This window comes from Roseobacter sp. N2S (assembly GCF_031454055.1).
Lineage (GTDB): Bacteria > Pseudomonadota > Alphaproteobacteria > Rhodobacterales > Rhodobacteraceae > Amylibacter.
On record NZ_JAVDQB010000004.1, the window covers coordinates 288,073 to 369,719 of the forward strand.

General features: G+C 55.0%; 64 protein-coding genes, 1 tRNA gene and 4 pseudogenes (1 of these 69 running past the window's edge). 36 read left to right on the top strand and 33 right to left on the bottom strand.

The genetic code is table 11. From position 1 onward, the window contains the following. The 3 genes from GGE09_RS12505 to GGE09_RS12515 form a co-directional block, all read left to right on the top strand. A protein-coding gene (locus tag GGE09_RS12505) for a ferritin-like domain-containing protein (RefSeq protein ID WP_309746471.1) crosses the window boundary here: on the top strand, nt 1-564 show its 3' portion. 249 nt of this gene lie to the left of the window's left edge; the window shows 564 of its 813 coding nt (coding positions 250-813); the start codon falls outside the window, past its left edge; its stop codon occupies nt 562-564. Between the two features lie 144 nt (nt 565-708). After that, the gene (locus GGE09_RS12510; protein WP_309746472.1) at nt 709-2,046 is read left to right on the top strand and encodes a DUF5930 domain-containing protein; all 1,338 of its coding nucleotides are present in this window, start codon (nt 709-711) and stop codon (nt 2,044-2,046) included. After that, nucleotides 2,036-2,560, top strand: coding sequence for a polymer-forming cytoskeletal protein (locus GGE09_RS12515; RefSeq protein WP_309746473.1), 525 nt, complete (start codon nt 2,036-2,038; stop codon nt 2,558-2,560). The genes GGE09_RS12510 and GGE09_RS12515 overlap by 11 nt, the downstream gene beginning before the upstream one ends. Nucleotides 2,561-2,640: 80 nt before the next feature. On the opposite strand, the gene GGE09_RS12520 is transcribed toward GGE09_RS12515, so the two are convergent. Then, nucleotides 2,641-3,585 (bottom strand): c-type cytochrome, encoded by a 945-nt coding sequence (locus GGE09_RS12520; RefSeq protein WP_309746474.1) that lies wholly within the window; start codon nt 3,583-3,585, stop codon nt 2,641-2,643. 165 nt (nt 3,586-3,750) lie between these two features. On the opposite strand from GGE09_RS12520, the gene GGE09_RS12525 reads away from it, so the two are divergent. Further along, nucleotides 3,751-5,550: an IlvD/Edd family dehydratase gene (locus GGE09_RS12525; RefSeq protein WP_309746475.1), complete on the top strand. Its 1,800-nt coding sequence runs from the start codon at nt 3,751-3,753 to the stop codon at nt 5,548-5,550. A gap of 14 nt (nt 5,551-5,564) precedes the next feature. Here GGE09_RS12525 and GGE09_RS12530 read toward each other — a convergent pair whose 3' ends face one another. After that, nucleotides 5,565-6,743, bottom strand: a complete 1,179-nt coding sequence (locus GGE09_RS12530) for a hypothetical protein (RefSeq protein WP_309746476.1) — start codon at nt 6,741-6,743, stop codon at nt 5,565-5,567. 269 nt (nt 6,744-7,012) lie between these two features. Further along, nucleotides 7,013-7,100 (bottom strand) — tRNA-Ser (locus tag GGE09_RS12535). A 263-nt stretch (nt 7,101-7,363) separates the two neighbouring features. Between GGE09_RS12535 and GGE09_RS12540 the strand changes: the two genes are divergently transcribed. The 7 genes from GGE09_RS12540 to GGE09_RS12570 all read left to right on the top strand — a co-directional run bounded on the left by GGE09_RS12540 (nt 7,364) and on the right by GGE09_RS12570 (nt 13,801). Next, nucleotides 7,364-8,248 (top strand): SPOR domain-containing protein, encoded by an 885-nt coding sequence (locus GGE09_RS12540; RefSeq protein ID WP_309746477.1) that lies wholly within the window; start codon nt 7,364-7,366, stop codon nt 8,246-8,248. A 113-nt stretch (nt 8,249-8,361) separates the two neighbouring features. Next, on the top strand, nt 8,362-9,489 hold the full coding sequence (locus GGE09_RS12545) for a D-alanyl-D-alanine carboxypeptidase family protein (RefSeq protein WP_309746478.1): 1,128 nt from the start codon (nt 8,362-8,364) through the stop codon (nt 9,487-9,489). After that, nucleotides 9,490-10,113, top strand: a complete 624-nt coding sequence (gene tmk, locus GGE09_RS12550) for a dTMP kinase (RefSeq protein WP_309746479.1) — start codon at nt 9,490-9,492, stop codon at nt 10,111-10,113. Next, complete coding sequence (locus tag GGE09_RS12555) at nt 10,101-11,231, top strand: DNA polymerase III subunit delta' (protein WP_309746480.1); 1,131 nt, start codon at nt 10,101-10,103, stop codon at nt 11,229-11,231. Before tmk ends, GGE09_RS12555 begins: the two co-directional genes overlap by 13 nt. A 23-nt stretch (nt 11,232-11,254) precedes the next feature. After that, on the top strand, nt 11,255-12,055 hold the full coding sequence (locus GGE09_RS12560) for a TatD family hydrolase (protein ID WP_309746481.1): 801 nt from the start codon (nt 11,255-11,257) through the stop codon (nt 12,053-12,055). Beyond that, nucleotides 12,055-12,852: an MBL fold metallo-hydrolase gene (locus GGE09_RS12565; RefSeq protein WP_309746482.1), complete on the top strand. Its 798-nt coding sequence runs from the start codon at nt 12,055-12,057 to the stop codon at nt 12,850-12,852. Before GGE09_RS12560 ends, GGE09_RS12565 begins: the two co-directional genes overlap by 1 nt. Nucleotides 12,853-12,862: 10 nt before the next feature. Then, the gene (locus GGE09_RS12570) at nt 12,863-13,801 is read left to right on the top strand and encodes an AEC family transporter (protein WP_309746483.1); all 939 of its coding nucleotides are present in this window, start codon (nt 12,863-12,865) and stop codon (nt 13,799-13,801) included. Nucleotides 13,802-13,863: 62 nt separating this feature from the next. Here the strand turns inward: GGE09_RS12570 and GGE09_RS12575 are convergent. The 4 genes and pseudogenes from GGE09_RS12575 to GGE09_RS12590 all read right to left on the bottom strand — a co-directional run. Beyond that, nucleotides 13,864-14,685, bottom strand: a pseudogene (locus GGE09_RS12575) (ABC transporter permease); the annotation flags it as partial. Nucleotides 14,686-14,721: 36 nt separating this feature from the next. Beyond that, nucleotides 14,722-16,026 (bottom strand): ABC transporter permease, encoded by a 1,305-nt coding sequence (locus GGE09_RS12580; RefSeq protein ID WP_309746484.1) that lies wholly within the window; start codon nt 16,024-16,026, stop codon nt 14,722-14,724. 82 nt (nt 16,027-16,108) lie between these two features. Continuing rightward, nucleotides 16,109-17,209 carry an extracellular solute-binding protein gene (locus GGE09_RS12585; RefSeq protein WP_309746485.1) on the bottom strand — a complete coding sequence of 367 codons (1,101 nt, stop codon included), beginning with the start codon at nt 17,207-17,209 and terminating at the stop codon, nt 16,109-16,111. A gap of 92 nt (nt 17,210-17,301) precedes the next feature. After that, nucleotides 17,302-18,393 (bottom strand): ABC transporter ATP-binding protein, encoded by a 1,092-nt coding sequence (locus tag GGE09_RS12590; protein WP_309746486.1) that lies wholly within the window; start codon nt 18,391-18,393, stop codon nt 17,302-17,304. Nucleotides 18,394-18,837: 444 nt separating this feature from the next. On the opposite strand from GGE09_RS12590, the gene GGE09_RS12595 reads away from it, so the two are divergent. The 3 genes from GGE09_RS12595 to tdh all read left to right on the top strand — a co-directional run bounded on the left by GGE09_RS12595 (nt 18,838) and on the right by tdh (nt 22,725). Continuing rightward, complete coding sequence (locus GGE09_RS12595; RefSeq protein ID WP_309746487.1) at nt 18,838-19,719, top strand: Hint domain-containing protein; 882 nt, start codon at nt 18,838-18,840, stop codon at nt 19,717-19,719. Nucleotides 19,720-20,497: 778 nt separating this feature from the next. Continuing rightward, on the top strand, nt 20,498-21,691 hold the full coding sequence (locus tag GGE09_RS12600) for a glycine C-acetyltransferase (RefSeq protein WP_309746488.1): 1,194 nt from the start codon (nt 20,498-20,500) through the stop codon (nt 21,689-21,691). Nucleotides 21,692-21,699: 8 nt separating this feature from the next. Then, complete coding sequence (gene tdh, locus GGE09_RS12605; RefSeq protein WP_405048552.1) at nt 21,700-22,725, top strand: L-threonine 3-dehydrogenase; 1,026 nt, start codon at nt 21,700-21,702, stop codon at nt 22,723-22,725. A 195-nt stretch (nt 22,726-22,920) separates the two neighbouring features. Here the strand turns inward: tdh and GGE09_RS12610 are convergent, their stop codons facing one another. The 23 genes and pseudogenes from GGE09_RS12610 to tssA form a co-directional block, all read right to left on the bottom strand. Continuing rightward, nucleotides 22,921-23,649, bottom strand: a complete 729-nt coding sequence (locus GGE09_RS12610; protein WP_309746490.1) for a protein phosphatase 2C domain-containing protein — start codon at nt 23,647-23,649, stop codon at nt 22,921-22,923. Further along, on the bottom strand, nt 23,642-24,319 hold the full coding sequence (tagF, locus tag GGE09_RS12615) for a type VI secretion system-associated protein TagF (RefSeq protein ID WP_309746491.1): 678 nt from the start codon (nt 24,317-24,319) through the stop codon (nt 23,642-23,644). The genes GGE09_RS12610 and tagF overlap by 8 nt, the downstream gene beginning before the upstream one ends. After that, entirely contained in the window at nt 24,216-27,794 is a 3,579-nt protein-coding gene (gene tssM, locus GGE09_RS12620) for a type VI secretion system membrane subunit TssM (protein WP_309746492.1), read from the bottom strand. Before tssM ends, tagF begins: the two co-directional genes overlap by 104 nt. A 3-nt stretch (nt 27,795-27,797) precedes the next feature. Then, entirely contained in the window at nt 27,798-29,159 is a 1,362-nt protein-coding gene (gene tssL, locus GGE09_RS12625) for a type VI secretion system protein TssL, long form (protein WP_309746493.1), read from the bottom strand. Between the two features lie 25 nt (nt 29,160-29,184). Further along, nucleotides 29,185-30,525: a type VI secretion system baseplate subunit TssK gene (gene tssK / locus GGE09_RS12630; RefSeq protein WP_309746494.1), complete on the bottom strand. Its 1,341-nt coding sequence runs from the start codon at nt 30,523-30,525 to the stop codon at nt 29,185-29,187. A 14-nt stretch (nt 30,526-30,539) separates the two neighbouring features. Continuing rightward, complete coding sequence (tssJ, locus tag GGE09_RS12635; protein ID WP_309746495.1) at nt 30,540-30,989, bottom strand: type VI secretion system lipoprotein TssJ; 450 nt, start codon at nt 30,987-30,989, stop codon at nt 30,540-30,542. Nucleotides 30,990-31,004: 15 nt separating this feature from the next. Then, on the bottom strand, nt 31,005-32,621 hold the full coding sequence (tagH, locus tag GGE09_RS12640) for a type VI secretion system-associated FHA domain protein TagH (protein ID WP_309746496.1): 1,617 nt from the start codon (nt 32,619-32,621) through the stop codon (nt 31,005-31,007). Nucleotides 32,622-32,638: 17 nt separating this feature from the next. Continuing rightward, nucleotides 32,639-32,935 carry a PAAR domain-containing protein gene (locus GGE09_RS12645; RefSeq protein WP_309746497.1) on the bottom strand — a complete coding sequence of 99 codons (297 nt, stop codon included), beginning with the start codon at nt 32,933-32,935 and terminating at the stop codon, nt 32,639-32,641. A 69-nt stretch (nt 32,936-33,004) separates the two neighbouring features. After that, nucleotides 33,005-33,604, bottom strand: a complete 600-nt coding sequence (locus GGE09_RS12650) for a DUF6931 family protein (protein ID WP_309746498.1) — start codon at nt 33,602-33,604, stop codon at nt 33,005-33,007. An 11-nt stretch (nt 33,605-33,615) separates the two neighbouring features. Continuing rightward, nucleotides 33,616-35,721, bottom strand: a complete 2,106-nt coding sequence (locus GGE09_RS12655) for a type VI secretion system tip protein TssI/VgrG (RefSeq protein ID WP_309746499.1) — start codon at nt 35,719-35,721, stop codon at nt 33,616-33,618. Nucleotides 35,722-35,775: 54 nt separating this feature from the next. Further along, entirely contained in the window at nt 35,776-39,126 is a 3,351-nt protein-coding gene (locus GGE09_RS12660) for a type VI secretion system contractile sheath domain-containing protein (protein WP_309746541.1), read from the bottom strand. Between the two features lie 51 nt (nt 39,127-39,177). Beyond that, a pseudogene (tssB, locus tag GGE09_RS12665) lies at nt 39,178-39,651 on the bottom strand (type VI secretion system contractile sheath small subunit); the annotation flags it as partial. Continuing rightward, on the bottom strand, nt 39,644-40,501 hold the full coding sequence (locus tag GGE09_RS12670; RefSeq protein ID WP_309746500.1) for an ion transporter: 858 nt from the start codon (nt 40,499-40,501) through the stop codon (nt 39,644-39,646). The gene GGE09_RS12670 and the pseudogene tssB (GGE09_RS12665), both read right to left, overlap by 8 nt. 105 nt (nt 40,502-40,606) lie before the next feature. After that, nucleotides 40,607-41,842: a hypothetical protein gene (locus tag GGE09_RS12675; RefSeq protein ID WP_309746501.1), complete on the bottom strand. Its 1,236-nt coding sequence runs from the start codon at nt 41,840-41,842 to the stop codon at nt 40,607-40,609. 31 nt (nt 41,843-41,873) lie between these two features. Continuing rightward, nucleotides 41,874-44,585 carry a type VI secretion system ATPase TssH gene (tssH, locus tag GGE09_RS12680; RefSeq protein WP_309746502.1) on the bottom strand — a complete coding sequence of 904 codons (2,712 nt, stop codon included), beginning with the start codon at nt 44,583-44,585 and terminating at the stop codon, nt 41,874-41,876. A gap of 44 nt (nt 44,586-44,629) precedes the next feature. Further along, complete coding sequence (gene tssG / locus GGE09_RS12685) at nt 44,630-45,658, bottom strand: type VI secretion system baseplate subunit TssG (RefSeq protein ID WP_309746503.1); 1,029 nt, start codon at nt 45,656-45,658, stop codon at nt 44,630-44,632. Next, complete coding sequence (gene tssF, locus GGE09_RS12690; RefSeq protein ID WP_309746504.1) at nt 45,622-47,496, bottom strand: type VI secretion system baseplate subunit TssF; 1,875 nt, start codon at nt 47,494-47,496, stop codon at nt 45,622-45,624. The genes tssG and tssF overlap by 37 nt, the downstream gene beginning before the upstream one ends. Nucleotides 47,497-47,501: 5 nt before the next feature. After that, nucleotides 47,502-48,008 carry a type VI secretion system baseplate subunit TssE gene (gene tssE / locus GGE09_RS12695; protein ID WP_309746505.1) on the bottom strand — a complete coding sequence of 169 codons (507 nt, stop codon included), beginning with the start codon at nt 48,006-48,008 and terminating at the stop codon, nt 47,502-47,504. Then, complete coding sequence (locus tag GGE09_RS12700; protein ID WP_309746506.1) at nt 47,995-48,810, bottom strand: type VI secretion system accessory protein TagJ; 816 nt, start codon at nt 48,808-48,810, stop codon at nt 47,995-47,997. Before GGE09_RS12700 ends, tssE begins: the two co-directional genes overlap by 14 nt. A gap of 121 nt (nt 48,811-48,931) precedes the next feature. Beyond that, nucleotides 48,932-49,447, bottom strand: coding sequence for a type VI secretion system tube protein Hcp (locus tag GGE09_RS12705; RefSeq protein ID WP_309746507.1), 516 nt, complete (start codon nt 49,445-49,447; stop codon nt 48,932-48,934). Nucleotides 49,448-49,532: 85 nt separating this feature from the next. Next, nucleotides 49,533-51,026, bottom strand: a complete 1,494-nt coding sequence (gene tssC / locus GGE09_RS12710) for a type VI secretion system contractile sheath large subunit (protein ID WP_309746508.1) — start codon at nt 51,024-51,026, stop codon at nt 49,533-49,535. 2 nt (nt 51,027-51,028) lie between these two features. Then, complete coding sequence (gene tssB, locus GGE09_RS12715; RefSeq protein WP_309746509.1) at nt 51,029-51,538, bottom strand: type VI secretion system contractile sheath small subunit; 510 nt, start codon at nt 51,536-51,538, stop codon at nt 51,029-51,031. Between the two features lie 74 nt (nt 51,539-51,612). Then, a complete protein-coding gene (gene tssA, locus GGE09_RS12720) occupies nt 51,613-52,662 on the bottom strand; it encodes a type VI secretion system protein TssA (protein ID WP_309746510.1) in 1,050 nt (349 codons plus the stop codon). A 295-nt stretch (nt 52,663-52,957) separates the two neighbouring features. On the opposite strand from tssA, the gene GGE09_RS12725 reads away from it, so the two are divergent. From GGE09_RS12725 to GGE09_RS12825, 21 genes are all read left to right on the top strand, one after another. Next, nucleotides 52,958-53,788, top strand: coding sequence for a M15 family metallopeptidase (locus tag GGE09_RS12725; RefSeq protein WP_309746511.1), 831 nt, complete (start codon nt 52,958-52,960; stop codon nt 53,786-53,788). Nucleotides 53,789-53,896: 108 nt separating this feature from the next. After that, the gene (locus tag GGE09_RS12730) at nt 53,897-55,105 is read left to right on the top strand and encodes a hypothetical protein (RefSeq protein WP_309746512.1); all 1,209 of its coding nucleotides are present in this window, start codon (nt 53,897-53,899) and stop codon (nt 55,103-55,105) included. Nucleotides 55,106-55,115: 10 nt separating this feature from the next. Then, complete coding sequence (locus GGE09_RS12735; protein WP_309746513.1) at nt 55,116-56,702, top strand: caspase family protein; 1,587 nt, start codon at nt 55,116-55,118, stop codon at nt 56,700-56,702. Further along, nucleotides 56,672-57,391 (top strand): hypothetical protein, encoded by a 720-nt coding sequence (locus GGE09_RS12740; RefSeq protein WP_309746514.1) that lies wholly within the window; start codon nt 56,672-56,674, stop codon nt 57,389-57,391. The genes GGE09_RS12735 and GGE09_RS12740 overlap by 31 nt, the downstream gene beginning before the upstream one ends. 1 nt (nt 57,392) lies before the next feature. Then, nucleotides 57,393-57,851, top strand: a complete 459-nt coding sequence (locus GGE09_RS12745) for a hypothetical protein (RefSeq protein ID WP_309746515.1) — start codon at nt 57,393-57,395, stop codon at nt 57,849-57,851. Nucleotides 57,852-57,913: 62 nt separating this feature from the next. After that, nucleotides 57,914-60,160, top strand: coding sequence for a serine/threonine-protein kinase (locus GGE09_RS12750; protein WP_309746516.1), 2,247 nt, complete (start codon nt 57,914-57,916; stop codon nt 60,158-60,160). A 136-nt stretch (nt 60,161-60,296) separates the two neighbouring features. Next, nucleotides 60,297-61,058: an OmpA family protein gene (locus tag GGE09_RS12755; protein ID WP_309746517.1), complete on the top strand. Its 762-nt coding sequence runs from the start codon at nt 60,297-60,299 to the stop codon at nt 61,056-61,058. Nucleotides 61,059-61,210: 152 nt separating this feature from the next. Then, nucleotides 61,211-61,657: a type II 3-dehydroquinate dehydratase gene (gene aroQ, locus GGE09_RS12760; protein ID WP_309746518.1), complete on the top strand. Its 447-nt coding sequence runs from the start codon at nt 61,211-61,213 to the stop codon at nt 61,655-61,657. Between the two features lie 186 nt (nt 61,658-61,843). Next, the gene (locus tag GGE09_RS12765) at nt 61,844-63,307 is read left to right on the top strand and encodes a hypothetical protein (RefSeq protein WP_309746519.1); all 1,464 of its coding nucleotides are present in this window, start codon (nt 61,844-61,846) and stop codon (nt 63,305-63,307) included. Nucleotides 63,308-63,672: 365 nt separating this feature from the next. Beyond that, nucleotides 63,673-64,500 (top strand): IclR family transcriptional regulator, encoded by an 828-nt coding sequence (locus tag GGE09_RS12770; protein ID WP_309746520.1) that lies wholly within the window; start codon nt 63,673-63,675, stop codon nt 64,498-64,500. After that, the gene (locus GGE09_RS12775; RefSeq protein WP_309746521.1) at nt 64,500-66,557 is read left to right on the top strand and encodes a hydantoinase/oxoprolinase family protein; all 2,058 of its coding nucleotides are present in this window, start codon (nt 64,500-64,502) and stop codon (nt 66,555-66,557) included. The genes GGE09_RS12770 and GGE09_RS12775 overlap by 1 nt, the downstream gene beginning before the upstream one ends. Beyond that, entirely contained in the window at nt 66,547-68,559 is a 2,013-nt protein-coding gene (locus GGE09_RS12780; protein ID WP_309746522.1) for a hydantoinase B/oxoprolinase family protein, read from the top strand. Before GGE09_RS12775 ends, GGE09_RS12780 begins: the two co-directional genes overlap by 11 nt. Continuing rightward, nucleotides 68,556-69,305: an SDR family NAD(P)-dependent oxidoreductase gene (locus GGE09_RS12785; RefSeq protein WP_309746523.1), complete on the top strand. Its 750-nt coding sequence runs from the start codon at nt 68,556-68,558 to the stop codon at nt 69,303-69,305. The genes GGE09_RS12780 and GGE09_RS12785 overlap by 4 nt, the downstream gene beginning before the upstream one ends. A 9-nt stretch (nt 69,306-69,314) precedes the next feature. Further along, nucleotides 69,315-70,205 (top strand): polysaccharide deacetylase, encoded by an 891-nt coding sequence (locus GGE09_RS12790; RefSeq protein ID WP_309746524.1) that lies wholly within the window; start codon nt 69,315-69,317, stop codon nt 70,203-70,205. Between the two features lie 113 nt (nt 70,206-70,318). Then, nucleotides 70,319-71,872: an ABC transporter substrate-binding protein gene (locus GGE09_RS12795; protein ID WP_309746525.1), complete on the top strand. Its 1,554-nt coding sequence runs from the start codon at nt 70,319-70,321 to the stop codon at nt 71,870-71,872. A 94-nt stretch (nt 71,873-71,966) separates the two neighbouring features. Continuing rightward, on the top strand, nt 71,967-72,971 hold the full coding sequence (locus GGE09_RS12800) for an ABC transporter permease (RefSeq protein ID WP_309746526.1): 1,005 nt from the start codon (nt 71,967-71,969) through the stop codon (nt 72,969-72,971). Further along, nucleotides 72,968-73,810, top strand: coding sequence for an ABC transporter permease (locus GGE09_RS12805; RefSeq protein WP_309746527.1), 843 nt, complete (start codon nt 72,968-72,970; stop codon nt 73,808-73,810). Before GGE09_RS12800 ends, GGE09_RS12805 begins: the two co-directional genes overlap by 4 nt. Further along, nucleotides 73,807-74,877 carry an ABC transporter ATP-binding protein gene (locus GGE09_RS12810; protein WP_309746528.1) on the top strand — a complete coding sequence of 357 codons (1,071 nt, stop codon included), beginning with the start codon at nt 73,807-73,809 and terminating at the stop codon, nt 74,875-74,877. The genes GGE09_RS12805 and GGE09_RS12810 overlap by 4 nt, the downstream gene beginning before the upstream one ends. Then, nucleotides 74,874-75,902 carry an oligopeptide/dipeptide ABC transporter ATP-binding protein gene (locus GGE09_RS12815; protein ID WP_309746529.1) on the top strand — a complete coding sequence of 343 codons (1,029 nt, stop codon included), beginning with the start codon at nt 74,874-74,876 and terminating at the stop codon, nt 75,900-75,902. Before GGE09_RS12810 ends, GGE09_RS12815 begins: the two co-directional genes overlap by 4 nt. Continuing rightward, nucleotides 75,899-76,642 (top strand): SDR family NAD(P)-dependent oxidoreductase, encoded by a 744-nt coding sequence (locus GGE09_RS12820; RefSeq protein ID WP_309746530.1) that lies wholly within the window; start codon nt 75,899-75,901, stop codon nt 76,640-76,642. Before GGE09_RS12815 ends, GGE09_RS12820 begins: the two co-directional genes overlap by 4 nt. Nucleotides 76,643-76,718: 76 nt before the next feature. Further along, entirely contained in the window at nt 76,719-77,942 is a 1,224-nt protein-coding gene (locus tag GGE09_RS12825) for an MFS transporter (RefSeq protein ID WP_309746531.1), read from the top strand. Between the two features lie 27 nt (nt 77,943-77,969). On the opposite strand, the gene GGE09_RS12830 is transcribed toward GGE09_RS12825, so the two are convergent. Then, the gene (locus GGE09_RS12830) at nt 77,970-78,122 is read right to left on the bottom strand and encodes a hypothetical protein (RefSeq protein ID WP_309746532.1); all 153 of its coding nucleotides are present in this window, start codon (nt 78,120-78,122) and stop codon (nt 77,970-77,972) included. 357 nt (nt 78,123-78,479) lie between these two features. On the opposite strand from GGE09_RS12830, the gene GGE09_RS12835 reads away from it, so the two are divergent. Beyond that, nucleotides 78,480-79,640, top strand: a complete 1,161-nt coding sequence (locus tag GGE09_RS12835; RefSeq protein WP_309746533.1) for an integrase arm-type DNA-binding domain-containing protein — start codon at nt 78,480-78,482, stop codon at nt 79,638-79,640. A 144-nt stretch (nt 79,641-79,784) separates the two neighbouring features. Here GGE09_RS12835 and GGE09_RS12840 read toward each other — a convergent pair. Next, nucleotides 79,785-80,185 (bottom strand): annotated as a pseudogene (locus GGE09_RS12840) (transposase); the annotation flags it as partial. 184 nt (nt 80,186-80,369) lie between these two features. Further along, nucleotides 80,370-81,429, bottom strand: a pseudogene (locus GGE09_RS12845) (Mu transposase domain-containing protein). Nucleotides 81,430-81,647 lie beyond the last annotated feature (218 nt).

Below are 81,647 nucleotides of genomic sequence, written 5' to 3' on the forward strand. Positions count from 1 at the left end.
CACGCCATTGCCCATATTGAATTAAACGCAGTGGACCTGCATTGGGACATTATCGCACGGTTTTCCCATATTAAAATGCCCCAAGGCTATTTTGATGATTGGGTAAAAGCCGCCGATGAAGAAAGTAAACATTTCAACTTGTTATGCGACCGCCTTGAAGCACTTGACAGCTACTACGGCGCCTTTGCCGCCCATGCGGGCATGTGGCGCGCCGCCGAACAGACCGCGCAGGATTTCATGGGCCGTCTGGCCATTGTGCCCATGGTGCTTGAGGCCCGTGGCCTTGATGTGACCCCCGGCATGATCCAACAGTTCAAATCCGCAAAAGATGCCGACACAGTCGCTGCCCTTGAAATCATTTACGCCGAAGAAGTCGGCCATGTGGCCTTTGGGTCCAAGTGGTTTCACTTTCTTTGTGGCCGCCATAATATTGATCCCAAAGAGGATTTCCACCGTCTGGTGCGTCAATATTTCCCAGGCGGTCTAAAGCCTCCGTTTAACGATGAAAAACGGGCCGAAGCGGGTATTCCACTGGATTTTTATTGGCCTATGGCAACAGATTAGCCTGCAATTGGCGGAAACCTGCGGAGCGGGCAAGAAATTCTTGCCTGCATCCAAAGGGTTTTGTAAACCGTGGGAGTATTCTGAAACAAACCGAGAAACGGTCCCAGTTTAGGGTGCCAGAATACTGAGGCAGAGGGAAAATTCATGAACGGACCGTTTGCAAAGCTGAACGCGCTGTTGTCACGCCATGTGCCGGAACAACGCATCTACATGCGCACAGAGCGCACAACCCGTTACTTTCGGGCCACGCCGTTGTTTCAAACGACAATCGGCGCAGTAATCACTGTGGGCGTTTGCTGGACAGTTATCGCCAGTTCCACCCTTATGATTGACCGGATCAGCGCGCGATCCGACAAAACCCAAGCCGTGGTGATGCAACGTGCTTATGAAGCACGATTGAACGAATTAAGTGGCGAGCGGGACACCCGCGCAATCGAAGCCCAAACCGCGCAAGACAGATTTTACATCGCTCTTGAACAGATTTCCCTGCAACAAAGCGACCTGCTACAAGCCGAAGAAGAACGCCGCGAACTGGCGACCGGCCTGAAAATTATGCAGAAAAAACTGCAAGTTGCCGTGAAAGAACGGGACGAAGCGCAGAAACAATCCGACAGCGTGATGGCCGAAATGCAGGCGGTGACAGGCAGTCTGAGCACCAAACTGGGCGGCGCTAAAGACACCGAAGAAACCCTGACAACCATGACCCGCGCCCTGCAAGCCACGGTGCAGCAACGGGATGATCTGGAAACCACAGCCGAAGAACTTTACGGGCAGATGTCCGAAATGTCGCTGGCCCAGCAGCTTAAAGAACAACAAACCGCCCGTATTTTTGCCAAACTGGAACAGGCGGTAGACGTGACGCTTGGCCCGCTTGAAAAGGCGCTTGGCAATGCGGGCATTAACACAGACAGCATTTTGGACGAAATGCGCCGCACCCATTCGGGCACTGGCGGGCCACTGACCGCGCTGTCGATTTCCACCAAAGGCGATGCGGCGAACCAATTGTCCCGCAAAACACTGGATTTGTTTGACCGCCTTGATCGGGTTGGTCTGGCAAAACTGGCGGTCAGCAAACTGCCGCTGGCCTTCCCGATTGACGGCGGCTACCGCAACACCTCGGGGTTCGGCTATCGCCGCGACCCCAAAACAGGTGGCCGGCGGATGCACAAAGGCAATGATCTTGCCGGTGCGCGCGGCACTGCGATCTTGGCCACAGGTGACGGAGTTGTTACCTTTGCGGGCCGTCAAAGTGGCTATGGTCGTTTGATCAAAATCCGCCACATTCGGGGTTTTGAAACTTATTACGCGCATTTGAGCCAAATTCGTGTGAAGCTCGGTCAAAGAGTCTCGCGCGGAGAGCGAATTGGTGATATGGGCAACACGGGCCGGTCCACCGGCGTGCATCTTCACTATGAGGTGCGCATAAATGGTACTGCAGTTAACCCCTCTAAATATATGAAGGCAGCTAGAAATGTTTTCTAAAAGCAAAATCAGTGAAACCAACAAGCCAGGCCCTGCCGCGGATGCAAACAAACCATCCGGTGCCGCGCCAGCCACCCCACCGTCAAAACCAATGGCACCGCCCTCTGCTGCGCCTGCGACACCGCCAAAAGCCAAACCACCGGCATCGGCCCTGTCTTCCGACCTGACGATCACAGGCAATCTGCAAACCACCGGTGACATTCAGATCGAAGGCAAAATCAAAGGTGACATTCGCGCTCATTTGCTGACTGTCGGCGAAGGCGCAATTGTCGAAGGCGAAATCATGGCCGACGATGTTGTGGTCAATGGCCGCGTGATCGGCCGTGTGCGCGGGCTGAAAGTGCGTTTGACGTCCTCGGCACGGGTTGAGGGTGACATCATCCACAAAACCATCGCAATCGAAAGCGGTGCGCATTTTGAAGGCTCTGTCCAACGTCAAGAAGACCCGCTGAATTCAGGTGGCGCCAGCGCCGTGAAAACGCCTGCGGCTGGCGGCACAACAACCACCAGCTAATTCTTTGGCAAAAGAACCTAAAAAAGGCCCGGTTAACATCCGGGCCTTTTTTGGTTTTACAGGGGATTAGGACGTGCGGCCTATTGGGTCTCTTGTTCAAGATAGGCTAGTAAGTCATCTATTTCGCTATCTTTTCTAAGACCGGCGAACAGCATCTTTGTGCCGGGAATCAAATCTTTGGGCTTTCTAAGGTATTGCGCCAACAGATCATGGGTCCAGACCAGATTGGACTGTTCCATCGCATCTGAATATTGATAGCCATCGACCTGCCCTGACGGGCGACCGATGATGCCGGCCAGTGAAGGGCCAACACCGTTTTTCCCCGCTTCCAGCTTGTGGCAAGCCTTACATTTATTAAACACCCGCTTGCCTTTGCTGGCATCCCCTGACGTCGAAGCATCAGCCGCCTTCACAGGCGCGATAGCTGGCGCCGCTGCGCTGGAGTCCGCATTAAAAATAAACCGCGCCGTAATAGGTGCGGTACGGGTGATGCCTGAAAGCTCTGCCAGCCCCATCAGCTTGGTGATCCCGTCATCAATGCCCAAATCCTCGGAGGATACAAAAACCATACTGTCCGTGCTGACTAATACCCGCGTGTCGGTGATGCGCAGCACAAACAGGTCTGCCTCAACGGGGATATCCCGCCCCAGAATCGACAAAGTTATTGCGCTGTCCACAACCCCTGCCCCGCCCACCGGCAAAGACTTCAGGCCCGCCATATCAATCTGCGCTTTCAACGTGCCCGTGGTCTGCCCGCCAAACACAAAGTCGCGCATCCGCTCGTTTCGTATATCCACATCCGTTTGCACGGACGACAGATCAATTTCCACCTGCACCGCGCCGGTTTCACTGACACTGCCACTGATCCGTTCAAACCGGTGGACCTCTCCGATTTTGTTTTTCTTGATCGACCCGAAGGCCAATTTCGAATTTACCCCATCCAAAACCCAGCTTTGCGCCGAACTAAATCCCGCACTGCCCGTCACCGTCAAAGCCGTTAAAATCGCACCGAATACCCGCAGCATTTAAATAGTTCCTTTCAAGAGACCCCTTAAATGAGACGTCTATTATCATTTTGGCCCGAAAAAGGCCCGAAATAAATCTCGGAAAATCTTCCCAGACCTTTGCCCCCTTTACCATGCGACCCTTTGGCGGCAGTCTGATTGCGAAACAAAGCAGAGGTGCTTGCCGTGACGAAAGCCAAGAAACCCACCGACTTGCGCTCGCAGGTTTGGTTCAACAATCCCGATGATCTGGAAATGAGCGCCCTCTATATGGAGCGGTATCTGAACTATGGTCTGACCCGCGAGGAACTGGGCGCGGGCAAGCCGATCATCGGAATCGCCCAAACCGGCAGCGATCTAAGCCCCTGCAACCGGCACCATATTGAACTGTCAAAACGGGTGCGTGACGGGGTGACGGCTGCGGGCGGCACCGTGATTGAAATTCCGGTGCATCCCATTCAGGAATCAGGCAAACGGCCCACAGCCATGCTGGACCGCAATCTGGCCTATCTGTCGCTGGTGGAAACCCTGTTTGGCTATCCCATCGACGGTGTGGTTCTGAACATCGGCTGTGATAAAACCACGCCTGCTTTGTTAATGGCCGCGGCCACTGTGAACATTCCCGCCATCGCTTTATCCGTCGGCCCGATGCTGAACGGCTGGTTTAAGGGACAGCGCACAGGGTCTGGAACCATCGTCTGGAAAGCCCGTGAACTGCATGCCAAAGGCGAAATCACCCTAGAGGAAATGGCAGAACTTGTGTCGTCATCTGCGCCTTCTGTGGGTTATTGCAACACTATGGGCACCGCCAGCACGATGAACGCCATGGCCGAGGTTTTGGGCATGCAACTGCCAGGTTCTGCAACCATTCCAGCACCTTACCGAGAGCGGGGCCAGATGGCCTATCAAACCGGTCGGCGCATTGTGGATATGGTTTGGGAAGATATGAAGCCGTCAGATATCATGACCCGCGAAAGTTTTGAAAACGCAATTGTGGTGAATTCTGCCATTGGTGGATCTACCAATGCGCCGATCCACCTGAACGCCATCGCCCGCCATTTGGGGGTCGAACTGGAAAATCAGGATTGGCAGGATGTGGGCCAAAAGGTTCCGCTGATGGTTAACATGCAGCCCGCAGGGGACTATCTGTCCGAAGATTATCACCGCGCAGGCGGCGTGCCCGCTGTCATCGGCGATCTGATGCGCAATACCCTGTTGCCCCATCCGAATGCCATTACCGTGAACGGCAAAACCATCGGTGAAAATTGTGCGGCGGCGCAAATCGAAAACACCGATGTGATTTCCCCCGCCAGTACCCCGATCCTAAAGGACGCGGGTTTCTTGAACATGACGGGCAATCTGTTTGACAGCGCGATTATGAAAGTCTCGGTCATTTCAGATGAATTTCGCAACCGCTACCTAAGCAATCCCGACGATATGAATGCAATGGAAGGCATTGCTGTCGTGTTTGACGGATCGGAAATCTATAACGCCACCATTGACGACCCTGCCCTTGGGATCACTGAAAAATCCATCCTTGTGATGCGGTGCACGGGGCCGATCGGCTATCCTGGCGGGGCCGAAGTGGTGAATATGCGCGCGCCGGATTATCTTTTGAAAACTGGTTTGAGTGCGCTGCCATGTATCGGGGATGGGCGGCAATCGGGTACATCCGGTTCGCCTTCGATCCTCAATGCCTCTCCCGAGGCGGCAGCGGGGGGCAATCTGGCGATCCTGCAAAGCGGGGATCGCCTGCGCATTGATCTAAACACGGCAACCGTAACCCTGATGATTCCAGAGACCGAAATCGCAGAGCGCCGCGCCGCGTTAGAGGCTGCGGGCGGCTTTGCCTACCCCGCCAGCCAATCGCCGTGGCAGCAGTATTTCAGGGAAATGGTCGAGCCGTTTTCAAAAGGCATGACCCTGCGGGACGCGCCGAACTATCAGAAGATTGCGCAGAAAAGCTTTCCACGGAACAATCACTAAACCACGGCAATCGCTTAGGTGGTTGCCAGCAACATAGGGCTGGGGCGCGCGGTTTGCGTGCCCCGTGCCTTCAACTCGGCAACGATGTCACTGGCTTTGATAAAGCCGCTCTGCTCGGGTGTTGCGACAGGGGTTTCAGCCAACCGCTCCATCGCTGTGCGCCGTGCGGCTGCTGGGCGCGCAGTCCGCGGTGCGGGTGTGGTCGCAGGAACAGCGCGACGTACCAGCGGGCGGATCAGCCGTGTGAAAAGCACCAACATCAAAGTATTGGTCGCCAGAGTCAGAGCAAAAATCAGGCCGAGTACGACTGCGATTTCAGACAGAACCGCCGAATTATGGGCCAATTGTGCCGAAGCAACAGCGGCATATTCCATTGGTGATGCACTGGCAGCGGTCGTGGCCAGATAGTTGGAATATAACTCCCCCAGACCTAGCAGAATCAGGCAAGTCACAGTCAGCGGCATCAACTGGATGGAAATATGCAGGCTGCGAGCCGACAGAGAAGCGCGGGTTTCAGACCGCGCCAGACGGTTCGCCACACAGATCACAGAGAACACAATAGAAAGCGGCAGGCTCAGCTTCAGGATCATCATAAAGTCCGGCCCAAAGACCGCCAGTGACAGACCGAAAATACCGATATTCGCGCCGATCAATTCGCGGCGAAAGAATTCTGAAAAATCTTGCGAAATTTTTGGGCGGTGCAATTCAGAAACAACCTGTTCAGCCTTTGCCTGCTGGCGCAGGTGACAGTTCACAGCCAACCGAAACACGATTTTCGAGGCCGAGGCAAGCAGCAGAACTGCCGCCAGAATACCACAAACGCCCGTCACCAAAGTATCAACCTGTGCGGATTGTGCCAGTCCGGAAAATGTATCAATCGACGCAAACAGATGACCACTTAGCAATTGCAGTGCCGCTTCCCCCGCCAAAGTGACCCCCACAAACACAAACGCCAGTGCCCAGCCTTGGTTTGACGTGATCTCCTGCGTCTCGCTTCGGGCATAAATCGCGGCAACCGGCAGTTGGGCTGCCACAATTAAAGCCAGAGAGACTAGAAAGCGGTCAATCACAATGCCGAAGTTTTCAAAAACAAGGAAGGTCAGCAAGTAAGACGCAGCCAGCACAATAAGAACCAATGCCGATTGGGTAACGACATAGGAATAAAATGGCCGGTTGAGCGTATCGCGAAACATGACGAGTCCTTTGGGTTTGAGCAGGGTTTGCCCGGGTTTTACAGCGTAGTTTTACTGGGTGGCGTATCTGCAACTTTTAACTACTCGCTTTTGATACTTTCCAATTTAGACCAAAAAAGGTCACAAATCGGGCAAAGCTGTAATTACCTGCTTCTTAAAAACTTCAATTTCACTCAATTTTTACGATATTCGGGGTCAAAAAAGGCAAAAACCGCTGAAAACCGCGCGGGGCCCGTTTTGCAGGCAATCCTCTACCGATGTTTGGAAAATGGCGGAGAGACAGGGATTCGAACCCTGGGAGGCTCTCACCTCAACGGTTTTCAAGACCGCCGCATTCGACCACTCTGCCACCTCTCCGCTTTTCGGGTGCCTGCATGTCGCTTGCTGGGGTTTCGTAAATGCGCGCGCAACAAACTGCAAGCCTCTTTTTCACTCGGCAACAGGCTGCTGCTTTATGTGCCATGCTGGATTAACAGGCTTCCAAAACCACAGGGTTTATGGTTAGGGTAGCCCCAAACCCGCGAAACAGTGGGATTAGGCAGAGCAAAAATCGAAACTTTAGAGATGGAACCGACGTCAGATCGGCAAAACTCAGAGCTACGATACAGGAGACAGGCGTGATGGCGAACGGTAAAGTTTTTTCTTATAGCGGTAAATTGGCATTGGTCCTGCTGGCCAGTGTGGCCCTTGCGGGCTGTGAAGACGGAAAGTTTGAAGGCCTGAATCTGGGCATGGGTAAAAAATCCGCCGACGCAGAAACCGCCGAGGCAACACCTGGATCAGGCAAGCCGATCAAACTGGTAGAACGGGACGTTGAAGCCCCTGAAGTTTTTGAAAAAAACGAAAACGCCCTTTGGGATGGCCGCCCGTCACTGGGCGGTGTCTGGATCGCTCACCCCGACAGCAAACAGCCAGAGCGGGTGATCATCCGCAACGAAAGCAATGACAAATTTGTGATCGGCGCCCTGTTCCGCCGTGAACGCGATAACCCCGGCCCCAGCTTGCAATTGTCGTCAGACGCGGCTGTGGCCCTTGGGGTGCAGGCGGGCAGCCCGACCAAGCTGCGCGTCACTGCCCTGCGCCGTGAAACCGTGAACGAAAACGAAGAAGCCCCCGTCGCAGCCAACATCACCGAAGATGTAGCAGCCGTACCACTGGACGCACCTGCCGAGGATGATATTGCCGCTAAGGCATTGGCATCTGTGAAAAAAGCGGAATCCAAGCCTAAACCAAAACCCGCCCCTGCTGCGGCCCCAGCGCCGAAAGCAACCAAAGGTGCGAAATATGCGCAAATTGGTTTCTTCAGCGTTGAGTCCAATGCCAAGGCCAATGTGGCGCAATTGAAAAAGAACGGTGTTCCTGCGAAAATCGTGAAATCCACAACCAATGGCAAAGAGTTTTGGCGGGTTCTGGCGGGGCCGGCAAGTTCATCCAGTGAACAGCGCCAGCTGTTGAACATGGTGAAAGGGCAAGGGTTCGCCGATGCCTACCTTGTGTCAGGTTGACGGCATCGCTTTTGGGTGACAGCTTTGGGCTTTAACATACTCACCACGAACAGGGGCGTTGCCGCCTATCTCTAGTCGGCATCAAAGGCTGTTTCGTTGTAACGGAGCGCGGCATGCGACTAAACTTTCTACTACGCGCGGCCGCCCTGTGGCTGGCCACATCCCTTCCCTCTTGGGCGTTTGACACGATTGCCTCTTCGGCTTTGGTTCTGGACCAGACCAGCGGCACGATCCTGCTGTCCAAAGCGGCAGAAGTCCCGATTCCCCCCGCATCCATGTCCAAACTGATGACCCTGAACATGTTGTTTGAGGCTTTGCAGGACGGGCGGATCAATCTGGACACAAAATTCACCGTTTCCCAGAAAGCCTCGGAAAAGGGCGGATCGAAAATGTTCGTCAAACAGGGCGAACGGGTGTCGGTAGAAAACCTGATCCAAGGCATCATCGTCCAGTCGGGTAATGACGCCTGCATCGTAGTGGCCGAAAATCTGGCTGGTTCTGAGGCGGATTTTGCGCGGATCATGACCGCACGGGCGCGCAAGCTGGGGATGAATGAAAGCACATTCGCCAATGCCACCGGCTGGCCCGACCCGAACCACCGCATGAGCGCACGGGATCTGGTGTTGCTGGCCAACCGCCTGATGACGCAATTCCCTGAATATTACGGATATTTTGCCGAAGAATCCTTCACTTGGGCGGATATCACCCAGAAAAATCGCAATCCTTTGCTGGATATTGGCATTGGGGCTGACGGGTTGAAAACCGGTCACACCACCGAAGCAGGCTACGGTCTGGTGGGCACGGCCCGCCAAGAGGACCGACGGATCATCCTGATGATTTCGGGGCTGAACAGCGCCGAGGAACGGGCCGCCGAGGGCGAACGCCTGATGAACTGGGCCTTTCGTCAATTCGCACAGGAGACTCTGCTAAAGGCGGGAAAGAACGTCGCCCAAGCAGACGTCTGGTTGGGCAAGACAAATACTGTGGGGCTGGAGGTTGCCGATGACATCTCTGCGCTGATCCCCTATTCTGCGCGGGACGAAATCAAAATGAGCGTCACCTATGATGGTCCGATTCAGGCGCCGATTGCCAGAGGAACCGAATTGGGTGTGCTGAATATCGAAATCCCCGGCTTGCCCTCGCAAAGCTTTCCCGTGTTTGCCTCTACGGATGTGCAAGGCGCTGGTATTGCAAAACGCATGATGGTGTCCGCGCAGAAAATCAAAGGAGCCTTGCGGTAAGTGCGCAACGGTTTTTTCATTACATTCGAGGGCATTGACGGATCGGGCAAAACCACCCAGTCCCGCCTGCTGGCAACTTTACTGCGCGATTACGGCCACGATGTGATCCACACCCGTGAACCGGGCGGATCTGACGGTGCCGAAGATATTCGCCGCCTTCTGGTCGAAGGTGACGCAGGGCGATGGTCCGCGGAAACCGAAATCCTGCTGTTTACGGCGGCACGGCGCGACCATCTGGAACGCACCATCCAGCCCGCAATTGCAGCCGGTAAAGTGGTGATTTCAGACCGTTTTGCCGATAGCACGCGGGTCTATCAAGGGGCAGCGCGGGCGGAATTGCGCAGCACTGTGGACCAGTTGCACGATCTGATGATCGGGCGCGAACCCGACCTGACGTTTATTGTGGATATGGACCCAGAAACCGCCCTGACCCGTGGTTTGGCCCGCCAATCGGGCGAGGATCGTTTTGAAGACATGGGGTTGGCTTTTCAGATCAAATTGCGCGCGGGGTTTCTTGATCTCGCCGCCCAATTCCCCGACCGTTGCCATGTGATCAACGGCGACCAATCGCCTGCATCTGTGTCTGGCGAGATTCAGACGGTGGTTGAACAATGGCTGTCCTAAGTGCGGATGACATCCCAGAACCGGATCGCGCCGAGGGTGCGCCCCATCCTCGTGACACCCAAACCCTGATGGGGCAAGCCCCTGCCGAGACTGCCTTTCTGGACGCCTTTAACGGGTCACGGATGCACCACGCTTGGATGATCACTGGCCCGCGCGGTGTGGGCAAGGCAACTTTGGCTTGGCGGATTGCGAAATTCCTGTTGTCCCAGCCAGAGGATGATGGCGGCATGTTCGGTGCACCCCCCCCGCCAGAAACACTGGATGCGGATGCCAATCACCCCGCCGTGCGCCGCGCAATGTCTTTGGGCGAACCGCGCCTGTTTTTATGCCGCCGCCCGTGGGACGATAAAGCCAAACCGCCGCGCCTGAAAAAAGACATCACCGTGGATGAAGTGCGCAGGCTGAAAAGCTTTTTCTCGCTCTCAGCGGCAGACGGCGGCTGGCGCGTGGCGATTGTGGATGACGTGGACCTGATGAACACCAACGCGGCCAATGCCCTGTTGAAAGTTCTGGAAGAGCCCCCGGAAAAAACCATTTTGCTGCTGATCAGTCACCAACCGGCCCGATTGCTGCCCACCATCCGCTCGCGCTGTCGCGATCTGCGCTGCACGCCCCTATCGCCCCAACTGCAAGCCCAGGCTTTGGCCCAGTCCGGTCTGGATATCCAAGGTGAAGCGGCTATTGCCGAACTCTCTGGCGGGTCTGTCGGTGCCGCCTTGCGGTTGGTTCAGGCTGACGGGGCAACCCGCTACGGGGCTTTGGTGGCATTAGCAGAACGCGCACCCGGGCTTGATCGGGGGCAAGCCACGGCCATTGCTGAAAAATGTGGCGGGGCGGCCAATGCAGAAAGCTATGACATAACTGTGTCACTAATTGACCTGTTGTTGATCCGGCTGGCCCGATTTGGCGCGTTACAACCTGCCGAGTGGACCGAGGCCGCGCCACATGAAACTCGGGTGCTGGCAAAACTGGCGCCAAATGCGGCAGCTGCGCGCAAATGGGCCAATCTGGCCCAAGACCTGTCGGCCCGTGTGGCCCATGCCCGTGCGGTTAACCTTGACCCCTCGGGCGTGATCCTTGATATGTTGCTTAAACTTGACGAAGCGGCGCGCGCCTGATCGCCCGCCAGTAGGCAGACCACATGATACCACAGATCGTAGACAGCCATTGCCATTTGGATTTTCCAGATTTCGAGGGCGAAGTAGACGCAATTGTTGCACGGGCCAATCAGGCTGGCGTGACCCGCATGGTCACTATCTGCACAAAGCTGCAAAATGAACCCAATGTGCGTAATATCGCGGAAACACATCCGTCTGTGTTTTATGCAGCAGGCATCCACCCGATGCGCGCGGGTGAAGAACCTTTGGTCGCAACCGATACGTTGATCGCCTTGACCCATCACCCTAAAATGGTCGGCATCGGGGAAACGGGGTTGGATTACCATTACACCGCCGAAACCGCCCAAATCCAGAAAGACAGCCTGCGCAATCACATTGCAGCGGCGCGGGAAACCGGCCTACCCCTGATCATCCACGCCCGTGCTGCGGATGATGACATGGCCCGCATCCTAACCGAGGAATATCGCAATGGCGCTTATTCCTGTGTGATGCATTGCTTTTCCTCCAGCGCGGAACTTGGCAAGGCGGCGCTTGATCTGGGGTTTTATCTGTCCATGTCGGGCATCGCGACCTTCAAGAACAGCCAAGACCTGCGGGATATTTTTGCAACCGCCCCCGTAGATCGTATTCTGGTGGAAACCGACGCGCCTTATCTGGCCCCGATGCCCCATCGCGGCAAACGCAATGAACCCGCCTATTCCGCCCATACCGCCGCTGTCGGGGCGCAGGTTTTTGGCATGGAATATGCGGATTTCGCCGCCCAAACCTCGCAGAACTTTGATCGCCTGTTCACCAAGGTCGCGCAGTATAAGGCGGCAGAGTAATGGCCGAGTACCTGTTCACAATTCTCGGCTGCGGGTCATCTGGCGGCGTGCCACGGGTCGGTGGCATCTGGGGAGATTGTGATCCGAACAACCCTAAAAATGCCCGCCAACGCTGTTCTATGCTGGTAGAGCGGATCACCGACACGGGGAAAACCTCGGTGCTGATCGACACATCACCCGATCTGCGCCGCCAGTTGCTGGATGCCAATGTCAGCGCCCTTGATGCGGTGATTTACACCCATGACCACGCAGATCACACCCACGGTATCGACGATCTGCGTATGGTGGTGTTCAACATGCGCAAACGCCTGCCGATCTGGGCGGATGCCGCCACACAGACCACGCTGAAACAGCGGTTCGGTTATACGTTTGAACAGGTGCCGGGCACGTTGTACAAACCGATCCTTGAAATGAATGCCATGACCGGTCCTGTCACCATCGACGGTGCCGGAGGCAGGATCAAATTTGAACCGTTTTTAGTGGATCACGGTCCGATCCAAGCCAACGGGTTTCGCATCGGCAATCTGGCCTATCTGCCTGATGTTTCCGCGATGAATGTCGCAGCATGGCAGGCGGTTTCTAACTTGGATTGCTGGATTGTAGACGCCCTGCGCCGAGACCCGCACCCGACCCATTCCCACCTGTCCCAAACGCTTGACTGGATTGAACGGGCAGCCCCGAAACGGGCGGTTCTGACCAATATGCATGTGGATCTAGATTATGACACCCTGTGCCACGAAACCCCAGACCACATAACCCCAGCTTTTGACGGGTTACAGATCACCCTGCCCGCCTAAGAAAGAACACATGATAGAAATTTTTACAGTCGTCCTGCCAGTATTCTTGCTGGTCGGCGCAGGCTATGGCGCGACTTACTTCAAGCTTTTTCGCGATGAATACGCAGATGCCCTGATGAAATTCACCCAGAATTTCGCCATTCCCTGTCTGCTGTTCCGCGCTATTGCCCATCTGGACCTAAGCACCGTGTTCAACTTTCGGCTATTGGGGTCGTATTATGCAGGCTCTGTCAGTTGTTTCCTGCTGGGCATTCTTGGCGCGATGTATCTGTTCAAACGCCGCCCCGGTGAGGCGGTTGTTTTGGGGTTCTGTTCGTTATTTGCCAATGTGGTCTTGCTGGGTTTTCCTATTGTAGAGCGGGCCTTTGGCACAGATGCGCTGGGGCCGATCACCGCCATTGCCGCCATCCACGCGCCGTTTTGCTATCTGCTTGGCATCACCACAATCGAGTTGGTGCGTGCTGACGGGCGCAGCCTGCGCGCGACCGCCATTACCGTGGCCAAGGCTATGTTCAAAAACGGTCTGATGATAGGCCTTGCGCTGGGATTCACGGTAAACCTGACAGGCATGTGGCTACCCGAGGGCTTGTGGGCCGCCGTTGAAATGATGGGCCGCGCTGCCTTGCCCGCAGCCTTGTTCGGCCTTGGCGCAGTGCTGGTGCGTTATGGCTTGGCAGCCAATTTTGGCGAAACCGCGATGATCCTTTTACTGCGTCTTGGGGTGCATCCGCTGATTGCACTGTTCATGGCGACACAAGTTTTTCATCTGGCCCCAGAGGTGACACGGGTTGTGGTTCTGACCGCCGCCATGTCCCCCGGTGTGAACACCTATATCTTTGCCAATATGTTTGACCGCGCCAAGGGTGCTGCTGCCAGCGGGGTTCTGTTGGGAACCATCGGGGCAATCTTTAGCGTTTCGGTCTGGCTGGTGATCCTGCGGGCGTTGTAACAAAAAACGGGGCCTGACGAAGGCCCCGTTTTTGTTTGTTTATTGCTGTGAAACCGATCCGCTTACCCTGGGGACAACCCACGCAACCGTTCCGATCTGCGGCGCAGCAACTCGACCACGGTCAGCAGAATAATCGAAATCGCGATCAGGATGGTGGCCACCGCAAGGATGGTCGGGCTGATCTGTTCCCGCAGGCCGGTGAACATCTGCCACGGCAGGGTTTTCTGGGCAGCCGAACCGACAAACAGCACCACGACAACTTCGTCAAACGATGTGATAAAAGCAAACAAGCCGCCAGAAATCACACCGGGCAAGATAAGGGGCATTTGAATACGGAAAAAGGTGCGCACCGGCCCTGCCCCCATATTCGCCGCAGCCCGTGTCAGGCTGTTGTCAAACCCAACCAGCGTCGCAGTCACCGTGATGATCACAAAAGGAATACCCAAAGCCGCATGGGCCAGAACCACGCCCCAATAGGTGCCTTGCAGACCGATGCGAGAGTAAAAGAAATACATCCCCGCCGCTGAAATAATCAGTGGCACAATCATCGGAGAAATCAGAATCGCCATAATCGCACGGCGAAACGGCACGTGCGGCTGGCTGAGACCAATGGCCGCCAAAGTTCCAAAGGACACCGAAAGGAAGGTCGCCATCGGCGCAATCCGCAGGGAATTCATCACAGCGTTCTGCCAATCCGAACTGGAAAAGAAATCGCGGTAGTGTTTCAGCGAATAGCCCGCAGGATCAAACCGCAGCATTTCCGGCGTGAAGGTAAAGAAATCCTCGGCGTTAAAACTAAGCGGCAGGATCACAAGGATCGGGATGATCAGGAACAGGAAGATCAGCGCACAGATGGTGCGAAACCCGTAATACCAAGCCCGTTGCAGCGGTGATGCGTATGTTGGAAGTGCCATTGTGCGTTACCCCAGTTTCACGTTGTCGATGCCGACGAACTTGTCATAAAGCCAATACAGCCCCAAAACCACGATCAGCAGAAGTGTCCCGAGTGCCGCTGCCAAACCCCAGTTCAGGCTGGAAGAGATGTGGTAGGCAATCCGGTTCGAGATGAAGACACCTTTTGTGCCGCCAACGATTTCAGGTGTGATGTAATACCCGATCGACAGGATGAAACACAGGATCGAGCCCGCGCCGATGCCCGGAATGGACTGCGGGAAATACACGCGCCAAAAGGCAGTCCAGTCGTTTGCGCCCAGCGATTTGGCCGCCCGCACATACGATGGCGGAATGGTTTTCATCACCGAAAACAGTGGCAGGATCATAAACGGCAGCAGAATATGGGTCATCGCAATGATAGTGCCCGTCTGGTTGTTAATCAATTCCAACCGCGCAGAATCCGCGACAAGCCCCATCCAAACAAGCGTATCGTTGATCACGCCTTGTTGTTGCAACAACACTTTCCACGCGGATGTTCGCACCAAAAGAGAGGTCCAGAACGGCAGCAGCACAAGGATCAGCAACAAGTTCGATGTGCGCAGCGGCAAAGTGGCCAGCAAAAACGCAATCGGATAGCCCAGCAGAATACAGCTGATGGTGATGATCAGCGACATTTTCATAGTGCGCAAGAACAGCGTGTAGTAGATTTGCTCGTTTTCCGGCACCCGTTCAACACCGCTGGGCCCCTTGGTCAGATCGGCCGCTGCCAGAAAATACCCGTCGGTGTATTTGCCCGAAAACGCCTTGATGGTTTGCCAGTATTCAATATCCAGCCACTTGTCGTTCATCTCTTCAAAAGCAGCGACAAAATCGGTGGTCTCTTCTACGTCCAGACGCTTGATCTTACGTCCTGTCTGACGGAACAGACTGGAAATGCCGGATTGTTCATAGTTCAGCCGTGACCCCAGCTTGGTGTGGTTTTTCTCAACCACAGCCTCTTGCAGGTCGATTGCCAAGGCCTTGAAGGCATCATTGCTGGGCAATTCGCCACTGCTGGCATCCCAATCGCGCAAGGAAACCACGGTGCGCGGCAGCACATCTTCTACGATGTTGTTTTCCACAGAACGGAATAACATATCCGCAATGGGGGCGATAAAGGTCAAAAGAACAAAAATCAAAAGCGGCGCGATCAACGCCAGAGCGCGGAGTTTTTGCCGCCGCAGACTGCGGGCCAGCGTCGCCTTCAAGGGGCGTCCGTCGTTCCCTAACACAGGGCCAGAGGCCGATGCGGAATGGTCGATATCTTGGGAACTATCTGCTGTATTTGCCATGATTTTAGTACTGTCCACCTGTTAAAAACGTCGGGTTCAGGGCGTCAGGGCGACCAATTGGCCGCCCTGATCTGGATGCTTATTATTGTGCAAGCCAGGCTTGGAATTTCGCGTCGATGTCGTCGCGGTAGTCAGCCCAGAACTCGTAGTTGTACAAGAATGTGTTCTTGGCGTTTTCTGGATCTGTTGGCATGTGTGGCGCCATTTCGATGCCCAGTTCAGCGTGTTTGCCAACCAGAGGTGCAGAGGACAGACGTGCTGGACCATAAGAGATGTATTTCGCTTGGTCAGCCAGACGCTGTGTGTCTGTTGCGAACATGATGTAATCCAACGCGGCTTTTTTGCGCTCGTCAGTCAGGTTCGCCGGGATGATCCAACCATCAAGGTCAAATACCTGTGCGTCCCACATCATTTTAACCGGCTGCTTTTGCTCTACGATCAAAGAGAACAGACGACCGTTATATGTAGACCCGATCACAACTTCGCCGTCAGCCAGCAGTTGTGGCGTATCCGCGCCCGCAGACCACCAGATCACGTCGTCTTTGATGGTTGCCAGTTTAGCCAGCGCTTGCTGTTGGCCTTCTTCTGTTGCCAGAACATCGTAAACTGCGTCTTTTGCTACGCCGTCACACAACAATGCCCATTCCATGTTGTTGATAGGGCGTTTTTCCAGGCTGCGTTTGCCAGGGAATGTTGCCAGATCAAAGATGTCACAGATGTCATCAGGCTCTTTGCCGTTCCATTCAGCCACATCGGTGCGATAGCCGAATGTTGTTGAATAAACGATTTGCGGGATGAAACACTCAGAAACCAGCAGATCGCCGAAATCTTCGGCAGCGGATGTGCCGTCCGGTGCTTTGGCAAGCTGTGTTTCCGGGTCGATTTCCATCGCCAGACCTTCGTCGCACAGACGGATCGCATCAGATGCAACAACGTCCACAACATCCCAAGTTGTGTTGCCGGCTTCAGCCATGGCGCGCAGTTTTGCCACCGCTTCAGCAGAGCTTTCGTCGTTGATGATGTTGATGCCCGGGTTCGCCTTCATATATGGCTGGTGATAGGCTGCGTCTTGGGATGCCGAATACGCGCCGCCCCAAGATACGATTGTCATGTCCTCGGCACCGGCAGCGGATGCGGCAATGACGCCAGCTGCTGTGCTCAGAATGATTGACTTCAGATTCATGGAAACTTCTCCTTGTTTACAGTTTACCCGTTCTAATTCTTGTCCATCCGTCCACGGGTGCGGAACGGTCGGTATGACGTCGGATTGTGGTCTCAGGCGTCCAGCGCTCTGCAATCCGCGGTTTCCCAGCTGATCATGGTCTTTTCACCCACCTGTAGATGGGTGTGACCGGCTGCATTGGGAACTTTGACCACAAACTCTTCGTTGCCATGCACATTCATGCGGCAGCGGATGTGGTCGCCAAGGTAGATCAGTTCTTTGACCTCGGCTTGGGTTGTCACAAGGCCGTCCTGGCCCCCGACATAAACACGTTCAGGGCGCAGCGACATGGTCGTGCGGCTACCCGGCCCGCCGCAATTTACTGCCAGACCGCGCACTTGGGCCCCGTCGTCCAGCGTAATAGAGGCAACACCATCAGAAACAGAATCAACTGTACCCAGTAACGTATTGTTTTCACCAATAAATTGCGCACAGAACGCATTTTCAGGGCGTTCATACAAATCCTGTGGCGGGGCCAGTTGCTGGATCACCCCATCATTAAACACCGCAATCCGGTCTGACATGGTCAGTGCTTCAGATTGGTCATGGGTCACATAAACCACTGTAATGCCGAGGTTTTCATGGATGTGTTTAATTTCGAACTGCATGTGTTCGCGCAGTTGTTTATCCAGCGCGCCCAGTGGTTCATCCATTAGAACCAGTTCCGCATCAAACACCAAGGCCCGTGCCAAAGCGATCCGCTGTTGCTGGCCACCGGACAATTGCGCCGGACGCCGCCCCGCAAATTCACCCATCTGCACCATATCCAGCGCATATTTGACCTTAGCTTCCCGCTCGGACTTGCCCATTTTGCGCACTTCCAACGGAAACGCCAAATTCTCACCAACCGTCATATGGGGGAACAGCGCATAGTTCTGGAACACCATGCCAATGCCCCGCTTGTGGGGTGGAATATTGTTGATCGGGCTGCCCCCTAGGCGAATATCACCGCTCGTGGCGGTTTCGAACCCTGCAAGCATCATCAGACAAGTCGTTTTGCCAGAACCTGAAGGGCCAAGCATTGTCAGAAACTCACCTTTAGCAATTTGTAGATTAAGATCTTTTACAACAAGAATCTCGCCGTCATAGCTTTTTTGAACGCGATCAAATACGACAAAATCGTCGTCATGCGGAGTTGCAGTCAAAACTATCTCCCAGTTGACTTATTATCAGGCCGTAATGGCCTTTATTATATCGTCTGGTCTGTGCGACCTGATTTTTTATCGGACTATTTTGCTAATCCGTTTTTTTTGTTTCAGGTCACGTGACCCTGTTGGTATTTCATTTAACCTAAGCGAACCAAAGGGAGAATAGCAACAGCCAATAACGCCCTACCCAAGGTCAATACCGACATTTATTCAGGGCAGCCCCCGCTTTAATCCCACAAATATTCGGCTTTTCCCGCATTAGAATTGGCAAGGAAAAAAGATAAGAAAATCTGAATAAATCGTAAATAAACGAATTTCGGGCCGATTCTGGCCCCATTTGCGCCATATTTGCCCCCCATCAATTTCGACAACGCCCGACGAGAGGCTCTTTGGAACGTATTATTAATCTTTGATGTTTACCCCAGTAAGTGAGTAATCGAAATGTCTGCAAATCAACACACCTACACAATCGCCGCAAACACAACTCCGTTTTCAGTAATAAAAGGTGGTTTTGCAAACTTCTCGACGAACAATTGCATCACGGGTGAAAAAATCAAACACGAAACCAAAACTCAGATCACTTGGATTTTACGGGATCGTTTCACAAACCAGGTGTTTAAAGCCCGCCAGGATGTCTCTAGCAACCATGCAGCCCTTTATGCAGAACTGGTTTGCGAATTGCCTCTGGTTGATAACCACGTTTATGAAACCATCAGCGTTTCAACCCAACACACCAATTCCCCCCCAGTTAAGGGTGCCACCTCTCCGCAAGCCAAGGCAGAAAATCGGCTCGGCGTTGCTCGTGGCACTCACGTTATGACCAACCGCGGTGAAGTCCCGGTGGAAAAGCTGCGCGTTGGCGACCGCGTTATCACCCGCGATCGCGGATTGCAGGAAATCCGCTGGATCGGCTCTCAGAAGGTTAATGTAACCCCCGAAAATGCCCCGATCCTGTTTCGCAAAGGCGCTATCAAAAACGCCCGCGACCTGATCGTCAGCGCAGACCAACGCGTTGTGCTGAAAGGCGCCGAAGCAATGGCCCTTTATGGCGTGAAAGAGGTTCTGATCCCTGCCCGCATGCTGGTTGACAACATAGCGATCATTCAGGCTGTTGGCGGCGTTATGGAATTCTACCAAATCCTGACGGATCGCCACGAAGTGATCTACACAGAAGCCGCCGCATCCGAAAGCTTTATGCCAACCCCACAAAACCTTGAATTGTTAGTCAAAGAAAACCGTGCAGAAATCCTGACGACTTTTCCGGCGCTTGCCTCTTCCCCCGAGGCATACGGTCCCTGCGCACGCGGATTTGTAGAAGCGTAACAAACCACAGATTTTTGGCGAAACCAATTTGGTTCAGCCGCTCTAAAAGCCACAGAAAATTCTGTGGCTTTTTCCTGTTTTACAGTGGCTTACGGCAATACTCTAAAGCATGTAGTTTTGGTCAAACTACAAAAGATGAACGCTACTCTTAACACAAACAGGTTGCCATACCGGCTTTCCGCTAAACTCAAAAGGCCGCCACACGCTAAAAAAATGCGGCATCCTGACGGGCTGCGATTTTCCAGTCCGAACCTTAGGCCAGAAAAGCGTAGATCAACGTAAAACTAACAAACCCGACAAGAAACCCGATTGCGATACCCGATGCAAAGATACTGGCAATGACCATTTTTTGATACTCACTTACACTAAACTAAACAAATTCAGACAACATCGTCTGAAGCTCTCCTAGGTCTCTTATACAGTTACTTTAACCAATAATTTGTTTCTAATTTGGTACAAGTTTGTTCCCAAACGCGTAACACTGGCAGCACAACCGGTTGAAAAATCGCCTATAACATCCTGTTATTATTACATTTAGAAAAGCGGTTAGCCTTTTAAGTTCCAGACAAAACCAACACACCTCTAAGGGGAGATTGGACAAGAATTTCAACACAAAATTGCATTACTTAACCCGTTACCTATTTTCGCAAGTAGTCCCCGCGCTGATTCTTACCAATCCACCTCAATTCTTGGCGAAGCCCAGCCGATTCCTGTCGTGAAGAAAAAAGACAGCCCTCACCCGCCATGTTAGGCTTCCCCAAATCACCGGAGAACCACCATGCAGGCATCAGACAGATTTGATCGAGATTTAGAAAGCCAATTGAACGATCTGCGCGCGCAAGGATTGTACAAATCGGAACGGGTCATCACCTCTCCTCAATCGGGTGAAATCACTGTGGAGCAGCGACAGACGATTAACCTTTGCGCTAATAATTACCTCGGGCTGGCCGATAATCCCGAATTGATCGAAACCGCCAAAGCAGCTTTAGACGCATATGGCTATGGAATGGCCTCGGTCCGCTTTATTTGCGGCACACAATCCCCCCATAAAGCACTGGAATCCAGAATATCCCGGTTCCTCGGAATGGAGGATGCAATCCTCTACGCCGCTTGCTTTGACGCCAATACCGGATTGTTCGAGACCCTCCTCGGACCTGAGGATGCCATTATTTCGGACGCATTAAACCACGCTTCAATTATCGACGGGGTGCGACTGTGCAAAGCACAACGCCTGCGCTACGCCAATTCGGACATGGCCGATCTGGAAGCCAAACTGATCGAAGCCAAGGACGCCCGCCATCGGCTCATCGCCACTGACGGCGTGTTTTCCATGGATGGGTATATCGCCAAACTGCCGGAAATCTGCAACTTAGCCGAAAAATACGACGCGATGGTCATGGTAGATGACAGCCACTCCGTCGGCTTTATGGGAAGGAACGGACGCGGTACCGCCGAACATTGCGGGGTTGAAGGCCGTGTCGATATCATCACGGGCACGCTTGGCAAGGCTTTGGGCGGCGCATCAGGCGGCTATACCGCCGCCAGCGCCAAAGTTGTTGACTGGCTGCGCCAACGCTCGCGCCCTTATCTGTTTTCCAACACACTGGCCCCTGTCATCGCACAAACCTCCATCGCTGTTTTTGATATGCTGGCAGAAGGTGCTGAATTGCGCGCAAGGCTCCAACGCAACGCAGTGCATTTCCGCACCAAAATGGGTGCGCTCGGGTTTGAACTGCTTCCGGGTGAACACCCGATCATCCCTGTCATGCTGCGCGACCCGCAACTGGCACAAGACATGGCGGCCCAGTTGGATAAACACGGCGTCTTTGTCACCGCTTTCAGCTTTCCGGTTGTACCCAAAACCCAAGACCGCATCCGCACCCAGATGTCAGCGGCCCATTCCATCGAACAGTTAGACCGCGCGATTGATGCGTTTGAAACGGTCGGACGCAAGCTCGGAGTAATCACATGACCAACCAAATGCGTGCTTTGGTAAAATCCCGCGCAGAACCGGGTTTGTGGATGGAAACCGTTCCAATTCCGGAAATCAGCCCACGAGATGTGCTGATCAAAGTCAAGAAATCCGCCATCTGCGGCACAGACGTCCACATCTGGAATTGGGACGCCTGGAGCCAGAAAGCCGTCCCTGTCCCCATGATCACGGGGCATGAATTCTGCGGTGAAATCGTAGAATTGGGCGAATCTGTTACCAACCTTCACATCGGCCAAAGGGTCAGCGGCGAAGGTCATATTGTCTGTGGCCACTGCCGAAACTGCCGCGCAGGTCGGGGTCATCTCTGCCGAAACACCAAAGGCGTTGGCGTAAACCACCCGGGCAGTTTTGCAGAATACATCGCCCTTCCCCAAGAAAACGTGGTTCCAATCCCGGACGACATCCCAGACGAAATCGCCGCGATCTTCGATCCTTTCGGGAACGCCGTGCATACGGCGCTCTCCTTTGATTGCGTGGGTGAGGACGTTCTGGTCACAGGCGCCGGCCCGATCGGCATCATGGGGGCCTTGGTTGCGCAAAAAGCCGGCGCGCGAAAAACTGTGATAACGGATATAAACCCGATCCGCTTGCAACTCGCAGCGGACATGGGCGTGCAATATACTGTCAACGCGGCGCATGAACCCCTGCGCGATGTCATGGCGTGGATCGGTATGACCGAGGGTTTTGACGTTGGGCTAGAAATGTCCGGCGCCCCGCCCGCCTTTCGCGACATGATTGATACGATGAACAATGGTGGTAAAATGGCAGTTTTGGGCATTGCGCCAGTTGGCTTTGAAATTGACTGGAACAAGGTCATTTTCAAAATGCTGCACATCAAAGGCATCTACGGGCGAGAGATGTTTGAAACCTGGTACAAAATGATTGCATTGGTCCAAGGTGGACTGGATGTATCAGGTCTTATCACCCATCGCATAACAATCGACGAATTCGAGTCCGGTTTTGCCGCCATGATCGACGGCTCCGCTGGAAAAGTGGTGATGGATTGGTCATAAAGACAAAAAATGCCCTGTTTGATATAAACAGGGCATTTCCATTTTCACGGCCATCGGCGTCCCCGCCTGTACCGTATTGCTAGATTACAGGCATATTGGTTTCCATTTTCTTAAAATATCCATGCCAAAGGCGAAAACAATGCGCTCCGCGCGGGGATATTTGAAGAAAATGGAAAAATGCGCCCGAGTGCTTTTCTACCAAGGAATTTCAACGACTATAACGGTGACATTATCCCGTCCTCCACCGTCAAGCGCGCCTTGGATCAGTTTGTCCGCGATCCCGTCCATTGGCTCGTTGGCGAGCACGTTGAAAATGTCACCCTCATCCATGTAACCGCTTAGCCCGTCCGAACATAAAAGGAAGCGATCCCCTGCTTCATATTGGCCTCGGATCTTGGCGACCTCGGGCAGGTCTCCAACCCCGATTGCGCGGGTGATTACATTGCCATGGGGATGGCGCTCGGCTTCTTCGCGGGTAAGTTTGCCTTCTTCAACCCACTCATTCACCAAAGAATGGTCCGAAGATAATTGCCGAACAAGCCCGTCGCGGCAATGGTACAGGCGGCTGTCGCCGACCCAGAGGCAGACAAAATGATCCTGCCGCAAAATGAGTGAAATCGCAGTTGAGCCCATGGTCCCACCGTCGCGGGCCGCAGCCTCGGCTTGGATGGTTCGATGGGCGGAATGGAAGGCATCGCGCACTGCTTGCATCATTTCCCCGCCGGGCAGATCACTGTCGATGGCAGCAACAGCCTTTACGATGGTTTGACTGGCAAAATCACCCCCCGCATGCCCCCCCATACCATCAGCAACGGTCCATACCCCAAAGTTTTCACGTGACAACATACTATCTTCGTTCAACTCTCGAACCCGCCCTACGTGGGTTGCCGCATCGGTAATGAACACTGGGCCTTGTTCAAACATGGCTGTTCTCTCCCTTTGGTGCCAGAAGATCGGCAAAATTACTGGCCTTTGGCAGACCTTCGAACGTTCTTATATCCCGGCGGGGTGCGCCGCCGAAAAACGTCGAAAGCCAGAAAGACCTCTGTTTTGCCCCGTCCGTTACAGGAAAATCCGGCAGCGCCAAAGTGTCCAGACGCGCTGAAAGTTGCGACTTATCCGATTGTTCGGTCAAGGTTAACAGGGCGATATCTTCCAGTTTGGTCATAAACGGTTCCAAATCCAGTGTTTTCAGCGAAAGGCTTTGGGAAACAGGATGGAAAACAGTTAATGGGAAGCGCCGCCCGACACGGTCCTGGCTGGGCATCATCACCCCGATCATTGGGTTTGGTCCGCAAATTTCCGGCCCGAAACAGAATCGCCAGATCGGTGCGTTTTGATAGGCCTGCTCCCAATCCTCCGCCAAAGCTGTGCGGCTTGCGGCGAGGCTTTCTTGTAACCATGCATCCCAAACTGCCACGAAGGCGACATCAGCACGAGAGCGCACGAAATCGCCATGGGCGGGGATTTTTCCATAATATCCAAACACGCTAAAGCGAATTTGGGCAGCGGAACAAGCGCACTGCCTTGGACGAAAACGGATTGATTGCCGATCCCGCCCGCATCTGGAACACGGCAATCCGACCGCCGACATTAAACACAATACGGGTTTGGTCAGCCACATTGGTACGGCGGATTTCAGAGCTGTCCAACAGGCGGAACCAGCCCCAAGGACCATCCATCTCTCGTTGGTTGCGGCGTCCTTCAATTGCGGGGCTGAAGGTGACAGAGGTGCTGCCCCCTTGTGGCCACTTCAACGAGGTGGTCTGCTGCGGCCCATGCGCATAGTTCAGCGGTTGCCCGTCAATCAACAGCATTACCTCTTGTGCATTCGGGTCAAGCGCGATCGGTTTCAGATCGAAGGTGATGGATGGAAGACCCGGCGCAAGGAAGTAGGCATCGCGAATTTCTGCTGCCAATTCAAACTGTTGCAACACGGAATCTGAAATCCCCAGATCCTTGCCCGTGGTGCGGCGAAATTTCCATGGGCGCGATGTGACGTCCACATGTTCAGACAGATTGTTAAGGAAGAAACTGTCGATCAATCCTTGCGGCGCAAAGAGTTTAGCAAAATCCTGTATACCCACTTCGGCGCGGGATTTGCCGTTAAACGGATAGCGATTATCCAAAGCCTGTTTGCAGAACGGTAGAACTTGCGCCTGCCATTCGTTGTTCAGCTTCGAGCGTTTGCCCCCCGCAGCCGCACCCGATGCGGCCTCGATGATTTGTGTCGACCAGCGTTTTATCGGGCCATCTATTGGTGCAATGGTTTCTTGCAACTGCTGGACGGCTTCTCCTTGACCTGTGACGTTGCCACTGACGGACAGGCGATTGAGTTCTTGGTAAACCGCAACATATAATTCCATGATCCGATTGATTTCGCCGGGTGTTTTTTCATCCAGCCCTTTGACAAAGGTGTTCAGGCTGTTGAAACGATCCTGCACTTGTTGGCCGGGTTTGGGCGGTTCCACCCCGTCCACGGTAGCGGCGGTTTGCAAAACGGCCAGCAAACGCTGGGTGCGCACGCCAAGTCCCTCAACCGCAAGGGAACTTCCCTCTGCGCCAAGACCACTGGCCACGCCGTCCACGACCTCATTTGCGCGGCGATCGGCCAGTCGGGTTTGTTCCGCCACTTGGTTCATGATTTTGAAAATCGGCGACGACGGTCCGGACAACAGGTTCAGGGTTCTAACGGTAACCGACATAGAAGACATAGGCGCAATATCCACGTCACCCAGTATCGTTTCCCATTGGATGATATAATCGGAATAATAAAGATCGAGCACATCGTTCGCGATCAGCGCAAGGGCGTTCGTATCGCTTAAATCTTCGGCACGGGGGCCAAGGACCCAGTTGTCTTTTTTGATCTGCTCGGCCACATCCAATGCAGCAGGCAAGAACACGTTATAAAATCCGTCATAGGTATAAATACCCGGAACCCCTGTGGAAAGTTGCAGCCCCGAGGGACGCACCATCACCTGATTTGTGGCGGCCCCGCCTGCAAGTAACAGGGTCCATTCGGGCAGGGATTTCGCTTCGGGCCCGTCAACAATGGTACGGTAAGCCCGCGCAGCAACAGGTGTTTCTGACAGGATGCCCTGCACTTGTTCCACCAAAGGCCCATCCAGAGGGATTGAGATCATCGGCTGGTTAATCATATTCGTTAAATGGGTCACAAGCGCGGTTTGCGAAGCTGCATCAGGTTCACCGGAAAATTCGTTCGCCCATTCCAACGTGAACCATTGCAGCACCAGATCGCGATCCATCGGCCCCTGTTGGCCCAGCATCATATAGACCTTCAAAGCCTCAAACAGCAGGGTTTCGTTGTTCAGGTTTGACTGGATCAACTCCTCCATCCGCAACAGCAGACGGGGCAGCAGTTTCTGGTTCAGTGCCGCACGATAGGTCTGCGCCGCCTGCGTGCCAACCGCGTCACCTTGATACAAGCCATAGGTCAGCCCACGCGCTGGCATCGGATCGGTTTGTGACGGGTTGCCCGGCATATCCAGCAGGATGTTCAGCGGTTCAACCAATTGACGTACATCCGTGTCTGAAATCGGATTTCCAGGTACATCCGCCACTTTGGTGGAATAAAGATCAATCTGCGTTTTCGCGTCTGCCACCAACTGACGGTTGCCCAGAAAACTGTTAGACCACAGGCCCATTACCCCAAGCGTCAGCAAAACGGCCGCTGCAATGGTGCCACGTACAATCCAGCGATAGCGGCGTTCTACTTTGTCATCCGCAGACACAAGCCCCGCCTCGGGGAAGATCACCTGATCCAGAAGATGCCGCAAGAAATAACTGCGTCCCGCACCCTGCCCCGAGCCAAGCGCCTGACGGCCCAGCCCGAAGGTCCGCGCCATGCCGCCCATCAGACGGTCAATCGGCGTACCTTCTTGGGTGCCCGAGGAAAAATACAGGCCGCGCACCAATTGGGTTTGAGAAAACTTGCTGTCGAGGAAAATCTCGGTCAGGAAATCGCGCACAACAGGGCGCAGACTGGACACTTGCTGGGGGAACCCTGCGATCATCGAACGCCGCTGGGGATCGTTCACCTGACCCAACAGGTCAAGCGACAGGTTATTCAGATGGGCCAGCATGGTTTCAAACTGTTCATCGAACCCGTCCAGTGGTTTACGTTTATCCTTGGGGCCTTCCATCGGATAGGTGAAGCCCCAGACCTGTTCGCGTGCTTCACGGCCTAGATTTTCAAAGAATTCGGTAAAGCCCACCAGCAGATCGGCCTTGGTTAGTAGAATATAAACCGGAAACCGCACCCCCAGTTTTTCGCGCAATTCTGTCAGGCGCAGGCGGATAGCCGTGGCGTATTCCTTGCGTTGTGCGTCATTCTGTACGGCTATATCCGATAAGGAAATTGCCACAATCGCACCGTTGATCGGTTGGCGTTTGCGGAATTTCTTTAGCATATTCAAAAAGCCGTTCCATGCACGGCTGTCCGCTTCGGCGTCGCTGTCTTGGGTGGTGTAGCGTCCGGCGGTGTCGATCAAAACCGCCTCATCAGTGAACCACCAATCACAGTTGCGCGTGCCACCAATGCCACCAATGGCTTTCATGCCCATCTTTTCGGCCAGTGGGAATTTCAGACCCGAATTCACAATTGCAGTGGTCTTCCCTGCACCGGGCGGGCCGATCATCAGATACCACGGCAGTTGATAGAGTTTCTGGCTGCGTCCTTTGCCCCCCAGTTTGGATTTACGCAAAGTTTTCAACGCATCGCGCATACGGCTGCGCATTTCCATCAACTCGGCTTTGACGGTTTCGTCTTGTTCATCCGCCGGATCGTCTTCCACATCGACGATTTCATCTGCCATTTTGGCTTCGCGGCGGGATCGCAGCAAGGCCAGCAACAGCATCAAGAACACCGTGAACACCAGAATAGCTACAATCGTGATGACCCGAGAGGATACGGATTCAAACGGATAAACGCCCCCAAGACCGATGATTGGCCCCAAGAACCAGACAATCGCCATCAACATCAAGGCAACTATGCCAAGGATACCGTTCGTGTGGAAAAACCACCGGAATATGCGTTGCAAAAACCGCATGTATTAGTTCTCTCTCATCAAAATAACTTCGATCCGCCGATTTTCCGCGCGCCCCTCTTTGGTGCCGTTATCCGCAATCGGTTCGTTGTCGGAACGGCCTTCAGCGGACATACGCGCGGGGTCTTTTAGCGAACCAGCAATAGAGTCCATCACCTTTTCCGCCCGTTTCAGCGACAGATGCAGGTTGGATGGAAACCGCGCGGTTTTGATCGGGATATTGTCGGAATGACCCGCGATAATGATCTTACCCGGTTCTTCATTCAAAGCCTCGGCAATGCGGGTCATGATCGGCACAAACCGATCTACCAGCGTGTCAGATGCGGGTTGAAACATGCCTGATCCTTTGATCCGCACAGTCACGGTATTGGCGTCATCAAACACCGTCACCAGCTGTTCTTCGATTTCCTGTTCCAGAAATTTCGCCACCCGCTCCTTTTGCCCACTTTCCACAGGCGGCGGCGGTGGCGGAGGTGGTGCTTTGCGTTTCAATTCAACCTGTTCGGTCGCACCTAAGGCGGCCAATTGCCCTTGCAAGCGTTCGGTATCGCCTGACAAGGCCCAAGCAAGACCCACATAGCTTAACCCCAGAATGGCCGTCATCAGACCAAAGATCAGCCATGCCGGCATCCATGCGCTCAGCGGTTTGTGTGGCAATTTCAGCCCCTTCCACACGGGCGCAATCTCATGTTCCAAAGGACCGCGTTGGGCGCGGATCAGTCTGGCAAGGCTTGCGCGTATCGTTGCATGTTTCTCTGCGCCCCGATCCTCGACACGCAAGCGCCCCTCAAACCCTAAAGAGAGGCACATGAAGATGAACTCTAGTAGAAGAAGGTTAACGGTAGGTTCCTTTTCCAGCCGTGCCAGCAATTCATAGAACCGATCCCCGCCGTGGGTTTCTTTGTGAAAGGTGCCCACCATGGATTGCTGCGCCCAAATCGACCGCCCGCCCCAAGGGGTATTCAACACCACATCATCAATGGTTGCACAGATCGCGTAACGGGCAATTTTTACCTGCTGCGCAGGGACTTGCGCAAGCAAAGCGGCGGATTCAAACTTTTGGATTTCTTGCACGACAGAGCTGCGCAACGCCGTGGGATCATTGTGCTGGGCGCGGTTGCGAATACGTCCAACCAATGAAAACAGCGGCGCCGCTGCCGCATTCAACGGGTTAAGGCCGGAATTTGCAGCACTCATATCCACCATAGCAGCTTGGGGCTGGGCTGCTGATGGACGCGGCGCAGCACTTGGTTGTGCTGCAGGCGCTGGCGTAGGTGTCGGGGCCGCAGGCGCACGCCCGCCAGGGTTCAGGTTTACGACCGTCTTTTCGGTATCACCCGGTTCTGCAAAAGGATCGTCTTTATTCACCTTGTTACCTCTTTTGTGTCAGGGCTCATCCGTTGCGGATGGCCCATAACTCCATTTCCAAGCCGGGGAATTCGCCGGCCACATGCACGGCCAACCCGCCTGATGTGCGCATTTTCTTCCAGTATTCGCTGTCTGGGTCCAATTCGAAATAGACCACCCCCGCATGGTAAGGAATCTGACGCGGGGCAACGGGCAACGGACGCAGACCAATCCCCGGCAAAGCAGAGTTCACCAGTTGGCGGATGTCTTCAACAGGCCCCAGTTTCGCCTGTGTCGGCATATGGCGACGGATATTTTCAGCCGCGGTTTCCGCCTTGCAGGCCAGCACCATCTGCGTGCCCGTCAGCAGACGTTTATCGGCAATCACCCCAACAGAAACGCCGTATTTACGCGCTTGCAGCGGGATCGCCACAGCGGTTTGTTCCAGCACAGCTGACAGATATTGGCGCAGGGTGCGGATCAGCGGCTGAAAGGTGCCCGTCAGATTATCATGCTGATAAGGCGGAAATTCGGGCGGGCGTTTTTCAGTGGCCATAAAGGTGGCCAACTCCCCCGCCATCCCCAATAGCATCATGTACAAACTGCACGGATGGGTGTTTTCCACCAAACCCAGATGGCGAATTTGCGGCAGGTAGCGATTTACCGTGATCAACAGCAGATAATCCGACAGCTCTGCCACGCCTTTGGCAGGGCCGCTGTCTGACAGCCGTCCCGAAAGCGCATCACAGCGGTGCCCCAGCAGGCCCTCTATTTCGCGCAGGAATTCCGTCAGGGGCTTTGCCGCCCGCTGATCCAGAACCGTGGGAATGAACGAGCGATCCAACAGGATTTCCCCGTCAGAACGGACCTCGATCACTTTGGCAATCGGGATCACCAATTGGTCTTCGAGATCATCCAGATCCAGCGCGAATTGCAGCCGTAGTTTGCCCACGCCGATGGTGGTGGGCTTGCGATCCCGCCCCACCGCGTTGGTCACATCCACCTCTGAGGGTTGATAGCGCGAGGCAGAGTTTTCGTGAAATTCCAATTCCACCTCTACTGCGCCATGCCGCCGTGTGGGGATCGCCAGAAACACCACCGATTCCTTAACCGTGTCAGGAATTTCCATCGCAGGTGGCAGGTCGTCCACCGCAGGGATGCGGAAACTGGTGCCATCAGGCGTGATCCCGTCGCAGGATTTGATCGCGAATTTGCCAAGGCGCAGCAATTCGTCATCAATGGTCAGTTCACGCAGACCCCAGATATAGGGGGCCGCCCCCCGTGAAATCCCCGCGATCTGGCTTTCCAGATAGCGGTCATTCTGCTGGAAATGATGGGGTTGCAGGAACAACCCTTCGGACCAGATGACTTTACTTTCCCAAGACACGTAGCGCGTCCTTCCTACTTACTGATGTTGACGCTGCTGGCCCCCAGCGACACGGTCAAAGCGTTGGCTTTACCCCCTGCAATGCTGGTAGACGCGCGCCATTTTGCGGTTGATATGGCTTTGAACCCGACGATCACTCCGACGAAAGACGGGCCTTCGCCGTCAAAAGATGCGGAAATCTGTTTGGATTGACCGGGCGACAGCAGAACCGACTGCGTGCGCACCAGATCAGCGCCCAGCACAGCAGACGGGTTGGATGCCAGTGATCCGTAATCCGCGCCATTGAATGACGACGTAGAGTTCAGGTAAAAAATCGTCGCTTTGGCAGGCAACCCGCCGTTCACATCCGAACTGGCCGTGACATTCATCGCAACACTTGTGGCAGTGGGGGTACAGGCGGTCAGAACACCCAAAACCATCATCGACAATCCCGTCAATGCCGTCCGTTTTAAGGTCATAAACATAAGTCTTTTCCTTTCCTAATTCAATTTCAGTTTTTGCAACTGCGCTTTATAGGCTTTGGCAAATTCCTTGCCGAACAGCGCGTTAAAATCTTCTTCGGCGTCCAGTGATAATTGTTTGTATAGTTTTTCGAATATATCCCAGTATTGCGCTTTTTTGCCCTTGAGCAAACCACCCAATCGCCCGCTGTCTTCGATCTTGCTGGATAATTCCGCAGGGTCGAACCGCGCCAGCAGGGTTTTGATCGCGCTTTCCATGCCAGACATCATCGCAACCTCATGGGCTTTAATGTCCATCATCGCCTCGGCCGCGGCTTTGTCGGCGGTTTGATAGCCTGCGACTGTGGGTTTTATCATAGCCTCAACCGCTTGCTGACCGGAAATAGAAAATTTGATGGGGTTGTTGCCATCAGGGGAAATCATCGTCTGGCCAAGGCGCAATTCGTCTTTGATGGACGCCCGTGCCATTAACACTTCACGCGCGCCTTCAACCAAGGTGCGGAATGCAACGCCGGTGCGTTCCATGATCGGGCCAAGTTCATCGTCCGCAATGCGAGAGTGATCTACGCCTGTGGCAGTCAGGAACTGGCGGGCCACATCGGCACTAAGCGGTGTTGCATTTGGCGCAGCAGCAACTGGTGCTGCGGCCTTAGGTGCAGGCGGCGGCGGGGGCGCGGCAGGTGGTGTTGGGGCTGGGGCTGGCGGCGCAGGCTCAGGCGTGGCAGGAGCCGCAGTTACAGGGTCTGGTGCAGGTGTCGGGGTTTCCAGCGGACCACCCAACAGATCGTCCAGCGGGTCTGTTTCCCCAGACAAATCCCCTGCCCCAAGGCCATCGGTGAAATCCGGCAGCGGGTCTTTGTCCGGCTTCGGGATCGAAAACGGTTCTGATGAAAACGTGGTTTCAGGAATCAAACCTCCGCCCGCCGAAGGGGCAGCAGGTACGGGTTTAGAAGGCGCGCCCAGCAAGTCATCCTCCCATTCGTCGGGAATAGAGGATGCAGTGTGTTTGGCCTGAAAGAAATCCTGCCCCGGCGCGGAATGGTTCGCCGCGCTGGCACCGCCTTCCCTGTCAGGGTTCGGCGCGACATCTAGGAATTCGTCAATGGTGTTATCCGCGTCATCCGACAATTGCGCGGTTTTCATTTTCATAGCGTTAGGCGGGGTTTCCCCCAGCAACCCATCCAGAAAATCACCGCCATCCGTGTCCAGACTGCCGATTTCACCGATAGTATCCAATGTGGGCGGCGCAGTGTCATGGACGATTGGCTCTTCGCCCACAGGGAGCGGCAGATCGGCAAACGGGTCCGCCGACTGGCTGTCCACGGAAATATTTACCCGCATTTCATAGGGGCCAATACGCAGGGTATCGCCATTGTTCAGCGGTGTCGGAAAATCCCCCAGCGGCTCTGACTCTCCGTTCAAAAATGTGCCATTGGTCGAGGTGTCTACAATCACGTAATCCCCATTGCGTTCCTGCACTACAGCATGGGACGAGGAGATTTCCCGTGTCGGGTCAGGCAGCACAAGATTGTTTGACTCAGACCGTCCGATAGACAACGCGCCGCCGATCAAGGAAAACGAGGTTTCACGGCCCGCTTGGGCACCACTGGACAAAATTTGAAGCGTTAGGGTCATAGAGTTCGCGTTCGTCCTTATCCGCCAATCAATACAGTCGGGAAGCCCGGAGGAATGATGACACCCCCATGGGCCGTTGAATCCGAAACCCGCGCGGCTGGCATATTGCAAATCAACACCGTGGCCGAGCCTTTGACGATCACATCAGGCGGCCCGACGCAGACACACATGTTTCCAACAGTGGCCGCAGGCAGGTTACCAATCAGAACTGTTGGCTTGCCGGGGGGGGCAATCGGCCCGCCCACATGGGGCACCGGCCCTGTGGTCATCGGGCATGTGTGCATATCGGTAATACGTGCAGCAGGCAGGCTCATCGGGTCGGCTCCTGTTTGGTTCTATCCACTATAGAAAGTTTCTTTGGTTTCTCCACTCTTAACACTTGTTCACCCGTCATTTTTTCCGGTTCCCCCAGCGGCGATATTCAGGCTGAACCCTACAAGGTCTTGCCAGTTGGTTTCAGCCTTGGCGGCATCCCCGTCCCGCAGTGCCGCCTTTAGCAACATGGCAAACACCATGGTCGGACAGGCTGTAGGCGGGCTGTGCACCACGTCCTCTAGACCTTTGGCCATCCCGTGAAAGGCCGCATCCGCTGCCAATACGGTTGGATCGTCAAAATCAGCGTCTTTAATGGCCAGTTCCACCGCTTTGCGCGTGTCCTCGTTCGGTTTATACACCCAAGCCTGCGCCGCTTTCAGTGCCGCTGTTGGCTCTGCGCCCTCTGGTAACATCTGTTCGCCTGCCAAACAGGCAAGCCAGACAGACTCGCGTACGGGCAAAGCATAGGCCAGCACCCGAAAGAATGCGGGCATGTCATGGGCCAGATACAACGCCGCCAGCGCCCCTGCCACGGGCTGATCCGGATCAATCCCATGGGCAGGATCAACCTTTAGCTTGCGCGCACGGCAAAACCCGCCAAATGCAGAGGTGTTGATCTTTGCCAGCCCGTCGAAATCCTCGGCTGCAAATGAATTTGTCCCGGTCATTCAAATGCCCCTTAGTTAATCTTAACCAAACCGCCCGACAGCTTTAACATCGCGCTGCCGCTAACGTCGGTTTTAGTGCCCGAAATGCTTGCCACGCCGCTTGCTTCTACGGTCACCTGCGCCGCTGAAATCTTGATGCTGGAAGGGGTCATTTTGATGGTTGATCCCCCGCAGCTTAGCGTGATCGACGATGACGCGGTCAAGGACATATCCGTCCCCGCAGTCAAAGACATTTCTGTTCCTGCGGTTTCGGAAATTTCCGTTCCCGCCGATAAGGCAGAGGACGCACCGACCGTGATTTCCATATCCGTGCCCACATTCAGCGTATCGCTGGCGGCAATGTCTGTGGTCCGCTCTCCGGTGCCAACAGTCAGGGCATAATCCCCGTCACTGACGGTTTTGGTGAAATTGGTCTGGATCGTTTCCGTCACATCCCCCGCGCCCGACTCCACCCCGTAGGTGCGCGTGGTATTGCGCCAGACGGACTGGGTGTAATCCCCGTCCGGTTTGTCCTTCGAGCCGATCTTTACGTCCGCGTTGTTCTTGATAATCTGAAGATAGTCCTTTTCGGACTGCATACGGATGTATTCCGCGTCCTTCTTTTCCTCCAGAACGAATTCATGTTTGGCGTTGTTATCCTCGTTTTGATGGGTGTCACTGACCAGACCGATCTGGGTCTTATTGTCAGGCAAGCCAAACGGAGTGGTTTGCTGGTCATTGTAGACACTGCCCACAATTAACGGGCGATCCGGATCCCCTTCGAGGAATTGCACCACAACTTCCTGGCCGATGCGCGGAATGTGGATCATCCCCCAGCCCTTGCCTGCAATCGGTGTGGCCACGCGGATGAAGCAGGAAGAGTTTTCGTCATTTGCCCCCAGACGATCCCAAAAGAACTGTACTTTCACACGGCCATGTTCGTCAGTGTAAATTTCATCCCCGCTCGGGCCGACCACCACAGCGGTCTGGATGCCGTGGATCACGGGCCAAGGCACGGTTGATACAGGCACATAGGCAATTTTTGCGTCTTGTCCTGTCAGTTCAATGGTCTGGGATTCCACCGCTTTTTTAGGGTCGTGTTTGCCCGTGCGGGACAAGGGGGCCTTGTCATCGGTGCGTTCAATCCGCAGCTTTTGTTTAAGGGTCAGAACCAGATATTCCTTGTTCTGCGCCCGTGTCGGGTGCTTTTGCAGGGTGAATTTCGCAGCCGGCGTCAACGCTTTTACAATCCCCGCCCCCCAAATGCGGTTCTTGCCTGCGATAATCGCCTCCATGCGCCGGCGGGCCAGTTTGGTGCCATCCGCAGATTCCGTATAGCGACCGGGGTAATCAAAAATCTCGTATTTTTCAGCTTCATCCTTGCGGGTGCCGGTCAGTTTGGTTTTCGACTTGGTGAAATCATAATCATCCAGCGTGACCTTATCCGTATCCACACGGTAGCCGTCTTTCCAATTGTCGATATAGTCAATTTCCGACCGCTGGCCTGCCTCTTTGTCCACCATATCAATCTTGGCTTCGCCTTTGATCGGGGACAAGGTCGCGCTGTCGTCACAGATGGTTAACAGGTCTTTGCCGCCACTATAGTCAAAGTAGAAAAACCGCCCCTCTTCTTCGAGCAAACGACGGATGAAATCCCAGTCGCTTTCGCGGTATTGCACGCAGTATTCCCGAATGGGCGGTGTATTGCTGCAAGACCATTTGTGATCGCTGAACCCCGCATCACGCAGAACCTCTTTGACAATATCATCCGCTGTTTTTTCCTGAAAAATCCGACAGTTGGTTTTGCGTGTTAACAACCAGGGCCAGGCCCGCATACGGACCTTGTAATGGGCGTAATTGCCAAAGCCCATACCCGCAGACATGCCCAGAAAGGTGCATTCCACACAGGTACCAATCCATTTGCGCACATCGTTTGCCATATCCATTTCAATGGTAAAGGTGTCCGCCAGAAAATCCGTGCTATCCAGATCGGGCTTTTCGGCCAGAAACTCGACGCTGATATCTGTCAACTGGTCCACACCCTCTGCAATATCCGCAGACAGCATATACAAATCAGACGTATTACGCGCGCATTTCACCCGCTGTGATCGGCCTTCTAACGGCAGTGGATCGGCCATTTCAACCTCCTCTCCGGCATGGGCGGGTTCAGCGCCGTCCGGTACATTTCAATTTTACAAATCCGCCAGCAATGCGGCCAGATCGTCATCCATATCGTCGTCGTCCCCGTCAGAGCCGTCGTCGTCATCATCGTCAAAGCCCGACAACAGATCATCCAGATCGTCGTCATCCCCGAAATCGAGCCCCAGATCATCGTCGTCGTCATCTCCGCCAAGGTCCAGATCCAGATCGTCGTCGCCGCCCAGATCAAAGTCATCGTCGTCACCGCCGCCAAAGCCGAAATCATCATCGTCATCGGCAGCGTCACTGCCGTCTGCGTCCTCATCCTCGGCAACAGCGCGTTCGGGCTTTTTCAGCCCCGCGCCCAGCGCAACGCCAGTGCGGGCCTGTATCTTGCCCGATTGCAGCAGTTTGGCTTCTTCGCCAGACCACAGCCCCAGCAATTCCCCGCCGCCCAGCGCATTGAAAGAACCAAGCCGCACCACGTTCTGCCCCTGGATCGACAGCACCGGCAGATAGCCGCGCTGTACGGTTTCTGTGGACATACGCACATTGATCAACCGCTCGGTCGAGGGCAGCGCCACCTGATCGCCGTATTGATCCATCATGTAGTGGAACGGCATATCATCCACCGACATGATCGACCCCAGCGAAATTTCTGCCCCCTGCTGCGCCAGAGTTTGTGCCAGCAGGATCGCCACCAGCGTGGCGGGGTTGCCCATCAACAGGGACCGCATGCCTTCGCGGGTGTTGAATTCTTCATAGTCGAACGGGTCCACAGGCTCGGTCTTTTTGCCATAGGGCATCCGCAGCAAGAACCGCGGCGCGGCGAGTGCGATGTATTTCGCTTCAGGGGTTTCGCGCAGGGCGGCCCATGTTTTGGCGATCATCGGGTGCAGATCGTCCGCTTTGGTTTGTAAGAACCCTGCCCCCATCGCCGCGATGAACGGCGCGTCCATTTGTGCGCTGATCTTTGACATCCGCGCCAGCAGTTCCGCATGGGGCGGCGTTTCTTCAAAAGTGTACAGCCCCAGCACGGCGGCCAGTGGCCCCTGATCTTCGTTCAGGCGGGGGCGTTCCACCAGCATATCATAAAGCGCGCTATCGCCCAAATCTTCATGGGCGGCCAGATCGGCGGTGAATTCTTCAACCGCTACGTCATACAGCACCAGTTCCAAATGGCTGCCGGTTTCAATCCGCCGCGCCAGCATATCCAGCGTGCGCCAGTTGGATTCAACCGCTTGGAAATCGGGATGGTGCAGGATCGACGACATGGCCGCGCCCAGCGCCTGATCCACAGCCGCCAGCATGCTGGCTTGTGCGCCATCGGGGGCCGCCATCACAAAGGGCGCGACAATCCGCTGGATCATCGCATCAATTCCGGTGGGTTCGGGTTTGGGGGCCGCTTCTGCCCCGATCAGCGCTGCGAATTCGCTGACCTGCATGGAGGCGTTGGCCGAAGCCCCTTTTGCCCGTGACTTGGACATCAGTTTGAAATCACCGAATTCCCCGCCCCATTGCTGTAACTTGGCCGTCAAAGCGTCCAGATTGGTGCCGCGCTGAATTTGGGTGCGCAGGCTGGACAGTTCCGCGAAGATTTCCACGTTGTCATACAACTCATCAGGATGCAGATCGTCGATCTCTCCCAGCTCCACCTCAATCGCCGAGCCGTCCCTGCCAAGCGGCAGGGTCAGTGTGGTCGCAAACCGTGCAATCACGTCCTCTACCGTATCAATGTCGAATTTGATCGCCTTGCGCGCTGCCAGTTCGGAACCGCCTTGCAGTTCCCCTTTATTGGCCCGCCCCGAGAAATCCCCCAGAATAGCAATCCGCATCTTGCGCCGGTCGCCCGGATTGATTTGCGGCTTTGGGGCCGTCATCTTGCCAAAAGCCGGATTATAAGGCGCTTTGGGCGGTGTCGGGTCTGCGTCCATCTCTTCGCCCTCCATAAGCGTTTCTGTATCATCGTCATCGTCGGCCAGTAGATCGTCTAGGTCGGTGTCCTCGTCACTGTCTGCCAGCAATGCGTCTAGGTCGGTGTCTTCCTCATCGTCGGCCAGCAGATCCTCTAGGTCAGTTTCCTCGTCATCGTTCCCGTCATCACCATCATCGGCGAATAAGGCGTCCAGATCATCCCCCGCATCGCTGTCATCATCTGCCAAATCATCGGGCGCGTCTGTGTCATCCGTCACACCCGCAAAGAATTCATCCAGATCATCAGCGTTATCCTTCTCAGACACATCCTCCCCAACATCCGCCAGTAAGGCGTCTAGGTCTTCGCTCTCATCAGCTTCATCCTCAGGCGCATCCTCAACAACATCCGCAAGCAGAGCATCCAGATCTTCAGAGCTATCGTCCTCCTCAGTCACATCCCCTGCAACATCCGCCAGTAACGCGTCTAGGTCTTCGCTTTCATCAGCTTCATCCTCTGGGGCCTCCTCAACAACATCCGCAAGCAAAGCATCCAGATCGTCAGAACTATCGTCTTCCTCAGTCACATCCCCTGCAACATCAGCTAGTAAGGCGTCTAGGTCTTCGCTTTCATCCGCTTCATCTTCTGGCGTATCCGCAGCCATATCCCCGAGCAGGTCATCAACCGAACTGTCGTCGGCTTCCTCATCTGGCACATCGTCGGCCAAGGCTTCTAGCACCGTGTCGGTCTGATCCTCGACCTCATCCATCTCTGTCGCTTGGGCGGTAATGTCTGACAGTAGCCCGTCCAGATCGTTGCTATCCTCGGCAGTGTCATCGGGCGCGCCTTCAGCCATATCCGCCAGCAGGTCTGCGGTTGCGGTGTCTTCCCCCTCCTCAGCCGGATTGTCAGCGGCCATTGCAGCCAGCACATCGGTGCTATCGTCTTCGGGTGTCTCTTTATCCTCTGCTAGAGCAGACTCTGCCATTGCGGACAAAAGATCATCTGACGTGGTATCGGTCGCTTCCTCTGTCGGGGCATTTGACGCCATCCCGGCGAGCAAGGCCTCTGCCCCATCGTCTTTGACTTCATCCACAGGGGCTGTGGCTGCCATTCCTGCCAAAAGATCAGAGGTCGCAGTATCGGGCGCTGCCTCAACAGGCGCATCCGCTACTAGGTCCGCCAATACATCGGATGATGTATCTTCGGGCACAACATCATCGGGCGCGTTAGCCGCCAACCCTGCCAGAACCTCCGAGGTGGTGTCTGTTTGTTCTTCTTCATCTGGCGCAGCGGCTGCCAGACTGGCCAGAATATCCCCAGCGGCATCCTCGGGAACCGCCTGTTCTGGGGCATTTGCCGCCAGACCTGCCAGCACATCTGCCGTGGTATCGACCGTGGCCTCTTGCGTTGGCGCCGAAGCTGCCAGTCCCGCCAAAACGCTATCCGTATTATCCACCGCCATAGCCGCTGGCGTGGCGGCTGCTTTCATCGCAGATAGAATACCGTCCACCTCAGGCGAGCCACCCTCTACCGCGTCCCCCGCCAGTAAGGCACGAAAAGTGTTCGGGTTTTGTAACAGGGACAGGATCATATCCTCGGCCCCGGTTTTGCCATCCATATAGGTCATCAGATTGGAAAGCTGCGTGCGCGCATCCAACAGCTTTTTCAGCGGCTCCACCTTGCTGGCAATCGCCGCCGGGGAAAAATCTTCCATCCGCTCGAATGTCAGATCAACAGACAGGTTGCCTTCGCCTGTCAAAGTATTGGGCACAGCAAAGGCCGCGCGGGGTTTCATCGCCTTCATGCGGCTGTCAAAGTTATCAACGTCGATTTCCAGAAACTTGCGATCCTCGACACTGCCCTGTTCCACAACAGACGCGCCTGACAGATCAGCCATCACGCCCATAACAAAGGGTAGCTGGATTTTTTTCTCAGCGCCGTAAACTTCGACGTCATATTCAATCTGAACACGCGGAGCACGGTTTCGGGCGATGAATTTCTGACTGTCAGCCATTCCGGCTCTCCTGATTGGCGCTTATCTCGGCCAGTTGTTTTTGTAAGTCTGCCAGTTGTTCCTGAACCCGCGCGTTACCCTCGGATACGACACCCATGATGCGTTCCAACTCGGCGTCTTGTTCCTCTTCCACGGCGGCCTGCATGGTGTTGACCAACAAACCGATGAACAGGTTCAAAACCGCAAAGGCCGTGCAGATGATGAAGGGTACGAAGAACGCCCAAGCGTAGGGGTGAACCTCCATCACGGGGCGCACGATTCCCATGGACCAGCTTTCCAGCGTCATGATCTGGAACAGCGAATAGAGCGAGGCCCCCACCGACCCGAACCATTGGGGAAAAGTCGCGCCGTATAGCATGGTCGCCATCACGGAGAATATGTAAAACACAATGGACAGCAGGATCACCACCGCGCCCATGCCCGGCATTGCATCCAACAGCGCCTTGATCACATCGCGCATCTGGGGCACCGCAGACAACACCCGCATGGCGCGGATCACCCGCAACCCGCGCAGCACCCGCAGGCTGTCAGTTGCAGGGATAAGCGAAATGGTCACGATCCCCAGATCAAAGATATTCCACGCCGAAAGGAAAAACCGAAACCCGTAGGCATAAAGTTTCAGCACCATTTCAACCACAAAAATGATCACAACAAGATCGTCAAACAGCGCCAGCGCACCGCCTGCCGCCTGGACAATCCGATCCGACGTGGCCAGACCCAGCGTGATGGCATTCAGGATAATGACCAGCAAAATCGTATTGCGCACCAAAGGCGTTTCAATCCACGCGATCAGCTTCCGGCGGTGGCCCACCGGAGCATGCACCCCATCAGGTTCTGCTGCATTTGTCATTGGTTCGTCCGTTATTACTTTGGTCGTGTCATTACATAGGGGTGATATTGAAGGCGCGCGTGTTATTTAACAGATCGCGCCGCTCAACACGGCGCGATCTTAATTTTAGCTGGCAGCTTCCACCACATTATCAACCAGGCCTTTGACTTCTTTAATTGCGTCCCAAAGGTCTTGGCCCTCGCTCAGGATTGTGGATGGATCCAGCGCCTTAAGCTTTTGCAACGTGGTCTTGTCGTCGATCTCCAAACCACCCGACTTCATGATGTCCTGCATATCATCAAGAAACTTTTCACGCTCTTCCAGTTTAGCCGCCAAAACCGAGACTTTGCGCTTTACACCCATCATCTTGGCCCCGATGGCCACACCCTCTTTCAGGTTCTTGGCAGCCTTCATGGCCTTGCTCAACTTATCCGCACTGCCTGACAGACTGTCAGTTTTATGGCGTGTTTTGGTGTTGTGATTGCGATAGGCTTGGCGGGCTTTTTCCACATCCGCCATTTTGGATTTGATCTTGGCCTGGACGTATTTCATCACTGTGCCCAGAACTTCTTTGGGCGATTTATCCCCCAGAACTTCGGCCGAGGTAGATTTCAGCTTGCCCATCAAAGTGGCCAGCGCCTGTTTGGGGTTTTTCACATCAATGCCGCTGGTGTCGGTAAGACCGCTGCGCTTGATCGCCTGATCAATTGCCGTGCCCCGTTCATCCAGCATCGCCTTGACGCCGCCCAGCAAATCCTTACGCAGTTTGGCCTCGTTTTTAAGCTGCTGCTGCAACTCTTTGCCCAAGCCGTAAAGTTCGGTGACAATGGTTTTGTAAGACGTCACATCCGCCCCCGAAGTCGCGACCAGTTTGGCAACAGAGCCGCCGATCTTGACCACGCCCATGGTCACCTTAAAGCCCGTTTTGATCCGCGCCTCTTTCAGCAAACTATCGCGCTGGCCTTCCTTTTTCAGCGCATCTGCAATTGCCTTATCCGCCGCGCCCTGCGCCCCGGCAATGGCTTGCTTGATCATGGTGTTGGCGGTTTTGGTCAGCTCTATGGCCTGTTTTTGCCCCTTGCCCGAGGGCTGCTGCATTAGAACGCCGATTTTAGCGTCCAGCTTGGCAGCCTCTTCGGTAATAATTTTCTCATAGCGATCAAATTCCGCCCGCCCGACCTTTTCAAGACGGTCAAAAACCGCAGTCGGAGCCTCTTTCGGGGTCTTCAGCGTCCCTTTGGTAGTGATTTCGATTTCCACATCCACACGGGATTTCGGAATCTCAATATATTTCAGTCCAGACCGATCACGGATCAGGTCGACCACATAAAACTTCTCTTTGCGTGTTGTTGTTTTGGCCATTATGTTTCTCCCGTTAAGAAATTAAGTCATGCTACCCAAATACATACGTAAATTCGTCACCGTCTGTGCTGACATTCACACTTTTAACATCTTCGCCTGCCATCATCTTACGCAAGAATTCACCCGAGACTGCAGGCAGCAGATTGTTGGTCAAAACCGCATCAATCATACGCCCGCCGCTTTCCACTTCCTGACAGCGCGATACGATCAGATCGACCACTTTGTCGTCATAGGTGAACGGCACGCCATGGCTTTGCTGAACCCGTTTTACCACACGTTGCAATTGCAGTTTGGTAATTTCGCCGATCATTTCCGGGCTGAGCGGGAAATAGGGAATAGTAACGATCCGCCCCAACAGCGCGGCCGGAAACACTTTCAGCAGTGGCTCTCGCAACGCCTTGGCGATGCCATCCGGTTCAGGCATCAGATCCGGGTCTTTGCACATATCCATGATCAGATCGCTGCCCGCGTTGGATGTCAGCAGGATCAGCGTATTCTTAAAGTCGATCATCCGGCCCTCGCCGTCTTCCATCACGCCTTTATCAAACACTTGGAAAAAGATTTCGTGCACGTCCGAGTGGGCCTTTTCCACCTCGTCTAGTAGCACCACAGAATAAGGTTTACGCCGCACGGCTTCGGTCAGGATACCGCCCTCGCCATACCCCACATAGCCCGGAGGCGCACCTTTCAGCGTTGAAACCGTGTGGCTCTCTTGAAACTCGGACATGTTGATGGTGATCATATTCGCCTCGCCCCCGTACAGGGTTTCGGCGATGGCAATGGCGGTTTCGGTTTTGCCCACGCCGCTGGTGCCTGCAAGCATGAACACACCGATGGGCTTGCTGGGGTTGTCCAGCCCCGCCCGAGCGGTTTGCACCCGTTTCGCGATCATTTCCATGGCGTGATCCTGCCCGATCACCCGCTTTTTCAGCGCATCCGCAAGGTTCAGAACCGTGTTGATTTCATCCTTAACCATGCGGCCCACAGGAATTCCTGTCCAGTCGCCCACAACGCTGGCCACCGCTTGTTCATCCACGATCGGCAGGATCAGCGGGTTTTCCCCCTGAACCTGCAACAATTCAGCGTCTTTGGTTTTCAGATCGGCCAGCAAGGCGGCGCGGTCTTCCTCAGACATTTCGCTGCCCTCTGGCACCTCGGATGCATCTTCACCGTCTACAGCGCCGCCATCGCCGCGCAATTTGGCGCGGATCGACAGGATATCATCCACAATGGCTTTTTCGCTCTGCCAACGCTCCGTTAAACCCTCCAGCCGTTCCGTTTCAGCCTCCAGTTTTTCCTGTGCAGCCTCTTCACGGTCTCCTACATCATAGCCCGCGGATTTTTCCCGACCGATGATGCCAAGTTCGGTTTCCAGCGCCGCAATCCGCTTTTGGCTGTCTTCAACCTGCGCTGGTGTGGCGTGTTGCGAAATACCGACCCGCGCACAGGCGGTATCAATCAAGCTGACCGATTTATCCGGCAGTTGGCGGGCGGGAATATAGCGTGCAGACAGATGCACAGCCGCTTCAATTGCTTCGTCTAACACTTGGACATTATGGTGTTTTTCCAACATTCCAACAATGCCACGCATCATCAGAACCGCCTTATCAAGACTGGGTTCATCCACTTTCACAACCTGAAAGCGGCGGGTCAGTGCGGGGTCTTTTTCGATGTGTTTTTTGTATTCCGCCCAAGTGGTCGCGCCAATTGTGCGCAATTCGCCCCGTGCCAACGCAGGTTTCAACAGGTTCGCCGCATCCCCCGTGCCCGCCGCCCCGCCAGCGCCCACCAGTGTGTGGGTTTCGTCGATGAACATGATGATCGGGGTGGTGCTGGATTGGACTTCCTCGATCACTTGTTTCAGACGGTTTTCAAATTCGCCCTTCATGCTGGCCCCAGCCTGTAGCGCCGCCACATCCAGTTCCAACAACCGCGCGCCTTGCAACATGGGCGGCACATCACCCTTGGCAATGCGCAGCGCGAACCCCTCAACCACGGCGGTTTTGCCAACGCCAGCCTCGCCCGTCAGGATCGGATTGTTCTGGCGGCGACGCATCAGAATGTCGATCAACTGGCGGATTTCCTCGTCGCGCCCGACGATCTGGTCGATCTCCCGTGATAAAGCCTGCGCGGTTAAATCCTTGCAATATTGCTGTAGCGCTTCCTCTTTGCCCATGTTGGCAGGAGACATCGCGCCCGATGCCTCGCCCGGGACAGCACCTGCCCCGGCGCCGATGCCAGAGCCGTCTTGCGGGCTTAACCCTTCTTCGGGCGATCCATCGACCACCTCGTCAAAGCTATCCATCAGGTCGTCAGGTTTGATCTTTTTGAATTCTTCGCTCATGCCATTGAGAACGCTGCGCAGGGAACCCGTTTTCACCATGCCAAGGATCAGATGCCCCGTGCGTACCTGTGCAGAACGCTGCGCCAAAGATGCATAAACCCACGCCCGTTCCACCGCGTTTTCCAGATGTTCAGACAGATCAGAAATCGAAGACGCGCCGCGCGGCAAAGCATCCAGCGCGGCTGTCATATCCTTGGCGACTTTGGAAGGTTCCAGTTTGTAATGCTGGATTATCCGATGCAAATCGCTGTCTTGGCCCTGTAAAATCTGATGCATCCAATGAACCAGTTCTACATAAGGATTGCCCCGCATTTTACAAAAAATAGTGGCACTTTCGATGCCCTGATACCCAAGTTTGTTTAGCTTGCCGAAAAGGGCAACGCGGCTGATCTCTGACATAATTCCAATCCTTCCCTGATGCGGGTCTTAAATGCCCGCGAACGTTATCTTCTTGAAACAGTTACATATAAATCATCTAATGGGCGATCTTGGGGTGGTTCTCCGACCCAAGTTGTCCAGCCCAATTCGCCTTGCTCGCCCAGCTTAAGCGGGGGGGCTTGCCCTGCGGCCAGCACCAGATTCACATCCCAATCCAGCAACTCGCCAAGGTAATTGCGCACCACAGCCGCCAGCCGATACAGGCTGATGCCGCCGGGCAGCAGGCGTTTGTATTCTTCCAGATCCAGCGGGCCGATACGGATGCGGAACTTGGCTTGGCGCGACCAGACACGATTGCCAAGTGACGTGCCCAGCCCCAGCCCGCCTGCCGCGCTTTCGACGCCCAATTGCCACTGGTCGCCGGGTTCAAGTTCCAGCCAAGAGCCCACAAAACTTTCGATTGTCACCGGCACACGAAAGAACACCGAGATCATTGCCAGCAGACCTTCTTCGTTCTTGGCACGGTTGGACAGACGCCCTGAAAACCGCAGCTTCGCCAGATCGGGCATGGCGTCGCGATCTGCATAGGCATCGCCCATCAGACCCGTCAGCGCGGCAATGCGATTGGCAAACGGGTCGTCATCGGCGCGGTCAAAGCTGGCCGCAGGTTCGGCACTGGCCCATGCGCGGTAAAACAGGCTGATCAGGCGGTGGTGGAACATATCCGCAAAGGCCGCAAAAGTGTGATCCCGCGCGTTATGTTCCCGTTCCCGCGCATATTCGGTGATGTGCAGCGGCAGCGGGCCGTTCGGACCAAACATACCAAACAGATAGCTGGACAGTTCCGCCGGCCCGCCGCCTTTGCCCACCTCTTTAAAATTTTCCACCGTTGAGGGCGCAAAGGCCATATCGACCTTTTGCTTCAGCCGCACCTTATCGTGGCGGGGCCGTTTGGACGTGCCAAGACGGGGCGCGCTGTGATAGCTGGCCTCGATCAGGCGCAGGGCCTGAAAGAAATTGAAACTTCTGGGGTCGTCGGACAGGGCCGCAAGGCGGCTCAGATCATCCGACGCCTCCCGCTCTTCGGGCTCCATCGGGCGATCTCTCCTCTTTCTGTGCCGTGAATGACAGTTTCGGTGAAACTGTTCAGCGACACATATTTTGCAAAAAATTGTTCCAGCACCGCGCCCAAAAGATAAACGCCAGTGCCTTCAAAATAGCTTTCATCAAAGGTGACTTTCACCTCTAGCCCGCGCACGGCGGTGGACAGGACTTCATCCGCCATACGCCGCACAATGGGACGGGATTCCATGCCCGCGATACCTTCTAACTGTTTGGCCAGATTGCGATCGCCTTTGGGGGTGTAGATGCCCAGCAATTCGCGCACCGCCGCCGCAGCCGAGCCGCGATCCGCGTCATCCATTGACAGGTAATTCAGGCTAAGATGGCTGATCAGACGCCACGCCGCACTGCCATCCACAGCAGGCGAGGCTTTGGGGTGCGAAATCGGCGAAATCGCTTTGATCGCATCCACCGGCCCCCCGTCGGTCATTTCAAAATCCGCGCCAGTCCCGCCAGTTTGCAGCAGCATCGGCAGGTCGCGGTTTGTGCAAAGTGCGCGCACTGCAAGCTGTTCCAGATTGCCCGGATAAGGTGCTTCCGAGCGATCCACGAGGCTGAGAAACACATCCGTTCCCAGATAAGAGGTGCGGGTGCCTTTCAGCTTCTGGTTTTCCGACCGCTGGCGGAACCGACGGCGCACGGCGTAATAGGCTTCGTGGTTTTCCCCCGCAGCCGTATAGTCATCCGCGCTGTAAAACGGCCTGAAATCAATGTCATCACTTTCGTCGCTGGTGATCCCGTCCACATCAAGGATGGTGTGAATTTCAAAATCCATCGGCGCGGTGCGATCCACCACCACAAAATGATCGCTGTCCTTGCGCTGCACATGCACACGGTCACAGCGCATTTCCAGCAAGTTGATCGCAGGTGTGCAAAACAGCGCGAAATTTTCAGCCGTCAGGGTTTGCTGGAATTCGGTGCGGGAGACTTTGAGCAAAATATGGAGGTCAATTTCATTGTCTTCGCATTTGGCCAAAATTTCGGACAGACCCGCAAGACGGGCAAAGAAAAACCGCTGCGGCAACGAGAAATATTCTTGCAACAGGCGATATCCGTCAAAGGACTGGCCCGGGAAAGGCAACAGCGCCTCTTCGGGGGCGAACCCCATTGAGTCAACCTTGGCCTTGCGCGGCGCAACCATCCAGTCGTCCCGACGGTTGACCGAACGCCCCATGACACCGATGCTATCGCTCATCAGATGTTCATATAGCGTCCAGGGCGTGCGATCCTGCCCCGGCAGATGCAGGTCCAAATGCTCTAACCCAAGGTTTTTCAGCTTGGTCCCCGAGGGGGCTTTCAGGCGTAACCGGATGGCCGCGCGCGCCGAATTTCCATCGCCAAAACCAGCCGCAACCACTTCGCCGCGACTGCCAAAATACTGCACTTCGCTGATTTTCAGCGGCCACAGATCCACTTCATGGGCGGTGCGAAATTCACAGGCGGTCTGGTCGCCTTCACGCAACGGCGCACGCATTTTTGTGCCCCGTTTCAGGGTGAACTTATCCGCCAGCCCCGGTTCCGGCACATATTGCGCAATGAACATGGCAGGCACGGGCGACAGGTAATGGGGATAGATGATTTCCAGCAAATGCTGGGTGAACTGGGGATAACGCATATCCAGTTCGAGCTGGATACGCGATGTCAGGAAGGCGAAACTTTCCACCAGCCGTTCCACATAAGGATCGTTGATTTCGATCCCGTCCATGCCCAGACGGGCGGCGATTTTGGGGTAGGCTTGTGAAAATTCAGCCCCCATTTCGCGCACAAAGGCCAGTTCGGTTTCATAGTGTTTTAAAAGTCGGGTATCCATGGCCGCTACATCACCTTGTCTATCACCAGATCACCATCCGCCACGTCAAGGCGGGTGCGCAGATACAATTCCAGCGGCACGGGCGTGGCCCACAGCTCGCCGCGAATATCCAAGGTGATCTGACTGTCGGTGGATTTGGTTTTGCTCTTGGCGGCGGTCACTTCGAGCGTTCCTGGAATAATACGCGGCTCCAAAGCATAAATCGCCTCTTTGACCGAGGCTTCCAGCGTCTTTGCATTTGTCTGCAAAATCTTGCGGCCTGCGATATCGCTGACACCGAAATTCAGCGTGGATTTGGACGCATGTGGGTATAGATCAGGGTCGATGATCGCCTCGTTGTTGGCGGTGTTCAGCAACCAGCCCAGATCACGCAGGATGATGTCGCGCAAACGACGCACGTCGATGTAGCGTTCCGCGGCGCTGTCTTTCACATCAGTCGGGTTCTTATCCGTCAAACGATCCAGCAATGACGGCTGCAGGCGCTCGCGGTCTGAAAGTTCAGCGCGCGCCATCGCTGGCTCCTGCGGGGTTCAAGGAAATGCTGCGCAGATCCATCAAGGGCAGATCGTCGTCATTGGTGGCAAACAGACGTTGTCCCAAGCCGACAAAGGTTTCCCCGCCCGCATCAACCCAATCGGTTTCTTGCGCCATCATGATGCCGGGCCGCCCGCTTTTGGCAGACCCGGGGTAGCGCGTGGGGATAAAGCCCACTACATCGCCGCCATTGGCCCAAGTGATTTCAACGGGGGTCCAGACTTTGTCACGCAGATCGCTGGGCTCGTCAAAGGTCATCCGTTTGATGTTGGAAAACGGCGCCCAGAAATAGCGTCCGTTCATGATCAGTTCCAACATGGGACCAAGGCGCATGTCCGCGTCGGCAATCCACTCAAAGGGCTTGCCGTCGGCTTCGCCGCTTTGACTGGGGGCGGCGGCGAAAGCCTCGTCCCGCAGCGCAGCCGCTTGGGCAGTATCGCCTTTGGCCAAGGGGCCAAGGGCTTGGATCATCAGGGCGACCCACTGGGCAGGTTCTCCGAACACCAGCGGCGCAGTTTCCCCTGCAAAAACCTTTTCGCGTACCATTTCGCAGGCGATCGCCTCGCGGTAGGATTGCACCATGGTCATCGTGTCAGGGGCCATTTCACCGCAGACTTTAAGCTGCGTTAACGCGCGGTCCCATTCGCCGCGAATACACAGCATCTGGAACAGAAACACCCGCAACTTACTGTCGGCTGGGTTCTTGCGAATACTGGCTGTCAGCGCGGTATAGGCCTCATCCAGATTGCCCGCTTTCAGGTGTTCTACCGCGTCGCTCATAATATAAAATCCAATTGTGGTTGGGTGCTGGGTCTAACGGACAACAAGAAAAACGACCCGTCCCCGTAAACAGCAGAGGACCGACACCCCCGAAAGGATGCCGGACCTTTTTTGAAGTAAATTAAAGCACAGCTTCGTTTTGAGTCTGGCTCCATTGAACGGTGCCACCATCGGTAAGCGCGCCTTTGAAGTCCTGCTTCTTGTAGTCGATTTTAATCGAGGCAAAGGCCAGAACCACACTGTCTTTGAAGGTTTCATCCCCGTCAGAACCAGCCCATTTCACGCTTTCGATCACCACATTGTTCATTTGAACATGAACGAATTCGCCGCCGGATTTTTTGGCGTCTGCACCGCCCTTACGGATGGACAGGTGAAATTCGTCAATATGGGCACCGGTACACGCCGCCAGAACCATGTCTGTTGTGGCTGTGTCGGTGTTTTTGGTGAATTCCATACGGTCCAGTTGAACCCGACCGGACCCCAGACCGCCCGAAGACGAACCCACGTTCACCTGGTTTTCAACACCGAACGAAAAGTCGATGACGTCAAAACCGTCTTTCTCTTTTGCGGTTTTATCGTTGGTTTCACCTTTAGGCTGTGGGTTTCCGCCGACAAACCATGCATATGCGTCAATCATTTTGATGTCCTCCTAAGACAAGATAGAATTTTAAAATTAAACACAGGCCCCTCGGGCCTGCGCCCTTAGTCTAAATTCACTGGTGCTAGCCTTTTTCCGACGGCAGTTTTGACACCAGTCGCAAGGACACAGAAAGCCCTTCCAACTGGTAATGGGGCCGCAAGAAAAATTTCGAAGTGTAATAGCCGGGGTTGCCCTCGACCTCTTCCACCACAACCTCGGCTGCGGCCAAAGGACGTTCTGCCTTCACTGCCTCAGACGAAATATCAGGTGTCATATCAACGTAGTTGTTGATCCACTTTTGCAACCAATGCTGCATTTCTTCCCGTTCTTTGAACGACCCGACTTTATCGCGCACAATACACTTCAGGTAATGGGCGAAACGGCAGGTCGAAAATAGGTATGGCAAACGCGCGCCAAGATTGGCGTTCGCAGTTGCGTCTGGATCGTCATATTCCGCCGGTTTATGCAGGGATTGGGCGCCAATAAAGGCCGCCATATCGCTGTTTTTGCGGTGGATCAGCGGCATAAGGCCGTTTTTGGCCAGCTCTGATTCACGACGATCTGAAATTGCGATTTCGGTGGGGCATTTCATATCAACGCCGCCGTCATCGGATGGGAATGTATGCGTTGGCAGGCCTTCAACAGCGCCACCGCTTTCAATCCCGCGAATACGGGTACACCAGCCATGGGCCTTGAACGAGCGGGTGACGTTGGTTGCCATCCCGTAGGCCGCGTTGACCCATGAATATTTCCCGCTATCCGCCCCTGCTGTGTCTTCTTCAAAGGCGAATTCTTCAACCGGATCGGTTTTTTCGCCATAAGGATGACGGCCCAGGAACCGGGGCATGGCCAGCGCCAGATATTGGCTGTCTTCGCTTTCACGCAAAGAGCGCCACGCGGCATATTCCGGTGTTGAGAAGATTTTGGTCAAATCCCGTGGATTGGCCAGTTCGCCCCAGCTGTCCATCTGCATCAACGACGGCTCTGCCCCGGTGATGAAAGGCGCGTGGCTGGCGGCGGCAACTTTGGCCATTTCTGCCAGCAATTGTACGTCTGGTGGCGAGTGATCAAAGTGATAGTCGCCGATCAAACAGCCATAGGGTTCGCCACCGAACTGGCCGTATTCTTCTTCATAGAGCTTCTTGAAGATCGGGGATTGATCCCAAGCCGCGCCTTTGAATTTCTTCAGCGTTTTGCCAAGGTCTTTCTTGGACACGTTCATGACGCGAATTTTCAGCATCTCGTCTGTTTCGGTGTTGTTCACCAAATAATGCAGACCGCGCCAGCTGCTTTCCAGCTTTTGGAATTCGTCGTTGTGCAGGATTTCGTTGACCTGTGCGGTCAGCGTTTTATCAAGCGCTGCGATGATCGCCTCAATAGAGCGCAGCGCATCATCTGAAATCAGCCCCGTATTGGCCAGCGCCTGTTCTGCAAGGGTTTTTACCGCTTCTTCGACGGCTGTTTTGGCCGTGTCGGATTTCGGGCGGAATTCCTTTTGCAACAGGGATGCGAATTCATCATTCGCAAAAACCGTACTGCCAGCTTGGCCTTCGACTTGTGCTTCTGCTTCAGCCATCTTTATTCCTCCCCTGCGTCATCGGTTTGTTTGGGCGCTGCACTTAGGGCTTTCAACAAGGCCGGATCCTGAATGATTTTCGCCATCAGGTCTTCGGCGCCGGTTTTCCCGTCCATATAGGTCATCAGATTTGACAGTTGCGTGCGCGCATCCAGCAGCTTTTTGAGTGGCTCAACCTTGCTGGCAATCGCCGCAGGGCTGAAATCATCCATGCTTTCGAATGTGATATCCACCGCCATATTGCCTTCGCCGGTCAGCGTGTTTGGCACCGTAAAGGCAGCGCGTGGTTTCATGCTTTTCATCCGGTCGTCAAAGTTATCAACGTCGATTTCCAGAAACTTGCGATCCGCCACAGCCGCAAGCGGCTCTTCGGATTTGCCGGACAGATCGGCCATAACGCCCATCACAAACGGCAATTGCACTTTCTTTTCCGCGCCATACACCTCTACATCATATTCGATCTGAACGCGGGGCGCCCGATTGCGGGCGATAAATTTCTGGCTGTCTGCCATGAGAGCCGTCTCCTCTGTTTTTCAAAATGGGTGCCGCTTTAACCGGCATCTGGTTTCAGTCGTGGGTTAAAGGGTTATTCATATTCTTCTGGTGACAGCCCACCAATGGATGCCACTTCTTCAATTCCGGTAGAGGCCATGTCTTTCATGATGGTCATGAAATCTGCTGACACCAGCCTTTTGGCACGGCGCAAAAAGATCGGCACCGGGCTAGAGGGTTCGTTGCGGGCGTAATATTCCAGCATCAGGTCAATGGCGCGGTGCACGTCATTGGTGGAATTGATCCCCCCAACAGCACCGCCTCCGCCAACGGGCCCGCCACCGGTTGTAGCTGCCTCGCCCCCGCTTTGATTCCCTACATCACCGCCAATTGCGGCGGGGGCAGCCCCCCCCAGACATTCGGCGATCACTGCCAGACCCGTAGTCAACAAAGTTTGCAACGGGCTGAAATCCGGTCCCTGCCCCGGGACGTTTTCTGACAGAATCCCGTCGATTTCCTTGACGTTGTCCAACGCGCTTTGAATACTCAGCCGGATGTCAGACATCTGCTCTTCGGGGGTATCCTTAAAGGCCGCAGAAACAGCCGACATATCTGGCGGGCTTTCCATATCTGACGGCGCAACGATTTCCCCTTTTGCAACCGAGACATGGCGCAATGAAAACCGCCCCATCATCTTACTGTCACTAAGCGGCGCGCGGCGCAACTGACGCAGGACCGTGGCGTCATCCACCAGCCCCACCAGCGCGTTCACCCGCTCTGTCGGGTCATTGTCGTCATCCGCGTCCAATTGGGGATGTACCGTATCCCAGTAATCGCGCAGCGCCTGTTTGATATATTCCAGCACATAGGAAAACCCGGGAAAACCGGTGCGGTTCAGACTGGCCTCGGCCAGATAGACAGCAACCCGCAGGTCCATAGTCTTTTCAAGCAGGGCTTCCCCTAGTTTTAGCATTTCGGCAAAGTCTGCGTCTTCGGCTAGGATCACCTTGTTGCCGACCTGCTGTTCACCCTTGGCTGTCGCTGCAATCGTCAGATCCGAGAACTGCGCGTCATACTCCAGATCAGGGCCCGAGGGCTCCTCCTCGCCAAAGCCTGCCAGCAATTTTTCCAAATCTAAACTCACGTAATTCACCTTTATAATAGTACCTAGTGCCTATCCGGTAAGCCCTGTAACGGGGCCAAAATAATAAGGAAAACTTAGCTTTTTTGGTACTTGGTAATCTCATAAAAACCGTAGATGCCTTTAGGGAACCGCGCAAGAATTAATCCTAAAAAGAGTGATTTTCACGACACTTTCAAAGCATTTCCAAACAATACCAACGCTTCCGCCCTTCGCAACTTGGCAACCCCTATCACGCCTTATATAAGACAGTATATTACAGGCCGTGGCTTTCGCATTACAAATCAAGGAATACCAAATGAAATGGGCGCTCGTTATCGCGTTACTGGTTATTGCCATACTGACCGCCCCTGTCGGCTGGTACTTTGCCCAAAGCCTGTCACAAAACGGCGACGGGCCAAAAATCGCCGAACTTGAAGCGCAACTGGCGATTCAGGCGCAAAAATCCAAAGATTTGACCATTGACCTGAACGCTTTGGCATCCCGCGTGACCCTGCTAGAGGAATCAGGCGTCGCAGAACCCGTGGTGCAATCCTTTGCCGATCCGACCGAAGATACCACCGACACACTGGCAGACAGTTTCGCCCAAGTGGTTCTGATTGCGGATCGTCGGGATGTGAACAAAGCCCTGTCCAATTCGGGATCATCGTATCTGATCGACCTGTTCGGCCTGCCCCGCCCCGATCTTAGCGAGGAATGTCAGTCCATGACTAACCCGCTGCTGAAGGACTTGGTGAAAACCGAAAATGTCGGCCCGATCCGTGTTACGATGATCGAACCCGCAATCCTGTCCCTACGTCAGGTGTTTCGTAACGTTAAGATTTTTGAACCTGAATTATACGAACGGATCAACACCGCTGGCTCGCTGTGTGTGCGTCATATTCGGGGCCGCCCCGGTTCGGTTTCGACCCATGCTTATGGGCTGTCGGTTGATCTGAACATCGACGGAAAACTGGACACGCTTGGGGATGGGAAAACCCAGTTGGGTCTGATCCTGCTGGCGGATTTCTTTAACAAAGAGGGCTGGTACTGGGGCGCAAGTTTCGGGCGCGAGGACAGCATGCATTTTCAGGTTTCTAAAGAGAAAATCAATCAATGGCTGCGCCAAGGCCTGATCCGCGCGAAATAGTCGTTAAAAAATCGGGAATTCGGCAGCTAATCTTGCCTTCCTTTGTGTTTAGCCGCATAGTTATCTAACCATAATTGCGGATCAATTTAATTTAGTGGAACTTGACAGATGTCTCTGTGTCTAAAGTCGATTACTGCGGTTTTTCTAACCTTCGCCGGGACGTTTTCCGCTGTGTCTGTTGCACAGGCGCAGGGCGCAAACGTTGTGACCACCAATTTTAATACGGTGGATGAGGCAATCAACGCGCTGGGCACCTCCACCTATCAAACCATTAACACCGGCTATACAGAAACCTCCAAAGCAACTTTTACCTTTGCTGTCCCAAGCGAGACTTTGACCCTGCGGTATCGCACCGACAACACTGGCGTTGCCTTGCGCGATGACACGGGTGCGCTGATTGCACGGTTCAACGCAGGGGATCGCACCGCAAGCGAGGCTGAGTTGATGGCCTTCCTGCGTGACCGCTACGCCAAAGACACCGAAGCCCTGAAGTTGAAGGTCGCCAACACGCCTTCTGATCCGGTCGCAGGTAACCCTGCGTCCCTGATGTCGCAAATGGTCAGTGCCAGCTTTAGCAATGGCACTGACGTGGGGCCATCGCCATTGACGGGCGGCGACCGCGCGCGGGGCACAGCCAGCTACAACCATCTGGGGATTTCCCTGCAAACAGGACGCTATTCCGGACCTGGGTTTTCGGCCAATGTGACCTCTCTGCCGTTGAGCTATGCTTTCGCGCTGGATGATCCGCGCTGGGCCGTGAAAATCAACGCGCCGCTGAATTTCACCACAATCAACGGGCAAGACTATGTGTCCGGTTCTGTTGGCGTCGGCTTGCGCATGCCTGTTACTGAAAATTGGTCCCTAACCCCCGAACTGCGCGTCGGTGCCGTGCGCGATGGCAATTCTGGGATAACTGCGGTGCTGGCCAACGCCTCTTTGATGTCAAATTATCGGCTGGATTTGAAGAACGGCTACGGATTGGTGTTCGGCAACGGGCTGACCTATTCCAAATCGCTGAATTCCAGCGGCACAAGCTACGGACTTAGCAACACAATTAACAAAAACGGGATCGAGTTGTCGGGCCCCTTTCAGCATCAACTATACGGGCTGCCAACCAACTGGCAGTTTTCCGTGGTGCATACCGTGGTGGGCGGCACCCCGACCTATATTGATGAATGGACCGATGTGTCCCTGTCTCTTGGCACCATCGGGTCCAAGAACGGGGTGACATGGGACAGTGTGCGGATCGGCCTGACCTACACCCGCGCCAATCGCGGTGTGGAAGGGTTGAATATTAACTTCGGGTACGAGTTTTAGAGGGATTAAGATGAAAACCATGCTTTCACGATCCGGCCTTTTGACGCTTTTGCTATTTGTGATGGCGCAGGCCAGTTGGGCGGCGGATCGTGTTGCCCTGTTAATCGGCAACAGCCGCTATGACAATTCCGCATTATCCCTGAAAAACCCCGCCAATGATGTGGCTGCCATGTCGAAAAAGCTTGGCGCTTTGGGGTTTGTTGTGATCACCGCGCAGGATGCTTCGAGTGACGACATGGACCGCGCGCTGAACGCTTTTGAAAGCCAGCTTAAAGGCGCAGATCTGGGCCTCTTCTTTTACGCAGGCCACGGCAGTCAGGCGGGGGGGGAAAACTTTCTGCTGGCCACAGATTTTCAAGGTGCCACATCCGAAGCCGTCAAAAAATCATCCCTAACCCTTGGCCGCGTCCGCGAAGCTTTTGCCCGCGCCAAACCCAACGCGGGAATCGTGATCCTTGATGCCTGTCGTGATAATCCGCTGGCCGTGACACTGGACCCAAGTGGTAAAGCCGTCGGTCTGGCACGAGCTAAATCCGCCACGGGCCTGTTGGTGGCCTATGCCACCGATCCCGGCAACGTGGCCTTTGAAGGCACAGGCAATAATTCCATTTTCACCACCGCCCTGCTGAAACACATCAGCGAACCCGGCCTTGATGTGCGCTTGATGTTCGGGCGGGTGCGACAAGACGTGGTGTTGCGCACCCGCGGCGCACAGGTGCCTTGGGTTGAGGAAAGTCTGATTGGTGAACACGCCATGAACCCCTCACTGGATTCAGGCGGGCGCGAGGCCATGATTGCCCGCGATATTGAAATGTGGCGCGCAGTCAGCAGCGAAACAACGCCGCAAGCCTATCAGGGCTATCTGGACGCTTTTCCAAACGGCATGTTCAAGGATTTCGCCACACAGCGGATCGCGCGGCTTAGCTATTCCGCCAACCTACCCGAAACCGACACTCCGTTGCAGGTTGCAAAGCTGGATGTGACCCGTGATACCAGCCGCGTTTCTGCCGCGCTTAGCATTTTGGGCTTTGCCCCGAAAAGCCGCAGTGCCCTTGATATCGAAGAACTCGAAGCTGCCGCCGCTGCCTATCGCGCGTCACTTGGTAAAAACGCCGCTCTGACCGAGGATAACCTGTTCGCCGATGCGTCCCGTTTGTTGCTGTATTTGGGGGGCAATGTGGGCAAACAAATTCAGGTGGATATCGCGGCCCTGTCCAGCATCGACCAAACCCTTGTTGTGGCCCGCGATGCCTATGCCGAACTTGAAGAAGTGGCCGCTGGCGATGAAAGTGCCAAGCCGATTCTGGAACAGGCCCGCACCGATATTGCCGCCATTGAACGGGCCCAAACCGAGGTTCTGTCCCAACTGGATCAGGAACGGGGCTATTATGAGGATCTGATGACGCAGGCCAATGCCAATTTCTCGGATTATATGGTGGAACGCACCATTGGCATTGCCGCCACCCGATCCGCCCCCGTGGACGATGAAAAACTGGCCAGTCGCGCAAAACTGTTCCTTAAACATGTAAATCAGGCAGCCGATGCCGAAACCCAAGGATCCTACCAATGGCTTTCCGACTTTCTGCCACAAAGCTGATCGCAGCCGCACTGGCCCCTGCTGTGGTGCTGATGCTGCCCGCCTGTGCGGTGAATTCCGGCGATCCGGTTGCGGGCCAAAAGGCATTCAGCTGGCAACCCGAAACGGTTGAGGAAAAAGCCCTGCGCCATAAAGCCGAGGCTTTGCAAGCCACTGTCGGTGAAGGCGGCATGGCGGGCTTTACCGTTGGGGCGCTGATTGGCGGTCTGACAGGCGGCATGCAAGGCGCCTTTGCGGGGGCCCGTTTGGGGCGGTTCATCGGGGCTGCATCCGGGGCTTATGTGCGCGGCCTGCAAGAAGGTTTCGCCAACCGCGAGGCCCAGTTGAACCAATTGGCCGCCGATCTTGATGCCAACAACCGTGATCTGGAAAGCGCCATCGCCACCATGCGCGCGGTTTTGGGCCAGCAACAGGCCCGCCTTGCCGCCGCCCGCGCATCGGGCAACGGTTTGGCGGTGCGACAGGCCCAAGAACAAGCCTCTGGCAATCTGGCGGTGATGAACAAAGCAATCGAGGCCGCTGTCCAACGCCAGAATGTCTTTGGCGAGGCACGATCCTTATTGGCCGTTGACGGCCAGACCGCCGCCACTGTCGCTGCCGCCGCCCCTGCAAATGACCGCTACAACGCATTGGCCGATCGGATTGCCGCCATGCGATCCATCGCCACAACTTTGGTTACGGAGATCTGATATGACCAACCGTTCCCTGACCCGCCCTGCCCTTTTGTGCGCACTTTTGCTGACCACGGCTTGTGCGCAGCGTGGCAATCTGGATGATCCGGCTTATGGCGGATTTTTCAATGGCATCGAAAATGTGTCCGACGGCACCTATGACGCACGGATCGCCACCCGCGAAGAGAAAGTCACGGCCCTGCAACAGCGCCAGCAACGCCTGTTGGCAGAACGCAATTCGCTGGGCCGTCAGGTTTCGGCCCATCAAAACGCACTGGCCCGTTTGCAACAGGATATTGTGGTGTCAAAAATCCGCATCGGCACCAGCAACATTGATCCCGCCACCCAAGCCCAGATCACAACCGCCCTGAACGCCAATCCAGGTGGGCAAACAGATGCCGAACGGCTGGCAAACCTGCAAAAAACCATCGCCAACACCCGCAAACTGGCGGAATCACTGGCGAAACTTGCAGGGTGAACCCTTCATGCGCTAAGTAACTTATCAACACGTACTGATTTTCCCATCAAAAGGCCTACCCCGTGAGCGACTCCTCAGAAACTGGCATCCTGTCCACGGGCGATGTGCTGAACAATACCTATGTGATTTCCGACATGATCGCCTCGGGCGGCACGGGCGAAGTTTACCGCGCCACCAATCGCGTGTCGGGCCGTGAAATTGCGGTGAAAATCCTGAAGGCCGAGTTTGCGCAGGACGAGCAATTCATCAACCTGATGAAGCGCGAGGCATCTGTCCTGCACGAAGTCGTGGACCCATCTGTGGTGCGCTATTACGATCTGCTCGAAAGCGATTCACACGGCGGATTTCTGTTCATTGTGATGGAATTCATCGAAGGCCAGTCGCTGGCGGATGAAATGAAAGACAAAGGCCCGCTGGACGAGGCAACCCTGCTGCATGTGGCGGAACGGGTGTTGCAGGGGCTGAAAGCGGCCCACGAAAAAAACGCTTTTCACCGCGATCTTTCGCCAGACAATATCCTGTTGCGCGGCGGGGATCCGGCGCAGGCCACATTGATCGACTTCGGCATCGCCAAGGATGTGAATGAAGGCGCAAAAACCGTTGTGGGCGGCGGGTTTGCGGGCAAATACCAATATGCCTCTCCGGAACAGATGGAAGGCCGCAGCGACGCGCGTTCCGATCTTTATTCCCTTGGCATGACCTTGATGGGCGCCTATCGCGGGCAATCGCCTAATGCGGGGTCGTCCCTGATGCAGATCATCAGCGCCAAGGCGGTGAAACCTGATATTTCCGATATGTCCGGCCCGCTGGCCGACCTTGTGTCGCGCCTTGTGGAACCTGATCCGGCAAACCGCCTGCAATCTGCTGAAAGTGCTTTGATCTTTCTGAAAAGCGGTGCGCCGCAAGCTGATGAAAAGACTGTGATTGTGTCCTCCGGCGCGCAGCGTGCAGCCCCTGGTCCGTCTACTGGCAAAGCGGCCATCGCCACATCCAAAGCCGATGCGCCCCCCGCTAAAAAATCTCGCACAGGGCTATATGCCAGTGTGGCCGTGGTTCTGGTGGCCCTTGGCGCCGGGGGCTGGTTCAGCGGGATTTTATCCCCAACCGACCCCGCCCCGGATACCCCAATCGCCGTTACAGATGGCACGGGTAGCAACCCGACCACGGGGCAAACCCCTGTTGTGGCTGACGCCCTGCCCCTTGCCGATCCGTTTGTGCTGACCATTGAACGCATCTCGCGGGATGATCCGCTGCGGGTGCTGGGCAATCTGCCCTCTGAAGACACGGTCCCCACCGTCACCACCCAATTGGAAGAAGGCCTGAACGCCTTTGCGGTGCTGACCGACATCACCCCCGCGCAGGGTGAACCTTTTGACGGGTGGAACGAAACAATCGTCAATGTGGCGCTTTTGTTTGGCCAATTGGATGCTTGGACCGTTTCAGCCAATGGCATGGACCTGATCCTGATCGCCAAAGCCCAGAACGAGTTGGAAAAAACCGCTCTTTTGAACGCCACACGCGGCGCGATTGAAGGCACAAATCTGACTATCGTAGACCGCATCGAAGTGGACGTTCCTTCGGTAAAATTCGACGAACTGAATGCCGGATTACAAGGCGTGTCGTCCTGTGGCCCGCTGACCCTGACGGGCGGCACGGATGGGATGATCGGCGCAACGGATACGCTGGCGGTGTCTGGCAAACTGGCGGTGGCCGCCGATATGACGCGGTTGCAAGCCTATCTTTCGCAAAATGCGCCGGGGCGGGATGTGAGTTCTGATATCGAAGTGCTGAACACTAGCGTTTGTTCTGTGTTGAAACTGCTGCCAGCGCAAATGTCACCCGATCTGAAAATCGCCTATAGCTATGGCACCAAACCGGATGCGGTTGACGGGGATATTTTCCGCATCGGCGAAAACCCGGTGATTGATATTCAACTGCCCAAAGACCGCACCGGCTTTTTGAATGTGGCCTTTGTGGATTTGGGCGAACAGGTGTTTCACCTGCTGCCCCATCAGGCACGCAAGGAAAACGATCTGCAAAAAATCGGCAGTGTTGATGGAGACACCCGCAGCGTGCGTGTGGCCTTTCCTGTGGATCAAGCTTCGATCGAGCAGCTAGGCTTTAAGGTGGTCGAACCCCTTGGCGCGAATATTCTGCTGGCGGTTGTGACTGATGCGCCGCTGTTTGATCAAACGCGCCCCCGCGCCGAAAGCAGCAGTGCCTTTATCGAGGCGTTGAACGGGCGTCTGGCGGGCCTGCCCGCCCAAGGCGCATTGGTCAATTATCGCGATCTGATGACGCTGGAATAATCCGCAACCGAACCGTTGCGATCTTTGCAAAGAGTGATTTTTTCAACATTGTGTTTTCCCTTTTCCTGCTAAATCAGCTAGAAATAGGGAAACACCCCCTTAAATTTTCAATTCACCCCTTTATGGGAGCCGTCCGATGACTTTTTACAAAACAACTGCCTCACTCGTTACCTTATTGGCCTTATTGGCACCATCTGTGCAGGCTGATGAAATGACTGCCGAAGACATCCTGCAACGGCTTCAGGCGCAGCGCAGCCGCACGCTTGGCTTTGTAGAGGCGTCAAAACCTGCCGGTGAAACTGGCGAGGAAACGGCTGTCACAATGGCACCTGTGGCACCAGTTGACGAAAGCGCAGGCAGCACTGCCCCGTCGGTCAGTTCCACTGGACTTACTTTACAAGCCAGCAGCAGTGACAATGGATCATCAGGCTTGCAACTAAATGCGACGCAAGATGCCACCAGCACACAAAGCGCGCCATCTGTCACAGCCACACAGGGCAATGAAACCATGCCAACCTTGGCGACAGCCCCTGCCACACCGCCTGAACAGCCCGCAATGCCGATGACCATCGACCTGACCATCTATTTCGATTTCGACAGCGCCTTGTTGCAGCCGAAATCGAAAACCCAGCTCACAGCTCTGTGCGCCGCGATCAAATCCGACACTGGCGAAGGGACTTATCAGATCATCGGCCACACCGACGCCAAGGGCAAAGCCAGCTACAACCAACGCTTGTCCCAAGCCCGCGCGGATGAAGTTGTGCGCTACATGACCAGTTCCTGTGGCATCGACGGTGCCCGCCTGAAAGCCGTTGGCGCGGGTGAAGGGCATCTGAAATTGCCAAAAGATCCCCAATCCCCCGAAAACCGTCGGGTCGAGGTTCAGGTCCTAAGCTAACCCAACTAGAAAAAATACACGCGGCTGCAGCATCCCCTGCGGCCGTTTTGCGTTGAACCACGTTTTGTTGAAGGATGCTTTGCGCTGCGTCCAAATATGTTTATGACTGCGGATAAACCTGACTTTAGTTTACGACAAACGGACCAAACCCAATGAGCAAACTGATCACTGTGCTGAACGGCCCCAACCTGAACCTTCTGGGCCAGCGCCAACCCGAAATCTACGGCCATGACACATTGTCAGATGTGGAAGCGGGCTGCGCAAAAGTGGCACAGGAATACGGTTTGCGATCCGAACTGCTGCAATCAAACCACGAAGGCGTTCTGGTTGATATGATCCAGAAATGCCGTGAAACATCGGCGGGTATTATCATCAATCCAGCCGCATATACCCACACCTCGGTGGCTATTCTGGATGCGCTGAACACCTTTGACGGGCCGGTGCTGGAAATCCACATTTCCAACATCCACCACCGCGAGGCATTCCGCCACACATCTTTTGTGTCAAAACGGGCAGATTCAGCGATTATCGGCATGGGGGTTCAAGGCTATTACCTGTGTATGCACCGGATGGGCACCCTGCTGGGCCAGTCAGCCTAGCAACTGCGGATCGACAGAATGCCGCATTCAGTCAGGAACACGCAAAAGCGCGCAGACCAACGGTGCCCCGCAAACCTGTCACCAGATCGCGCCACATCTGGTAAGTTTCTTAGAAAGCAATTGTATTCAATCGACTTGATCGCCCATACATACGCTCAAATTAAATAAATCCGTCAGAATTATAAAATGCCCCAAATTGAAGCTGTTAGAATAACGAACCAGATCGGGTTGAACTTCGAATTTGAATATCCCGAGCAGTTCGTTCTTTCCTATGACAATACGCTTGATTTACCGGGCTGGGATTATTTCGAACTGGGCGGATTGAACCTGTGGCGCGCGCCTGATGCCCGCACGAAACGTCTTTTTGACACCCAAGGTTACCCGCTCGGCTGGCTGCTCGGAGAGGCCGTGGACGGTGACGGCCAATACCTTAGCGACCCTGTTACCGTTCCCGTGTCTAACGTGACCGAAAACAGATCGCAGGCTGTCGAGGCATGGGTTGAGGCCTTGGCCGGGCGTTATGCCGTCATCCTTTTGAATGACAATGAGCCAAGGTTGTATCAGGATCCTATCGGGGATTTCTCGGTTGTTTGGGATCGGGAAACAGGCACCGTGGCGTCATCCGTTTTGTTGGCGCTTACCCGCCAATTGGAATGGAACGAAGATTTCGAGCGCCAAGGTGTGCTGGATGGGCAGGTCCATTTTTCACTGGGTCATACGGCGGATTCGCGGATCCAGAGGATGTTGCCAAACCACTATCTTGACCTGACAAGCTGGAAGCTGACACGGCACTGGCCCCGCCAAGATACAGATTTCGCAATTGATGACACTGACTTGGGAAAGCAAGTGGATGCGATTTCCGAACGGCTAACGTCTATCATGCGCGCCTTTGTAACAAATACATCCTGTTTACTGCCGATTTCAGGCGGGCGGGATTCCAGAAACCTGACGGGCGTGCTTGGTCCTGCGGCACAGTCATTGGTGGCGGGATTTGCTGTTAAATTTCACAAGATGTCACGGATCGACACTGAAATCGGCGCCGCAATCGCAAAGCGGATTGATGTTCCCTTCCTTGATCTTCCCAACGTGAAACCAACGCGCCCCCAAAGGCTGCGGTATTTTCGAAACACCGGATATGCGGATGGCGGCGCGCCGCTAAAACTGCTCGCCAGCCATATGGCACTGCCGCCTGGCAACTTGGTCCTGCGTGGCAACGCGATGGAGCTGCTGCGCGCCAATCAATGGAACAATGGCACAATCTGGCGCGATGGAGAGGTCAACACAGCCTTCGGGGTGCGGCGATTGCTTATTGGCAAGGGCACGGATGCCGAGTTAGCCAAATATGCACCTGAATACGAGGCTTGGGCCGACACAATTCCTGAAAATGCACGAAAGCGGCAATTGGACTTGGCATTTTGCGAACATTTGTTGCCCAACACCCTTGGCATTCGGCACTTTGGCCAAACGCAGAGTTTCTTTATTAACCCGTTTTCCTGCCGTCGGTTGATCCATTTGGCGATGCAAATTTCGCCCGAATTACGCACCGAAGATCACCCCAACAGGTTGTTGCTTGAACGCAACTGCGCCCATTTATCCGATATTCCGTTTGAAGGCGAAGTCGCCACTGGCGCTGTGATCCCAGACGCCTAAGGCCTGTCGGCTTAGCCAATTCAGACAGAATTGATTCGAGTCTTTTGGCACGACAGAAACGCGTCGCCCGACCAATTTTTGAAACAAAACAAAAATATTCCCGCCCTCTAAGGCTATGGCAGCCATGGCTTTTGCAGCCAGTTCCTGATTTTGCGACCGGCATCGTAATAGCAAGCTAACACGTTGTTTCAACTACGTAATTCATACAGCCAAACTCCTGATCAAAATATGAAATCAGTCTGGCTACGGCCTTACGCGCTGTAAGTTTGCGGACTCCAAATCTGCCCCTCCCTCAAAAACCCAGTGTTGACATGTGAATATTTTCTTCACTCTACTGGGCATATAAGAGAACAAGGTTCACATATATGAACAATACTGTAAAGTCCGCTGCACGGGTCCTTGATGTCCTTGAACTGCTTTCCAGCAGAACAGAGCCGATGCGACTGAACGAAATTGTCACGATTATGGGCATTCCGAAATCCAGTGCCTACGGGTTGATCACCACGCTCGTTGTGCGGGGATATGTGTCCAAAGACAGTGCCGATCGCTACACGCTTATCGAAAACTTTCGTCAGGGCTTTGGCTGGGTTGGCGGCTTTGAAGGTTTCCTGACATCCATTTCTGCCCCCATCGTCGAAGAAATCCGCGACAGGCTGGATGAAACCGTTTTTGTCTGTGTGCGCACAGAACAGCAAAACGCCCGACTGATCGCAAAGTCAGTCAGCCGCCAGCCGATCCGCTATGATGCCTCGGAACAAAGTTCACTGCCCGGGTATGGCACTGTGATGGGGCGGGTGTTGCTAGCATGGCAATCCCCTGAAAAAGTAGACGCCTATTTCGCCAAAACCGAACTGAAAGCCTTCAACGACAAGACACCGACCACCGAGGCTGAAATCCGCGCAGCGCTTGATAAAATTCGCGCAGATGGCTTTGGGACAATCGTTGATGAATACGCAACCGGTGGTGCCGGGATCGCGGCCCCGATCCGCAACGGTGCAGGTGAAGTTGTGGCCGTTCTAGACATCGCAACTGTCACCGCACGCTATCAATTGCGCAAGGATGACATGCTGGCGACCGTTCTTGAAGGCGCTGAACGCATCAGCCAGCGATTGGGCTATCGCACCCCTGAAACCCAAATTGCAAACCAGCAAAAAACTGGCGCACCTGCGCAAAACACTCAAGGAAATTCGTAATGGCATACCGCGTAGGCGTAGACATCGGAGGCACTTTTGCCGATTTTTGTGCATTCGACGAAACTGCGGGGCAGATGGGCACCGTCAAGGTTCTAACCACCCCTGACCAGCCCGGCCAAGAGGTCATTAACGGCTTGAAAGCATTGGAAGATCGCTTTGGCATTACGCCTTCGGATATTTCCTATTTCACCCATGGCACCACGGTTGGAATCAACGCGATTATTATGCGCAAAGGTATCCGCCTTGCCATGTTTACCACCGAAAATTTCTGCGATGTGCTGGAACTGGCGCGGCTGAAAATGCCGGACCCATATCACCTGTTATCCGCCCGCCCCGAACCGCTTGTCACCCGTGATCTGGTCTTTGGCGTGGCGGAACGGATGCTGGCAGATGGATCGGTTGACAGCCCGCTTGACCCCGAAAGCCTGAAAGCCGCCGTTGCCGCCGCGCAGGGCCGTGGCGCCGAAGGGATCGTGATTTCCTTCCTTCATTCCTATCGCAACCCTGCCCATGAACAACTGGCCAAACAATTGATCGCAGACATTGCACCCGAGATGCATGTGTTTTGCTCGCACGAAGTGCGCCCGATCATTCGTGAATATGAGCGGTCATCGACAGCGGTGATCCACGGTTATGTACAGCCCCGAGTGTCTGAATATCTAGGCGCATTGCAAGATGCGTTAAAAGGCATCGGCGTGGCCCCCGAACCGATGATCACCAAATCCAACGGCGGCATTATGTCGGTGGAAATCGGCAAAACCGCCTGTGTTGAAATGCTTCTATCCGGCACCGCCGCCGGTGTGATGGGGGCGGCCTTTGTGGCCCGAGCAGCCGGAGAGGACAAAGTCCTCAGCCTTGATATTGGCGGCACCTCTGCAGATGTGGCGATCATCACCGAGGGGCAGCCCGGCTATGGCATGAACGAAGTCGTTGGCGATTTCCCGATCTATGTGCCAACTGTTTCCGTCACTTCCATCGGCGAAGGCGGCGGTTCCATTGCACGGATTGACGCGGCGGGGTTGCTGACAGTTGGCCCTGACAGCGCAGGATCCACCCCCGGCCCTGCAGCCTATGGGCGGGGCGGCACCGAAGCAACGATCACCGATGCCTTTGTCACACTGGGCCTGCTGGATCTGTCCGCCCTTGGCTATGGTATGGTTTCAGTGGACCGCGAAAAAGCCGTTTCCGTGATCCAGCCCCTTGCTGACAAATTAGGTTCAACCCTAGAAGCAACGGCCGAAGGCATCATCGGCATTGCCGTGTCTGGCATGTTCCGCGAGGTGACCAAACTGTGTTCCCGCCGCGGCATTGATGTGCAGGATTTCAGCCTGTTGGCCTTTGGCGGCGGTGGCCCGATGATGGCGTGTTTTCTGGCCCGTGATCTTGGGATGAAACGGGTGATTGTGCCCTCCTCCCCTGGGGTATTGTCTGCACTTGGCGGGTTAACCGCCGATGTGCGCAATGATTTCACACAAACCGCTTACTACGATCTGCACCCGTCAAATGCGCCGCGTATGGCCGACACCGTGGCCCGCCTTAGCGAAAAAGCCCGCCGCTGGATGGTCGAAGATCAGCAGTATGAAGGCACGCCCGTCTTTCATGCCGCTGGCGAAATGCGTTATCGCGGCCAGAGTTTTGAAATTGAAGTACCGATTGATCCCGCCGCGCTGAAATCCCGTGACATCACCCCGATTGCCGAGGCCTTTCACGCCGAACACCGCCGTCTTTATGGTCACGCAGACACTGACGCACCGATCCAGATCATTGCGATCAACCTTGTGGTGACGGGCCATTCCGCCAAACCAACCCTGCCCAAAGGCACAGTTCAGCCCCATGCGGTGGTGGCCGCAAACACCATGCGTGCCTTTGTGGATGGCGCCCCTTGCGAGGTCGCCTTGTACAACCGCGCAGATTTGCCCCCTGGTGCGAATTTCACCAGCCCCTGTGTCATCGCCCAAGACGACACAACGACCATCGTTCCCGCAGGTTTCGCAGGCACAGTGGACGCATATGGCAACCTGATCCTCACGCTTACGGAGACCCAAAATGCGCACTGATCCTGTCACGCTTAAGGTGCTTGAAAACCACGCGCAGGCCGTGGCCGAAAGCATGGCCTACACCCTGTTTCGCACCGCACATTCCACTTTTGTCAAAGAAACCGAAGATTTCACCACAGGTCTGACCACTCCGTCAGGCATGACCTTTGCATCGCCCCGCGATCTGGGGGCCACTTGGTTCATCGGGCTGGATTACAAAGGCGCGATCGAAATGATCGGCGACTACGAAGAAGGCGATATTTGCGTTACCAATGATCCTTACTCGGGGTTTGTCTGTTCGCATACGCCCGACATGCACATCTGGAAGCCGATTTTCTGGGAAGGCGAGATCGTCGCCTTTGCAGTTGGCCACATCCACAACACCGATATGGGCGGCGCGGTTCCCGCATCCCTGTCGCGGGCCAATACGGAAATCCACCAAGAAGGTATTCGTTTCGCCCCGACCAAACTGGTCAGCGGCGGCGTGATGAACCAGCAGCTTGTGGACACGATGACCCTGAATGTGCGCATGCCGGATCAGAACCGCGGGGATTTAAACGCGCAAATCGCTGCGGTGAACACTGGTGAAGCCAAAATGCACGATATGATCCGCAAATTCGGCGTGGATGTGGTGAAAAACGGCATCGAAGACCTGCTGGACGTGGCTGAATCCCGCGCCCGCGCGGTGATTTCCAACCTGTCCGACGGCGATTTCCGCTTTGTGGATTATCTGGACGAAGACGGCCCGAACGGTGTGCCGGTGCGGCTAGAACTGACCCTCAAAATCCGCGGCGACAGTGTGGTGATGGATTTCACCGGATCTGATCCACAGCTGAAATCTGCGCTGAACATGCCCACGGGGGGCAATCCGCGCCATATTCTGCTGATGGTCGGGCTGAATTACTGCCTGTATACCCTAGACCCTTCGATCCCGCTGAACGGCGGCATCCTGCGGGCGGCCACCTGCATTGTGCCTGAAGGCACCGTGCTAAACCCGCAACACCCTGCCGCCGTTGGCATGCGGTCCCTGACTTGCGGGCGGTTGCAAGGGGTTGTGATGGGCGCGTTTCATGCAGCCGCACCTGATCGCCTGCCCGTTGGGGCGGCGGGCGGTGGTGGTATCGTCAACGTCAAAACCTTTGATGCGCGCTCGGGCAAACTGTCTATGGCCTCCATCGACCCTGTAACGGGGGGGGCTGGTGGGTCGGCCAAAGGCGACGGCACGGATGGGTCGGGCGCAAATTCGGCTTTCCTGAAAAACACACCTGTTGAAATTAACGAAGTCGAAGTGCCGATAAAATTCCGCCGCTACGGGTTGGTCCCTGATTCAGGGGGTGCGGGTACGGCGCGGGGCGGCATGGCCACGGAACTGGAAGTCGAGGTGTTCACCCCTGACACCGTAATCACCGCACGCAACCGCGACCGGTCAATCTTTGCGGCATGGGGCGGCGCGGGCGGAGAGCCGGGTGCGCCGTCCCGTTTCACCCATATCACACCGGATGGCGGGCGGATCGACCTTGGCAACACCGATGTTGTTCCGCTCGGGCCTGGCGATGTTTTTAACCTGACATCTGGCGGCGGCGCAGGGTTCGGAGACCCGTTCGCGCGGCCTGTTGATCTGGTGGTGCGAGATGTGTTGCGCGGCGCGGTCACGCCAAATGCAGCGCGGAAGAACTACGGCGTTGTAGTAGATCAGGAGGGCGTTCTGGACGGCGCAGCGACTGCGGAACTGCGCGGCGCATATGTGGCCCCGCCCGCTGAAACCTACAGCTATAACGCCAACCGCCGCGACTTTGAAGCGATCTGGACAGATGCAAATTACGCAGCCCTGACACAAGCCCTGACCTTGATGCCTGTCCACTGGCGGCATTTTGTCAAACATGCGGTGTTTGAACGGATCGCAGTCCTGCCCGCCGCAGAACGGCGCGGCGATGGGACCGAAGTTTGGGCGGCAATCGAAGCAGTCAAAACCCGCGTTCCCGGTCTTGCCAGTTCCATGACATTACAGGAGGCCGCAGAATGATCAGCTTTGATTACACAGGCCAAACCGTGCTGGTCACCGGCGCTGCGCGGGGTATCGGGGCCGCCATTACCGCCGAATTCATGGCGGCAGGTGCCACCGTGATCGCGGCAGACATCCTTGGGGATGAATTGGCTGCACTGGCCAAAACACACGCAGGCCTACAGACCGAAGTGATTGATCTGGGGGATTTTTCCGCAGTGAAAGAGCGGTTTGCCAATCTTGCCCCTGACATAGTTATCACCGCCGCAGGTGGTGTGCGGGGGCAATCGGCCAAACCTTTGGACGAAGTCACCGACGCAGAATGGCTTTCGATTTACGATGGCAACGTCATGTCCGTTCTGCACACCATGCGTGCAGTGATCCCCGCAATGAAGGCACGGGGATCGGGGCGGATCATCACGATTTCTTCGGGTGCGGGGCTGAAACCCAGTCTGACGGGTATCCAGTCTTATTGCTCTGCCAAACACGGGCTGATCGGCTTGACCCGCCAGATGTCTTTGGAACTTGGCCCCTTTGGCATCACCGTCAATTCCGTGGCGCCGGGGTTCTTGCGCACCTCGCCTGATTATGAACGCCAATGGGCGGGCTACGGCGCCGAAGGCCAGAAACGCATGTTGTCAAACATCGCCATGCGGCGGCTCGGCGACCCCAGCGACATTGCCGCCGCCTGCGCCTTTCTCGCCTCTGATCGGGCGGGGCTTATCACCGGGCAGGTTTTGCCCGTCACCGGACACCCTTTCCCCTAGGAGCATGACATGACGAAATCCGATAACCCTTGGGAATGGCCCGAAGAAACATGGCGCGGCAAAGTGGACCGCGTTCGCGCTGGCCAGACCTTGAAACCGACAGCATGGCCTAACGGTGCGCGCTGTGCGGTGGCTGTATCCTTTGATGTGGACCATGAAACCAACGAATTGCGCGATGGCGGTGAATCCATCAGCGCCATGAGCCGTGGCCAATATGGCAACCGTCAGGGCATTCCGCGGGTGATGGACGTCATCCGCCGCCATGACATTAAAGCCAGCTTTTATGTGCCCGCCGTGGTCGCCCAGCTATACCCTGACGAAACCCGTATGTTTGTCGCCGAGGGCCATGAGGTCGGCATCCACGGCTGGATACACGAACGAAATTCTGTTCTGCCAGCCGATGTAGAGCGGGATCTGCAAATGCGATCCGCTGATATGTTGGAAAAAATCTCGGGCAAGCGCCCCGTTGGCATCCGCACGCCGTCTTGGGACTTTTCCCAATCCACCTTGGAAATTACCCGCGATATGGGGCTGATTTATGACAGTTCCCTGATGGGCGACGTGGATTGTTATCACCTGTTATTGGACGGCGTGGACACGGGTGTGATCGAACTGCCTGTGGAATGGATCCGCGATGATGCGGTCTATTTCAATATGAACCGCTTCTCTGCCCTGCGCCCTTATACTCCGCCAGAGGCTGTTTTTGACGTGTTCCGCCGCGAATTTGAGGCCGCCTATGACGAAGGCGGGCTGTTCCAACTGACAATGCATCCTCATGTGACGGGCTACCGCTCTCGGATCTGGATCTTTGAAGACATCGTTCGGTTGGCCAAAGACAAAGGCGACGTTTGGTTCGCCACCCATGCCGAGATTGTGGAGTGGGTGAAGGCCAACACCTAACCCGTTTCCCAAATGGTCCACAGCAAGGGCCCCTGTTGCACCGGAACTTCCGGTGCCGCCAAAAACACTAAAAAACACCTAACAATCATTGTTTACAACAGAGAGGATAAGCCATGAAACCGACCATATTAGCACTATGTTCAGCGCTTGCGCTGGCAAGCCCGACACTTGGGGTTGCACAGGACCGTTACGTCCATGCCAATAACTCAGGGTATGATACCCTTGATCCCCACACCGTATTTGACGTGGCCCGCGTGGCCACCCGTTTGAACTTTTACGACGGGTTGTACCGCTGGGTGGATAACCCGCCAAAGCTGATCCCCTGGCTAGCCAAGGATCACACCGTTTCCGAAGACGGTCTGACATGGACCTTTAACCTGCGCGACGATGTCACCTTTCACGATGGCAGTCTGATGACCGCGCAGGATGTGGTCTATTCAACGGAACGGCTTTTGGCTCTGAAACGGGGCGCAGGTTCGTTGTTGTTGCCAATGATTGATCCGGGCCAGACTGTGGCGCTGGACGACAAAACAGTTGCCTTCACGCTAAAAGAACCTTCGGCCATTTTTGCATCATTGGTGCCTAATATTCTGATCGTGAATTCCAAAGTCGTGCAGGAAAACGAAGTTGATGGCGACATGGGTCAGAAATATATGATCGACCATATTGCTGGCACAGGGTCTTATACCCTGAAACGCTATGACCCTGCCCGTGGCTTTGTGGGCGAACGCTACGCCGAGCATTTTGCCGGCTGGGGTGAAAAATACTTCGACGAGATCGAATTCCGCACGGTTCTGGAAACCAACACCCGTATCCAAGGCTTGATGCGCGGCGATTACCAAGGGCTTGACGGCTATCTTGCACCGGATCAGGTAGAACGTTTGCGCAGCGACGAAGATGTGCAGATCAACGAACAGGAATCCATGCGCGTTTATCACATTGCGATGCACAACGGACGTGCGCCGCTGGATGATAAAAACTTCCGCATGGCTATGGTTCATGCCTTTGATTATGACGGATATATCAACGAAATCATGCAAGGCACGGTCGCACGCAATCCCACCATCGTTCCGGGCAATCTTTGGGGCGCACCTGATGTACCAGGCTATACCTACGACCTTGTGAAAGCCAAGGAATACCTTGATGCCTATAAGGCAGAGCATGGCGATGAAATCCGCACGCTCAAGATCGGTACATTGGCCGGTTTTTCCGAGACCGAGCAAACCGCAGCCCTGATGCAAAACGGGTTGGCCCAACTGGGGATCAACGTGGAAATCGAAAGCTCTCCGTGGCCGGTGATTTCATCCAACATGCAGAACCCCGAAACCATGCCAGACATGGTGCCATATTGGAAATCCACCTATTATGTGGATCCCAACAACTGGGTCGGCGAACTTTATGCCAAACGCTATGCCCCGACCCGTAACGTGTCTTCCTATATGAACAACGAAGTTGATGCCCTGTTGGAAGAAGCATTGGTGATCACCGATCAGGATGCGCGGGAAAAGCTGTATAAAGAGGCCACCAAAGAAATCTACGATGACGCCGCTGGCATCTGGATTTACAATACCAAATGGTTTGGCCCCTATGCGTCTAATGTGAAAAACGTCCGTTTCTGTCCTGTCGGCAACGGGCAAGACATGCGCTGGGCCTACCTCGAAAATTAACGCCAATTACCTCCTGACGCTGCCGCGATCCACCCGTTTGCGGCAGCGTCTCCTCCCTCTTCTTTAGACCACCCGACCAAATGGAGGTCCCCTTATGCGCCGACTGGAAATCATCCTGTCCCGCCTTGTCTGGTTCATACCCACGCTTTTCGGTCTCGTCTTTGTTGTCTTCTTTATTTCCAATGTCATCCCGACAGACCCTGCGCGGATCGTTGCAGGGGAAAATGCGACCGAGGTTCAGGTTCAGGCGCTGCGGGTTGAAATGGGGCTGGATCAACCGCTTTATGTACAGTTCACCCGCTATATCGCCGATTTGGCGACCGGAGATTTGGGCAAAAGCCTTTACACCCAGCGCGCTATTTCCGACGACCTGTTACACCGTCTACCTGCCACTCTGGAACTGACCTTTGCCGCAATGATCATATCCATCGGTATCGGGGTCCCTTTTGGGGTGATATCGGCAGTGAAACGAAACTCTTTCGTGGATCAAACCCTGCGGGTTCTTTCAGTCTCGGGGCTGGCAGTGGCCAGTTTCTGGCTGGCAATGGAATTGCAGATGTATTTTTCCACGAAACTTGGCTGGACCCCGTTGAACGGGCGGATCGGCGGCTGGGGGCCGGACGAAATCACCGGCTTTTACGTGATCGATTCAATCCTTGCCGGCGATTGGGAGTCGCTTTGGGATACTATCGTCCACATGCTGCTGCCCGCAACAACATTGGCGCTGCCTGCGGCCGCCACGCTAGTGCGATTTACCCGCGCGGGCGTTCTGGAAGTGATCAATTCCAACTTTGTACTTTACGAGCGCGCCATGGGGTTTCCTACGCCGCTGATCATCTGGAAATACGTGCTGCGCAACGCGCTTATTTCAACAGTCACCCAGATCGGCCTGATCTTTGGCGCGCTGTTTTCCGGTGCTGTTGTGGTGGAAGCTGTGTTCGACTGGCCCGGCCTTGGCACCTATGCGGTGCAGTCGATCCTGCAATCCGACACAAAAGCAATTCTTGGTTTTTCTATCGTCGTCGGCGTGGTGTTCATCGGAGTGAACCTGCTTGTCGATATTATTCACACCTTCATCGACCCAAGGACAATCCAATGAACGTGCTGAAACAACTTTTATCCGACCGAGCTGCCAGCCTTGGGGCGGCGATTATCCTTGGGCTTGTGCTGATCGCAATCCTTGCCCCTTGGATCGCGCCCTACCCCGAAGATGTAACGGCATTCCACCTGAGCGAACGACTGCAACCGCCCTCGGCCGAGCATCTGTTTGGCACTGACCGCATGGGATCTGATGTGTTCTCGCGTATCTTGTTTGGCGCGCGGATCACTATTTCCATCGCCGTAATCGCGGTGGGTGTATCCGTCGTCATCGGTGTGCCAATCGGCTTGGTAGCAGGCTATTACGGGGGTTTTGGCGGCGGTTTTCTGATGCGCACCTCGGATGTTTTTCTGGCCGTGCCCCAGATTGTACTGGCCATTGCCATCGCGCAAACCCTTGGGCCGTCAGTGGAAAATGTCATCCTTGCACTGTCTTTGACCTATTGGCCCTTTTGGGCACGGTTGGTTTATGCGGAAACCAACACCCTGAAAAAACAAACCTTTGTCGAAGCCGCCAAAGCGCTGGGTGCCTCGGATTACCGGGTCATGGTTTTGCATATCCTGCCCAATACCGCCTCGGCGATCATCGTGCGCACGTCCATCGGGATGGGGGCAACCATTCTGACCGCCGCAGCACTTGGTTTTCTGGGCTTGGGCGCACCACCGCCAACGCCTGAATGGGGCCGCACCATTTCCGAAGCACGGGAATACCTGCCCGAAGCATGGTGGTACGCCGCAGCACCCGGCCTTGCGATCTTCCTTGTGGTCATGGGGTTCAACCTGTTGGGCGACGGGCTGCGCGATATTCTGGACCCGAAACTTAGAAAGGGCAGCAGATGAACGACCCACTTTTGACAGTCGATGCCATATCATTGGGATTTCACAATGGCGGCAGTTTTGCTCATATTCTGGACGGGGCCAATCTGGAAATGAACCGCGGCGAAATCATGGGGCTTGTGGGGGAAAGCGGCTGTGGCAAGACCACGCTGGCCAGCGCGATCCTTGGAGTCTTGCCGCGCAGTGCATTGGAAATCAAATCCGGCGCGATCACCTTTGACGGGGTCGACATGGTCGATCCCGCCTGTCACGCCCAACAGGAATCCATTCGGGGCCGACGGGTGACATTCATTCCGCAAGACCCGTTCACCTCGCTTAATCCGGTATTTACCATCGGTCAGCAGATCGAGGATTTGATGAAATGGAAATCCCCGCGCCGCCCGCTTGGGCAATCGCGCTGGCCCTCGCTGCTGCACCCCTATCCCCGCGCGCGGCGCAAGATCGACCGAGAGAAGATCCTTGAAATGCTGTCGCTGGTTCAATTGCCCCGCCCTGATCAACTGCTCAAGAAATACCCCCATGAGGTTTCGGGCGGTCAGCGGCAACGCCTGATGATCGCTATGGCACTGTTACCAGAACCCGACCTGATCATCGCGGACGAACCCACCACGGCGTTGGATGTGACAATTCAGGCGCAAATCCTCGGGTTGTTGCGCGGGCTTGCCACCGATCGCGGCGTGGCGGTGATGCTGACAACCCACGACTTGGGCTCAGCCTATGAAATTTGCGACCGGATCACCGTGATGTACGCAGGTCAGGACGTTGAAGTCGCGCCGGTTGATGAATTTTTCAACCGTCCCTCCCATCCTTACACGTCTAAACTGCTGGCATCGCGGCCTGAAGGAAATGGCGGGATGATGGGCATACCTGGGGAACTGCCCAGTTTTTATGCGCCCCCTTCGGGATGCCGCTTCCAGACCCGATGCGACCGCGCAACCGAGGCCTGCCAGATGCGCCCGCCCAGCAATCTTGCCAGCCCGAACCATATCGTGCGCTGTTTCCACCCGCTGGAAAGCACGACACCTGCAACTGAAATACCAGCGGCCGTATTAAAGGAGTCACGCGGATGACTGACATACCTGTCCCCCCCACCCTTGACGCCCCGCTCCTTACCGTAAGTGACCTGTCTGTGCGGTTTCCGATCCGTGGTGCCTTCGGACGCAACCTTGGGGAAATCAAAGCGCTGGATCATGTCAGCTTTGACCTTGCGCAAGGGGAAATCCTCGGCCTTGTCGGGGAAAGCGGCTGTGGGAAATCCACCTTGGGCAAGACCCTGATGGGCATTCAGGCCCCCAATGACGGGTCGATTTTGTTCAAAGGCCAGCAAATCGCAGGCCGCACCCCGCGTGAGGCCCGTGAATTGCGCCGCACCTTGCAATACGCCTATCAAGATCCCGGTGCCTCGCTTGATCCGCGCTGGAAAATCGGCAAATCCCTAGAAGAGCCGCTGATCATCCACACCGACCTGCCACGGGCGGAGCGCCTTGAAAAAGTCCGCGAAATCCTGACATCTGTGGGCTTACCTGCGGGCCATACCGAGTTGTTTCCCCATGAAATTTCGGGCGGGCAACAGCGACGGGTGGGTCTTGCCCGCATCTTGATGCTGAACCCAGAAGTTATCATCCTTGATGAACCAACAGCGGGGTTGGACGTATCGGTCCAAGCCACCGTTCTGCGCCTGTTTCATGATCTGCGCGATACGTTTGACCTGACCTATATCTTTATCTCCCACGACCTGTCTGTGGTGCGCCTGGTGTGCCATCGGGTCGCCGTGATGTATCTTGGGCGTATCGTAGAGGTCGGTCCTGTCGAAACTCTGATGGACTCCCCCAAGCACCCTTATACCCAGTCGCTTCTGGCTGCGATCCCACGGATCAACGGGCCACGGGTGACCGAAAACTTCTGGCTCGAAGGGGAACCTGCCGATGCCTCTAAACTGCCGCAGGGCTGTCGGTTTCAGGGCCGTTGCCCCCACGTGCAGCCCCTCTGCCGCCAACAAGATCCCGCAGACAAAACAATCGGCGATCAAACTGTTGCCTGCCATTTTGCAGGCGAACTCTCTCCTCCAACTGCCAAGAAAAGACAAACAGCATGAAAAAAACAGCCATCATCACAGGCGGCGGACGCGGCATTGGCCGTGGCTGCGCCCATGAGCTTTGCCGTCAAGGCTGCGATATCGTCCTTGTAGACCTTATCCCCGCCGATCTGGCCCGCACCAAAGCCGAGATTGAGGATATGGGCGCAACCTGCCGCACCTTTGTGGCGGATGTGGCCGATTTTGCCCGCGCCCATGACATTGTTGCCGAAGTCGAAGCCGAAACCGGCCCCGTTGCAGTGCTTGTGAACAACGCAGGCAAATCCAACACCAATGGCATCACGGAAATCACCGAAGACTCGTTTGACCGCACCATCGCCATCAATTTGAAAGGCGCGTTTAACTGGACCCATGCCGTGGCCCCGGGCATGATGAAAGCCAAACAAGGACGCATCGTGATGATGTCTTCGCTTAATGCCCATAGCGGCGGCGTGACCAGTGCGATTTCAAAATTTTCATACACCACTGCAAAAGCTGGCTTGTTGGGCATGACCAAGGCGTTGGCCAAAGAAATGGCCCCTCATGTGCTGGTCAATGCGGTCTGTCCGGGGGTGATCGAAACCGAAAGTTCCAACGATATGATCCGCGCACGCAAAGATGAACTGGTGCGTGGCATCAGTCTGGGCCGCACCGGAACCCCCGCAGATGTGGCCCAAGTGGTGGCCTTCCTTGCCTTGTCCGAACCGTGCTTCGTCACAGGACAGGACGTCAAGATCGACGGCCTGCAATGGATCAGCTAAAGCTGGCGGCGACTTTTCAATCGTCAAAGGCCAAGATGTTGCAAAACAACTGCCCCGTGCAAAGGCTTGCCCCCTGATGGAAGCCCGCAAACAATCTGCCCCCGCTTGGGTGCCCTTGGTGATCACAATAACGCTGGTCCAAGCGGTTTTGGCACTGATGAGCCGCACCCTGCCCCTGTTTGGTATGCCCCTGACACAATCCACCGGAATGGAACCTGAAGCCGTTGGCCAACTGTCTTCTGCCACCAGCCTTGGCTCTATGTTGTTTTTCCTCTGGGGGCCTGCGTTATTGGCGCGCTTGCCATCAATCCGCCAGTTGCAGTTGGGCTGTGCGCTAAGCGCTGCCGCCATGCTGTTCTGTGCGGCGGGCCATTGGCAGGGATTGTTGCTGGCGGCATTTGTGATCGGGCTTGGTTATGGCCCTTCGGCCCCTGCGGGATCGGATCTGTTGATGCGCGTAACCCCAAAACGCAGGCGGGCAACGATCTTCTCTATCAAACAAGCCGGCGTTCCCTTGGGCGGGCTTGCCGCTGGATTGGTACTACCCGCCATTGCCGCCCATTTTGGCGGTGTCGGCGCGGCCCTGACCACCGCCGCCCTCCTTGCACTGGCCGCCGCCGCGGCACTAGGTTTTTGGAAAGGAACGGTCGAGGATGCACCCACTGCCCGCCCTGCCATTTCATTTCGCCACATGCTGCTCGCGCCAGTACGATTGATGGGCCTGCTGCTACGTTCGCGCCAGTTGCGGTTGATCACTGCGGCGGGATTTTGCCTTGGCATTGCGCAGGGGGTGATTATGGGGTTTTTCCCGGTCTTCCTGTCAGATCACGCAGGCTGGTCGCTTGTGGCAAGCGGCGCGGCTTTTGCGGTGCTGCAAGCTTTGGGCGTGGGGGGCCGCGTGGTGATGGGCTGGCTGTCCGACCGGATCGCAGACCCCATTCGCGCCCTTGCAGGACTGTGTTTCGCCTCTGGCCTAACCATGCTGTTGCTCACCACAATCGGACCTACATCCTCTACCGTTTGGGTCGTCATACTTTCAGCCCTTGCAGGCATCACAGTTGTTTCGTGGAACGGCGTTTTCCTGACCGGCCTTGCAGAAACCGCCCCCGAAGGCCGCGTCGGCGAAATCACGGCAGGCGGAACCTTTGTCTTGTTTGGCGGCTATGTTTTATGCCCGCTCTTGATGCAGGCTTTGGTCACGCTGACGGGCGGCTATGCCACGGGACTAATCCTAGCCGGGCTTGCCCCTGCCGCAGCGGGGGCCGCCCTGACATTTGGCGCAAGACGGCATTCAGCCTGATGTAGCGGGCCGCCAATCCTAAGGCGATCAGATAACCGGCCGATGGGCTTTATTGCTACCCTTATGTGCTTTTGCTTTGTTTTTTAAAGACAAATAATGCGGCTGGCGCTGTGCCTTTTCTTCGAGAAGCTGCTTCATCGTTTTCTTTGGCGGTGTTTTTTCGTCTTTTTTATCGGTCATTTTGGTACTTTCTAAAAATCGGGCTAATGTCTGGTGACGCATTTTCACCCCAAGTGTCAAATTCCGACGATCAACACCAGCGATACCACCCGTTTACCACATTTCGCAGGCTTCAAGGCAAAATTGGAACCGAACGGTGGAAAAGTTTCAAAGCTCTGCAAGCAAACCCGTAAAACAACAGAAACAAGAAACCTTTGGTGCGGCCGAGAAACGCCAACACCATGCTTCATGGCATTGCATTCAGGTGCAAATGTACTAGTAATACAAGGGACTTGAACCGCCCCATCGCATCATACAGACGCACCAGAACGCACCCAAGCGCGACAAAATTGATGGGCCAATTGATGGGCTGAGGAAATGGCCAGACAACGAAACAAACTCACAACCCTGCAAACTAAAAAGCCCGTGCTCGACACCATTTCAGATGGCGGTGGGCTTTATCTTGTCCGGGACAAGTGGATCTACCGCTTCTCTCTGAATGGGCGGCGGCGCGATATGGGCCTTGGCGCCTTGGCGACTGTCAGCCTCTCAGACGCTCGCAGAAAACGCGACAGGTGGGAAGCCTATGTTTTGGACGGATCAGATCCTATTGCAGAGCGCGAGCGCCAGAGAGAAGAAGCAAGACGGGAACAGAACAAAGCTGATCCCACTTTGACAGAAGTCACCGCGACTGTATTTGAGGCAATCAAAGCTGGACTACGCGGAGAAGGAACTTCTGGGCGTTGGCTATCCCCTCTCGATCTTCACGTTTTGCCAAAGATCGGACACATCCCAATTTCCAAGATACACCAGACAGATATACGGAATGCACTCTCGCCGATATGGAAAACCAAACACCCCACAGCCGAAAAAGCGATTCAACGCCTAGGAAAAGTGTTCAAATCCGCGCGTTTGATGGGAATGGATTGCGACCCGTTCATTGTAGACGCCGCGAAATATATGTTGGGTGAAGTCTATCATGTGACGCAAAACCACCCATCCTGTGCCTGGCAGGATGTCCCTGCCCTATATGCCCAGTTTAACAAAAAAAGCTCGATCCATTGGGCGCTGCGGTTCCTAACGCTGACCTGTGTTCGTATTGGCGCAGCCAGACAGGCCCGATATTCAGAAATCGAAGGCGATTTGTGGACCATCCCTGCCGAACGTATAAAAGCTAAAATATCTCAAGAACGCGAGTTTCGTGTTCCATTATCTTCCGAGGCAATGGCAATTGTCGCCGAAGCGTCCAAATATGCCGAGAACGATTTCATTTTCCCCAGCGTTCGCGGCCGCCCTGTATCCGATCAAGGAATGGAAAATGTCTTCCGTAACATTGATGGTGCCGGCACGCCGCACGGGCTTCGCAGTAGCTTTAGGACGTGGGTGCAGGACACTGACGCTGCAACGTTCGAGGTGGCGGAAACTGCATTGGGGCATGTTGTAGGAGAAAAAGTGGAGCGATCTTATGCACGGTCCGACCTATTAGACCGTCGCCGCATTCTTATGGAAACTTGGTCAGGCTATGTAACCGGAAAGTAATCCGCTAAGGTGCTCCCTATCCGCGTCACAATGAATAAGAAAATTCTATCAATTTGGCTGTTCCGAAAAGACGGACGTGGAAAAATTAACCAAAAAGATCGTGCCAACGCCAAGTTCGCTTTCATAGTCGATCGTGGCATTGAACTACTCCCCATTAGTTGGACAGGATCTGGCAAAAATTAAGCTACTTTTTTGCACCTGCTGATCGAGGTTGGTTGTTTCGTTTCTCTGCCAATAGACCACGGCAGGTGGTCGGCCGCCAAGTGCAGAATGCGGACGCTTGTGATTGTAGAACTCGATCCACTTTCTGACGCCAGCGTTTGCTTCTGATCCGGTCTCCCAAGCATGCAGATAGACGCATTCGTATTTCAGAGACCGCCACAGCCGTTCGACTAATATGTTCGACTAATATGTTGTCCATGAACCGGCCTTTGCCATGTATTACCGGCAAGTGATTGCATGCAATCACTGAGAGGCATCGAGATGCGCACGTTTGCGCGCCGTAATCGATCGGTCCATGCGAATGACGTGAACTGGCTGCCTTGGACGCCCTTCTAAGTGTCAAGCGGCGATCTGAACCTGATTGATTTGTTTGTGGCGGCGGGCGATGACGTTGAAGATCTCACGTGCAATGTATCGTTTAACACAACGGATTAGCGTACTATCCTTGGAACGTTGGCAGGCGCAACTTTTTGAGGTGATGTTGCAGAAGGATTTGAGGGGCTTCGGTCATGCCGCGGTTCCTCCCATAAGGCTCATGTAGCTGGCTGGATGTGTCGTACCTACATTTGCCTTTGGCAAGTATGGATAGAAGTCCAAATCCAATCGCGGTGGCCGCGTCTCAACACGGCACAGCACAAGATGTTTTACGGCGTCGTAACCAATCGCGCCCAGATCAATAGCATGCTGGATCGCACCCTGCACAACATCCATCTCAAAGGTTTCCAGCAGGCGTAGGACTTGAACATATTCCCGCTTGCCCGGCTTACCCATTCTGGCTTCAAGCAGTCGATGTAGGGTGGCGAAGACATCCGGTAGATCCCACCCCTGCAAAGGGGCGGCTTGATCTAAGGCGCCAACCTTCTGCTCAATCAAAGGCAGGAAGTGGAGCAGATCAAAGATCATATCCGCTTTGGCATAGGACCGCTGATGCCGCGCAATCACCTCATTGCCACAGCCAATAATAACCTCATGTACAAACCCACGCATGTGGACATCATGGTGGGCATAAGCCACGGGGACAGAATAATCGTTGCCGCGATAGCGCACCATCGAGATTGATGTGGCCCGCGTACTGACATGGTCGCAAGCCTCATACTCTGCGACAGGCAATCCCATCAAAACCTCAGTATCGGAGGCCAAACGTTGACCTATGGTTTGGCTGTGACCACGCAATTTTTCCCCCTGACGTGCTAAACATCTCTGTTCCAGATGCGCACTTAAATCGTCAAAGCGTTCGTAACGCGGCGCGGGCACCATGAAGTTGCGGCGCGTATATCCAACCATGCCCTCAACGTTGCCTTTATCGTTTCCTCGCGCTGGTTGTGTGACGCTGCTTTTTGATTACGGATTTGTCCGTTCGTAGTATCTCATCAATGACACCGACATAATCATCAAGGGTTGGACGACGTGGTGCTTCTGACCGGCGATATCCTGGTGGTAATTCATGCCGCAGCATCTTCGCTATCGTTTTACGATCCTTGTTGAAATGACGTGCAGCTTCTCGAGCAGACATGCCGTCCTTCAAGCAAGCACGACGCACACGATTATAAATATCCACAGAATACATCTCCCGCCCTCCGAATAAACGAAGGACACAAACTGGCGGAATTTTACTCCGCTACAACTGCGATACGCAGCCGCTTCTGTGGCCCATTATTGCTCCCCGTTTTACAGTTGGGGGCAGAGCAAATTGAATAGCCCCTAGTATTGTAGACGCTTTCTTCCCTAATTTTGAGGCAAGGAGGCCGTTATGGGGAAGCCAAATTTCAGTGAAGATTTCAAGCG

Coding starts and splice junctions, on each gene's coding strand:
- GGE09_RS12510 (WP_309746472.1), top strand. CDS start 709: ATGAACGGACCGTTTGCAAAGCTGAACGCGCTGTTGTCACGCCATGTG.
- GGE09_RS12515 (WP_309746473.1), top strand. CDS start 2,036: ATGTTTTCTAAAAGCAAAATCAGTGAAACCAACAAGCCAGGCCCTGCC.
- GGE09_RS12520 (WP_309746474.1), bottom strand. CDS start 3,585: ATGCTGCGGGTATTCGGTGCGATTTTAACGGCTTTGACGGTGACGGGC.
- GGE09_RS12530 (WP_309746476.1), bottom strand. CDS start 6,743: ATGTTTCGCGATACGCTCAACCGGCCATTTTATTCCTATGTCGTTACC.
- GGE09_RS12540 (WP_309746477.1), top strand. CDS start 7,364: ATGGCGAACGGTAAAGTTTTTTCTTATAGCGGTAAATTGGCATTGGTC.
- GGE09_RS12545 (WP_309746478.1), top strand. CDS start 8,362: ATGCGACTAAACTTTCTACTACGCGCGGCCGCCCTGTGGCTGGCCACA.
- GGE09_RS12555 (WP_309746480.1), top strand. CDS start 10,101: ATGGCTGTCCTAAGTGCGGATGACATCCCAGAACCGGATCGCGCCGAG.
- GGE09_RS12560 (WP_309746481.1), top strand. CDS start 11,255: ATGATACCACAGATCGTAGACAGCCATTGCCATTTGGATTTTCCAGAT.
- GGE09_RS12565 (WP_309746482.1), top strand. CDS start 12,055: ATGGCCGAGTACCTGTTCACAATTCTCGGCTGCGGGTCATCTGGCGGC.
- GGE09_RS12570 (WP_309746483.1), top strand. CDS start 12,863: ATGATAGAAATTTTTACAGTCGTCCTGCCAGTATTCTTGCTGGTCGGC.
- GGE09_RS12580 (WP_309746484.1), bottom strand. CDS start 16,026: ATGGCAAATACAGCAGATAGTTCCCAAGATATCGACCATTCCGCATCG.
- GGE09_RS12585 (WP_309746485.1), bottom strand. CDS start 17,209: ATGAATCTGAAGTCAATCATTCTGAGCACAGCAGCTGGCGTCATTGCC.
- GGE09_RS12595 (WP_309746487.1), top strand. CDS start 18,838: ATGTCTGCAAATCAACACACCTACACAATCGCCGCAAACACAACTCCG.
- GGE09_RS12600 (WP_309746488.1), top strand. CDS start 20,498: ATGCAGGCATCAGACAGATTTGATCGAGATTTAGAAAGCCAATTGAAC.
- tdh (WP_405048552.1), top strand. CDS start 21,700: ATGCGTGCTTTGGTAAAATCCCGCGCAGAACCGGGTTTGTGGATGGAA.
- GGE09_RS12610 (WP_309746490.1), bottom strand. CDS start 23,649: ATGTTTGAACAAGGCCCAGTGTTCATTACCGATGCGGCAACCCACGTA.
- tagF (WP_309746491.1), bottom strand. CDS start 24,319: ATGTCGGCGGTCGGATTGCCGTGTTCCAGATGCGGGCGGGATCGGCAA.
- tssM (WP_309746492.1), bottom strand. CDS start 27,794: ATGCGGTTTTTGCAACGCATATTCCGGTGGTTTTTCCACACGAACGGT.
- tssJ (WP_309746495.1), bottom strand. CDS start 30,989: ATGTTTATGACCTTAAAACGGACGGCATTGACGGGATTGTCGATGATG.
- tagH (WP_309746496.1), bottom strand. CDS start 32,621: ATGACCCTAACGCTTCAAATTTTGTCCAGTGGTGCCCAAGCGGGCCGT.
- GGE09_RS12645 (WP_309746497.1), bottom strand. CDS start 32,935: ATGAGCCTGCCTGCTGCACGTATTACCGATATGCACACATGCCCGATG.
- GGE09_RS12650 (WP_309746498.1), bottom strand. CDS start 33,604: ATGACCGGGACAAATTCATTTGCAGCCGAGGATTTCGACGGGCTGGCA.
- GGE09_RS12655 (WP_309746499.1), bottom strand. CDS start 35,721: ATGGCCGATCCACTGCCGTTAGAAGGCCGATCACAGCGGGTGAAATGC.
- GGE09_RS12660 (WP_309746541.1), bottom strand. CDS start 39,126: ATGAAAGCAGCCGCCACGCCAGCGGCTATGGCGGTGGATAATACGGAT.
- GGE09_RS12670 (WP_309746500.1), bottom strand. CDS start 40,501: ATGACAAATGCAGCAGAACCTGATGGGGTGCATGCTCCGGTGGGCCAC.
- GGE09_RS12675 (WP_309746501.1), bottom strand. CDS start 41,842: ATGGCCAAAACAACAACACGCAAAGAGAAGTTTTATGTGGTCGACCTG.
- tssH (WP_309746502.1), bottom strand. CDS start 44,585: ATGTCAGAGATCAGCCGCGTTGCCCTTTTCGGCAAGCTAAACAAACTT.
- tssG (WP_309746503.1), bottom strand. CDS start 45,658: ATGGAGCCCGAAGAGCGGGAGGCGTCGGATGATCTGAGCCGCCTTGCG.
- tssF (WP_309746504.1), bottom strand. CDS start 47,496: ATGGATACCCGACTTTTAAAACACTATGAAACCGAACTGGCCTTTGTG.
- tssE (WP_309746505.1), bottom strand. CDS start 48,008: ATGGCGCGCGCTGAACTTTCAGACCGCGAGCGCCTGCAGCCGTCATTG.
- GGE09_RS12700 (WP_309746506.1), bottom strand. CDS start 48,810: ATGAGCGACGCGGTAGAACACCTGAAAGCGGGCAATCTGGATGAGGCC.
- GGE09_RS12705 (WP_309746507.1), bottom strand. CDS start 49,447: ATGATTGACGCATATGCATGGTTTGTCGGCGGAAACCCACAGCCTAAA.
- tssC (WP_309746508.1), bottom strand. CDS start 51,026: ATGGCTGAAGCAGAAGCACAAGTCGAAGGCCAAGCTGGCAGTACGGTT.
- tssB (WP_309746509.1), bottom strand. CDS start 51,538: ATGGCAGACAGCCAGAAATTTATCGCCCGCAATCGGGCGCCCCGCGTT.
- GGE09_RS12725 (WP_309746511.1), top strand. CDS start 52,958: ATGAAATGGGCGCTCGTTATCGCGTTACTGGTTATTGCCATACTGACC.
- GGE09_RS12730 (WP_309746512.1), top strand. CDS start 53,897: ATGTCTCTGTGTCTAAAGTCGATTACTGCGGTTTTTCTAACCTTCGCC.
- GGE09_RS12735 (WP_309746513.1), top strand. CDS start 55,116: ATGAAAACCATGCTTTCACGATCCGGCCTTTTGACGCTTTTGCTATTT.
- GGE09_RS12740 (WP_309746514.1), top strand. CDS start 56,672: ATGGCTTTCCGACTTTCTGCCACAAAGCTGATCGCAGCCGCACTGGCC.
- GGE09_RS12745 (WP_309746515.1), top strand. CDS start 57,393: ATGACCAACCGTTCCCTGACCCGCCCTGCCCTTTTGTGCGCACTTTTG.
- GGE09_RS12755 (WP_309746517.1), top strand. CDS start 60,297: ATGACTTTTTACAAAACAACTGCCTCACTCGTTACCTTATTGGCCTTA.
- aroQ (WP_309746518.1), top strand. CDS start 61,211: ATGAGCAAACTGATCACTGTGCTGAACGGCCCCAACCTGAACCTTCTG.
- GGE09_RS12765 (WP_309746519.1), top strand. CDS start 61,844: ATGCCCCAAATTGAAGCTGTTAGAATAACGAACCAGATCGGGTTGAAC.
- GGE09_RS12770 (WP_309746520.1), top strand. CDS start 63,673: ATGAACAATACTGTAAAGTCCGCTGCACGGGTCCTTGATGTCCTTGAA.
- GGE09_RS12775 (WP_309746521.1), top strand. CDS start 64,500: ATGGCATACCGCGTAGGCGTAGACATCGGAGGCACTTTTGCCGATTTT.
- GGE09_RS12780 (WP_309746522.1), top strand. CDS start 66,547: ATGCGCACTGATCCTGTCACGCTTAAGGTGCTTGAAAACCACGCGCAG.
- GGE09_RS12785 (WP_309746523.1), top strand. CDS start 68,556: ATGATCAGCTTTGATTACACAGGCCAAACCGTGCTGGTCACCGGCGCT.
- GGE09_RS12790 (WP_309746524.1), top strand. CDS start 69,315: ATGACGAAATCCGATAACCCTTGGGAATGGCCCGAAGAAACATGGCGC.
- GGE09_RS12795 (WP_309746525.1), top strand. CDS start 70,319: ATGAAACCGACCATATTAGCACTATGTTCAGCGCTTGCGCTGGCAAGC.
- GGE09_RS12800 (WP_309746526.1), top strand. CDS start 71,967: ATGCGCCGACTGGAAATCATCCTGTCCCGCCTTGTCTGGTTCATACCC.
- GGE09_RS12805 (WP_309746527.1), top strand. CDS start 72,968: ATGAACGTGCTGAAACAACTTTTATCCGACCGAGCTGCCAGCCTTGGG.
- GGE09_RS12810 (WP_309746528.1), top strand. CDS start 73,807: ATGAACGACCCACTTTTGACAGTCGATGCCATATCATTGGGATTTCAC.
- GGE09_RS12815 (WP_309746529.1), top strand. CDS start 74,874: ATGACTGACATACCTGTCCCCCCCACCCTTGACGCCCCGCTCCTTACC.
- GGE09_RS12820 (WP_309746530.1), top strand. CDS start 75,899: ATGAAAAAAACAGCCATCATCACAGGCGGCGGACGCGGCATTGGCCGT.
- GGE09_RS12825 (WP_309746531.1), top strand. CDS start 76,719: ATGGAAGCCCGCAAACAATCTGCCCCCGCTTGGGTGCCCTTGGTGATC.
- GGE09_RS12830 (WP_309746532.1), bottom strand. CDS start 78,122: ATGACCGATAAAAAAGACGAAAAAACACCGCCAAAGAAAACGATGAAG.
- GGE09_RS12835 (WP_309746533.1), top strand. CDS start 78,480: ATGGCCAGACAACGAAACAAACTCACAACCCTGCAAACTAAAAAGCCC.